This is a genomic window from Streptomyces sp. SID5464, assembly GCF_009862985.1.
Taxonomy (GTDB): domain Bacteria; phylum Actinomycetota; class Actinomycetes; order Streptomycetales; family Streptomycetaceae; genus Streptomyces; species Streptomyces chartreusis_D.
Genome location: NZ_WWIQ01000009.1, coordinates 236,809 through 352,151 on the forward strand (window position 1 = coordinate 236,809; position 115,343 = coordinate 352,151).

95 protein-coding genes and 1 riboswitch (2 of these 96 only partly in view) are annotated in these 115,343 nt (G+C 71.3%); of the genes, 59 read left to right on the plus strand and 36 right to left on the minus strand.

What is annotated here, in order from left to right; translation table 11 throughout:
- Nucleotides 1-342: the beginning of a hypothetical protein gene (locus GTY47_RS09460; protein WP_029180819.1), read on the minus strand. 882 nt of this gene lie to the left of the window's left edge; only the first 342 of its 1,224 coding nucleotides appear in the window; it begins with the start codon at nt 340-342; the stop codon falls past the left edge of the window.
- A gap of 340 nt (nt 343-682) precedes the next feature.
- Here GTY47_RS09460 and GTY47_RS09465 point away from each other — a divergent pair, with 340 nt between their 5' ends.
- The 4 genes from GTY47_RS09465 (at nt 683) to GTY47_RS09480 (ending at nt 7,633) form a co-directional block, all read left to right on the plus strand.
- The gene (locus tag GTY47_RS09465; protein WP_010034848.1) at nt 683-2,092 is read left to right on the plus strand and encodes a diaminobutyrate--2-oxoglutarate transaminase family protein; all 1,410 of its coding nucleotides are present in this window, start codon (nt 683-685) and stop codon (nt 2,090-2,092) included.
- Nucleotides 2,093-2,206: 114 nt separating this feature from the next.
- Complete coding sequence (locus GTY47_RS09470) at nt 2,207-4,420, plus strand: IucA/IucC family protein (RefSeq protein ID WP_029180821.1); 2,214 nt, start codon at nt 2,207-2,209, stop codon at nt 4,418-4,420.
- Nucleotides 4,421-4,503: 83 nt separating this feature from the next.
- Nucleotides 4,504-5,418 (plus strand): GNAT family N-acetyltransferase, encoded by a 915-nt coding sequence (locus GTY47_RS09475; protein WP_010034854.1) that lies wholly within the window; start codon nt 4,504-4,506, stop codon nt 5,416-5,418.
- 238 nt (nt 5,419-5,656) lie between these two features.
- Complete coding sequence (locus GTY47_RS09480) at nt 5,657-7,633, plus strand: ATP-dependent DNA helicase (RefSeq protein ID WP_010034855.1); 1,977 nt, start codon at nt 5,657-5,659, stop codon at nt 7,631-7,633.
- A 199-nt stretch (nt 7,634-7,832) separates the two neighbouring features.
- On the opposite strand, the gene lexA is transcribed toward GTY47_RS09480, so the two are convergent.
- On the minus strand, nt 7,833-8,612 hold the full coding sequence (gene lexA, locus GTY47_RS09485; protein ID WP_010034857.1) for a transcriptional repressor LexA: 780 nt from the start codon (nt 8,610-8,612) through the stop codon (nt 7,833-7,835).
- Between the two features lie 620 nt (nt 8,613-9,232).
- On the opposite strand from lexA, the gene nrdR reads away from it, so the two are divergent.
- Together nrdR and GTY47_RS09495 are read left to right on the plus strand one after the other, a co-directional pair.
- Nucleotides 9,233-9,793: a transcriptional regulator NrdR gene (nrdR, locus tag GTY47_RS09490; protein ID WP_029180822.1), complete on the plus strand. Its 561-nt coding sequence runs from the start codon at nt 9,233-9,235 to the stop codon at nt 9,791-9,793.
- Nucleotides 9,794-9,957: 164 nt separating this feature from the next.
- Nucleotides 9,958-12,834 carry a vitamin B12-dependent ribonucleotide reductase gene (locus GTY47_RS09495; RefSeq protein WP_010034867.1) on the plus strand — a complete coding sequence of 959 codons (2,877 nt, stop codon included), beginning with the start codon at nt 9,958-9,960 and terminating at the stop codon, nt 12,832-12,834.
- A 772-nt stretch (nt 12,835-13,606) separates the two neighbouring features.
- Here GTY47_RS09495 and GTY47_RS09500 read toward each other — a convergent pair.
- Nucleotides 13,607-14,140: a TerD family protein gene (locus GTY47_RS09500; RefSeq protein ID WP_010034869.1), complete on the minus strand. Its 534-nt coding sequence runs from the start codon at nt 14,138-14,140 to the stop codon at nt 13,607-13,609.
- A 155-nt stretch (nt 14,141-14,295) separates the two neighbouring features.
- On the opposite strand from GTY47_RS09500, the gene GTY47_RS09505 reads away from it, so the two are divergent.
- From GTY47_RS09505 to GTY47_RS09515, 3 genes are all read left to right on the plus strand, one after another.
- Nucleotides 14,296-14,901, plus strand: coding sequence for a YdbC family protein (locus tag GTY47_RS09505; protein ID WP_040902590.1), 606 nt, complete (start codon nt 14,296-14,298; stop codon nt 14,899-14,901).
- Between the two features lie 139 nt (nt 14,902-15,040).
- Nucleotides 15,041-15,700: a histidine phosphatase family protein gene (locus tag GTY47_RS09510; protein ID WP_010034874.1), complete on the plus strand. Its 660-nt coding sequence runs from the start codon at nt 15,041-15,043 to the stop codon at nt 15,698-15,700.
- A gap of 12 nt (nt 15,701-15,712) precedes the next feature.
- Nucleotides 15,713-16,621, plus strand: a complete 909-nt coding sequence (locus tag GTY47_RS09515) for an ADP-ribosylglycohydrolase family protein (protein WP_010034880.1) — start codon at nt 15,713-15,715, stop codon at nt 16,619-16,621.
- Nucleotides 16,622-16,950: 329 nt separating this feature from the next.
- Here the strand turns inward: GTY47_RS09515 and GTY47_RS09520 are convergent, their stop codons facing one another.
- Nucleotides 16,951-18,498 (minus strand): MFS transporter, encoded by a 1,548-nt coding sequence (locus GTY47_RS09520; protein WP_029180823.1) that lies wholly within the window; start codon nt 18,496-18,498, stop codon nt 16,951-16,953.
- 187 nt (nt 18,499-18,685) lie between these two features.
- Between GTY47_RS09520 and GTY47_RS09525 the strand changes: the two genes are divergently transcribed.
- The 3 genes from GTY47_RS09525 to GTY47_RS09535 all read left to right on the plus strand — a co-directional run bounded on the left by GTY47_RS09525 (nt 18,686) and on the right by GTY47_RS09535 (nt 20,788).
- On the plus strand, nt 18,686-19,306 hold the full coding sequence (locus GTY47_RS09525; RefSeq protein ID WP_010034882.1) for a TetR/AcrR family transcriptional regulator: 621 nt from the start codon (nt 18,686-18,688) through the stop codon (nt 19,304-19,306).
- An 82-nt stretch (nt 19,307-19,388) separates the two neighbouring features.
- Nucleotides 19,389-20,090 (plus strand): ribonuclease HII, encoded by a 702-nt coding sequence (locus GTY47_RS09530; RefSeq protein ID WP_010034890.1) that lies wholly within the window; start codon nt 19,389-19,391, stop codon nt 20,088-20,090.
- A 68-nt stretch (nt 20,091-20,158) separates the two neighbouring features.
- The gene (locus GTY47_RS09535) at nt 20,159-20,788 is read left to right on the plus strand and encodes a hypothetical protein (RefSeq protein WP_078602748.1); all 630 of its coding nucleotides are present in this window, start codon (nt 20,159-20,161) and stop codon (nt 20,786-20,788) included.
- 300 nt (nt 20,789-21,088) lie between these two features.
- Here the strand turns inward: GTY47_RS09535 and GTY47_RS09540 are convergent, their stop codons facing one another.
- Together GTY47_RS09540 and GTY47_RS09545 are read right to left on the minus strand one after the other, a co-directional pair.
- Nucleotides 21,089-21,703, minus strand: a complete 615-nt coding sequence (locus tag GTY47_RS09540) for a hypothetical protein (protein WP_010034894.1) — start codon at nt 21,701-21,703, stop codon at nt 21,089-21,091.
- Between the two features lie 356 nt (nt 21,704-22,059).
- Nucleotides 22,060-24,225: a RecQ family ATP-dependent DNA helicase gene (locus tag GTY47_RS09545; protein ID WP_010034895.1), complete on the minus strand. Its 2,166-nt coding sequence runs from the start codon at nt 24,223-24,225 to the stop codon at nt 22,060-22,062.
- A gap of 142 nt (nt 24,226-24,367) precedes the next feature.
- Between GTY47_RS09545 and GTY47_RS40745 the strand changes: the two genes are divergently transcribed.
- The 7 genes from GTY47_RS40745 to GTY47_RS09580 all read left to right on the plus strand — a co-directional run bounded on the left by GTY47_RS40745 (nt 24,368) and on the right by GTY47_RS09580 (nt 36,140).
- A complete protein-coding gene (locus GTY47_RS40745; protein WP_010034898.1) occupies nt 24,368-26,323 on the plus strand; it encodes a DUF4192 domain-containing protein in 1,956 nt (651 codons plus the stop codon).
- Nucleotides 26,324-26,943: 620 nt separating this feature from the next.
- A complete protein-coding gene (locus tag GTY47_RS09555; RefSeq protein WP_078602750.1) occupies nt 26,944-28,866 on the plus strand; it encodes a glycogen debranching N-terminal domain-containing protein in 1,923 nt (640 codons plus the stop codon).
- Nucleotides 28,867-28,995: 129 nt separating this feature from the next.
- Nucleotides 28,996-29,754 carry an NUDIX hydrolase gene (locus GTY47_RS09560; protein ID WP_010034909.1) on the plus strand — a complete coding sequence of 253 codons (759 nt, stop codon included), beginning with the start codon at nt 28,996-28,998 and terminating at the stop codon, nt 29,752-29,754.
- Between the two features lie 109 nt (nt 29,755-29,863).
- Nucleotides 29,864-32,152: an ABC transporter ATP-binding protein gene (locus GTY47_RS09565; RefSeq protein ID WP_029180824.1), complete on the plus strand. Its 2,289-nt coding sequence runs from the start codon at nt 29,864-29,866 to the stop codon at nt 32,150-32,152.
- Between the two features lie 161 nt (nt 32,153-32,313).
- Entirely contained in the window at nt 32,314-33,201 is an 888-nt protein-coding gene (locus GTY47_RS09570) for a FadR/GntR family transcriptional regulator (protein WP_029180825.1), read from the plus strand.
- A 427-nt stretch (nt 33,202-33,628) separates the two neighbouring features.
- Nucleotides 33,629-35,167, plus strand: a complete 1,539-nt coding sequence (locus tag GTY47_RS09575; protein WP_010034917.1) for an RNA polymerase sigma factor — start codon at nt 33,629-33,631, stop codon at nt 35,165-35,167.
- Nucleotides 35,168-35,303: 136 nt separating this feature from the next.
- Complete coding sequence (locus GTY47_RS09580; protein WP_029180826.1) at nt 35,304-36,140, plus strand: serine protease; 837 nt, start codon at nt 35,304-35,306, stop codon at nt 36,138-36,140.
- Between the two features lie 187 nt (nt 36,141-36,327).
- Here GTY47_RS09580 and GTY47_RS09585 read toward each other — a convergent pair whose 3' ends face one another.
- A complete protein-coding gene (locus GTY47_RS09585; RefSeq protein ID WP_010034922.1) occupies nt 36,328-36,558 on the minus strand; it encodes a hypothetical protein in 231 nt (76 codons plus the stop codon).
- A 442-nt stretch (nt 36,559-37,000) separates the two neighbouring features.
- On the opposite strand from GTY47_RS09585, the gene GTY47_RS09590 reads away from it, so the two are divergent.
- From GTY47_RS09590 to GTY47_RS09615, 6 genes are all read left to right on the plus strand, one after another.
- The gene (locus tag GTY47_RS09590) at nt 37,001-39,124 is read left to right on the plus strand and encodes a DNA topoisomerase IV subunit B (protein WP_010034925.1); all 2,124 of its coding nucleotides are present in this window, start codon (nt 37,001-37,003) and stop codon (nt 39,122-39,124) included.
- A 398-nt stretch (nt 39,125-39,522) separates the two neighbouring features.
- Nucleotides 39,523-40,047, plus strand: a complete 525-nt coding sequence (locus tag GTY47_RS09595) for a DUF1453 family protein (RefSeq protein ID WP_010034927.1) — start codon at nt 39,523-39,525, stop codon at nt 40,045-40,047.
- Nucleotides 40,044-41,195: a histidine kinase gene (locus GTY47_RS09600; protein ID WP_010034929.1), complete on the plus strand. Its 1,152-nt coding sequence runs from the start codon at nt 40,044-40,046 to the stop codon at nt 41,193-41,195. Before GTY47_RS09595 ends, GTY47_RS09600 begins: the two co-directional genes overlap by 4 nt.
- Complete coding sequence (locus tag GTY47_RS09605) at nt 41,192-41,875, plus strand: response regulator transcription factor (protein ID WP_010034931.1); 684 nt, start codon at nt 41,192-41,194, stop codon at nt 41,873-41,875. The genes GTY47_RS09600 and GTY47_RS09605 overlap by 4 nt, the downstream gene beginning before the upstream one ends.
- A gap of 69 nt (nt 41,876-41,944) precedes the next feature.
- Nucleotides 41,945-42,505: a DUF485 domain-containing protein gene (locus tag GTY47_RS09610; RefSeq protein ID WP_029180828.1), complete on the plus strand. Its 561-nt coding sequence runs from the start codon at nt 41,945-41,947 to the stop codon at nt 42,503-42,505.
- Nucleotides 42,502-44,094: a cation acetate symporter gene (locus GTY47_RS09615; protein ID WP_010034936.1), complete on the plus strand. Its 1,593-nt coding sequence runs from the start codon at nt 42,502-42,504 to the stop codon at nt 44,092-44,094. The genes GTY47_RS09610 and GTY47_RS09615 overlap by 4 nt, the downstream gene beginning before the upstream one ends.
- 25 nt (nt 44,095-44,119) lie before the next feature.
- On the opposite strand, the gene GTY47_RS09620 is transcribed toward GTY47_RS09615, so the two are convergent.
- A complete protein-coding gene (locus tag GTY47_RS09620; RefSeq protein WP_010034943.1) occupies nt 44,120-44,815 on the minus strand; it encodes a response regulator in 696 nt (231 codons plus the stop codon).
- Between the two features lie 161 nt (nt 44,816-44,976).
- Here GTY47_RS09620 and GTY47_RS09625 point away from each other — a divergent pair, with 161 nt between their 5' ends.
- The 3 genes from GTY47_RS09625 to GTY47_RS09635 are packed head-to-tail and all read left to right on the plus strand — an operon-like array spanning nt 44,977 to nt 47,761.
- Nucleotides 44,977-45,792, plus strand: a complete 816-nt coding sequence (locus GTY47_RS09625; protein WP_029180829.1) for an ABC transporter ATP-binding protein — start codon at nt 44,977-44,979, stop codon at nt 45,790-45,792.
- Nucleotides 45,782-46,645, plus strand: coding sequence for an ABC transporter permease (locus GTY47_RS09630; protein WP_010034948.1), 864 nt, complete (start codon nt 45,782-45,784; stop codon nt 46,643-46,645). Before GTY47_RS09625 ends, GTY47_RS09630 begins: the two co-directional genes overlap by 11 nt.
- Before the next feature lie 54 nt (nt 46,646-46,699).
- Complete coding sequence (locus GTY47_RS09635) at nt 46,700-47,761, plus strand: ABC transporter substrate-binding protein (protein WP_010034951.1); 1,062 nt, start codon at nt 46,700-46,702, stop codon at nt 47,759-47,761.
- A 29-nt stretch (nt 47,762-47,790) separates the two neighbouring features.
- Here the strand turns inward: GTY47_RS09635 and GTY47_RS09640 are convergent, their stop codons facing one another.
- From GTY47_RS09640 to GTY47_RS09655, 4 genes are all read right to left on the minus strand, one after another.
- Nucleotides 47,791-48,471, minus strand: coding sequence for a response regulator (locus tag GTY47_RS09640; RefSeq protein WP_010034954.1), 681 nt, complete (start codon nt 48,469-48,471; stop codon nt 47,791-47,793).
- A complete protein-coding gene (locus tag GTY47_RS09645; RefSeq protein WP_010034956.1) occupies nt 48,471-50,141 on the minus strand; it encodes a sensor histidine kinase in 1,671 nt (556 codons plus the stop codon). Before GTY47_RS09645 ends, GTY47_RS09640 begins: the two co-directional genes overlap by 1 nt.
- A gap of 103 nt (nt 50,142-50,244) precedes the next feature.
- Complete coding sequence (locus tag GTY47_RS09650; RefSeq protein WP_029180830.1) at nt 50,245-51,189, minus strand: sucrase ferredoxin; 945 nt, start codon at nt 51,187-51,189, stop codon at nt 50,245-50,247.
- Nucleotides 51,190-51,242: 53 nt separating this feature from the next.
- Nucleotides 51,243-52,502 (minus strand): citrate synthase, encoded by a 1,260-nt coding sequence (locus tag GTY47_RS09655; protein WP_010034959.1) that lies wholly within the window; start codon nt 52,500-52,502, stop codon nt 51,243-51,245.
- Nucleotides 52,503-52,612: 110 nt separating this feature from the next.
- On the opposite strand from GTY47_RS09655, the gene GTY47_RS09660 reads away from it, so the two are divergent.
- Together GTY47_RS09660 and GTY47_RS09665 are read left to right on the plus strand one after the other, a co-directional pair.
- Complete coding sequence (locus tag GTY47_RS09660) at nt 52,613-53,773, plus strand: citrate synthase (protein WP_010034960.1); 1,161 nt, start codon at nt 52,613-52,615, stop codon at nt 53,771-53,773.
- 201 nt (nt 53,774-53,974) lie between these two features.
- Nucleotides 53,975-55,033, plus strand: coding sequence for a GTP-binding protein (locus tag GTY47_RS09665; protein ID WP_010034962.1), 1,059 nt, complete (start codon nt 53,975-53,977; stop codon nt 55,031-55,033).
- Between the two features lie 19 nt (nt 55,034-55,052).
- On the opposite strand, the gene GTY47_RS09670 is transcribed toward GTY47_RS09665, so the two are convergent.
- A complete protein-coding gene (locus GTY47_RS09670; RefSeq protein ID WP_010034965.1) occupies nt 55,053-57,509 on the minus strand; it encodes a DNA topoisomerase IV subunit A in 2,457 nt (818 codons plus the stop codon).
- Between the two features lie 395 nt (nt 57,510-57,904).
- Between GTY47_RS09670 and GTY47_RS09675 the strand changes: the two genes are divergently transcribed.
- From GTY47_RS09675 to GTY47_RS09690, 4 genes are all read left to right on the plus strand, one after another.
- Nucleotides 57,905-59,302: a pitrilysin family protein gene (locus tag GTY47_RS09675; RefSeq protein ID WP_029180831.1), complete on the plus strand. Its 1,398-nt coding sequence runs from the start codon at nt 57,905-57,907 to the stop codon at nt 59,300-59,302.
- A complete protein-coding gene (locus GTY47_RS09680; RefSeq protein ID WP_010034971.1) occupies nt 59,299-60,687 on the plus strand; it encodes a pitrilysin family protein in 1,389 nt (462 codons plus the stop codon). Before GTY47_RS09675 ends, GTY47_RS09680 begins: the two co-directional genes overlap by 4 nt.
- Nucleotides 60,688-60,879: 192 nt before the next feature.
- Nucleotides 60,880-61,043, plus strand: a riboswitch (cyclic di-AMP (ydaO/yuaA leader).
- Between the two features lie 13 nt (nt 61,044-61,056).
- Complete coding sequence (locus tag GTY47_RS09685; protein WP_010034974.1) at nt 61,057-61,842, plus strand: M23 family metallopeptidase; 786 nt, start codon at nt 61,057-61,059, stop codon at nt 61,840-61,842.
- A gap of 187 nt (nt 61,843-62,029) precedes the next feature.
- Nucleotides 62,030-62,725 carry a GntR family transcriptional regulator gene (locus GTY47_RS09690; RefSeq protein ID WP_010034976.1) on the plus strand — a complete coding sequence of 232 codons (696 nt, stop codon included), beginning with the start codon at nt 62,030-62,032 and terminating at the stop codon, nt 62,723-62,725.
- A gap of 139 nt (nt 62,726-62,864) precedes the next feature.
- Here GTY47_RS09690 and GTY47_RS09695 read toward each other — a convergent pair whose 3' ends face one another.
- Nucleotides 62,865-63,146: an HPr family phosphocarrier protein gene (locus GTY47_RS09695; RefSeq protein ID WP_003993478.1), complete on the minus strand. Its 282-nt coding sequence runs from the start codon at nt 63,144-63,146 to the stop codon at nt 62,865-62,867.
- A gap of 178 nt (nt 63,147-63,324) precedes the next feature.
- On the opposite strand from GTY47_RS09695, the gene GTY47_RS09705 reads away from it, so the two are divergent.
- The 4 genes from GTY47_RS09705 to GTY47_RS09720 are packed head-to-tail and all read left to right on the plus strand — an operon-like array spanning nt 63,325 to nt 68,693.
- Nucleotides 63,325-66,150, plus strand: coding sequence for a bifunctional GNAT family N-acetyltransferase/acetate--CoA ligase family protein (locus GTY47_RS09705; protein ID WP_010034980.1), 2,826 nt, complete (start codon nt 63,325-63,327; stop codon nt 66,148-66,150).
- 51 nt (nt 66,151-66,201) lie between these two features.
- A complete protein-coding gene (locus GTY47_RS09710; protein WP_010034983.1) occupies nt 66,202-66,789 on the plus strand; it encodes a DUF5998 family protein in 588 nt (195 codons plus the stop codon).
- The gene (locus GTY47_RS09715) at nt 66,789-67,985 is read left to right on the plus strand and encodes a nucleotide pyrophosphatase/phosphodiesterase family protein (RefSeq protein ID WP_010034986.1); all 1,197 of its coding nucleotides are present in this window, start codon (nt 66,789-66,791) and stop codon (nt 67,983-67,985) included. The genes GTY47_RS09710 and GTY47_RS09715 overlap by 1 nt, the downstream gene beginning before the upstream one ends.
- A gap of 57 nt (nt 67,986-68,042) precedes the next feature.
- On the plus strand, nt 68,043-68,693 hold the full coding sequence (locus GTY47_RS09720; protein ID WP_010034989.1) for a thymidine kinase: 651 nt from the start codon (nt 68,043-68,045) through the stop codon (nt 68,691-68,693).
- Between the two features lie 62 nt (nt 68,694-68,755).
- Here GTY47_RS09720 and GTY47_RS09725 read toward each other — a convergent pair whose 3' ends face one another.
- Nucleotides 68,756-69,559 (minus strand): VOC family protein, encoded by an 804-nt coding sequence (locus tag GTY47_RS09725; protein WP_029180832.1) that lies wholly within the window; start codon nt 69,557-69,559, stop codon nt 68,756-68,758.
- Between the two features lie 249 nt (nt 69,560-69,808).
- Here GTY47_RS09725 and GTY47_RS09730 point away from each other — a divergent pair, with 249 nt between their 5' ends.
- Nucleotides 69,809-70,660, plus strand: a complete 852-nt coding sequence (locus tag GTY47_RS09730) for a sulfurtransferase (RefSeq protein WP_010034992.1) — start codon at nt 69,809-69,811, stop codon at nt 70,658-70,660.
- 76 nt (nt 70,661-70,736) lie between these two features.
- Here GTY47_RS09730 and sepH read toward each other — a convergent pair whose 3' ends face one another.
- On the minus strand, nt 70,737-71,771 hold the full coding sequence (sepH, locus tag GTY47_RS09735) for a septation protein SepH (RefSeq protein WP_010034993.1): 1,035 nt from the start codon (nt 71,769-71,771) through the stop codon (nt 70,737-70,739).
- 471 nt (nt 71,772-72,242) lie between these two features.
- Between sepH and GTY47_RS09740 the strand changes: the two genes are divergently transcribed.
- Nucleotides 72,243-73,055 (plus strand): hypothetical protein, encoded by an 813-nt coding sequence (locus GTY47_RS09740; protein WP_029180833.1) that lies wholly within the window; start codon nt 72,243-72,245, stop codon nt 73,053-73,055.
- Here the strand turns inward: GTY47_RS09740 and GTY47_RS09745 are convergent.
- Entirely contained in the window at nt 72,979-74,298 is a 1,320-nt protein-coding gene (locus tag GTY47_RS09745) for a D-arabinono-1,4-lactone oxidase (RefSeq protein ID WP_010034997.1), read from the minus strand. The two genes, GTY47_RS09740 and GTY47_RS09745, sit on opposite strands and share 77 nt — an antisense overlap.
- Complete coding sequence (locus GTY47_RS09750; protein WP_010035000.1) at nt 74,258-75,496, minus strand: MFS transporter; 1,239 nt, start codon at nt 75,494-75,496, stop codon at nt 74,258-74,260. Before GTY47_RS09750 ends, GTY47_RS09745 begins: the two co-directional genes overlap by 41 nt.
- A gap of 161 nt (nt 75,497-75,657) precedes the next feature.
- On the opposite strand from GTY47_RS09750, the gene GTY47_RS09755 reads away from it, so the two are divergent.
- Nucleotides 75,658-76,785 carry a ferrochelatase gene (locus tag GTY47_RS09755; protein ID WP_010035003.1) on the plus strand — a complete coding sequence of 376 codons (1,128 nt, stop codon included), beginning with the start codon at nt 75,658-75,660 and terminating at the stop codon, nt 76,783-76,785.
- 8 nt (nt 76,786-76,793) lie between these two features.
- On the plus strand, nt 76,794-77,609 hold the full coding sequence (locus GTY47_RS09760; protein WP_010035014.1) for an inositol monophosphatase family protein: 816 nt from the start codon (nt 76,794-76,796) through the stop codon (nt 77,607-77,609).
- 131 nt (nt 77,610-77,740) lie between these two features.
- Here GTY47_RS09760 and GTY47_RS40160 read toward each other — a convergent pair whose 3' ends face one another.
- On the minus strand, nt 77,741-77,914 hold the full coding sequence (locus tag GTY47_RS40160) for a hypothetical protein (RefSeq protein ID WP_010035018.1): 174 nt from the start codon (nt 77,912-77,914) through the stop codon (nt 77,741-77,743).
- A 413-nt stretch (nt 77,915-78,327) separates the two neighbouring features.
- Between GTY47_RS40160 and GTY47_RS09765 the strand changes: the two genes are divergently transcribed.
- From GTY47_RS09765 to GTY47_RS09780, 4 genes are all read left to right on the plus strand, one after another.
- Complete coding sequence (locus GTY47_RS09765) at nt 78,328-78,981, plus strand: response regulator transcription factor (protein WP_003993508.1); 654 nt, start codon at nt 78,328-78,330, stop codon at nt 78,979-78,981.
- 2 nt (nt 78,982-78,983) lie between these two features.
- On the plus strand, nt 78,984-80,216 hold the full coding sequence (locus tag GTY47_RS09770) for a HAMP domain-containing sensor histidine kinase (RefSeq protein WP_010035026.1): 1,233 nt from the start codon (nt 78,984-78,986) through the stop codon (nt 80,214-80,216).
- A 405-nt stretch (nt 80,217-80,621) separates the two neighbouring features.
- Nucleotides 80,622-80,918 carry a DUF4193 domain-containing protein gene (locus tag GTY47_RS09775; protein WP_003993510.1) on the plus strand — a complete coding sequence of 99 codons (297 nt, stop codon included), beginning with the start codon at nt 80,622-80,624 and terminating at the stop codon, nt 80,916-80,918.
- Between the two features lie 13 nt (nt 80,919-80,931).
- Nucleotides 80,932-81,936, plus strand: coding sequence for a hypothetical protein (locus GTY47_RS09780; protein WP_010035028.1), 1,005 nt, complete (start codon nt 80,932-80,934; stop codon nt 81,934-81,936).
- Between the two features lie 70 nt (nt 81,937-82,006).
- Here the strand turns inward: GTY47_RS09780 and GTY47_RS09785 are convergent, their stop codons facing one another.
- Nucleotides 82,007-82,465, minus strand: a complete 459-nt coding sequence (locus GTY47_RS09785) for a DUF3093 domain-containing protein (RefSeq protein ID WP_010035031.1) — start codon at nt 82,463-82,465, stop codon at nt 82,007-82,009.
- A 58-nt stretch (nt 82,466-82,523) separates the two neighbouring features.
- Here GTY47_RS09785 and GTY47_RS09790 point away from each other — a divergent pair, with 58 nt between their 5' ends.
- The 8 genes from GTY47_RS09790 to GTY47_RS09825 all read left to right on the plus strand — a co-directional run bounded on the left by GTY47_RS09790 (nt 82,524) and on the right by GTY47_RS09825 (nt 90,301).
- A complete protein-coding gene (locus GTY47_RS09790; protein WP_010035034.1) occupies nt 82,524-83,108 on the plus strand; it encodes a PaaI family thioesterase in 585 nt (194 codons plus the stop codon).
- Between the two features lie 14 nt (nt 83,109-83,122).
- Nucleotides 83,123-83,674 (plus strand): dUTP diphosphatase, encoded by a 552-nt coding sequence (gene dut / locus GTY47_RS09795; RefSeq protein ID WP_010035036.1) that lies wholly within the window; start codon nt 83,123-83,125, stop codon nt 83,672-83,674.
- A gap of 1 nt (nt 83,675) precedes the next feature.
- Nucleotides 83,676-84,419 (plus strand): DUF3710 domain-containing protein, encoded by a 744-nt coding sequence (locus GTY47_RS09800; protein ID WP_010035037.1) that lies wholly within the window; start codon nt 83,676-83,678, stop codon nt 84,417-84,419.
- Between the two features lie 158 nt (nt 84,420-84,577).
- Nucleotides 84,578-85,744 carry an alginate lyase family protein gene (locus GTY47_RS09805; RefSeq protein WP_010035040.1) on the plus strand — a complete coding sequence of 389 codons (1,167 nt, stop codon included), beginning with the start codon at nt 84,578-84,580 and terminating at the stop codon, nt 85,742-85,744.
- A gap of 131 nt (nt 85,745-85,875) precedes the next feature.
- A complete protein-coding gene (locus tag GTY47_RS09810; protein WP_010035043.1) occupies nt 85,876-88,434 on the plus strand; it encodes an ATP-binding protein in 2,559 nt (852 codons plus the stop codon).
- On the plus strand, nt 88,431-89,114 hold the full coding sequence (locus tag GTY47_RS09815; RefSeq protein WP_010035045.1) for a response regulator: 684 nt from the start codon (nt 88,431-88,433) through the stop codon (nt 89,112-89,114). The genes GTY47_RS09810 and GTY47_RS09815 overlap by 4 nt, the downstream gene beginning before the upstream one ends.
- 53 nt (nt 89,115-89,167) lie before the next feature.
- Nucleotides 89,168-89,566, plus strand: a complete 399-nt coding sequence (locus GTY47_RS09820) for an OB-fold nucleic acid binding domain-containing protein (RefSeq protein WP_078602751.1) — start codon at nt 89,168-89,170, stop codon at nt 89,564-89,566.
- Between the two features lie 3 nt (nt 89,567-89,569).
- On the plus strand, nt 89,570-90,301 hold the full coding sequence (locus tag GTY47_RS09825) for a DUF3159 domain-containing protein (RefSeq protein WP_010035050.1): 732 nt from the start codon (nt 89,570-89,572) through the stop codon (nt 90,299-90,301).
- A gap of 120 nt (nt 90,302-90,421) precedes the next feature.
- Here the strand turns inward: GTY47_RS09825 and GTY47_RS09830 are convergent, their stop codons facing one another.
- Together GTY47_RS09830 and GTY47_RS09835 are read right to left on the minus strand one after the other, a co-directional pair.
- Nucleotides 90,422-91,099 (minus strand): TrkA family potassium uptake protein, encoded by a 678-nt coding sequence (locus tag GTY47_RS09830; RefSeq protein ID WP_010035052.1) that lies wholly within the window; start codon nt 91,097-91,099, stop codon nt 90,422-90,424.
- A complete protein-coding gene (locus tag GTY47_RS09835; RefSeq protein WP_010035054.1) occupies nt 91,099-91,770 on the minus strand; it encodes a TrkA family potassium uptake protein in 672 nt (223 codons plus the stop codon). Before GTY47_RS09835 ends, GTY47_RS09830 begins: the two co-directional genes overlap by 1 nt.
- 245 nt (nt 91,771-92,015) lie before the next feature.
- Here GTY47_RS09835 and GTY47_RS09840 point away from each other — a divergent pair, with 245 nt between their 5' ends.
- The 3 genes from GTY47_RS09840 to GTY47_RS09850 all read left to right on the plus strand — a co-directional run bounded on the left by GTY47_RS09840 (nt 92,016) and on the right by GTY47_RS09850 (nt 96,786).
- Nucleotides 92,016-92,960 (plus strand): adenosine kinase, encoded by a 945-nt coding sequence (locus GTY47_RS09840; protein WP_010035056.1) that lies wholly within the window; start codon nt 92,016-92,018, stop codon nt 92,958-92,960.
- A gap of 335 nt (nt 92,961-93,295) precedes the next feature.
- Nucleotides 93,296-95,347, plus strand: a complete 2,052-nt coding sequence (locus GTY47_RS09845; protein WP_010035059.1) for an APC family permease — start codon at nt 93,296-93,298, stop codon at nt 95,345-95,347.
- 110 nt (nt 95,348-95,457) lie between these two features.
- Complete coding sequence (locus GTY47_RS09850; protein ID WP_040902592.1) at nt 95,458-96,786, plus strand: class I SAM-dependent RNA methyltransferase; 1,329 nt, start codon at nt 95,458-95,460, stop codon at nt 96,784-96,786.
- A gap of 825 nt (nt 96,787-97,611) precedes the next feature.
- Here the strand turns inward: GTY47_RS09850 and GTY47_RS09855 are convergent.
- The gene (locus GTY47_RS09855; protein ID WP_029180834.1) at nt 97,612-98,496 is read right to left on the minus strand and encodes a helix-turn-helix transcriptional regulator; all 885 of its coding nucleotides are present in this window, start codon (nt 98,494-98,496) and stop codon (nt 97,612-97,614) included.
- 104 nt (nt 98,497-98,600) lie between these two features.
- Between GTY47_RS09855 and GTY47_RS09860 the strand changes: the two genes are divergently transcribed.
- The gene (locus tag GTY47_RS09860) at nt 98,601-100,124 is read left to right on the plus strand and encodes an MFS transporter (protein WP_010035066.1); all 1,524 of its coding nucleotides are present in this window, start codon (nt 98,601-98,603) and stop codon (nt 100,122-100,124) included.
- Nucleotides 100,125-100,813: 689 nt separating this feature from the next.
- On the plus strand, nt 100,814-101,497 hold the full coding sequence (locus tag GTY47_RS09865) for a phosphatase PAP2 family protein (RefSeq protein WP_010035071.1): 684 nt from the start codon (nt 100,814-100,816) through the stop codon (nt 101,495-101,497).
- 42 nt (nt 101,498-101,539) lie between these two features.
- On the opposite strand, the gene GTY47_RS09870 is transcribed toward GTY47_RS09865, so the two are convergent.
- The 13 genes in view from GTY47_RS09870 to GTY47_RS09930 are tightly spaced (at most 7 nt apart) and all read right to left on the minus strand, a layout consistent with a single transcriptional unit that may run on beyond the window.
- Nucleotides 101,540-102,883, minus strand: coding sequence for a glutamate-1-semialdehyde 2,1-aminomutase (locus tag GTY47_RS09870; protein ID WP_010035074.1), 1,344 nt, complete (start codon nt 102,881-102,883; stop codon nt 101,540-101,542).
- Between the two features lie 7 nt (nt 102,884-102,890).
- Nucleotides 102,891-103,442: a dTDP-4-dehydrorhamnose 3,5-epimerase gene (gene rfbC, locus GTY47_RS09875; RefSeq protein WP_010035075.1), complete on the minus strand. Its 552-nt coding sequence runs from the start codon at nt 103,440-103,442 to the stop codon at nt 102,891-102,893.
- A complete protein-coding gene (locus GTY47_RS09880; protein WP_050810172.1) occupies nt 103,439-104,665 on the minus strand; it encodes a polysaccharide pyruvyl transferase family protein in 1,227 nt (408 codons plus the stop codon). Before GTY47_RS09880 ends, rfbC begins: the two co-directional genes overlap by 4 nt.
- Complete coding sequence (locus GTY47_RS09885) at nt 104,662-105,609, minus strand: glycosyltransferase family 2 protein (RefSeq protein WP_010035077.1); 948 nt, start codon at nt 105,607-105,609, stop codon at nt 104,662-104,664. Before GTY47_RS09885 ends, GTY47_RS09880 begins: the two co-directional genes overlap by 4 nt.
- On the minus strand, nt 105,606-106,904 hold the full coding sequence (locus GTY47_RS09890; RefSeq protein WP_010035079.1) for a membrane protein: 1,299 nt from the start codon (nt 106,902-106,904) through the stop codon (nt 105,606-105,608). The genes GTY47_RS09885 and GTY47_RS09890 overlap by 4 nt, the downstream gene beginning before the upstream one ends.
- A gap of 5 nt (nt 106,905-106,909) precedes the next feature.
- The gene (locus tag GTY47_RS09895) at nt 106,910-108,208 is read right to left on the minus strand and encodes a DUF4910 domain-containing protein (RefSeq protein ID WP_050810179.1); all 1,299 of its coding nucleotides are present in this window, start codon (nt 108,206-108,208) and stop codon (nt 106,910-106,912) included.
- The gene (locus tag GTY47_RS09900) at nt 108,205-109,230 is read right to left on the minus strand and encodes an SDR family oxidoreductase (RefSeq protein WP_010035085.1); all 1,026 of its coding nucleotides are present in this window, start codon (nt 109,228-109,230) and stop codon (nt 108,205-108,207) included. The genes GTY47_RS09895 and GTY47_RS09900 overlap by 4 nt, the downstream gene beginning before the upstream one ends.
- Nucleotides 109,231-109,233: 3 nt before the next feature.
- On the minus strand, nt 109,234-109,884 hold the full coding sequence (locus tag GTY47_RS09905; RefSeq protein ID WP_010035087.1) for a PIG-L deacetylase family protein: 651 nt from the start codon (nt 109,882-109,884) through the stop codon (nt 109,234-109,236).
- A complete protein-coding gene (locus GTY47_RS09910; protein WP_010035088.1) occupies nt 109,881-110,675 on the minus strand; it encodes a glucose-1-phosphate cytidylyltransferase in 795 nt (264 codons plus the stop codon). The genes GTY47_RS09905 and GTY47_RS09910 overlap by 4 nt, the downstream gene beginning before the upstream one ends.
- Nucleotides 110,672-111,916, minus strand: a complete 1,245-nt coding sequence (locus tag GTY47_RS09915; protein WP_010035090.1) for a methyltransferase domain-containing protein — start codon at nt 111,914-111,916, stop codon at nt 110,672-110,674. The genes GTY47_RS09910 and GTY47_RS09915 overlap by 4 nt, the downstream gene beginning before the upstream one ends.
- Entirely contained in the window at nt 111,917-113,140 is a 1,224-nt protein-coding gene (locus tag GTY47_RS09920; protein ID WP_040902620.1) for a glycosyltransferase, read from the minus strand. It lies immediately after the preceding gene.
- Between the two features lie 2 nt (nt 113,141-113,142).
- The gene (locus GTY47_RS09925; RefSeq protein ID WP_010035093.1) at nt 113,143-114,390 is read right to left on the minus strand and encodes a membrane protein; all 1,248 of its coding nucleotides are present in this window, start codon (nt 114,388-114,390) and stop codon (nt 113,143-113,145) included.
- Between the two features lies 1 nt (nt 114,391).
- A protein-coding gene (locus tag GTY47_RS09930) for a right-handed parallel beta-helix repeat-containing protein (RefSeq protein WP_010035094.1) crosses the window boundary here: on the minus strand, nt 114,392-115,343 show its 3' portion. The gene runs 572 nt beyond the window's last position; the window shows 952 of its 1,524 coding nt (coding positions 573-1,524); its start codon lies beyond the right edge, outside the window; the stop codon is at nt 114,392-114,394.

Here is a 115,343-nt window from a genome sequence, read left to right on the forward strand (position 1 = left end):
CGGGTCCCAGAGACCCTCGATGATCGGGTTGATGTACTCGTTGGCCTCGCGCAGCCAGTCGTCCCGGTCCCAGTTCTTCCAGGCGCCGTTCTTCCACTTGTCGATGTCGATCCCGTGCTCGCGGAGCCGGTCCCTGATGTCGTCCGGGATCTTCAGCTTGCCGTCGTCGGAGGAGCCGGCCGACGCGGAGGCCTCACCGCCCGCAGCGGCGTCGCCCGACTCGCAGGCGGTGGCGGTCAGCGCGAGCGCCGAGGCGAGGGCCACCGCGGCCAGCACGGGGGAGTTCCTGCGGCGCGCCCTCCCTTCTCGGCTGGCGATGGACGACGGCCGTATGGATCGCATGATCTGACTCCCCCTGGTGTGTGACGAACATGGACGAACCGGTGCTTCGGCCCTGGTTTCCGCCGGGTCATGGGAAGTTCAGGCCGAGCTCACGGCGTCCGGGAACGGCACCACACACTATGCGGTGGCTGTGGGGGCGGCCCGACGGAAGCGCAACAGTTCCGTCACGGAAAGGATCTTGAGGCAACCCGTAACCCGGTGAGCGGACCGGGGTTGGTAGCGGTGGGGGGCCTGCTGTCTGTGTGCGGTCCTCTGTGCCCGTGCCCAGTGGGAGGACAGGGAAGTCGTGGCGGAATCCACCCATGGGGGATGTGCGTCCGAGGAGGCCGCTGTGGGGCGTATGCCGGTGAGGGCCCTTCCGGGTGCTGTCGACGGCACGGCTCCGGGAGCACGCGCCGCGCACGAAGGGATTCTGCGCCGCCAGTCCGCCCGCGAGTCCGCGGCCCGCACCTACGCCCGCGCCCTGCCGATCGTGCCGGTGCGGGCCCGGGGACTGACCATCGAGGGCGCGGACGGCCGCCGCTACCTTGACTGCCTCTCCGGCGCCGGCGCGCTCGCCCTCGGACACAACCACCCGGTCGTCCTGGAAGCCATCCGCAACGTCCTCGACTCCGGCGCGCCCCTGAACTCCCTCGACCTGGCCACACCCGTCAAGGACGCCTTCATCACCGAGCTGTTCCGCACCCTGCCCGCGGGGCTCGCCGACCGGGCCCGCGTGCTGTTCTGCGGACCGGCCGGCAGCGACGCCGTGGAGACCGCCTGCGAGCTGGTGCGCGCGGCGACCGGCCGGACCGGCCTCATCGCGTTCACCGGCGCCTCCCACGGAAGGACGGCCGGGGCGTTCGACGCGGCAGCCGGCGCCCACGACGTACCGGCCACCCGCCTGCCCTACCCGCAGGACTACCGCTGCCCCTTCGGCGTCGGGGGAGAGCGCGGGGCCGACCTCGCCGCCCGCTGGACCGAGTCCGTCCTCGACGACTCCGGGTCGGGCGCATCGCTCCCCGCCGGAATGATCGTCGAGCCCGTCCAGGGCGAGGGCGGGGTGATACCCGCACCGGACGCCTGGCTCAGACGCATGCGGCAGCTCACGGCCGACCGGTCCGTCCCCCTGATCGCCGACGAGATCCAGACCGGTGTCGGGCGGACCGGCGCCTTCTGGGCCGTGGAGCACAGCGGAGTGACGCCCGACGTGATGGTTCTCTCCAAGGCCATCGGAGGCAGCCTGCCGCTGGCCGTCGTGGTCCACCGCGACGACCTCGACGTCCCGGAACCCGGCGCCCCCACCGGCACCTTCCGCGGCAACCAACTCGCCATGGCCGCCGGCACGGCGACTCTCACCCACGTCCGGGAGAACCACTTCGCCGAACGCGCGGCGACTCTGGGGGCGCGCATGTTGAGTCAGCTCCAAGGGCTGGTCGGGGAGTATCCGGGCGTGGGGGATGTGCGGGGGCGGGGACTGATGATCGGGGTGGAGTTCGTGGACCCGGAGGGCGAGACCGGGGGAGCCGGGCAGGCGGCTGAGGCTGCGGGGAAGCCGCTTCCCGCAGCCCCCGAACTGGCGGCCGCGGTCCAACGGGAGTGCCTGCGGCGCGGCCTCATCGTCGGGCTCGGCGGCCGGCACTCCAGCGTCGTCCGGCTGCTGCCGCCCCTGACGATCACCGACGAACAGGCTGCCGCCGTGCAGGACCGCCTGGCCGACGCTGTCCGGGCGGCGGCTCGGTGCGGTGGGAGCACGGCAGCAGCGCCCTAGGCGCGGTGAGCCTCCATGCCGTGGGAGCTCGTGCCGTGAGACCCGATGCCGAGGCAGCTCACGCCGTGATCCTTCAACCGCGCCGTCTCGGAACCACCCAACGAGGTACCTGACTTGAACGCCATCCCCAAGCCCGACGACCACGACATGACGCCGGGACGAGGCTCTGCCGGCGCCCGGGAGATGGGGGTGTCGGCGAACCCGGTGAACCCGGTGAACCCGGCGAACCCTGCGAACTCGCCGAGCCGGGCGGTCTCCGGGGTCCCGGGGCAGCGGCCTGGGGCGGCGGAGCTCGCTGATGTACAGCACGCTGAGGTGCGGGGCGGCGAGGTGAGGCACGGTGAGGTGCCGGGTGGCGAGTTGAGGGCTGGCGGGGTCATCGCCGACCTCTTGGAGCACCCCGACCCGCACATCGTCGCCCAGGCAGCAGCCGCGGAGACGCTGTTGCGCTGCTGGGTGCGCGAGGCCGGCCAGCCCGCCCCCGCCGACGGTGTCCTCCGCATCCCCCTCCCCGCCAGCGGAACGGCCCTGCTCGTCCCCGTCCGCTACTGGTCCCCGACGGGCTGGCACCGCTTCGGTCTCCCGCGCCTGGCCGACGCTCCCGACCACGCCCCACCGGTCGACGCCATCACGGTCGCCGCCCTGCTCGCCAGGGAGGCGTCCACAGACGGCCACGAACACGGCAACGGCAACCACAACGGTCACGGCCACGTCTATGGCCAGGGCCGCGTCCACGGTAAGGGCGACCGTGGCGTCGACGGCGTCGGCGGCGTAGAACTCGTAGCGGGTGTCGCCGACTCCCTCCGCCGCGTCACCTCCTTCCTCAGCGACCGTCGCACATCCCCGGTCGACGGCCCCGACCTCTTCCTGGCCGCGGAGCAGTCACTCGTCCTGGGACACCCCCTGCACCCGACCCCGAAGAGCCGCGAGGGTCTCTCCGAGGCCGAAGCACGGCTGTACTCACCCGAGTCGCGCGGATCCTTCCCCCTGCACTGGATGGCTGTCGCCCCCTCCGTCCTCGCCACCGACTCCGCCTGGACCGAACGCGGCCGCCCCGTCGCAGCGGCTCGACTCACCGCCCGCCTGGCCGGGATCGACGTGCCTCCGCCGGACGGGTACGCCCTACTGCCGCTGCACCCCTGGCAGGCACGCGAGATCCGGCACCGTCCGCAGACCGCTGCCCTGCTCGACAGCGGACTGCTCGCCGACCTCGGCACCCACGGCACTCCCTGGCACCCCACCTCCTCCGTACGAACCGTCTACCAAACCGGTGCCCCCGCGATGCTCAAGCTGTCGCTGGGCCTGCGCATCACCAACTCCCGTCGCGAGAACCTCCGTAAGGAACTCCACCGCGGCGTCGAGGTCCACCGCCTGCTCCGCAGCGGGCTCGCTCAGCAGTGGCGAGCCGTGCATCCGTGCTTCGACATCGTTCGCGACCCGGCCTGGATCGCCGTCGATGGAGCCGTTGGGTCCGACGACGGATCCGGGAGTTCCGATGGATTCGGGAGTGCCGGCGGATCCGGGACCTCCGATGGCTCCGGAGGTTCCGACGGCGCCCCGCTGCCCGGACTGAACGTGGTGATCCGACACAACCCGTTCAGCCCATCGGACGATGTCTCCTGCGTCGCTGGATTCGTCTCGCCGCGCCCGTGCTCCCCTGCCCGGCCGGGAACCGCTCCCGACCGTCCGGAGATCCATGGCCCGGTCCTTCGGTCCCGGCTGGCCGAAGTCGTCACGCGTCTCGCCAGTCGGACCGGCCGGCCCAGCGGAGCCGTCGCCGTCGAGTGGTTCCTGCGCTACCTCGAACACGTCGTGCGGCCCGTCCTGTGGCTGGACGGTGAGGCCGGCATCGCCCTGGAGGCTCACCAGCAGAACACCCTGCTCCTGCTGGACGCCGAAGGATGGCCTGCGGGCGGCCGCTACCGTGACAACCAGGGCTACTACTTCCGAGAGTCCCGGCGGGCGGACCTCGACGCCCGGCTGCCCGGCATCGGTGAGCGGAGCGACACGTTCGTCCGCGACGAGGTCACCGACGAACGCTTCGCTTACTACGTCGCGGTCAACAACGTCCTCGGTCTCATCGGCGCGTTCGGCTCCCAAGGGCTGGCCGACGAGCGGCTGCTGCTCGCCGCATTCCGACGTTTCCTCGGAAACGTCGCCTCCGGCCCCGCCCGGTTGCGCTCCTCGCTGCCGGCCCGGCTGCTCGACTCACCCGTGCTGCGCTGCAAGGCCAACCTGCTGACCCGGCTCCACGGCCTCGACGAACTCGTCGGCCCCGTCGACACCCAGTCCGTCTACGTCACCATCGCCAACCCCCTGCACTCCTGATCAACCTGACCGCCCATGAACCCGACCGACCTCCTTCATCCCTGAGGACACGCCGCACCCCCCTTTCCCGAGAGGAGCGTTTGGTGCCTTCCGCCGATCCGACAGCCGATGCGAGTACCGCTGTCCCCGCCACGGCCGACGTCGACGCCGGTGCCGGCTCCAACGCCCGCCTCGATGCCGATTCCGACGTCGACTCCAGCACGGGAGCCGAGCCGGACCCCGCTGCGGAGTCCGGTGGGAGCGGCCACGGAGAAGACACCATGGACCTGCGGCTCCCGGACGAACTCCTCGCCCTCATCGCGGACGAGGTGTCCGACAGCCACGGAGCGCGGCGGCCGGACGAGGGCACCGCAGAACCCTCCGTATCCACCGCCGCGAGCCGTGAGGGCTCCGGCCTCTCGGTCGACTCGGATCTCCCGACCGAGGACGATCTCCTCGACCGCGTCGCCGACTGGGGCCCGGCCGAAACACCCGTGGGCGTCTTCCACCTCGTCCCCGTGCGCATCGAACGCGATCTCCCGCTCATCAGCCGCTGGATGAACGACCCCGCCGCTGCGGCGTTCTGGAAGCTGTCCGGGCCCCAGAACGTGACCGAGGACCACGTGCGGTCCCAGCTGGCCGGCGACGGACGAAGCGTGCCGTGCATCGGCGTGCTGGACGGAACGCCGATGAGCTACTGGGAGATCTACCGGGCCGACCTGGATCCGCTGGCCCGCCACTACCCGGCCCGGCCTCACGACACGGGGATCCACCTCCTGATCGGCGCTGTCGCCGACCGAGGGCGTGGTCTCGGAGGTCTGCTGCTCCGAGCCGTGGCCGATCTCGTACTCGCGCAGCGGCCCTCCTGCGCACGCGTCATCGCGGAACCCGACATTCGCAACACCCCCTCCATCGCCGCCTTTCTGACTGCCGGCTTCCGGTTCTCCGCCGAGGTCGACCTGCCCGACAAGCGAGCCGCCCTCATGGCCCGAGACCGGTCCCTTCGGCATTTCCTGTAGCGCTGTGTCACCGCGTCATCACTCATGGAACGCGGTGCCTGCCGCCGCAGTTCCCACGTGTGCCAGAAATTCCTCCAGCCGTTCGCCGGCCCGTCGCACAGCCATATCCCGCCCCTCCACCCTTCCCTGCCCAGGAGCCCCCGGCCTTGATCCCACCCGTCGACCCCACCTCGATCCGACCCCTCGCCGTCGCCTTGATCACCCGTTTGTCAGTGCTGGGTCGTAGGGTGGTCGCGCTATGACGAAGCCCTCACTCCCCGAACTCCTGCATGCTGCCGTCACTGCCGTCGGCGGTACGGAGCGCCCCGGTCAGGTGGCCATGGCCGAAGCCGTCGCAGAAGCGATCGACGACGGTTCCCACCTGCTGGTCCAGGCCGGCACCGGCACCGGCAAGTCGCTGGGCTACCTGGTGCCCGCGCTCGCGCACGGGGAGCGTGTGGTCGTCGCGACCGCCACCCTGGCCCTCCAGCGCCAGCTGGTGGAGCGCGACCTGCCGAGAACGGTCGAGTCGCTGCACCCCCTGCTGCGCCGCCGCCCGGAGTTCGCGATGCTCAAGGGCCGGTCCAACTACCTGTGCCTGCACCGTTTGCACGAGGGTGTCCCGCAGGACGAGGAGGAGGGCCTCTTCGACCAGTTCGAGGCGGCCGCGCCCACCAGCAAGCTGGGCCAGGACCTGCTGCGGGTGCGCGACTGGGCCGACGAGACCGAGACCGGCGACCGCGACGACCTCACACCCGGCATCTCGGACCGGGCCTGGGCCCAGGTGTCGGTGTCGTCCAGGGAGTGCCTCGGCGCCTCGAAGTGCGCGTACGGCGCGGAGTGCTTCGCCGAGATGGCCCGCGAGCGAGCCAAGCTCTCCGAGGTCATCGTCACCAACCACGCACTGCTCGCCATCGACGCCATCGAGGGTGCCCCGGTCCTCCCGCAGCACGAGGTGCTGATCGTCGACGAGGCCCATGAGCTGGTCTCGCGCGTCACCGGCGTCGCCACCGGCGAGCTCACTCCCGGCCAGGTCAACCGCGCGGTGCGCCGGGCGGCGAAACTCGTCAACGAGAAGGCCGCGGACCAGCTCCAGACCGCCGCCGAGGGTTTCGAACGGCTGATGGAGCTCGCGCTGCCGGGCCGCCTGGAGGAGATCCCCGAGGACCTGGGCTACGCCCTCATGGCCCTGCGCGACGCGTGCCGCACCGTCATCTCCGCCATCGGCACGACCCGCGACAAGTCCGTCCAGGACGAGGACGCGGTCCGCAAGCAGGCGCTGGCCTCCGTGGAGAACGTGCACGACGTGGCGGAGCGGATCACCAACGGCTCGGAGTGGGACGTGGTCTGGTACGAGCGCCACGACCGCTTCGGTGCCTCCCTGCGCGTCGCCCCCATGTCCGTCTCGGGGCTGCTGAGGGAGAAGCTCTTCGCCGACCGCTCCGTGGTCCTGACATCCGCGACGCTGAAGCTGGGTGGGGACTTCAACGGCGTCGGTGCTTCCCTCGGGCTCGCCCCCGAAGGCACCGAAGGTGATGACCTCCCGCAGTGGAAGGGCATCGACGTCGGCTCGCCCTTCGACTACCGCAAGCAGGGCATCCTGTACGTCGCGAAGCACCTGGCGCGCCCCGCGCGGGACGGCGACCGCGGGGACATGCTGGATGAGCTCACGGAGCTCATCCAGGCGGCGGGCGGCCGCACCCTGGGCCTGTTCTCCTCCATGCGGGGCGCCCAGCTGGCCGCCGAGGAACTGCGTTCCCGGATCCCCGAATTCCCGATCCTCCTCCAGGGGGAGGAGACGCTCGGCGAGCTGATCAAGAACTTTGCGGCCGACCCGAAGACCTGTCTGTTCGGCACCCTGTCGCTGTGGCAGGGCGTGGACGTCCCTGGACCCAGCTGTCAGCTGGTCGTCATGGACAAGATCCCGTTCCCGCGCCCGGACGACCCGCTGATGAGCGCCCGCCAGAAAGCCGTGGAGGACGCGGGCGGCAACGGCTTCATGGCAGTCGCCGCCACCCACGCCGCGCTCCTCATGGCCCAGGGGGCCGGCCGTCTCGTACGGGCGTCGGGCGACCGCGGTGTGGTCGCCGTACTGGACCAGCGTCTGGCCACGGCCCGGTACGGGAGCTATCTGAAGGCGTCACTGCCCGACTTCTGGTACACGACGGACCGTAACCAGGTGCGGAAGTCGCTGGCGGCGATCGACGCGGTGGCGAAGCAGAAGGAGGCCGATTGAGCCTCGGGGCCCGGTCTGCGGCGACGAAGCCGTGGGCCGGCCCCCGCACCAGGAGCACTGGGCCCCGCCACGGCGTATCGGAGCGCCCGGACACCGCGTACCGGGGGCCGGACAGCGCAGGGCCCCGGAACCGGCGCAGGGGTCCCGGGGCCCGGTCAGAGGGCGGGCCGACTGGGCCCACCCGACGCGGTGCGCGGCTTCAGACGCGGCGCAGTACGGCCACCACCTTGCCGAGGATGGTCGCGTCGTCGCCGGGGATCGGCTCGTAGGCCGCGTTGTGCGGCAGGAGCCAGACGTGGCCGTCCTCGCGCTTGAAGCGCTTGACGGTGGCTTCTCCGTCGAGCATCGCCGCCACGATGTCGCCGTTCTCGGCGACCGGCTGGCGGCGGACGGTAACCCAGTCGCCGTCGCAGATGGCGGCCTCGATCATCGAGTCACCGACGACCTTCAGGACGAAGAGCTCACCGTCGCCGACGAGCTGGCGGGGGAGGGGGAAGACGTCTTCGACGGACTCCTCGGCGAGGATCGGGCCACCGGCGGCGATGCGGCCGACCAGCGGGACGTACGACGCGGCCGGCTTGCCCGCGGTGTCCGTGGGCTGCACGGAGGCGGCCTGGTCGGAACCGCGCACCTCGTACGCGCGCGGGCGGTGCGGGTCGCGGCGCAGGAAGCCCTTGCGCTCCAGTGCCATCAGCTGGTGTGCGACGGAAGACGTGCTGGACAGGCCCACGGCCTGGCCGATCTCGCGCATCGACGGCGGGTAGCCGCGCCGCTGCACGGAGTCCCTGATGACCTCGATCACGCGGCGCTGGCGGTCGGTGAGTCCGGAACTGTCCGCCCGGATGCCGGGAGGTCGTCCCGGCAGGGAGCGCTTGTGCCCCTCAGGGTTCGTGGCTTCGTTCATCGCGTGCACCGGCTCCAGTCGGCCCTGGGAGCGCTCCTGGGCAGTGATGGCGGCACTGTCTGCGGTGGTGGTCACGTCGGCCCCTCTCGATGGTCTCCCTGCTGGACAACGGTAGTTGGTTTCGAAAGGTTGCGCCAAACACACGTTCGAGTGAAAAATCGCGAATCGACTGACGCGATCATGTGTCCGGGTGTATTGGCTGCCGCTCCACCTGGCGGGCAAAAGCGCCCATTGCTGTACTCTTCACCGCCGGGGTGATCGCCTCGGGGCTGTTGCCCAAGTCTGCCATCCGGCATTCTCCTGCCCCGGGGCCAGCCCTCATCTGTGCGGGAGTCCCACGTCCCCTCCTCGCGGCGCCCACGGTATCTCCGCATGTGTCGCAGCGATACCGCTGTGCGTGTACGGATGAGGCTGGTGAGGCCGACCGCGCGTGTGCGGCGGTGGCCCTGAGGGGCATACGAGGCCGGCGCGGCTGGCCGGTCGCGTGTCACCTGCGTCTATGCGCGCGACTCGCGCGTACGGCGTGCATGTATGAGCCAATCCCCACATCTAGTGGTTGGATTGCAGCAGCAGCCCACAAGTTGTGGTCCCCCGGGTCTTCGCGCCCATGGTCATCGCCTATGCTTGGGGCTGCTTCGTGGGGCGAAAGAAGCCCAGCGATGCCTATGAGTCTGCTGTGAGGAGGGTTGGAGTTCATGCACTGCCCCTTCTGCAGGCACCCCGACAGCCGTGTCGTCGACAGCCGTACGACCGACGACGGCACGTCCATCCGCAGGCGCCGCCAGTGCCCTGACTGCTCCCGTCGTTTCACGACCGTGGAGACGTGCTCGCTCATGGTGGTCAAGCGGTCCGGAGTCACCGAACCCTTCAGCCGTACCAAGATCATCAATGGTGTGCGCAAGGCGTGTCAGGGGCGGCCCGTCACCGAGGACGCGCTCGCCCAGCTCGGCCAGCGGGTCGAGGAGGCGGTGCGGGCCACCGGAAGCGCCGAGCTGACCACCCACGACGTGGGGCTGGCCATACTCGGCCCGTTGCAGGAGCTCGATCTCGTCGCGTACCTGCGATTCGCCTCGGTCTACCGGGCGTTCGACTCGCTCGAGGACTTCGAGGCGGCCATCGCGGAGCTCAGGGAAGAGACGGGACGCCCCGACGCGGACGACGGAGACCGCGAGGACGCTGGGGCGGGGAGCCAGGAAGACGACCGCGGGCCCGGAGGGACGGGACACGTCCCCGAGCCCGCAGGCGCCGCCGACTGACCGGCGGGCCGGACCCGGACGGCAGCTCCGGGACCGGCCGGGCGGCGGCGACACGAAGACCTGCTGCGGGCGATGTGAGTGGGTGCCCGCAGCACCAGACAGAACACCGTGCCACGGGAACAACGGGGCACTTCAGGGCGTTTTCGCCCGTACAGGGAGGCGGCATGACAGAGACGGCGAGCGGTCCGGCACGGAGTTCCCGCGCCAAGAGCGCCAAGGCGAGCAAGGGCCTGCGTATCGAGCGCATCCACACCACCCCTGGGGTCCACCCCTACGACGAGGTGGCCTGGGAGCGCCGTGACGTCGTCATGACCAACTGGCGCGACGGCTCGGTCAACTTCGAGCAGCGTGGCGTCGAGTTCCCCGACTTCTGGTCGGTGAACGCGGTCAACATCGTCACCAGCAAGTACTTCCGCGGTGCCGTCGGCACCCCGCAGCGCGAGACCAGCCTCAAGCAGCTGATCGACCGCATCGTGAAGACGTACCGGAAGGCCGGCGAGGACCACAAGTACTTCGCCTCGCCCGCCGACGCCGAGATCTTCGAGCACGAGCTGGCGTACGCCCTCCTGCACCAGATCTTCAGCTTCAACAGCCCTGTCTGGTTCAACGTCGGCACCAAGCAGCCCCAGCAGGTCTCCGCCTGCTTCATCCTGTCCGTCGACGACTCCATGGAGTCGATCCTCGACTGGTACAAGGAAGAGGGCATGATCTTCAAGGGCGGCTCCGGTGCCGGCCTGAACCTCTCCCGGATCCGTTCCTCCAAGGAGCTGCTGTCCTCCGGCGGCAACGCCTCCGGTCCGGTCTCCTTCATGCGCGGCGCCGACGCCTCCGCAGGAACGATCAAGTCCGGTGGTGCCACCCGCCGCGCCGCCAAGATGGTCGTCCTCGACGTGGACCACCCCGACATCGAGGACTTCATCGAGACCAAGGTCAAGGAAGAGGAGAAGATCCGCGTCCTGCGCGACGCGGGCTTCGACATGGACCTGGGCGGCGACGACATCGCGTCCGTCCAGTACCAGAACGCCAACAACTCGGTCCGTGTGAACGACGAGTTCATGAAGGCCGTCGAGCAGGGTGGCCAGTTCGGGCTGCGCGGCCGGATGACCGGCGAGGTCATCGAGGAGGTCGACGCCAAGCAGCTCTTCCGCAAGATCGCCGAGGCCGCCTGGGCCTGCGCCGACCCCGGCATCCAGTACGACGACACCATCAACAACTGGCACACCTGCCCCGAGTCCGGCCGGATCACCGCGTCGAACCCGTGCAGCGAGTACATGCACCTGGACAACACGTCCTGCAACCTGGCCTCGCTGAACCTGATGAAGTTCCTGAAGGACGACGGCAAGGGCAACCAGTCCTTCGAGGCCGAGCGCTTCCAGAAGGTCGTCGAGCTGGTCATCACCGCGATGGACATCTCGATCTGCTTCGCCGACTTCCCGACCCAGAAGATCGGCGAGAACACGCGCGCGTTCCGCCAGCTCGGCATCGGCTACGCCAACCTCGGCGCCCTGCTGATGGCCACCGGCCACGCCTACGACTCCGACGGTGGTCGCTCCCTCGCCGGCGCCATCACCTCCCTGATGACCGGCACGGCGTACCGCCGCTCCGCCGAACTCGCCGCGGTCGTCGGCCCGTACGACGGCTACGCCCGCAACGCCGACGCCCACAAGCGCGTCATGAAGCAGCACTCCGACGCCAACGACAAGGCCGTCCGCATGGACGACCTGGACACCCCGGTGTGGGCCGCCGCCAGCGAGTCGTGGCAGGACGTGCTGCGCCTCGGCGAGAAGAACGGTTTCCGTAACTCCCAGGCGTCCGTGCTCGCCCCGACCGGCACCATCGGCCTCGCGATGTCCTGCGACACCACCGGTGTCGAACCCGACCTCGCCCTGGTCAAGTTCAAGAAGCTGGTCGGCGGCGGCTCGATGCAGATCGTCAACGGCACCGTCCCGCAGGCCCTGCGCCGCCTGGGCTACCTGGAAGAGCAGATCGAGGCGATCGTCGCCCACATCGCCGAGCACGGCAACGTGATCGACGCCCCGGGCCTCAAGCCCGAGCACTACGAGGTGTTCGACTGCGCCATGGGCGAGCGGGCCATCTCCCCGATGGGCCACGTCCGGATGATGGCCGCGATCCAGCCGTGGATCTCCGGTGCCATCTCCAAGACGGTCAACATGCCGGAGACGGCGACCGTCGAGGAGGTCGAGGAGATCTACTTCGAGGCCTGGAAGCTGGGCGTCAAGGCGCTCGCGATCTACCGCGACAACTGCAAGGTAGGCCAGCCGCTCTCCACCAAGAAGTGGGAGGAGAAGGCCGAGGAGCCCGCCGCCGTCGAGGCCAAGGTCGAGAAGGTCGTCGAGTACCGCCCGGTCCGCAAGCGCCTCCCGAAGGGACGTCCCGGCATCACCACGTCCTTCACCGTCGGCGGCGCCGAGGGCTACATGACCGCCAACTCCTACCCGGACGACGGTCTGGGCGAGGTCTTCCTGAAGATGTCCAAGCAGGGTTCGACCCTCGCGGGCATGATGGACGCCTTCTCCATCGCGGTCTCGGTCGGCCTCCAGTACGGCGTTCCGCTGGAGACGTACGTCTCGAAGTTCACGAACATGCGCTTCGAGCCGGCCGGTATGACGGACGACCCGGACGTGCGGATGGCGCAGTCCATCGTCGACTACATCTTCCGCCGCCTGGCGCTGGACTTCCTGCCGTTCGAGACGCGCTCCGCGCTCGGCATCCACTCCGCCGAGGAGCGTCAGCGTCACCTGGAGACCGGCTCGTACGAGCCGAACGAGGACGAGGTCGACGTCGAGGGCCTGGCCCAGTCGGCGCCGCGGGCCCAGGAGCTGAAGGCCGTCTCCGCGCCGAAGAACGAAGAGGCGGCCAAGCCCGCCCCGCAGCAGGCCCACACCAGCGCCGAACTGGTGGAGATGCAGCTGGGCATCCAGGCCGACGCGCCGCTGTGCTTCTCCTGCGGTACGAAGATGCAGCGCGCCGGTTCCTGCTACATCTGCGAGGGCTGCGGCTCGACCAGCGGTTGCAGCTGACGCCGACCGCCTGAGCCGATGACAGAGGGGCACCGCCTTCGGGCGGTGCCCCTCTTGTCGTCATCACGGGCTGCGGATGCCGGGAGCCTGCCCAGCACACCGTCCAGCCCGGAACGGACGGTGTCCCGGTCGCCCGGTGTCCAACCCGTCGTGACCTCGTACCAAGGTCCCAGGCGGTGCCGGACCCGGGAGCGTTCGCGCGGTGCCGGCCGTGTCACGTAGGCGGTGGCGCAGGCGTCGGCGAACGGCGGGGAGGTGCCGTTGTCCGAGATCCCCGTGGACGAGGGCCTCGGTGGGCAGCGCGCTGACGACCTTCCGCAGGCCGGAGGCGGTTCCGCGCCGGTCCGGCGGCAGGAGGGGCAGCAAGCGGGTCCGGAAGTCGTCCGCCAGGGCGGCGCGTTCGGGGAGCACGTCCCGCGCGGGTGGCACCCCCGTCGCACGGCCTCATCGGTGTCTGCCCCCTGCAAGGCCCGCAGGGAAGTCCCAAGGCGCGTCCCTGGGCGGCGTCCAGCTCCTCCAGGGGTTCACCCGGGGCCAAGACGTGCCGAACGGTGAGCGGGCCGGCCGACACGACGCGGGGCACCGGCACAGCGAGTGCAGGTGCGGTGCGAGCCATGGCAGCAGGCGGGCTTCCGTCCGGGATTGCCGCTCCACGTCCGGGCGGCGCGGTCGGCGCTCGATCCAGCGGCCGTCGACCAGCCGGGCCTCGCAGTCCCAGCCGTCCGGGAAGACCGAGTTCGCTCCTGGTCCCGGCAGGCTCTCCCGGGAAAGCTCACGGCCGGTGTGCGGCACCCATCGTCCTGGCGAAGTCCACGGGGTCGCCCTCGAAACCACGCAGGCCGGGGCGGAAGTTCCAGGGACCGGAACCCTCCCGGACGAACTCCGCGACCGTCGCCGCCGTGGCCCCGAGGACACCCCCGAAGTCGTCCTCGGTCAGGACCGTGTACCCCTCGCGGATCCGCAGCCCGGGATTCACCACACTGACGAAAGTGCGCTCCGCCGGGCGCTGCTGGATGACGACACCGACCACCACGCGCGCGTAGCGGCCGTCGAGCCGGTCGAGTTCCAGCGTCATGACCTCGTCGTAACCGAAGCCCTGGCCGTCCTTGCTGTCCCGGTTGAGATAGATGGTGCCGTCGGGGGAGCGGCTGTCGAAGTGCACCACATAGGCGGGATCACCGTGCGGTTCGTCCGCCAGATAGGTCGCCGCGACGAGGTCCAGGTCGGTGGACGGCTGCCCCGCCGGACTGGGATCCCACCGCACCGCGATCTCGACCTTGCGCAGCCCCTTGTTCAGCCCGTCCACCAGCGTCCCCTTCCCCGTACCGACCCGCCCGTTCGCCGCAACTGCCGGGCGGCCATGACTGTTTGTCCATCCTGCCACGCGTGCAGGTGCGCGCGCCGGAGAGCGGTCCAGCCGAGAGTGACCGGCGCCACGCTCCGTGGCCTTACCATGGCGCGGTGCTGGTCAAGTGGATTCGCTGCACCGTGGTGGACCGCCGCGGTTTCGAGCGGGGGCAGCGGAAGTGGGCGGGGCTTCTGGGGGAGCCGGGGTTTCGGGGGCAGGGGGGTGGCTGGAGCCGGCGGCGGCCGGACGTGGCGCACATCTTCGCGTTCTGGGAGAGCCGCGCCTTCTACGACTCCTTCATGGCGCGGTCCCACGACCGGCTCGCGTCGGCCCAGTCGGGCACGTTCAAGGACGCCCAGGTCAGGCTCTTCGACCACCGCTTCGACGTGAAGACCGGCTTCGAACCGCGCTTCACGGACGCCGACCTGCTGCGGGTGGCGCTCTGCCGTGTCCACGAGGAGCGGGTCGAGCACTTCGTGCTGATGCAGGAGAAGGTCTGGAACCCGGCGATGGCCGGCTCGCCCGGCATGGTGCGCGGGCTGTTCGGCGAAGCACCCGGGAACGAGTTCATGGTGCTGTCCATGTGGCGGTCGGCCGCCGAGCACGGCAAGTACCGCACCGAGCGCGTGGAGCGGCTCGCCCTGCGGGCCCAGACGGAAGCGGACGTGGCGGCGCTGACCGGGGACGTCGTGGACATGGAACCGAGCTGGACGGTCTGATCTCCGAGCGGGTCGGACCGAGGTGTTCCGGTAGTCAGCCGCGCGACCTGTGTGATCTGTGGTGCAGGATGTGTGTGACCTACGCTGTATGGGCAGGTACGAGTGCTCGACGGCCCCTCACCCGATCTAGGGTTTTGGCATGGCACGACCACGGCGCATCGTCCTTGTCCGGCACGGGGAGTCAACGGGCAATGTTGATGACTCCGTGTACGAGCGTGAACCCGACCACGCCCTGGCGCTGACCGAGCGGGGCCGGCGGCAGGCGGAGGCGACGGGCGAGCGGTTGCGCGAGCTGTTCGGCGGCGAACGCGTCAGCGTGTACGTCTCCCCGTACCGCCGCACCCACGAGACGCTGCGCGCCTTCCGCCTCGACCCGGGGCTCATACGGGTGCGCGAGGAGCCCCGGCTGCGCGAACAGGACTGGGGCAACTGGCAGGACCGGGACGAGGTCCGCCTCCAGAAGACCTACCGTGACGCGTACGGCCACTTCTTCTACCGGTTCGCCCAGGGCGAGTCCGGCGCCGACGTCTACGACCGGGTCGGCGGCTTCCTGGAGAGCCTGTTCCGCAGTTTCGAGGACCCCGACCATCCGCCGAACGTCCTGATCGTCACCCACGGTCTCGCCATGCGGCTGTTCTGCATGCGGTGGTTCCACTGGACCGTCGCCGAGTTCGAGTCGCTGTCGAACCCGGGGAACGGCGAGGTGCGGATGCTCGTTCTGGGAGACGACGGCAAGTACACGCTTGACCGGCCGTTCGACCGCTGGCGTGATCCCGAGCCCTACGGGATCACTGGATAGAGTGGCAGGGCGATGAACGCTGATTCCTCCACCGACGGGCGCCTGGACCGGGCCCTGGCCAGCCTGCGCGGACTGTCCGTCGGGGACGCCCTGGGCTCCCAGTACTTCGTGCCCGTGAACTACCCGCTGCTGAAGCGCCGCGAGATTCCGTCCGGGCCGTGGCAGTGGACCGACGACACGGAGATGGCCTGCTCCGTCGTCGCCGTCCTGGTCGCTCACCACCGCATCGACCAGGACGCCCTGGCCCGCTCCTTCGCCGAGCACCACGATTTCGACCGGGGCTACGGCCCGGCGGTCAACCGCCTGCTGCGGCTCGTCCGGGAGGGCGGCGACTGGCGTGAACTCGCCGCCGCGCTCTTCAACGGACAGGGGTCCTGGGGCAACGGCGCCGCGATGCGGATCGCCCCGCTGGGCGCCTGGTACGCGGACGACCCGGAGCAGGCGACGCACCAGGCGGAGATCTCGGCATACACCACCCACCAGCATCGCGAGGCCGTCGTCGGCGCCATGGCCGTCTCCGCGGCCGCCGCGTTCGCCGCTGCCCCCGGCGGGCCGCCCGGTGCCGAGGCCCTCCTCGACGGGGTCATCGACCTGGTGCCCAAGAAGAGCGCGGTGGGTGCGGGACTGCGCCGGGCCCGGGACATGCTCGACTACGCCGATCCGGCCACGGTCGCGGCGGTGCTGGGGTGCGGACGGCGGACGACCGCCCACGACACCGTGCCCTTCGCCCTGTGGTCGGCCGCGCGAAGTCTCGGTGACTACGAGCAAGCTTTCTGGACGACCGCGCAGGTCGGCGGGGACGTCGACACGACCTGTGCCATCGTGGGCGGCGTGATCGCCTCGGGGAAGGCCGGGGCGCCGCCCGCCGAGTGGGTGGCGCGGACCGAGCCGCTGCCGGACTGGGTGCCCGCGTCGGTCTAGCGGTCCGAAACTCCTTTGTATGGGCCGGCCATCGGAACCGGTCCGGCGATCAGAACTCTCCGTGCGCACCGGGAACTCTCCGTGACCGGCTGCTCGTTGTCATGACATCCGCTGTGCGAGCCATGGGGCCGCACACGTTGGGGTTACGTACAGGCAGCTCGAAGGAGGTGATCATGGAGATTCTGCTGGCTGTTCTTCTCCGGTGGTGGGACGCATTCGCACGCCGCGTCGGAGCTGCGCGGCCGGTCACGGATCGGCCCGGCAGCCACCGGCAGGCCTGTTTCGCGCCCGCCGGTGAGCCGCCGAAGCCATCTCACCAAGCCTGTGCGTCAGCCCAGCCCCGGCCCGGCCGAGCCGGAGAGCGCCTCCAGGTCGCTCTTGCGGACCCGGATCACCAACCAGGCGGTGGCCAGGGCGAGGACGGCCATGGCCGCAGCCGGAACGAAGGCAGCGGAGATGCCCTGGGCCAGCACCTCGTGCCCCCACGGCGCGGGCAGCTGATGCGTCGTGGCGAACTCCGCCTTCTGCTCGGGGGAGCCCTCGGCCATGAACTGCGGAAGCTGCTTCTCCGCCTCGTCCCTGGTCGCCGTGCCGAACACGGTCGTCAGGATCGACAGACCCAGCGATCCGCCCACCTGCTGCGTGGTGTTGAGCAGTCCCGACGCGGCTCCCGCCTCATGCTGGGCGACACCGGAGACGGCGGTGAGCGTGAGCGTCACGAAGTTCAGGCCCATGCCGAAGCCGAACACCAGCATCGGACCGAGAACTCCGCCGACGTACGAGCTGTCGGAGCTGATGAGCGCCTGCCAGGCCAGTCCGATCGCCGCGAGCGCCGAGCCGAGGAGCATGAACGGCTTCGGACCCAGCACCGGCAGGAACCGCTGCGACAGACCCGCGCCGAGCGCGATCACGACGGTCACCGGCAGGAAGGCGAGCCCCGCCTCGATCGGGCTGTAGCCGAGCACGTTCTGCACGAACAGCACGATGTAGAAGAACATCCCGAACATCGCCGCCGCGAGGCTCAGCATGATCACGTACGTGCCCGAGCGGTTCCGGTCGGTGAACATCCGCAGCGGGGTGATCGGTTCCTTGGCCCGGGACTCGATGACCCCGAAGGCCAGCAGCAGGACCACCGCGGCGGCGAAGGATCCGATGGTGAGGCTGTCCCGCCAGCCCTCGTCCGCCGCCCGGATGAAGCCGTAGACGAGGGACGCCATGCCCGCGGTCGAGGTCACCGCCCCCGCTATGTCGAAGCGCCCGGTGTGCCGTTCGGACTCGCTGATGTAGAGCGGAGTGAGCACGGCGATCAGCACACCGATCGGCACGTTCACGAAGAGCACCCACCGCCAGTCGAGCCACTCGGTGAGCATGCCGCCCGCGAGCAGGCCGATGGCACCACCACCCGCGGACACCGCGGCGAAGACGCCGAAGGCCCGGTTGCGCTCCGGTCCCTCGGGGAACGTGGTGGTGATGAGAGCCAGCGAGGTGGGCGACGCGATCGCGCCTCCCACGCCCTGGAGGACCCGCGCGGCCAGCAACTGCCACGGCTCCTGGGCGAGCCCGCCGAGCAGCGAGGCGAAGGTGAACAGCAGGATGCCGGTCATGAACACCCTGCGGCGCCCGAGGATGTCACCGGCGCGGCCGCCGAGGAGCAGCAGACCGCCGAAGGTGAGTGTGTAGGAGCTGACGACCCAGGTGAGGTCGGTGGTGCTGAACTTGAGTGCGTCTTGAATGTGCGGGAGCGCGATGTTCACAATCGTCGCGTCGAGTACCACCATGAGTTGGCAGGCCGCGATGACGGTGAGCGCGATGCCGGGGTGTCCCTCCCGGCGTGCCGCACCTGGCTTCTGGTCCTTGAGCAATGGAGAGGTTGTCACTATGGGTCCCCCACGAGTGCGTTAGTGAACGCTCGCGTTCACTGTCGCGTCAAAGGTAGTGAGTCCCCGACAGTGAACGCAAGCGTTCACTTGTGGCGTCGCCGTGCGGCACGTCCCCCTTTGCCGCCGTCCGGCACGTCCCTCCACCCCGAAATCCCCGCTTCATCTGCTCGTTGGAGAGAGTTCGATGGTTACCCCGAGCTGGGCGGATGCCCCCGCTCAGACGGCCGCCCGCCGCCGTGGCGCCGTGCTCGAACGTGCGATTCTCGACGCCGCGCTGGATCAACTCAGCACCGTCGGCTGGAACGGCCTGACGATGGAAGGTGTCGCCGCCGGTGCCCAGACCGGTAAGGCCGCCGTCTACCGGCGCTGGCCGTCCAAAGAGGACCTCGTCGCCGACGCCCTGCGCGCCGGCCTGCCGCACTTCGACGCGGTGCCGGACGAGGGGAGCGTGCGTGAGGATCTCTTGACGCTCTGCCGGAGAGCACGCGACGCGATGTTCTCCCGACCGGGATTCGCGCTTCGCTCAGTGATTCACGAATGCGACACCACGCAGGCTGAGCGCTTCCATGCCGTGATCTTCGACGGGGTCGTGGAGCCCACCCTCAAGATGCTGCGGGAGGTCATCGAGCGAGGGATCAGGCGAGGCGAGGTGCGTTCCGACGCTGCGAACGGATATGTCTTCGACGCCATCCCGGCGATGATGATGTACCGCTCCAAGATGTGCGGCTGTGAATGGCAGGACCAGGAAATCGAGGAGATGATCGACCAGTTGATGGTTCCGCTGCTGCGGTCGAGCGGTGCCTGACAGGGGTCGGCGAGCGCCGGGTCGCCGCGAGGGCCGACCGGGGTGTCGCGGGCGGTTGCGGGCGGCGTAACCTAGGGTCGCCATGCCGTACGAACCGCCTACTCACACCGTCGAGCGCTCCCTTCGAGCCACGACCGGAGCGAAGATCGTTGCAGGTGTCGACGAGGTGGGGCGCGGCGCGTGGGCCGGTCCCGTCACCGTCTGCGCGGCGATCACCGGACTGCGCCGGCCGCCCGAGGGTCTCACCGACTCGAAGCTGCTCACCATCAAGCGACGCACCGAACTCGCCGAGGAACTGCGGAAGTGGGTGACGTCGTACGCCCTGGGACACGCCTCGCCGGAGGAGATAGACGACCTGGGGATGACGGCCGCGCTGCGGCTCGCCGCGGGACGTGCCCTGGACACCCTGCCGGTCCGCCCCGACGCGGTCATCCTCGACGGGAAGCATGACTATCTCGGTGCACCCTGGCGGGTCCGTACGGTGATCAAGGGCGACCAGTCGTGTGTGGCGGTCGCGGCGGCCTCGGTGATCGCCAAGGTTCAGCGCGACAAAATGATGGCCGAACTGGGTATCGACCATGCAGACTTCGGTTTTGCGGACAACGCCGGGTATCCCTCACCCGTGCACAAGGCCGCACTGGCGGAGCGGGGCCCCACCCCCTACCACCGGTTGTCGTGGGCGTATCTTGATGCGCTGCCCCAGTGGCGGCACCTCAAGAAGGTCCGCAGCTGGACGGACGCAAGCGTTCCGGAAATCGAGGGTCAGCTGGGCTTCGATTTCTGACGGTTTCGTTCGCACACATGCGCCACCCGCCGACGCGGGCCGTACCAACGTTTGATAAATATCAACCCATGCCTCTCATTCCCGAGGAGCCTCAGATTCACGAGAGTGCCCAGGGTCCCCGCGCCACTCCGGCCAGCGGCCGCACCGCGCCGACCCCTCGCCCCGTACCCGGCCCCCGTCCCGCGGCTCCGTCGCGTCCCGGCCGTCCCGGTCCTCTCCGGCCCGCGCCGCCGGTGCAGCGCACGCCGCGTGACGCGGCCGCCAAGCCCGGTCCGTCGGGTTCCGCAGCCGGTGCCGACGCTCCGGCGACCCCGCAGATCCAGCTGATCCCGGCATCCGCCGAAGGCGCGCTCGACGCCGCCGAGGAAGCCGTGGACCTGCTTCTGGACTCCGGTCGCGCCCCCGGAGACGTCCTGGTGATCACGACCGGCGAACAGCACCCGTGGGCCGCCCACGAGCTGTCGTTCGGTGAGACGTCCTACTGGGCCCAGCACGATGCCGGTGACGACGTCTTCTACACGGACGCCACCGTCGCCGGCCGCGCCGGGTCTCGTCCGGTGGTCGTGGTCGCTGTGAACGGCGGTGCCGAGGCCGCAGCCGCGAGCGCCCTGTCCCTGGCCCACTCCCGGGCCACCGCCCTGCTGATCGTCTGCGGTGACCCGCAGCGGATCAACTCGGTGCTGGGGACGAGCGTCTGAGTCGGTGCCGTGGCGTCCGGTCGGGCGCCGGGTGCTGACCTCAGGCACCGCTTCGGCGGCTCCGCACGGCGGGTGTTTCGGCGTGCCCGAAGGGCTGGCGCCGTGGTTGCGGGCGGTCCCGTCCGGGTGGCCTCAGGGCCGTTCGCAGTGCCCGTTCCGGCTGTCGGTCAGAGGAACCGTGGTGTGCCGTACGGCGGGGTACAGCCCCCGGTTCGTGCGGGCCCCAGTTCGTGCCGGCCCCGTCCGTACGGAACGGTCTGCCCAGGGACGGCCTGTCCAGGGACGGTCTGTCCAGAGACCTCAGCGAGCCGCCGCAGCGCGGCGCAGCACCTCGGAGGCGGCGCCACCGGTGCGCGGCAGCGGCGGCGGTGCCTCCGACGTGGCGAACGGCTCCGGTGCCGACGCAGAGTGCGGGCGGCGTCCGCCGCGGCCCTCGCCGAGCACCTGCCAGCCGTCACGGGTCAGCGTGATGTACGCCCCGCAGCGCAGCCCGTGCAGGGTGCAAGCGTCGCGCAGCCCCCACATCCACGCGCCGTCCTCCTCGGTCCAACGGGCGTCGCCCTCACGGCAGTAGAGCAGCACGGCGGTGCGGACCGGTGTGCGGCGCCGCAGATCGTGCGGGATGATCCGGCGCAGCTGCGCCAGCAGCACGTTGCGGAACATCCAGCCGTCGGCCGGGGCCGTCCTGCGGACGAACGAGGCGCTCGCCCGCAGCCGCTCGTCCGGATCGAGCACGGCGATGACGGCGGTCGCCGGCTGCGGGTGGTGCCGGGCGTGCAGTCCGCTGACGACTTCACGGGGGTTGCGGAGCAGCGGGATCCCTGCGGCGGCCCATTCCGCGGGTTCGAGCAAGCGGTTGGCGGAAGCGGCGGACGTCGACGCCGCTGCCGAGGCCGGAGCGAATCCGAAGGTCACGGTCCTCCCTTCGGCTACGCGCCCACACTGCGGGCGGGGTCGGAATCTGGGAGCGCGCACCGCAGGGAAGCCCTACCGGATCGGCGGTCGTGCCGTGCGGGAGCGGACCTCAATTCTTCCTGTCGAACTTGAATGCGGCAACGAGCAATTGGCGCAGTCGACCGTTATCAGATGATGCGCGGCTAATATCCTCACCCTGTGCGTCGCCGGGCCACCCATGCGGCGTTCGAGCACGACACGTTCGTACGTCACAGGGACGCCCGGCGTCCAGAGGTGTGCGCGACCGGCAGGTGGCGGTCCCGGTCAACGGGCCGATGCCCGGCGAGGATTCGGTGGCCGCGCCTCTCGACTGGCTGTCAGCCCTGCACGGCCAGTACCAGCGGCAACACCCCCTGCGCACCCGAGCGCCGGAGCATGCGGGCCGCGACCGCGAGGGTCCAGCCGGTCTCCGTGTAGTCGTCCACGAGGAGGACGGGGCCCTGGGCCTCGGCGAGGGCGGACGCGAGGGCGGGCGGCACGGTCAGTGCCCCGTCGAGCGCCTTCAGCCGCTGGGCGCTGTTGCTCCGGGGCCCCGGATACACCTCGCCCGTGTACTCGACAGCGCCCAGCAGAGGCAGTCGACCGACCTCCGCGATACGCGCTCCCAGGGAGTGGATCAACTGGGGTCGCGTGCGGGAGGCGACGATGACGACGCCCACCGGGCGGGGTTGCGGATCCTGCACACCCCCGGCCCAGCCGCCGGGCCCCTTGGCCCAGTCGGCGAGCACGCCCACCACGGCCTTCGCCACGTCGTCCGGCACGGGCCCGTCGGGGGCCTGGGCCGCGAGCATGGGTCGCAGCCGGTTGCCCCAGCCGATGTCCGACAGGCGCCCCAACGCACGCCCAGGCGCGGCCTGTTCGCCGGCCGGGAGACGCCCCTTGAGGTCCACTCCGATCGCCGGCAGCCCGGTCGGCCACATCCGGCGGGGCTCCACGTCGACACCCGCTCGGCCCAGGTCCACGCGCGCGGCGTCGAGCGCCTCCTCGGACATGTCCGCGGTGAAGCGCGGGCCCGCGCAGTTGTCGCAGCGACCGCACGGCTTGGCGGCCTCGTCGTCCAGCTGGCGCTGCAGGAACTCCATCCGGCAGTCCGTCGTCGACGCGTACTCGCGCATCGCCCGCTGCTCGGCCTTGCGCTGCCGCGCCACCCACGCGTACCGCTCGGCGTCGTACGTCCAAGGCTGGCCGGTCGCGATCCAACCTCCCTTGACCCGCTTGACCGCTCCGTCCACGTCGAGGACCTTGAGCATGGACTCCAGGCGGGAGCGGCGCAGCTCCACCAGGGGTTCCAGGGCGGGCAGCGAGAGGGGCTTCTCCGCGTGCGCGAGGATGTCGAGCGTGCGGCGCACCAGCTCTTCCGAGGGGAAGGCGAGCGACGCGAAGTACTCCCAGATCGCCTCGTCCTCCTTCCCGGGGAGCAGGAGCACCTCGGCGTGCTCCACGCCGCGTCCCGCGCGGCCCACCTGCTGGTAGTAGGCGATGGGGGAGGAGGGCGAGCCGAGGTGCACCACGAAGCCCAGATCGGGCTTGTCGAAGCCCATACCGAGTGCCGACGTGGCGACCAGGGCCTTCACCTTGTTGGCGAGCAGATCCTCCTCGGCCTGCTGCCGATCGGCGTTCTCCGTCTTGCCCGTGTACGAGGCGACCGTGTGCCCGCGCTGCCGGAGGAAGGCCGTGACCTCCTCGGCGGCGGCCACGGTGAGCGTGTAGATGATCCCGGAACCCGGCAGCTCGTCGAGGTGTTCGGCGAGCCAGGCCATCCGGTGCGCGGCGTCCGACAGCCGGAGCACGCCCAGACTCAGGCTGTCCCGGTCCAGCGGGCCCCGCAGCACGAGGGCGTCCGAGCTGCCGCCGGTGCCGAGCTGTTCCGCGACGTCGGCCGTCACGCGCGCGTTGGCGGTGGCGGTGGTCGCGAGCACCGGCACGCCGGGCGGGAGGTCGGCGAGCATCGTGCGCAGCCGGCGGTAGTCCGGCCGGAAGTCGTGGCCCCAGTCGGAGATGCAGTGCGCCTCGTCCACCACCAGCAGCCCGGTGGCGGCCGCGAGGCGGGGCAGCACCTGGTCCCGGAAGTCCGGGTTGTTGAGCCGCTCAGGACTCACCAGCAGGACGTCGACCGCACCCGCGGCGATCTCGTCCTGAACGTCCTCCCACTCCTCGGTGTTGGAGGAGTTGATGGTCCGGGCGTGGATGCCCGCCCGGGCCGCTGCCTCGACCTGGTTCCGCATGAGCGCGAGCAGCGGGGACACGATCACGGTCGGGCCGCTGCCCTGCGCCCGCAGCAGCGAGGTCGCCACGAAGTAGACCGCGGACTTGCCCCAGCCCGTGCGCTGGACGACCAGGGCGCGGCGTCTGTCGGCGACCAGTGCCTCGATCGCCCGCCACTGGTCCTCGCGCAGCCGGGCCGTTCCCGAGACGTCCCCGACGAGACGGGCGAGGACCGTGTCGGCCGCCGCCCGGAGATCCGCGTTGCTCGTGTGCTCCATGCGTTCCATACAACAGGACGGCACTGACAGCGCGAGCGGTGCACGAGGTGATCAGGCGCCTCGCGGTTTCTGGTGTCGTGTCCCTGATCGGAGTTATCCACAGGGTCAAGCGGAGTTTCGGGTTCCGCGAGATCGTCTCCGCATGACGAACCACAGCGAAACGACTGGATCCTCCGAAAACGGCGACATCACGGGGCTCGACGCACACGGCAGGCCCAAGGACGGTGGAGCGGGGAAGCGGGCGGGCGAGGGGACCGGGCCGCGCGTCCCCGGCCCCGCGTACGACGGCCACGGGGGCGAGCACCAGGTCACCCTGCGCACCCCGGCCGAACTGGCCGACGCCCTGCCGTACCTGCTCGGGTACCGCCCGGAGGACAGCATCGTCCTGGTCGCCCTGCACGACAGGGACGGGCGCGGGCGGTTCGGGGGCCGGGCCCGGCTCGGCATCCCGGCGAACGCGGACGACTGGCCGTCAGCAGCCCGGCAACTGGCCCACGGCCTCGTGACAGGCAGCGAGCGCCGAGGGGCCCGCCCCGAGTCGATGGTCGCCTTCCTCTGCCAGGAACCGCTGAAGGGCGAGTCCGGCCGGCAGGTCATGGAGCGGCTGAGGCCGCTGGCCCACAGGCTGCGCGTGGAGTGCGGTTCCCTGGACGTGACGGTGGTCGAGGCGCTGTGCATCTCCGATGGCCGTTACTGGTCCTACTGCTGTGACAACGCGGCATGCTGCCCGCCCGAGGGAGCCTCCATGGGCCTGCCCGGGACATCGGTGCTGGCGGCCGCTGCCACCTATGCGGGGATCCAGGTGCGCGGCACGCTGCGGGAGCTGCGGGCCCGGCTGCTCCCCTGGGAGAACGCCGCCGCTCTCGAGCAGGAGACCGCCCTGGACACCGCCAGCCTGGCGCTGGTCCCGAGGATCCTCGACGACGCGGGCCGCGCCGACGTGGCCGACGAGACACTTCGACTGGCCGGGCGGATCCTGGACCGCTTCGCCCGGGCACAGCCCGTCTCCGGCATGCTCCTGGCGGACCTCCGCGACGACGAACTTCTCGCGCACGACGAGGCGGCCCGACTGATCCTCGGCCTCCAGGACCGCGCGACCCGTGACCGCGCGGCGGAGTGGATGGAGGGCGACGAAGCCGGACCCGCCCTGCGCCTCTGGCGGTCGCTGGCCCGCCGCTGTGTCGGGCCCTACGGCGAGCACGCCGCGGCGCCGCTCACTCTCGTCGGCTGGGTCGCATGGTCCACCGGCGACGAGTTGGAGGCCCGGGAAGCCCTCGCCATGGCCCTGGCTGCGGATCCCGACTATCTCTTCGCCCGTCTCCTGCACCAGGCCTGCAACGAAGGACTCGACCCGGAGTCGGTCCGCAACTGCCTGCGAGCGGAGCGCGACGGCCGTGGGCGCCCGGGAACCGCCGACCCGGCCGCTCAGGCCGATGGCGTGGCTGCCGGGGCGGGCAGTTCCCTGGCCCGGGCGGAAGAATGTGCCGAGCGGGCGGACGACTCCCTTGTTCCGACGGAGGACTGCGTTGAGCGGGCGGGTGGCTCCCCGGCTGTGGCGAACGACTGTGTCGAGCAGGTGGGCAGCCCCCGGACCAGGGCGGACGGCTCCGCCGCGCGGGCAACCGGATCCGCCGCGCGGAATCACGCCTCCCCGGCTTGGCCCATCGCCGACGCGCGGATCGACGCCTCCCCGGCTCGGCCCATCGCCGACGCGGTCCCCACGGACGAGGCAGCGGTGCCCGAGTCCGAGCCGGAGACGGCACCCGCATCCACGACGGAACCCTCACGTCGTCGACGCCGCACGCGTTCCACCGGTGCTGCCGCTGCCGTCGGCAGGGCCCCGGGCGGTCCCCGTGGGCGAGACCGTGTCCCGAGCGCCCGGGTCCCCCGTCGGCGTACCCCGGCGGACACCACGCGCCCTGCCGGTGCCGCAGACGCCGGCACGCGAACCGGGCGCGGGCCCGCGGGCACCGCGGCGTCCGGTAGCGGACGCACGGGCGGCGCGCGTGCGCGTACGTCGCGGAAGACGGCCATGCAGTGCCGGGACATCGGCCAGGAAGGCGTCCAGCCCAGCCAGGGCACGGAGGGGGAGGAGTGAGTGTCCTCCTGGCGGCCGCGACGCGCGCGGGGCGGGGACGCGGGCGTGACCCGGAGGAGGTTCGAGCCGTTCACCTGAGTGGCGGAACGCCTGGACGGGCCGTGACGCCGCACCGCCCCTGCCCCGTCGGAGACCTCCGGCACCGGCGCCGGACTCGATCGAGGCGCACAGAGCGCAGAGGAAGCCTCCCCATGCATCAGCCGACTCCGCCCTCCTCCACCGCCGACGACCGCCACGCCCCGGGTGGGCCCCCGCCGACCCGCGGGTCCGGCCCCGGCCTGCCCAGTGCCGGCGTTCCACGCTCGGGGGCCCGGAACGCCCTACCGCGACCGGCGGCACACGTCGACGGATTCGGGCCCAGGTTCCCCGGAGGTGCCTCACCCGCCTCGCTGCCCACCGGCCCGGACTCGTGTTCGCCAACGACACCGGACCGGGGCCGTTCGTCCCCCCAGGAGGCAGGCCGGAACCGTCGTCCTGGTTCCGCGTCGGAGCACGGTTCGCCCTCGCCGCCCTTGGCTCAGAGCCGGGGCCCGTCCTCCACAGGGCAGCCCGCCCCGCCTCTCCGGGGCGCCACGATCCCCGGACTGCGCTGGTCCGCCGACCTGCCGCCGGCCCACACCATGATGATCTGTGTCGCGCTTCCCGGTCTGGCCATCTCGACGGCAGAAGGGCAGATGACCGGCCGGGGGCTGGAAGGGTTCTACCGCGCGGGGCGGCGCGTGCTCTCCCGGTGCGAGGTCCGCGTGGCCGGGCGGGAACCACTCGCCGTGCAGGCCCGCATGGCTGCGGCCGACCGCGCCAGGTTCGTGGGTACGCTCCGCACGTCGCCGCAGGCAGGCCCGGATCCGGACGTGGTCGTGGAACGCAACCGGCTCGCGGACGGCACAGAGCGGATCACCCTGCACAGCGCGGCTCCCCGCCCGCTGCGCCTGCCGGTCGAGGTGTCCCTGGGCACGGACCTGGCCGACCTGGGGTCGATCGCCTCGGGCCACGCCGGACCGGAACTCCCCGCCACTGTCCACGACTCCGGCCTGCGCTGGTCCTGCGCCACCGGCAACGCGTCCGTCACGGCAGCACCGCCTCCCTCGGACGCCCTGGCCTCGGCCGGACTGCTGCGGTGGGAGCTCGACCTGCCGCCGGGCGGCAGCAGAAGCGTGGAGCTGCGGGTGCGGCCCGATGGCGCCGGCCCCCTCCGAGCCGTGGGCCGCGCGGCGACCAGCCCCCTCGCCGCCGCGCGAGCGGAAGGCGACGACCCCAGAGTCCCCGCACTCCTGAGGAGGAGCATCGAGGACCTCCAGGCTCTCCTGTTGCGTGATTCCGCGAACCCCGCCGACACCCACCTCGCGGCAGGGGCACCCTGGCGCTGCGGTCTGGCCCCCGCCGACGCTCTCGTGGCCGCCCGGATGGCCCTGCCCCTCGGTACGGGCCTGGCAGCGGGAACGCTGCGGATCCTCGCCCGCACCCAACTCACCGGCCCAGGCCCGCAGTCCGGGATGATTCCCGGCCCGAGACGGGACGCGGGCCCGCACCTTCCGCCGCAGTGCACCGGCACGGAGGCCACGCTGCTCTTCCCCGCACTGCTCGCCGAGGCCCGCCGCTGGGGTCTCGGCGAGCAGGAGACGGAGGAACTGCTGCCCGCCGCCGAGCGCTGCCTGACCTGGCTGCGAACCACCGTGGGCGACGACACGTACCTGCGCGACCCGCATCCCGGCGGTCCCGTCCGCTGCGAGACACAGGCCCACGCCCACCGTGCCGCGCTCCTCGGCGCCGACCTGCTCGACGCCTGCGGCCGCACGGGCGGACCGGCACTCCGACAGTGGGCGCAGGCCCTACGGACCGCCTTCCGCAAGGACTTCTGGGTCGACGACCGCGGGGGTGGCCGGCCCGCGGCAGCCCGTGCCCCGGACGGCAGGCCCGTGCCTCATCTGGGCGCGGCAGCAGTCCACCTCCTTGACACCGGCCTGCTGGGTGAGGGCGCCTCGGCACCAGGTCTGCTCGACAAGGTGCAGACCGAGAAGCTCGCCCGGCTGCTCGGCAGCCCTGTCATGGACTCGGGATGGGGCCTGCGCGGACTGGGTGCCAAGGAACCGGGGTTCAATCCGTTCGGCCACCGCGCCGGGGCCGTACGGGTCCAGGAGACCGCAGTCGCCGTCGCGGGTCTGGCCGCTGCCGGATACGAGAAGGAGGCGACCTCGCTGCTGCGCGGGGTGCTCGCGGCCGCCGAGACTTTCGACCATCGGCTGCCCGACATGTACGCGGGGGAACAGCGCACGGAGGGGAGCGCCCCCCTCCCGCACCCGGCGGCCTGCCGCCCCGCGGCCACACCGGCGGCCGCCGGAGTGTTGCTGCTGACCACGCTCGTCGGCATCCGCCCCGACGCCCCGGCCGGGGCGGTCACCCTGCGCCCCATGCGCAGCGCGCCCCTGGGCGAGCTCGGTTTCACGGGCCTGCGGATCGCGGGCGCCCCGTTCTCCGTGCGGGTCAGCCGGCTCGGTCTCGCCATGGTCGAGGAAGCGGCCGACGGACTTCAACTGGGGGTGTGACCTGGTACGACGTTCAACCGCTGGACAACCGGGCTCCGAGTGGAGTCCATATCCGACCGAAGTGGATCAGTCGCCGATGCGACCGGCGAAGGGAGTGTTTATCGTCAGGCAGACGACTATGATCGCCGCATGCCCTACGACCCGTCAGCGTTTCCGCCCTTCGCCGTCACCGTGGACCTGGTCGTGCTGACCGTGCGCCGCCATGCCCTGTGTGCGTTGGCGGTACGCAGGGGGGAACCGCCGTTCCAGGGGCGTTGGGCGCTCCCCGGCGGCTTCGTGAGGGCCGACGAGGACCTGGCGCAGGCCGCGGCACGCGAGCTCGCCGAGGAGACCGGACTGCGCGTCCACGACCCGTCCGTCCCCGCCCAGGACAACGGGGCGCACCTGGAACAGCTCGCCACCTACGGCGACCCCAAGCGGGACCCCAGGATGCGGGTCGTCAGTGTCGCCCACCTCGCGCTCGCTCCCGACCTGCCCGCGCCCAGGGCCGGCGGCGACGCCAGCAACGCGCGCTGGGCTCCGGTGGAGGAGCTGCTGCGGCAGGGGGGTTACGGGCGTGACGCCGAACCGGTGGCGCCGCTCGCCTTCGACCACGCGCAGATCCTTTCGGACGGAGTGGAGCGGGCACGCTCCAAGATCGAGTACTCGTCGCTGGCCACGGCCTTCTGCCCGCCCGAGTTCACCGTCGGCGAGCTGCGCCGTGTCTACGAGGCGGTGTGGGGCGTGGCGCTCGACCCGCGCAACTTCCACCGCAAGGTCACGGGCACACCGGGCTTCCTCGTCCCCACGGGTGGGACGACCACCCGCCAGGGCGGCCGCCCGGCCCAGCTCTTCCGTGCCGGTGGCGCAACCCTGCTCAACCCCCCGATGCTGCGCCCCGAGGTCTGACGCGAGTTCGGAACGCAACGCACCCGCTGTCCGGAAAGGCTGATTGTCGTGTCCGAGGCAGGCCTCGTGCTGCCCGAAAAATCGGACATAGCGCGCTATCTTGCTGCAGGTGATCCAGGCCTTCGGACTGACCAGCAACGCCCGCAAAGGGCTTCCGCCCGCAGCCGATGACGTCTCCTTCGAGGCGCGAGCGGGCCGCGTCACCGCGCTGCTCGGAGCACCGGGCGCCGGCAAGACGACGGTCCTCAGACTCATGCTGGAACTCGAACAGGGCCGTGGCATCACCTGCTTCCGGGGCCGCCCCCTGCACCGCATCGCCCATCCCTCGCGCGAGGTCGGTGTGCTGCTGGGCGACGTGCCGGGCCACCCGGCCCGCACGGTCCGCGGTCATCTGCGCATGCTGTGTGCCGCGGCGGGGGTCCCGGTCCGGCGTGCCGACGAAGTCCTGGAGGCGGTCGGACTCGTGAGCCTGCGCGACGAACGCCTCGGCACCCTCTCGCGCGGCATGGACCGCCGCCTGGGCCTGGCCTGCGTCCTCCTGGCCGATCCGCACACGCTGGTCCTCGACGACCCGGCCGACGGTCTGTCCGTCCGTGAGAGCCACTGGCTGCACGGCATGCTGCGCGCACACGCCGCCCAGGGCGGCACCGTCCTGTTCACCACGGCCGACCCCAAGGAGGCCGCGCGCACCGCGGACCGCGTCGTCACGCTGGAGCAGGGCAGGATCGTGGCCGACCAGGAGGTCGCGGAGTTCTCGCGCACCCGTCTGCGTCCCCGGGTCGCCGTACGCAGCCCTCACGTGGCCCGTCTGGCGGCTCTCCTGGCCAAGCAGGCACGCACCGCGCAGCGCTCCGTCGAAGTCGTACGAGAAGGCGGCAACCGCCTCTCCGTGTACGGCAGTAACTGCGCCGAGATCGGCGAGACGGCGTTCCGTCACGGCATCGTCGTCCACCAACTCGCCGACGAGATCGGCGACATGGGGCCCGGGGCGGGAGCAGAGCAAGCAGGGCAGCCGCAAGGTGGCCGTGAGCCGGACCAGGGCAAGACGGGGCAGGCGCCGGGCGAGTCGCACAGGGCCGACACCGGGCGAACGCCGGCCGACATGCTCGAGCGTGTCGGTGTCGAGCCGGAGTGCGCGGGTGCCGGGCCAGGGCACGTCGCCGACGCGCACCGGGCGCCCGTTGCGTCTCCGGTCGCCAACGGTGAGCCGCGGCCCTCCCTCCACGCGCCGAAGCCGGCCCCGGTCACCGCCGGACCCGTGGTCACCACCGCCGAGCCGCCACCCCCGGCTGAGCCACGACCCCCGGCTGAGCCACGACCCCCGGCTGAGCCACGACCCCCGGCTGAGCCACGACCCCCGGCTGACCCACGACCCCCGGCTGAGCCACGACCCACCATTGACGCACCGGAGCCGGTCGCCGACGAGCCCTTGCGTTCCGCCGGGCACGCGCAGCCCGCCGCAGAGCCGCACGAGAGCGCGGACGTCCCCTCGACCGGCCACCCGTCCAACGTCGAGGCCCGCCCTCAGGAGACGACGGCACCTCTTGCGCTCCACCCCGCCGGCGCACACACGGCGCGCACGCTCGACGCACTGCCCCCTCTGCCGCCTCCCATCTCCGTCCGCCCCGCCCCCAGCCCCCTCCGCCCCCTCCGCTACGAGATCCGCCGTGCCGCCGGGATCGGCACCGGGTTCGTCACCGGGGCCGCCGTGCTCGCCGTGTCCGCCGTGACCGCCGTCGTACTCGCCCGCATCGGGCACACCCCGCAGCCGCGCCTGCTGGCCGCATGGCCGCATGAGCTGCCCCTGCCGCCCGCGGCGCTCGGCGCGGGACTGCTCGGCGCGCTGGCCTTCGGCGACGAGTTCCGCCACCCCGCCCTGGCCGCGGACCGCGGCACCGTGCCCCGTCGGCTGGGGTTGCTGGCCGCCAAACTGCTCGTCGCAACGGCCACCGCGCTGATGCTGGCCGTCCTCACCGTCGGCTGCGACGCCGAAGTGCTCTATCTCGTCTACGGACGGGAGCTCGCCCGGGTTCCCGCCGACTGGGCTTCATTGAGTGGGAGTTGGATCGGGCTCGTGGTCGGCTGCGCCTGGGCGGGTGTCCTGGCCGCGGGCGTCTTCCGGTCCACCACGGCCGGGCTGGCCGCCGTGGCCGCCGTGCCGCTCCTCGTCGTACCCGCGGTGCACAAGCTCCTGGAGGGACCGTCCGTGCGGACCGCGGCGGGATTTCACATGCGGCTTCGCGAGGCTCTCCTGCCCCGATGGCCCTTCGGGGGAGAGCGCTACCTGGAAGCCGCGCTCAGCGTGATCTCCCAACCTGTGGGCGGCGCCCTGACGTTGTCGCTGACCGCACTGCTCTGCGCGTACCTGCTCACCGCACTGCGGAGCCGGTTCAGGTGACGACTGTCCGTAACCCTCAGTCCGGCCATGCGCACAACTCCCCGCAGCACGCCCATTTCTTTCCGATAAGGCGTCAATTGCGACGGGGTGAGCGATCACCCTTTCGTGTGCTTTTCACCAAAGACCTCAAGGGAGTTGGAGACGGCGCCGACAAAGGATGCGTGAGTACCCTTGCGCACACCATGATGACCGCCGCCCGCTCCGCTGACTCCGGCCTCGCGAGCCCGGGCGAACTCGACCGCTACCCCTACGCGGAGGCACCCGCCGTCGACCGCGTCGGTGCCCCTGCCTGGGACGGCGCGGACTCCGAGCTGGGCCGGGTGGGCAGGCGCGCCGCGGGCAGCCGCGGACGCGGGCTGCACGGCCAACTCGTCCAGCAGCTGGGTCAGATGATCGTCTCCGGCGATCTGGGCGCCGACCGTCCGCTGGTGCCCGAGGAGATCGGCCAGCGGTTCGAGGTCTCCCGCACCGTCGTCCGCGAGTCGCTCCGCGTCCTGGAGGCCAAGGGGCTGGTGAGCGCCCGCCCGAACGTCGGCACGCGCGTGCGCCCCGTCAGCGACTGGAACCTTCTCGACCCGGACATCATCGAGTGGCGGGCCTTCGGGCCACAGCGTGACGACCAGCGCCGCGAGCTGAGCGAGCTGCGCTGGACGATCGAGCCGCTCGCCGCCCGCCTCGCCGCCGGGCACGGGCGCGAGGACGTCCAGCAGCGCCTGACGGACATGGTCGAGATCATGGGGCACGCGATGGCCCAGGGTGATGCGCTCACCTTCTCCCGCGCCGACTCCGAGTTCCACTCGCTGCTGATCCAGGTCGCCGACAACCGCATGCTGGAGCACCTCTCCGGGATCGTGTCCGCGGCTCTCCAGGTGTCGGGCGGCCCGGTCACGGGCTGTGACCGGCCGAACGAGACGTCGCTGGCGCACCACGGCCGCATCTGTGACGCCCTCGCCACCGGCGACGGAGCCGCGGCCGAGGCGGCGATGCGGCAACTCCTCGCGGTCCATCCCGAGGTGGAACGCGTGGTGCCCGCTCCGCGCGAGCACTGACCGCGTTCCGCGGGCGGCGCGGCCGGGTGTGCCACCCCCCTCCTGTGGCAGTGCCCGTTCGGTGATCCGCCTCCCGTCGGACCCCGCAGGATCTTCGTGATCCTGCGGGGTCCGACGGTCGAAGGGGCCGCAGATCCGCCGGAGCGGCCAGGTAACCACCAGGTGCGACCTGCTTTGTCCGGGTCTGACCATTTTTGTTCGCTTACGCGGTGTGACTCGGGCCACGCGGATTGGGCGTAACGCTCGCGGGAAGAACGCGATGACCTAAGAGGTGACAGCCGCGGAGGGAATACGGACGCCGTTCACGGCGCTGTGAATCTTCCCCGGCCCCCGCCCGCGCCGTCGGCCCACCCCCAAGCCGGCGGTCGGCTCCTGTCCACTGTGGACGGGGCCGGAAGCCGTTTTCCAACGTTCCGAGAGGTTGTTCGTGTCGGCCAGCACATCCCGTACGCTCCCGCCGGAGATCGCCGAGTCCGTCTCTGTCATGGCTCTCATTGAGCGGGGAAAGGCTGAGGGGCAGATCGCCGGCGATGACGTGCGTCGGGCCTTCGAAGCTGACCAGATTCCGGCCACTCAGTGGAAGAACGTACTGCGCAGCCTCAACCAGATCCTCGAGGAAGAGGGTGTGACGCTGATGGTCAGTGCCGCAGAGCCCAAGCGCACCCGAAAGAGCGTCGCAGCGAAGAGTCCCGCCAAGCGCACCGCCGCCAAGACGGTCGCGGCCAAGGCGGTGACCACCAGGAAGGCCACCGCCACCGCCACGCCGGCGGCACCCGCCGCCGAGCCCGCCGTCGAGGAAGAGGCGCCCGCCAAGAAGGCGGCAGCCAAGAAGACGACCGCCAAGAAGGCGGCCGCGAAGAAGGCGCCTGCCAAGAAGACCGCGGCGAAGAAGACCAGCGCCAAGAAGGACGACGTCGAGCTTCTCGAAGAGGAGGTGCTCGAGGAGGCCGCCCCCGGCAAGGCCGGCGAGGAGCCCGAGGGCACGGAGAACGCCGGCTTCGTGCTGTCCGACGAGGACGAGGACGACGCGCCCGCCCAGCAGGTCGCCGCCGCCGGTGCCACCGCCGACCCGGTCAAGGACTACCTCAAGCAGATCGGCAAGGTCCCCCTGCTCAACGCCGAGCAGGAGGTCGAGCTCGCCAAGCGCATCGAGGCCGGTCTGTTCGCCGAGGACAAGCTGTCCAACGCCGACAAGCTCGCGCCGAAGCTCAAGCGCGAGCTGGAGATCATCGCCGAGGACGGCCGCCGCGCCAAGAACCACCTCCTGGAGGCCAACCTCCGACTGGTGGTCTCCCTGGCCAAGCGCTACACCGGCCGCGGCATGCTCTTCCTGGACCTCATCCAGGAGGGCAACCTCGGTCTGATCCGCGCGGTCGAGAAGTTCGACTACACCAAGGGCTACAAGTTCTCCACGTACGCCACCTGGTGGATCCGTCAGGCGATCACCCGCGCCATGGCCGACCAGGCCCGCACCATCCGTATCCCGGTGCACATGGTCGAGGTCATCAACAAGCTCGCGCGCGTGCAGCGCCAGATGCTCCAGGACCTGGGCCGCGAGCCCACACCGGAGGAGCTGGCCAAGGAGCTCGACATGACCCCGGAGAAGGTCATCGAGGTCCAGAAGTACGGCCGCGAGCCCATCTCGCTGCACACCCCGCTGGGCGAGGACGGCGACAGCGAGTTCGGTGACCTCATCGAGGACTCCGAGGCGGTCGTCCCGGCCGACGCGGTCAGCTTCACGCTCCTCCAGGAGCAGCTGCACTCCGTGCTCGACACCCTGTCCGAGCGTGAAGCGGGCGTCGTCTCGATGCGCTTCGGTCTCACCGACGGTCAGCCGAAGACCCTCGACGAGATCGGCAAGGTGTACGGCGTCACGCGTGAGCGGATCCGCCAGATCGAGTCCAAGACCATGTCGAAGCTGCGCCACCCGTCCCGTTCGCAGGTGCTGCGCGACTACCTCGACTAGTCGTCGCGGTCGTACGACGCGGAAGGCCCGTTCCTCTCAGGGGAGCGGGCCTTCCTCATGCCTCTCCGCGGGTGCGGGGTGCCACGGGGTGAATCACTCTGGGTGTCTCACCGACATCACGGAGTGAGGAGTGAGCATGCGTCGTCGCTTTGCCCGGGCGCTGGCCCGACCGCTGGTCGTGGCAGCCGCGGTATCCGCCCTGTCAGTGGGTTCCAGCGGGCCTGTGGCCGCCGACAGGGTGGTCATAGGAGGATTCCCCGTCGACGCGTCGGAGAGCCCCTGGACGGTTGCCCTGTCCAGTCGTGACCGGTTCGGGGGTACGCGGGCGGGGCAGTTCTGCGGCGGCGTGGCGGTCGGCCGCAGCACGGTGCTCACCGCGGCCCACTGCTTGGACAAGGAGGTTTTGGGCGGGCCACCGGAGCGCGTACGCGATCTCCGGGTCATATCGGGGCGCACGGACCTGCTCTCGGACCGCGGTGGCCAGGAGGTCGCCGTGCGAGACACCTGGGTGAACCCGGCCTATGACGGTGCCAGCAATGCCGGGGACTTCGCCGTACTCACCCTGGCGGAGCCTCTCCCGGCCGACTCGGTCATCGGCATGGCGGTCGGCGGTGACCCCGCGTACGCCGTGGGCGGGGCCGCGACGGTGTACGGATGGGGCGACGTCTCGGGCGCCGGGGAGTATCCGAACAGTCTGCGGGCCGCACGTGTGCATGTGCTTCCCGACGCTCTCTGCGAGGAGGCGTACCCGGGAGACGCGGACGGCGTCTACGACGCCAGGAGCATGCTGTGCGCCGGGGAAGCGACGGGGGGCCGGGATGCCTGCCAGGGTGACAGCGGGGGGCCGCTGGTGGCCCAGGGGCGATTGATCGGGCTCGTGTCCTGGGGGATCGGCTGCGGCCGGGCCGGTAGCCCCGGGGTGTACATGCGGGTGTCCGACATCATGCGCACACTCGGCTGGACACGGGCGTGAAGCCCGACACGGATGTGAAGGTCATGTGCACGTTCGACTGACCGAGGCTGGGCAGAAAACTCGCGGCGTGCGCACCGGAGGACCTGAGTGGACTCGCGGGGACGAGGACGGGCGGCTGCCTCGGTGGTGGAGGCAGCCGCCCGTTCACCGGCCTGTGCCGGGCTGGCTCGTCGTCGGACGCGAGGTGTCAGCGCTCTTCTTCGGAGGCAGTCGCGGGAGCGGACGTCAGCCGCTCCGTCTCGTCCTGTATCTCAGCGGCGATCTTCTTGAGTTCCGGCTCGAACTTGCGCCCGTGGTGGGCACAGAAGAGCAGTTCTCCGCCGCTGAGCAGGACGACGCGCAGGTACGCCTGGGCGCCGCAGCGGTCGCAGCGATCAGCGGCCGTCAACTGGCTCGCAGGGGTCAGAACAGTAGTCACGTCGCCTCTTCTCTAGCTCGACGAGCTGTCGTACCAGGGTCAACATCCAACCAGCCCCAAAACGTTCCCGCTCGTGGCTTTTCCTCGAAAAAATCTTTGCGAGGCGGCTGTCTGCTGCCGGTTGGCGGCGAATGTGCCGTATTGCGTGTCTATGTGTCTTACGGGGCTTCGCGTTGTATCGGTGGTCAGTCCTCCCGGCTGGGTTGCCGGTTGTTCATGAGGACGTGCCCGGAGCCTAAATGGTTCATGCCTGGAAGGGAACGTGATGTGTGCTTCACTCCAACGAGGGATCGAACATGCATGCGAGTCTGGACTAGGGTGAGTTTCCGGCGAGGGTGGCGTTACAACGGCTCTACCAGGCCTCGGTACCCTCTCACCGGTGACTGAAGTCGCGCCCTTACCCATGAGGGCCCCATCTGAAATTCAGCGAGGAGCGAACCGCGTGACCGCCGAGACGTCCGTGCCGTCCACAGCTCTGCTGGCAGGAGCAGACCGGGACGGTTCCAACTACACCGCGCGGCACCTGCTCGTCCTCGAGGGGCTCGAGGCCGTGCGGAAGCGCCCCGGTATGTACATCGGGTCGACCGACAGCCGGGGCCTGATGCACTGCCTCTGGGAGATCATCGACAACTCCGTCGACGAGGCCCTCGGCGGCTACTGCGACCACATCGAGGTGATCCTCCAGGACGACGGCTCGGTCGAGGTCCGGGACAACGGCCGGGGCATCCCGGTCGACGTCGAGCCGAAGACCGGCCTTTCCGGTGTCGAGGTCGTCATGACCAAGCTGCACGCCGGCGGCAAGTTCGGAGGCGGCTCGTACGCCGCCTCCGGCGGTCTGCACGGTGTCGGCGCCTCCGTGGTGAACGCCCTGTCCGCCCGTCTGGACGTCGAGGTGGACCGCGGTGGGCACACCCACGCGATCAGCTTCCGGCGCGGCGTCCCCGGCGCCTTCGCCGGGAACGGCCCGGACGCCAAGTTCGAGGCCAAAGGCGGCCTGCGCAAGGCCAAGAAGATCCCCAAGACCCGCACCGGCACGCGAGTGCGGTACTGGGCCGACCGCCAGATCTTCCTCAAGGACGCCAAGCTCTCCCTGGAGAACCTGCACCAGCGCGCCCGCCAGACCGCGTTCCTGGTGCCCGGCCTGACCATCGTCGTGCGCGACGAGTACGGGCTCGGCGAGGGCGGCAGCAAGGGCGAAGAGTCCTTCCGCTTCGACGGCGGGATCAGCGAGTTCTGCGAGTACCTGGCGAACGACAAGCCGGTCTGCGATGTCCTCCGCTTCTCCGGACAGGGCACCTTCAAGGAGACGGTCCCCGTCCTGGACGACCACGGCCAGATGACCCCCACCGAGGTCACCCGCGAACTCGGCGTCGATGTCGCGCTGCGCTGGGGCACCGGCTACGACACGACGCTCAGGTCGTTCGTCAACATCATCGCCACCCCCAAGGGCGGCACCCACGTCGCCGGCTTCGAGCAGGCGGTCGCCAAGACGATGAACGAGGTGCTGCGCACCAAGAAGCTCCTGCGCGTAGCCGAGGACGACATCGTCAAGGACGACGCCCTCGAGGGCCTGACCGCAGTCGTCACCGTGCGTCTCGCCGAGCCCCAGTTCGAAGGCCAGACGAAGGAGGTCCTCGGCACCTCGGCGGCCCGCCGCATCGTGAACAACGTGGTCAGCAAGGAGCTCAAGGCGTTCCTGACGTCCACGAAGCGGGATGCCGCCCAGCAGGCCCGTGTCGTGATGGAGAAGGCCGTCGCCGCGGCCCGGACGCGCATCGCCGCCCGGCAGCACAAGGACGCTCAGCGCCGTAAGACGGCCCTGGAGTCATCCTCCCTGCCGGCCAAGCTCGCCGACTGCCGCAGCGACGACGTCGACCGCAGTGAGCTGTTCATCGTCGAGGGCGACTCCGCGCTCGGTACGGCGAAGCTCGCCCGGAACTCCGAGTTCCAGGCACTGCTGCCGATCCGGGGCAAGATCCTCAACGTCCAGAAGTCGTCTGTGACGGACATGCTCAAGAACGCCGAGTGCGGCGCGATCATCCAGGTCATAGGAGCCGGATCGGGCCGGACCTTCGACATCGACACGGCCCGCTACGGCAAGATCATCATGATGACCGACGCCGACGTCGACGGCTCGCACATCCGCACGCTGCTCCTGACCCTGTTCCATCGCTACATGCGGCCCATGGTCGAGGCCGGCCGGGTCTTCGCCGCGGTGCCGCCGCTGCACCGCATCGAGATCGTGCAGCCGAAGAAGGGCCAGGACAAGTACGTCTACACGTACTCGGACCGGGAACTGCGCGACAAGCTCATGGAGCTCCAGAGCAAGGGCATCCGCTACAAGGACTCGATCCAGCGTTACAAGGGTCTCGGCGAGATGGACGCCGACCAGCTGGCCGAGACGACCATGGACCCGCGCCACCGCACTCTGCGCCGGATCAACCTCTCCGATCTGGAAGCCGCCGAGCAGGTCTTCGATCTGCTGATGGGCAATGACGTCGCGCCGCGCAAGGAGTTCATCTCCAACTCGGCGGCGACGCTGGACCGGTCGCGGATCGACGCGTAGCCGCTGCGCTGGGCTTTGGCAGGGCAGGCCTGGTCGCTTTGGCAGGGCAGGGCAGGGCAGGGCAGGGCTGGTCTGGGGTGCTCGCGGTAGGCAGGGCTGGTCTGGGGTGCTCGGGGTCTGAGCGGGGCCGTGAGTCGGTCGTGCCGGGCCAGCGTGGTGCGGGCACGGTGCTGATCCGGCTGGTACGGCTCCAGCAGTCCTGATGGGCGCGGCGGGCTTCCATGCGGCCCGGACCTCCGTGCCCCAGCCGTTTCTCCACCCCTGGGTGGAGAGGCGCCCCGTCGGGGATCCACCCGTGATCCACCCGCACTCCGATCCCGTGACCTGGCGATTTCCGTAACGTCGAAGGCGTCGGCGGCACCGCTGCCGGCATCCCTTTCTCGCTCACGGAGGTCCTGATGTCCGGGCTCGTCGACGCGCTGGTGGTCGTGGTCGTGGCCGTGCTGGTGATCGCCCGGCAGTTCCGCGCAACCCCCATCGACAGCGAGCGTCGCTGGTGGCTCCTGCCCGCGATCCTGGCCGTTGTCGCGCTGCGCGAGCCCGGCCTGCTCGACGACCGTCAGCACACAGCCTCGGCGCTCCTGCTCGGCGCCGAACTGCTCGTCGGCCTGGCCACCGGGGCGGGCTGGGCCTGGACCACCCGCATATGGGCGGAGCCGGACGGGACCGTATGGAGCAAGAGCAGCACGGCGAGCGTTGCCGTCTGGATTGTCGGAATCGGGCTGCGCGTCGGGCTCTTCGCGCTGGGTGCCGCGGTGGGCGTTCACCAGGACAGCTCCGCCCTGCTGCTGGGGCTCGCCGGCACCCTGCTCGTCCGGGCCGGAATCCTGGCCTGGCGAGGTCGGTTGCTGCGTCCTGCCGTGAACTCGGGCCGGGCGTACGGTGACAGCACCTTGGGGCACGCGGGGAAGGAGCACGTGTGAAGGAGAACGCCTGGACACGCTGGCCTTCCCGGGAGGCGCTGAGCCGCGAGGGACTCCCACGTTCCCGGTGCTTGCTGGCCTGGACGGTGAGGGCTCTGGTCCTCGGCGTGCTCATGTGGGGGGCCTTCGACGAGAGCGAGGCGCGTGGCTGGAAGGCGGCGGCCGGAGCCGGAGGGGTGCTTCTGGCGGCGTTGCTGGCCTGGGTGTTCTTCCGGACCACGCTCCAGCATCGGCTGTGGCCGTCGCTGGCGTCGCTCGCGCTGCTTCAGGGCGTCGCCGTCGCGGCCCAGATGTTGGGCTTCACAGTCGCGGCCCTGGTCATGTGGTGTGGATGTGCCGTCTCGGCGCTGGAGCGGCTCCCACCGGCAGTCGCCCTCGGCGCAGCGGGCGTGGCACTCGGTTCGTTCGGAGTCGTCAACAACGACGACGCGCTGACATCCGTGGTCACCGGTGTCGGCCTCGCCCTGGCCGGATACACGCTGCGCCTGGACGCCGAGGCCCGCGCCGGCGCCCAGCGGCTGCTCGCCCAGGAGCGGGCCGCCCGTGCGGCCGAGGCGGAGACGGCGGCGCTCGCGGAGCGGGCCCGGATAGCGCGGGAGATCCACGACGTGCTGGCGCACAGCCTGTCTGCCCAGCTCGTGCACCTGGAGGCGGCTCGGCTGCTGATCGAGCGCGGAGGGGAGCGGGAGCAGGTACTCGAACGAGTGGTGGCGGCACGGGAGATGGCGCGTGGCGGGCTTGCCGAGACGCGGCAGGCGCTCTCCGCCCTGCGCGGGGAGCTGACCCCGCTGGAGGAGTTCCTGAACCAGTTGGTGGGAACCACCGACGGCGCCGAGATCACCATCACGGGTGAACGCAGGGCGCTGCCGGCCGAGGCTTCGCAGGCTGTGCGCAGAGCCGCTCAGGAGGCTCTGACGAATGCCCGCAAGCACGCCCCGGGCGCCAAGGTGCGCCTGTGGCTCGACTTCAGCCCACACGAAGTGACCCTGGATGTGCGGGACTCGGGCGGCTCGCCGGGCGAGCTGACCGGGACGGGAGCCGGGTACGGTCTGCTGGGCATGCGGGAGCGAGCAGAACTGCTGGGCGGTTCGCTCGAGACCGGGCCGGGTGAGGAGGGGTTCGTGGTCACGTTGAAGGTGCCGGTATGACGGAGGAGGCCGAGCGGAAGACCGCTCGGGTGGTGGTCGCGGACGACCAGACCGTGGTGCGGGAGGGCATCGTGATGCTGCTCGGTCTGCTGCCCGGGATCGAGGTGGTCGGCTCGGCGGGGGACGGGGAGGAGGCAGTGCGGCTCGTCGCGGAAGTCGCCCCGGACGTGGTGCTGATGGACCTGCGCATGCCTCGCTGCGACGGAGTGGAGGCGACCCACAGGATCCGCGCGGAGTACCCCGGGACACAGGTCGTGGTGCTCACGACGTACGCCGACGACGAGTCGCTCTTCCCGGCACTGGCAGCAGGAGCGCGCGGTTATCTTACGAAGGACGCCGGCGGGGAGGAGATCGTGCGGGCCGTGCACAGCGTGCTGTCAGGGGACGCGGGGCTGTCGCCCGGCATTCAGAGGCGGCTGCTGGAGCGTCTGACCGAGCCCGAGGCGAGACCGGCCGCGCCGCCCGAGGCGCCGGACGGGCTCACCGTGCGGGAGACGGAGGTGCTGCTGCTCATCGCCGAGGGGCTCAGCAACCAGGAGATCGGCCGCAGACTGCATGTCTCCACCGCGACCGTGAAGACCCACATCAACAACCTGTTCGCCAAGACGGGGCTCAAGGACCGTGCGCAGGCGGTGCGTTACGCGTACGGAAAGGGGCTGGTGCGGCCACCAGCGGGTTGAGTCACCTGATGGGGTGAAGAGCGGGGGGAAGAAGAGTCGGGGATCTTCCCGTTCTGTCCATCCTTGGGCATGCAGCCAAGCAAGGGCCGTCCCCATAGAGATGGGGCTGGTCAGGAAAGTCCGGTCGAGCGACTCGACGGTGTCGGCCACGGCCCGGCCGAGGAGGCCGGACACCCGAGGTACGACGATCCCTGGTACGACGCCCTCGCCTCCGGATGGGGCGAGTCGGCCGGTGCCGGGGCGCCGGCTCCGGCGGTGGTTCCGTCGGCACGCGGGGAGGGCGAGGCCGGGGTCGCGGCGGCCGATGTGTATCTGGAGGTGCAGCGCAGCGCGGCCTTCCAGGAGGTCAGGCGGCGGTACCGGCGGTTCGTGGTGCCGGCCTCCGTGGCGTTCTTCGCCTGGTACGTGGGGTACGTCGTGGCTGCCACGGCCGCGCCGGAGCTGATGGCCCGGCCCGTGGTGGGAGCGGTGAACGTGGCGCTGCTGGCGGGGCTCGGGCAGTTCCTGACCACGTTCCTGTTCACCTGGGCCTACTCGCGGCACGCGCGGCTGCGCAGGGACCGGGCGGCGCTCGACCTGCGCTGGGACACACAGGAACTGACGCGTGGCGTGAACGGCGGTGTCTCGTGACGGGCGAACAGCAGACGCTGGCGCTGCTGCTGTTCAGCGGATTCGTCGCGGTCACGCTGGCGATCACGACGTGGGTGAGCCGCAACCGGCGCGGTTCGGCGGAGGAGTTCTACGCGGGCGGGCGGCTCTTCTCACCCATGGAGAATGGTTTTGCCATCGCGGGTGACTACATGTCGGCCGCCTCCTTCCTCGGGGCCACCGGGCTCATCGCGCTGTTCGGCTACGACGGGCTGCTGTATGTCGTCGGCTTCCTCGTGGCCTGGCTGGTGGTGCTGTTCCTCGTGGCCGAACTGGTCCGCAACTGCGGCCGGTTCACTCTCGCCGACGTCGTGGCGGCGCGAATGCGGGAGCGGCCCGTACGGATCGCGGCGGGAACCTCCTCGGTCACCGTGTCCGTTCTATATCTGGTGGCGCAGATGGTCGGCGCGGGCAGCCTGGTGGCGCTGCTGCTCGGAGGCACGAGCGGGGCGGCGCGGGCCTGGACCGTCATCGGCGTCGGCGCACTCATGGTGATCTATGTGTCGCTGGGAGGGATGCGGGCGACGACGTGGATCCAGATCGTCAAGGCCGTCCTGCTGCTCGGCGGCACGATCGCGCTGACGGTGCTCGTCCTGGTGCGCTTCCACGGCGACCTGGACGGGTTGCTGCTCACGGCGGCCGAGCGCAGCGGTCACGGGGAGGCGTTTCTGGTGCCCGGGCTGAAGTACGGCGGGGACTGGACCGCCCGTTTCGACTTCATCAGTCTGGGGCTGGCCCTGGTGCTGGGCACGGCGGGGCTGCCGCACATCCTGTCCCGGTTCTACACCGTGCCCACCGCGCGCGCCGCACGTCGCTCGGTCGTCTGGGCCGTCGGGCTCATCGGCGGTTTCTACCTGATGACGATCGTGCTCGGGTTCGGCGCGGCCGCCATCGTGGGGCCGGACGCGGTACGAGAGTCGAACGCGGCCGGGAACACGGCTGTCCCGCTGCTGGCGCTCGACCTGGGCGGTGGTGCCGGATCCACGGGTGGAACGGTCCTCTTCGCGGTGGTCGCAGCGGTCGCCTTCGCCACGATCCTCGCCGTGGTCGCCGGGATCACGCTCGCGTCGTCGGCGTCGGTCGCCCACGACCTGTACGCGTCCCTGCGGCGCCGGGGCGGCAGGCCCCGCAGCGAAGTGGCCGTGGCCCGGGTCGCGGCCGTGGGTGTCGGCGTGGTGGCGATCGCCCTCGGTCTGCTGGCGCGGGATCTCAACGTCGCGTTCCTGGTGGGCCTCGCCTTCGCCGTCGCCGCGTCGGCGAACCTTCCGGTGCTGCTCTACTCCCTGTTCTGGCGCGGCTTCACCACACGCGGTGCCGTGTGGGCCGTCTACGGTGGCCTGGTCCCGGCCGTGGTGCTCGTGGTGCTGTCCCCGGTGGTCTCCGGAAGCCCCGATTCGCTGTTCCCGAACGTCGATCTCCAGTACTTCCCGTTGCAGAACCCGGGCCTGGTCTCGATCCCGCTGGGCTTCCTCGCGGGCTGGCTGGGCACGGTCACCGCGGCGGAGGTCCCGGACGAGGCCAAGCACGCGGAGACCGAGGTGCGGTCGCTGACCGGGGCGGGAGCGGCGTAGGGGCGGTGCCTGTGCGGCCCTGGGACTACGGCGCCACCCATGCGTAGCGGTGCTCAGGCCGGCCCGTGTCGCCGTACTTGAGGGAGAGGCGCAGGCGGCCGGACTGCTCCAGGCGGCGCAGGTAGCGCTGGGCGGTGGAGCGGCTCAGACCGGTCTCGGCGGCGACCTCGTGGGCGGAGAGGGGGTGGTCGGCGCGGTGCAGGACGCGGCAGATCAGTTCCGTCGTCGGCTCCGAGTGGCCGCTCGGCAGGCCGGGCGACGCGAGGGCCGGGGTGGTGCGCAGGGCGCTGAAGATCCGGTCGACCTGTTCCTGGACGGCGACGCCGCGGCCGCCACCGACCCGCTCGACGGTGCGACGCAGGGCGGCGTAGGACTCCAGGCGGGTGTGCAACGCGGCGAAAGTGAACGGTTTGACCAGGTAGTGCAGGGCGCCCAGGCGCATGGCGGCCTGGATGGTCGCCACGTCTCCGGCCGCGGTGATCATGATGACGTCGGCGCCGTGCCCCTGTTCCCGCATGCGGTGGACGAGTTCGAGGCCTGTCCCGTCGGGGAGATAGTGGTCCAGCAGGACCAGATCGATCCCTCCGCGCTGCACGGCCGCCAGAGCCTGGGCAGCGTTGTGCGCGCGGGCCGCCACCCGGAAGCCGGGAACCCTTCCCACGTACTTGGCGTTGATCTCGGCGACACGGAAGTCGTCGTCCACGACCAGGACGTCAATCATCGGGCCTCTTTCCCTCAAGGCCATGCGGGCGTCAAGCCCTTGTTTCGGCTACGTTTTTGTATCCCGCGCAAAACGAGCACAACAGGCTCTTGCGAGCAAAAGAACGGTATGCGCTCACAAGACTGATGCCGTCGGCCGAGCCGGACCTACCGTCCCCGGCCATGAGCGCAGACACCAGCCCCGCCATTGAGCTGCGGGGCGCGAGCAAGACGTTCAGGACCCCGTCGGGAGGCCTGCACACGGCCGTCCGGGACCTGGATCTCACGGTCGGCCGTGGAGAGTTCGTCGCGGTCGTCGGCCCCACGGGCTGCGGCAAGTCGACCACGTTGACTCTGGTCAGCGGCCTGGAGGAGCCCACCGAGGGTGAGGTGCTGGTCGCCGGGGAGCCGGTGCTCGGCGTCGGCGACAAGGTCGGCTTCGTCTTTCAGCAGGACGCCACCTTCCCCTGGCGCACGGTGCTGTCCAATGTGATGGCGGGACCGCGTTTCCGTGGCGTGTCCAAGGCGGAGGCGAAGCGGAAGGCGCGCGACTGGCTGGCCCGGGTCGGCCTCGAGGCCTTCGAGGACCGCTACCCGCACCAGCTCTCCGGCGGACAGCGCAAACGCGTCGCGCTCGCCGCGACCTTCGTCAACGACCCAGAGATCCTGCTCATGGACGAGCCGTTCTCGGCACTCGACGTGCAGACCAGGGCGCTGATGTCGGACGAGCTGCTCGAACTGTGGGAAGGCACCCGCGCCTCGGTCGTCTTCGTCACGCACGACCTGGAGGAGTCCATCGCGCTGGCCGACAAAGTCGTCGTGATGACCGCCGGGCCCGCGACCGTCAAGCAGGTCTTCACCATCGACCTGCCGCGGCCCCGCAAGGTCGAGGCGGTGCGCCTGGAGCCGCGGTTCATAGAGATCTACCGCGAGATCTGGGAGTCCCTCGGTGAAGAGGTGCGCATCACCCGCGAGAGGGGTGCCGCCCATGTCGCCTGAGCTCATCAGCACACCGGTCGTGGAGACGGCCAAGGCGCCGGACCGCGCCCACTCGCGTGCCCGCGCCGCACACAGGCGGAAAGTCCTGATCAACCTCGTCCGGGCGCTGCTGCTGGTCGGAGTCCTCGGACTGTGGGAGGCGCTGTCCCGGGCCAAGGTCATCGACCCGTTCAACTTCTCCATGCCCTCGCAGATCTGGGACCAGATCTCGACCTGGGTCATGCACGGGACCGCGCTCGGCTCCCTGGGCGAGCAGATCTGGTACACGCTTTACGAGGCGCTGCTCGGCTGGGTCCTCGGTGTGGTCACGGGTGTCGTGCTCGGCATCGCGCTGGGGCGGATCACATTGCTCGCCGATGTTCTTGGTCCATACATCAAGGTGCTCAACTCGATTCCCCGGATCGTCCTCGCGCCGATCTTCGTGATCTGGTTCGGGCTCGGCCCGGCCTCCAAGGTCGCCTCGGCCGTCGTCCTGGTCTTCTTCCCGGTGTTCTTCAACGCCTTCCAAGGCGCCCGCGAGGTGGACCGGAACCTCGTCTCCAACGCCCGGATCCTGGGCGCGAGCGACCGTCGGGTGACCCTGCAGGTGGTCATCCCGTCCGCCACATCCTGGATCTTCACCAGCCTCCACGTCAGCTTCGGCTTCGCCCTCATCGGCGCCATCGTCGGCGAGTACATCGGCGCCACCAAGGGCATCGGCCTGCTCGTCGCGCAGTCCCAGGGCACCTTCAACGCGGCCGGGGTGTACGCGGCGATGGTCATCCTCGCCGTCGTCGCGCTCCTCGCCGAAGGGCTGCTCACCTTCGCCGAGCGCCGCATCTTCCGCTGGAAGCCCGCGGACTCCGAGCGCTGACACCCACCTCCGGAAGCCCCCTCTCCTCCCCCCGTCACAAGGACGTGAACCGCCATGCGCACCAACGCCCGATACGCCGCCCTGGCCGCCGCCGGCCTGCTCGCCCTCTCCTCGCTCACCGCCTGTGCCAACGACGCCGCCAGTTCGGCGTCGACCGGCTCCGGCAGCGGAGGCGGCGGCAAGGGCGAGCAGGTCAAGATCATGGTCGGTGGCCTGGACAAGGTCATCTACCTGCCCGCCATGCTCACCCAGCGGCTCGGCTACTTCGACGCCGAGGGACTCGACGTGCAGTTGCTGAGCGAGCCCGCCGGCGTCCAGGCCGAGACTGCGCTGGTCTCCGGCCAGGTCCAGGGCGCCGTCGGCTTCTACGACCACACCCTCGACCTGCAGACCAAGGGCAAGCACGTCGAGTCGGTCGTGCAGTTCTCGCGCGCCCCGGGCGAGGTCGAGATCGTCTCCACCAAAGCGGCGGGCGACATCACCTCGCCCAAGGACTTCAAGGGGAGGAAGCTCGGCATCACCGGCCTCGGTTCCTCGACCGACTTCCTCACCAAGTACCTCGCCGTCAAGAACGGCGTGAACGTCAGCGACTTCACGCCCGTCGCCGTCGGTGCCGGCCCGACGTTCATCTCAGCGCTCCAGAAGGGCTCGATCGACGGCGGTATGACGACCGATCCGACGGTGGCGCAGGTCCTGGACAAGAAGGCAGGCAGGATCCTTCTCGACATGCGGACGCCGCAGGGGTCCCAGGAGGCGCTCGGTGGTCCCTATCCGTCGTCAAGTCTGTACATGCAGACGGACTGGGTGAACAGCCACAAGGCCACCGTCCAGAAGCTGGTCAACGCATTCGTCAAGACGCTCACGTGGATGTCCACCCACAGCGCGTCCCAGATCGCCGACAAGATGCCGGCCGACTACTCGCAGGGCGACAAGGCTCTCTACGCACAGGCGATCAAGAGCACGCTGCCGATGTTCACCAAGGACGGCGTGATGCCCGCGGGCGGTCCCGAGACGGTCGAGAAGGTGCTCAAGGCGTTCAACCCCAACATCAAGAACGCCAAGGTCGACCTGAGTCAGACCTACACGACGGAGTTCGCGAAGAAGGCCACGGGCTGACAGCCGAAACGGCCTCGGGCTGACAGGCCCTAGGCGCGGGTCGCCCACACGTAACGGTGTTCCGGGCGGCCCGCGTCGCCGTATTTCAGGGTCAGCCGGGCCCGTCCCGTGCGCTCCAGGAGCTTCAGATAGCGCTGGGCGGTCTGGCGGCTCACCCCGGTCCGTTCGGCGATCTCCTGGGCGGACAGGGGCCCGTCGGCGTTCATCAGGGACTGACGGACCAGCTCGGCGGTGGTGGGGGAGTGCCCCTTGGGCAGGTCCGGCTCGGACGGGGTCGACAGTGCTCCGAAGATGCGGTCCACCTCGGCCTGTTCCGCCTCGCCGCCGCCGTCCAGGGTGCGGCGCAACTCCGCGTACGCCTCCAGCTTGGCGCGCAGACCGGCGAAGGCGAACGGTTTGACCAGGTACTGCAAAGCGCCGTGCCGCATCGCCGCCTGCACGGTGGACACGTCCCGGGCCGCCGTCACCATGATCACGTCGGTCTGGTGGCCGCGCCGCCGCATCTCCTGGACGACCGCGAGCCCCGTCTCGTCGGGCAGGTAGTGGTCCATGAGCACCAGATCGAGCCGGGGCAGCGTCTCCAGCTGACGCAGCGCGTCCGCGGCGCTGTGGGCCTCGCCCGCGACATGGAAGCCCGGCACCTTCTCGACGTAGGCGGCGTTGACCCGCGCGACCCTTGTGTCGTCGTCCACGACCAGGACCTCGATCATCACGACCCCTCCTCGGCGGTCTGCGGAGCTGACGGCACGGTCAGGGCCGGTTCCGGGCCCGGCTCGGCCAGCGCCTCGGGCAGGACGACGGTGAACTCCGCACCCCCGCCATGAGCGTCGCCGACGGTCGCGCTGCCCCCCTGCCGCTCGGCGAGCCTGCGCACCAGGGAGAGGCCGATGCCCCGCTCGCGGTGCGCGGGTGGCTTCTTCGTGGACCATCCCTCGGTGAAGATCAACTCCTGGTGCTCCGGCGGGATTCCCGGGCCCGTGTCGCGCACCCGGAGGATCGCCGTACGGCCCTCGGCGCGCAGTTCGACCTCCACGCGCGCGTGCGGCTTGCCCGCGACGGCGTCGAGTGCGTTGTCCACCAGGTTGCCGACGACGGTGACGAGCCCCTGGGGATCGATCAGCCGGTCGGGCAGCCGGGTCCGGTCCGAGACCCACAGGGCGACGCCCCGCTCGGCCGCGACGGTCGCCTTGCCGACCAGCAGGGCCGCGAGCAGCGGGTCCTCGATGCGTTCCGTGACCTGTTCCGCGGTGGCCCGGTGGTCGCCGACCACTTCGCCGACGAACTCGACGGCGTCGTCGTACATCTCCAGTTCGAGCAGCCCCAGGAGCGTGTGCATGCGGTTGGCGTGTTCGTGGTCCTGGGCGCGCAGGGCGTCGATCAGGCCGCGGGTGGAGTCGAGCTCGCGGCCCAGCTGCTCCAGCTCGGTGCGGTCGCGCAGGGTGGCCACGGCGCCCCCGTCGTCCGTGGGCATACGGTTGGCGACCAGCACCCGCTGGCCCCGCACGGTGAGCAGGTCCGTGCCGGTCACGCGCCCGGCCAGCACGTCGGCCGTGCGGCCCGCGCCTAGCGCATCGTCGGGGGAGCGGCCCACCACCGCGTCCCCGATGCCGAGCAGGCGCTGCGCCTCGTCGTTGACGAGACGGATGCGACCGGTGCGGTCCAGGGCGACGACGCCCTCCCGGATGCCGTGCAGCATCGCCTCACGTTCCGACAGGAGCGACGCGATGTCCGAGAAGGCCAGGTCCCTGGTCTGCCGGTGGACCCGCCGGGAGATGAGCCACGCGGCCAGCGCGCCGACGGCCAGGGCACCTCCGGCGTACGCCAGCAGCCCCGGGATCGCGTGGATCAGCCGGGCCCGGACGCTGTCGTAGGCGATGCCGACCGAGACGGCGCCGACGACCGTGCCGTCGGTGTCGCGCAGCGGCACCTTGCCGCGGGCGGAGCGGCCCAGGGTGCCGCTGTCGATCTCCATGACCTCCTTGCCGGCCAGGGCCTGCCCTGGGTCGGTCGAGACGATGCCGCCGATCTGCTTCGGGTCGGTGTGCGACCAGCGCACGCCCCGCCAGTCCATCACCACGACGTACTCGGCCTTGGTGGCCTTCCGGATCCGCTCCGCCTCCTGCTGCACCGGACCGTTCGGTGAGGGAGGCGTGTCCCTCACCTCCCTCGCGAGGCCCGGCTGCTGCGCGGTGGTCTGCGCGATGGCGAGGGCGCGGCGCATCGCCTGGTCGTCCAGCTGGTTGCTCAGGGGGGCGAGGAACAGTCCGGTGGCGAGGACCGCGACTCCCGCGGCGATCGCCACCTGCATCAGCAGCACCTGCGAGAACACCCGCCGGGGCAGGCCGAGGCGCAGGCGGCGTGCGGGGGGAGTGGGGCTCATACCCAAGAAGGTACGTGGGGCCGCCTACGTGCCGTAACGGGTGTGGCGTGGATCTCTTGATCAATGCTTGAGGAGGCGGTCCGGACCGCGGTCGGCGGACCGGTCAGCTGGCGAGTGCCGCCGTCACCCTCACCTCGTGCACCGCCACCACTTCCATCCGCGCGGGCGAACCGAGGACTGCTGCTCCGCAGCTCTCCGGCCGGGGCGGCAGGGCCGCGCCCTGGGCCACCTCGACCCGCCAGCGGCGCCCGTCGGCGTGGGCGACGGTCACCTCCCAGCGCGGGGCGGCGCCGGCGGTCCGTACGACGCTCAGCGCCTCCGCGGCGTACTCGCCGGTCCTGGCGCGCACGGCGAGCTCGGCCGCCTGGCCGGGCCGTTCCCAGGCGGAGCTGCCCCGGCACCCCTCCACGACGATCCGGCCCTCCCGCGCGCCGTGCAGGACCTCCTTGAGGGTGTGCGCCTCGGCCCGGCCGTACGCGTATCCGTACGGCAGCACCAGCACCGTCGGGGAGAAGCGGTGACCACCCAGATGGGTGACCTCCCAGACGCCCTCGACCCCGGACGTGGCGAGTTCGGCCGCGAGAGGGCGGCCGAGGAGCGCGCAGCAGCGGTCGCGCTTGCCGTTGGTGCAGACCAGGGCGAGCGGATCGCCGTCGTGGGGCCGTCCGCCGAGCACCGTGTCGAAGGTGCCGTGGTCGCCCCGGCCGAGTGCGGCGAAGTCGAGACCCAGGAGCTGCCCGGGGTCCGAGGTCGTGGCGCCGTGCAGCCACACGTTTCCCGGAACGGTGTGGGCCGCGTACACCCGGCGGGTGGCGGGCATCCGGCGGTCCGCGTGGCGACCGGGGCGGCGGATGAGCACGATCCGCACGCCCGTGTCCTTCGCGGCCGCCTCCAGGGCACGGCCCAGCGCGGGGTCCAGGTGGCTCGAAGTGAGCGCCTTGGCACCCCACGGACCGGGCTGTTCCAGCAACAGCCAGGTCCTCGCGGTGGCCGCGGTTCCCGAAACGGGCTCGTCGGAGTCACGGGAGACGCTTGAGCACGTACTCACAGAGGTGAGCCTAACCTGAGTTGGGCCGCGGCTCATTTCCGGCCCGCCCCTGCCTACTCCGGCAGTGGCTGTGGCGGCTTCGGACCCGTGTAGAGACCGCTCGGGCGCATGCGCAGCGGGCGCTCGCCGTACTCCTCCAGGGCGTGGGCGATCCAGCCCGCCGTGCGAGCCACCGCGAAGATCGTCTCGCCCGCGGTCGGGGGCATGCCGCAGGACGTGGTGAGCACGGCGAGCGCCAGGTCGACGTTGGCGTGCAGCGGGGCGTGGCGGGCGGTGGTCTCGACGATGTCCCGGGCCGCGAGGAGGGCGGGTTCCGCGCGCGGGATCTGCTCCAGGAGGGCGAACAGGGCACGCGCGCGTGGATCCTCGCCCGGGTAGAGCCGGTGGCCGAGCCCCGGGATACGGCGGCCGGCGCGCAGTTCGTCCGCGATCACCGGCGCCGCGTCGCCCTGGTCGAGCACGTCCTGGAGCAGCCGGTGCGCGAGCCCGCTGGCCGCGCCGTGCAGCGGGCCCTCGATCACGCCGAGTCCCGCGGAGACCGCCGCGTAGGCGTGGGCACGGGCCGACGCGGCGACGCGCACCGCGAGCGTGGAGGCGGCCAGGTCGTGGTCGACGAGGAGGGCGAGGGCGGCGTCCAGGGCACGCAGGGACGCCTCGTCGGGGTCCTTGTGCGGTGACAGCCGCGTCCACAGGCGGTGGGCCAGGGGGCCCTCGTCCCGGCGGTCGCGCCACGCCGGAGGCAGGGCGGAGACCAGCGTGGGAATGAGGGTGCGCGCGGTGCCGAGCACGGCGTCCTCGGAGAGGTCGAAGCGCAGCGGGTCGGCGGTCGCGGCGGCGATCGTCGCGACGCGCAGCAAGTCCGTGGGCGTGGCGTGTTCGGGCAGCGCGTCGACGGCGCGGCGGGCCACGGCGACCGGGGCGGCCGGTGCGGTGAACGTGTTGCCCGGCCGCATCCGGCCGGTCCACAGCCACTCGGCGACCTCCTCGTAGGTGTGCCGGGTGGCCAGGTCGACCGCGTCGACACCGCGGTAGTAGTAGCGGTCGCTCTCGATGAGCGTGATGCGGGTCCGTACGGACAACTCACCCCCGGAGGGTGAACTCCCCGCGCTCTCCCGCCTGTTGCGCCGGGCGAGCGCCTCGACCTCCCCGGCGTCGAAGGTGCTGCCCCGGCCACCGGTCACCCGTCGGCTGCTGAGCTGACCGCGGCTCACGTACGCGTACACGGTCTCCGGCTTCACGCCGAGCAGCTCGGCGGCCTCCTTGGTGCTCAGCCGCCGTTCCGCGTCGAGGGGGGCGAATTCTTGATCGCGCATGGGGGTCACCGTATCCGTCTAGCGGACCATCGACTGATGTATTGATTCAATCAATATTGACACAAGTAGAGTCAACCATGGACAGTCAAATCAAGTCCAGGGAGGAAGACATGTCCGTCAACAGGTCCGCAGCCGCTCTCATCGATGCACCACGGGGACTCGCCGGTGTCGTCGTCACCGACACCCGGATCGGTGACGTCCGTGGCGTCGAGGGCTTCTACCACTACCGGCAGTACTCCGCCGTCGACCTCGCGCGGACCCGCGCCTTCGAGGACGTCTGGCACCTGCTCGTGCACGGCGAACTGCCGGACGCCGGGCAGAGCGCGGCCTTCGCCGCGGAGACCGCGGCGCTGCGGCGGCTGCCCGACGAGGTGCGAGCGGCCCTGCCGGCCATCGCGGCCGCCGGCGGGCGCTCCGGCCCGCTCGCCGGGATGCGCACGGCGCTGTCGCTGCTGGGCGCGGCCAAGGGCTTCCGGCCCGTGTACGACATCGAAGCCGGCCGGCGTCGGCAGGACACCATCGAGGCGACCGCGGCCGTACCCACGCTGCTCACCGCGCTGCACCGACTGGGGAAAGGGCTCGAGCCGGTGGAGCCGCGCGAGGACCTGTCGTACGCGGCCAACTACCTGTACATGCTGACCGGTTCGGTGCCGACCGAGCAGCACGCACGGGCGATCGAGCAATACCTGATTTCAACCATTGATCATGGATTCAACGCGTCAACATTCACGGCGCGGGTCATCGCGTCGACGGGTGCGGACGTGGCGGCGTGCCTCGCCGGTGCGGTGGCGGCGCTGTCGGGGCCGCTGCACGGGGGTGCGCCCAGTCGTGCGCTGGACACCCTGGACGCGATCGGCAGCCCGGACCGTATCGACTCCTGGGTCCGGCAGCGGGTGCTCGCCGGTGAGCGCATCATGGGCTTCGGGCACGCGATCTACCGCACGGAGGACCCGCGGTCGCGGATGCTGCGCGAGGTCGCCCAGGGGTTCGGCGGTCCGCGGGTGGACTTCGCCGTGGAGGTCGAACGGCACGTCGAGGCGATCCTGGCGGAGCTGAAGCCCGGCCGTGAGCTCCACACCAACGTCGAGTACTACGCGGGCGTGGTCATGGAACTCTGCGGCCTGCCCCGCGAGATGTTCACACCGACCTTCGCCGCCGCGCGTGTGGTGGGCTGGAGCGCCAACATCCTGGAACAGGCGGAGGACACGAAGATCATCAGGCCGGTGGCGCGTTATGTGGGACCGGAGGCGCCCGCACCCGTGCCTGCCTGAGGGCCCGTCGACGCCCCATGTCACCACGGGCTGGGGTGTTCCGCGCCCTGCGCACATGCCCAACACCTGCCTGCGAGTGCTGCTGACGATCGTTCACCTCGCCGTGATTCCCACGGCTCGTATCCTGGGGCGGCATCCCATCCTCGTACGTGTGCCGGGAACGCGAGCCGGTGCACGCGTCGGCGTGAGAGAGGTCGCACGGTGAGCCTGCCGAGCCCGAAACCGCAGCAGATCCCGGTCGTCGTCCTGGCCGGATTCCTCGGCTCGGGAAAGACCACACTGCTCAACCACCTCCTCCACCGCAGCGGCGGCAGCCGTATCGGCGCCATCGTCAACGACTTCGGGGCCATCGAGATCGACGCGATGGCCGTGGCGGGAGCACTCGGCGACTCGACGGTCTCGCTCGGCAACGGGTGTCTGTGCTGTGCCGTCGACGCGAGCGAGCTGGACCAGTACCTGGAACGGCTCGCGGAACCCTCCCTCGGCATCGACGTCATCGTCATCGAGGCCAGCGGGCTGGCCGAGCCGCAGGAACTCGTGCGGATGGTGCTCGCCAGCGAGCACCCGGGAATCGTGTACGGCGGTCTGGTCGAGGTCGTCGACGCCGCCGAGTTCGACGACACCCGGTCCAGGCATCCGGAGATCGACCGGCACCTCGCGCTGGCCGATCTCGTCGTGGTCAACAAGCTCGACCGGGCGGCCGACGGCGAACGCGTCCTCGGGCTGGTCGGCTCCCTCGTCGACCGCGCCGCCGTCGTCCCGGCCTCCTACGGCCGGATCGACCCCGAGTTCCTCTTCGACTGCCGGCCGAGCGAGGAACGCATCGGGCAGCTGTCCTTCGACGACCTGCACGAGCACGGCGCGGACGACCACGCCGGGCACCTGCACAGCGCCTACGACAGCCTGTCGTTCGTGTCGGAGGAGCCCCTCGACCCGCGCCGGCTGATGGAGTTCCTCGACAGCCGGCCCGAAGGGCTGTACCGGATCAAGGGCTACGTCGACTTCGGGCCGTACGACGTCCGCAACCGCTACGCCGTCCACGCCGTCGGGCGGTTCCTGCGCTTCTACCCGGAGCCCTGGCCGGCCGGCGGCGAACGCCTGACCCAGCTGGTCCTCATCGGCTCCGGCATCGACGTCCCCGCCCTCGACAAGGCACTCGGCGCGTGCAGGAGCGACGCCCCACACGCCGACGAGTACGGCATGTGGGGCGTCCTGAGGTACGTACGGAACCCGGAGGAGGACCTGGCCGAGCCTGCCTGAGCCCCTCCGGCACAGGGCTCTAGACCGGCCCCGCCACCACCGCCACCGTCTTCGCCAGGGACACGCCCGAGCCGTCACGCCGCGGGTCCATCTCCGGGAGGTCGGCCGGGGTGCCGTTCTTCTGCGCCGCGAGCGCCGGGGCCGGGCCCGCCCAGGCCAGGGACAGGCAGTCCTCGCCCTTCAGGAACCGCTGGCAGCGGACGCCGCCGGTGGCGCGACCCTTGCGCGGGTACTGGTCGAACGGGGTCATCTTGGCCGTCGTCTGCACGGAGTCGTCCAGCGTGCCCCGCGAGCCGGCGACGGTGAAGACCACGGCGTCCACGGCCGGGTCCACCGCGGTGAACGAGATGACCTTCGCGCCCTCGGAGAGCTTGATGCCGGCCACGCCGCCGGCCGGGCGGCCCTGCGGCCGGACCTGGGACGCCTGGAAGCGCAGCAGCTGGGCGTCGTCGGTGATGAAGACCAGGTCCTCCTCGCCGGTGCGCAGCTCGACGGCGCCGATGATCCGGTCACCCTCCTTGAGGGTGATCACCTCCAGCTCCTCCTTGTTGGACGGATAGTCCGGCACCACCCGCTTGACCACGCCCTGTTCCGTGCCGAGCGCCAGGCCCGGCGACGACTCGTCGAGCGTCGTCAGGCAGACCACCGTCTCGTCGTCCTCCAGGGAGACGAACTCCGCCAGCGGGGCGCCTCCCGCGAGGTTCGGGGTCGCCATCGACTCCGGGAGCTGGGGCAGGTCGATCACGTTCAGCCGCAGCAGCCGGCCGGCCGAGGTGACGGCGCCCACCTCGCCACGCGCGGTGGCAGGTACCGCCGAGATGATCACGTCGTGCTTGACGCGCTTGGCGCCGGCGTCCTCGGCGAACGGCTCGCCGTTCGCCGTACGGGCCAGCAGACCCGTCGAGGACAGCAGCACCCGGCACGGGTCGTCGGCCACCTGGAGCGGCACGGTGGCCACCGGGGCACCGCCCGACTCCAGCAGAACCGTACGCCGGTCGGTGCCGAACTTCTTGGCGACGGTGGCCAGTTCGGTGGAGACCAGCTTGCGCAGCTCCGTGTCCGAGTCGAGGATCCGGGTCAGCTCCTCGATCTCCGCGTTGAGCCGGTCCTTCTCCGTCTCCAGCTCGATGCGGTCGTACTTGGTCAGGCGGCGCAGCGGCGTGTCGAGGATGTACTGCGTCTGCACCTCGCTCAGCGAGAACTGCTCCATCAGGCGCTGCTTCGCCTGCGCGGAGTTCTCGCTGGAGCGGATGAGGCGGATGACCTCGTCGATGTCCAGCAGGGCCGTCAGCAGACCCTCGACCAGATGCAGCCGGTCACGCTTCTTGCCGCGGCGGAACTCCGAGCGCCGCCGCACGACGTCGAAGCGGTGGTCGAGATAGACCTCCAGCAGCTCCTTCAGCCCCAGCGTGAGCGGCTGGCCGTCGACCAGGGCGACGTTGTTGATGCCGAAGGACTCCTCCATCGGCGTCAGCTTGTACAGCTGCTCCAGGACCGCCTCCGGCACGAAGCCGTTCTTGATCTCGATGACCAGGCGCAGACCGTGCTCGCGGTCGGTGAGGTCCTTGACGTCGGCGATGCCCTGGAGCTTCTTCGAGCCCACCAGGTCCTTGATCTTGGCGATCACCTTCTCCGGGCCCACCGTGAAGGGCAGCTCGGTGACCACGAGGCCCTTGCGGCGGGCCGTCACGTTGTCGACGGACACCGTCGCCCGGATCTTGAACGTGCCGCGGCCCGTCTCGTACGCGTCCCGGATGCCGGACAGGCCGACGATGCGGCCGCCGGTGGGCAGGTCGGGGCCCGGGACGTGCTTCATCAGGGCGTCGAGATCGGCGTTCGGGTACCTGATCAGGTGGCGGGCTGCGGCGATCACCTCGCGCAGGTTGTGCGGCGGCATGTTCGTGGCCATACCGACCGCGATGCCCGAGGCGCCGTTGACCAGGAGGTTCGGGAAGGCGGCAGGCAGCGCCACCGGCTCCTGCTCCTGGCCGTCGTAGTTCGGGTTGAAGTCGACGGTGTCCTCGTCGATCGACTCCGTCATCAGGCTCGTCGCCTCGGCCATCCGGCACTCGGTGTACCGCATGGCCGCCGGCGGGTCGTCGTTGCCCAGCGAGCCGAAGTTGCCGTGGCCGTCGACCAGGGGGACGCGCATCGAGAAGGGCTGGGCCATGCGCACGAGGGCGTCGTAGATCGACGAGTCGCCGTGCGGGTGCAGCTTGCCCATCACCTCGCCGACGACGCGGGCGCACTTGACGTACCCGCGCTCGGGGCGCAGGCCCATCTCGTTCATCTGGTAGACGATGCGGCGGTGCACCGGCTTGAGGCCGTCGCGCGCGTCGGGCAGGGCGCGGGAGTAGATGACCGAGTACGCGTACTCGAGGAAGGAGCCCTGCATCTCGTCGACGACGTCGATGTCGAGGATTCTCTCCTCGTACGAGTCGTCGGGCGGCGGGGTCTTCGTGCTGCGGCGGGCCATCGCTGCCGGCTCCTTGCTGAAGCGTTGAACGAGATCTGACGCCGACCATTGTGGACCGCCGCACTGACAACCGGGACCAGGACCCGGTCCACGGCCTCACCGGCAGGGGTTCGGCCCCGTCCCGCGGGTGCCGCTCGCCGGGCCGGTGCGGCGGACGGGGACGCTGTCGGGGGACTGCCGCGGGCCGGCCGGTCCGAGGTCTTTCGCCGGTCGTTCGCCGGCCCCGGGCCAGGCGCGCCGTCACCACCGCACACCGCCTGCGGACGCTTCCCGCTCTCGCTCTCCGCGTACGCCCCCCGGGAACTTCACCAGGGCCCCGCACGCTTGCATACAGTGGCAGGACTCGCCAGGAAAACCGCGGTTCGAGCGACCGCGCCGCGATCGAAGGGACGTACATGCCCATGGGTCACACGGCCACAGCCCAGGCAGGCTCCGGGGGCCTGACAGCGACCGAGCACCGCCTGGCCAACGGCCTGCGCGTGGTGCTCTCCGAGGACCACCTGACCCCGGTCGCGGCGGTGTGCCTCTGGTACGACGTCGGCTCGCGCCACGAAGTCAAGGGGCGTACCGGCCTGGCTCACCTTTTCGAGCACCTGATGTTCCAGGGTTCCGCCCAGGTGAAGGGCAACGGCCACTTCGAGCTCGTCCAGGGCGCGGGCGGCTCGCTGAACGGCACCACCAGCTTCGAGCGGACCAACTACTTCGAGACGATGCCCGCCCACCAGCTGGAGCTCGCCCTCTGGCTGGAGGCCGACCGCATGGGCTCCCTGCTGGCCGCCCTCGACGACGAGTCGATGGAGAACCAGCGGGACGTCGTCAAGAACGAGCGCCGCCAGCGCTACGACAACGTCCCCTACGGCACCGCCTTCGAGAAGCTGACCGCCCTCGCCTACCCGGAGGGCCACCCCTACCACCACACCCCGATCGGTTCGATGGCCGACCTGGACGCGGCCACCCTGGAGGACGCGCGCGCGTTCTTCCGCACCTACTACGCGCCGAACAACGCCGTGCTCTCCGTCGTCGGCGACATCGACCCGGAGCAGACCCTGGCCTGGGTGGAGAAGTACTTCGGCTCCATTCCCGGCCACGACGGCAAGCCCGCGCCCCGGGACGGCACGCTGCCGGAGATCATCGGCGAGCAGCTGCGCGAGGTCGTCGAGGAGGAGGTCCCGGCGCGCGCCCTGATGGCCGCCTACCGACTGCCGCACGACGGCACGCGCGCGTGCGACGCGGCCGACCTGGCCCTGACCGTCCTCGGCGGCGGCGAGTCCTCCCGCCTGTACAACCGTCTGGTGCGGCGGGACCGTACGGCCGTGGCGGCCGGCTTCGGCCTGCTGCGGCTCGCCGGGGCGCCCTCCCTGGGGTGGCTGGACGTGAAGACGTCCGGTGACGTGGAGGTCCCGGTCATCGAGTCGGCCATCGACGAGGAGCTCGCCCGGTTCGCCGATGAGGGCCCCACGGCCGAGGAGATGGAGCGCGCCCAGGCCCAGTTGGAGCGCGAGTGGCTGGACCGGCTGGGCACGGTCGCCGGCCGCGCCGACGAACTGTGCCGGTACGCCGTCCTGTTCGGCGACCCGCAGCTCGCCCTGACCGCCGTGCAGCGCGTGCTGGAGGTGACGGCCGAGGAGGTCCAGGAGGTCGCCAAGGCCCGCCTGCGGCCCGACAACCGCGCGGTGCTCGTCTACGAGCCCGTCGCCGACGAGGCGGGCGACGCGGAGACCGCCGAGGACGCCGACACCACCGAGGACACCGCAGCCGCGGCCCTGAACGAGAACGAGGAGGCGGCCAAGTGACCGAGCTCGCCACGATGGACTTCCACCCCCAGCCGCAGGCGGGCGAGGCCAAGCCGTGGGCCTTCCCGGCCCCCGAGCGCGGCACGCTCGGCAACGGCCTGACGGTCCTGCGCTGCCACCGCCCCGGCCAGCAGGTCGTCGCCGTGGAGGTGCTGCTGCACGCGCCCCTGGACGCCGAACCGGCCGGCCTCGACGGCGTGGCCACGATCATGGCCCGGGCCTTCTCCGAGGGCACCGACAAGCACTCCGCCGAGGACTTCGCCGCCGAGTTGGAGCGCGCGGGCGCCACCCTCGACGCGCACGCCGACCACCCCGGCGTCCGGCTCAGTCTGGAGGTGCCGGCCTCCCGGCTCGCCAAGGGGCTCGGCCTGATCGCCGACGCCCTCAGGGCGCCCGCGTTCGCGGACAGCGAGGTCGAGCGGCTGGTCCGCAACCGCCTCGACGAGATTCCGCACGAGCTGGCCAACCCCGCCCGCCGTGCCGCCAAGGAACTCTCCAAGGAGCTGTTCCCGGCGGACTCGCGCATGTCGCGGCCCCGCCAGGGCACCGAGGAGACGGTCGCCGCGATCGACTCCGCGGCCGTACGCGCCTTCTACGAGCGGCACGTCAGGCCCGCCACGGCCACCGCCGTGGTCGTCGGCGACCTCACCGGCATCGACCTCGACGCCCTGCTCGGCGACACGCTGGGCGCCTGGACGGGCTCGGCGGCCGAGCCGCGCCCGGTGCCGCCGGTGACCGCCGACGACACGGGCCGGGTCGTCATCGTGGACCGCCCCGGCGCCGTCCAGACGCAGCTGCTGATCGGCCGGATCGGCCCGGACCGGCACGACCGCGTGTGGCCCGCGCAGGTGCTCGGCACGTACTGCCTCGGCGGCACCCTCACCTCCCGCCTGGACCGCGTCCTGCGCGAGGAGAAGGGCTACACCTACGGGGTGCGGGCGTTCGGCCAGGTCCTCAGGTCCGCCCCGGACGGGACCGGTGCCGCGATGCTCGCCATCAGCGGCTCCGTGGACACTCCCAACACCGGCCCCGCCCTCCAGGACCTCTGGACGGTGCTGCGCACCCTCGCCGCCGAGGGGCTGACCGACGCCGAGCGGGACGTCGCCGTGCAGAACCTGGTCGGCGTGGCGCCGCTGAAGTACGAGACGGCGGCGGCCGTCGCGAGCACGCTGGCCGACCAGGTCGAGCAGCATCTGCCCGACGACTACCAGGCCACCCTGTACCGGCAGCTCGCCGCGACCGGCACCGTGGAGGCCACCGCGGCGGCCGTCAGCGCCTTCCCGGTGGACCGTCTGGTGACCGTGCTCGTCGGTGACGCGGCGCAGATCAAGGGCCCGGTCGAGGCCCTGGGCATCGGCGAAGTCTCCGTCGTGGCAGCCGAGTAGCGGCCCGCGCGCGCAGGGGCCCTGGTTGTCTTCCAAGGCACCAGGGCCCCTTTATGCCCGAATTGATATGGAGGTTGCCTGTCTGCCCTGTGGGATGCGCTACAAAAGCCGGGATCCGTTTGGGAATTGAAAGTGGCCCCGCTTAGCGTCGTCCGGGCTGTTCGTCAGGCAGTGCGCCGCACCCGCGGCACCGGACAGTCATCGCCGAGTCCCCGTACGGCGCGAGCCAGGGGAGCCGGGGACCCACCGCAGTCCCTGGGGTGAATCGGACGCCCGAGCGAGCCGCGAGGGGGTCCGTAGGAGACCTTCCTGCTCCGAACCCGTCAGCTAACCCGGTAGGCGAGAAGGAAGGAAAGGACCAGGCACTCCATGGCGTTCACCCGCGCCACCGGGAAGCATCGTCGTCCCAGCCGGATGCAGCGCGGCACGGCCCGCGCGGCGGGCGTCGCGGCCCTCGCCACCACCGGTGTCATCGGCACCGTGGCCGCCCCGGCCTTCGCCGCAGAGCCCGCCGTCGAGCAGACCGGCCTCACCCCCGTCGTCACCATGGGCGACACCGTGGCCCAGCAGATCGACGCCCAGGCCGCCGCCCAGAAGCAGGCCGCCGAGGAGGCCGCCGCCAAGAAGAAGGCCGAGGAGGCCGCCCGCGAGCGGGCCGCCGAGGCGGCCAAGGAGGCCAAGGAGGCGGCCGAGAAGGCGCGCGAGGCCAAGGAGCGCGCCGCCCGCGAGGCCGAGCGCAAGCGCCTCAACACTTTCGTGCCCCCGATCTCCGGCTCGTACGTCTCCACCGGCTACCGGGCCAGCAGCGGGCTGTGGTCCTCCGGCAGCCACACCGGCGTCGACTTCCACGCCGCCAGCGGCACTCCCGTCCACGCGGTCGGCATGGGCACGGTCGTCGAGGCCGGCTGGGGCGGCTCCTACGGCAACCAGATCGTGATCAAGATGAACGACGGCACGTACACCCAGTACGGCCACCTGTCGTCCATCAGCGTCTCGGTGGGCCAGCGGGTCACCCCCGGCCAGCAGATCGGCCTGTCCGGCGCGACCGGCAACGTCACCGGACCGCACCTGCACTTCGAGGCCCGTACCAGCCCCGAGTACGGCTCCGACATCGACCCCGTCGCCTACCTCCGCTCGCACGGTGTGAACGTCTGACGGCGTACCACTCCGCTTCCCGAGGCCCCGGCTCCCCGAGCCGGGGCTTTCGGCGTTTGTGACGCCCGGCTGTCCAAAAAATATCCATGGATTCCGGTCCCCCGTCGGAAATTCCGGCTCATTGCAATAGAGTCACGGAACACGCGTCACTCGTCGACGTTTCACGGGGATTAAACGGAGGTCGGTCATGCGTATTCCCGCGCACTCGGTGTGCACGGCCATCCGGGACGACATCGTCGCGGGTGTCTACGAGCGCGGCAGCCGGCTGACCGAGGAACTCCTCGCCCGCCGCTACGGCGTCTCGCGCGTCCCCGTCCGGGAAGCCCTGCGCACCCTGGAGGCCGAGGGTTTCGTGGTGACCCGGCGGCACGCGGGCGCGTGCGTCGCCGAACCCACCGAGCAGGAGGCCGCCGACCTGCTGGAGATGCGGCTGCTGCTGGAGCCGCTCGGCGCGGCCCGCGCCGCCCAGCGCCGCACCGAGGCCCATCTGAAGGTCCTGCGCGGGCTGGTCCGGCTCGGCCAGGAGCGCGCCCGCCGGGGCAACAGCGACGACCTGCGCTCCCTGGGCGGCTGGTTCCACGAGACGCTCGCGCAGGCCTCCGGCAGCCCCGCGCTGACCTCGATGCTCACCCAGCTCCGCCACAAGATCGCCTGGATGTACACCGTCGAGGCGCCGGCCGGGCCGGTGGAGTCCTGGACCGAGCACGGCGCGATCGTGGACGCGGTGGCGCGCGGGGACAGCGAGCGCGCGCGGGCGGTCACGGCGCTGCACACCGAGCGCGCGACGGCCGCGCACCGGTTGCGTTTCGGTTCCGCCGGGGAGCGGGCCGAGCGTGTGAGGAACTCGCAACATCCCGTAAACACGGCGAGCCTGCGGCATTAACACGGGAGCCGTATACAAAGAGCAGGAAATTCGCGGGGGATTATTTCTGCTGCCCGTCAACGGGAATTCCACGTCCCGCGAACCGGAATGGCGAAGGGCTCGCCCGATGAATTCGGGCGAGCCCTTCGGAGATGCGCACTCAGACGGTCTCGGGCAGTTCCTCGAGGCCCTCGGAGACCAGCTTCGCCAGCCGGTCCAGGGCGGCGTCCGCACCCTCGGCGTCGGAGGCGAGGACGATCTCCTCGCCGCCCTGGGCGCCGAGGCCGAGGACGGCCAGCATGGAGGCCGCGTTGACGGGGTTGCCGTCTGCCTTGGCGATCGTCACCGGGACGCCTGCGGCCGTGGCGGCTCGGACGAAGATGGAGGCGGGGCGGGCGTGGAGGCCCTCGGCCCAGCCGACGTTGACGCGGCGCTCAGCCATGTGTTGCTGCCCTTCAGTTTTCAGGGTTGTCTAGACCAGTTTCCCATACCGTGAAGCTGCGCCGGAGCGGTCCTGACGTACCGCCCCGGGGTGCCGTCGGATCGCGGCCTCGACCCGACTGACGCCCTCCACAGACTGCCTCGCGCCGCTGTCGGACGCTAGCCGTACTCTGGGGCCCATGCAGACCTCGCCGGACCGGCACGAGTATCCCGCCCACTGGGAAGCCGACGTGGTGCTGCGCGACGGTGGCACCGCGCGCATCCGGCCCATCACCGTTGATGACGCCGAGCGCCTGGTCAGCTTCTACGAGCAGGTCTCCGACGAGTCGAAGTACTACCGCTTCTTCGCGCCGTACCCTCGCCTGTCCGCCAAGGACGTCCACCGCTTCACGCACCACGACTTTGTGGACCGGGTGGGACTCGCGGCCACAGTCGGCGGCGAGTTCATCGCCACCGTACGCTACGACCGGATCGGCGCGGACGGAACGCCCGCGTCCGCACCGGCCGACGAGGCCGAGGTCGCCTTCCTGGTGCAGGACGCCCACCAGGGCCGGGGCGTCGCCTCCGCTCTCCTCGAGCACATCGCCGCCGTCGCCCGCGAACGCGGCATCCGCCGCTTCGCCGCCGAGGTGCTGCCCGCCAACAACAAGATGATCAAGGTGTTCACGGACGCCGGGTACACCCAGAAGCGCAGCTTCGAGGACGGCGTCGTCCGTCTGGAGTTCGACCTCGAACCCACCGACCGCTCCCTCGCCGTCCAGTACGCGCGCGAGCACCGTGCCGAGGCCCGGTCCGTGCAGCGACTGCTCGCGCCCGGCTCGGTCGCCGTCATCGGAGCCGGGCGCGCCCCGGGCGGCGTGGGCCGCAGCGTCCTCGGCAACATCCGCGACGCCGGGTACACCGGCCGCCTCTACGCTGTGAACAGGGCACTGCCCGAGGGACAGAAGGAACTCGACGGGGTCCCCGCCCACCGCTCGGTGCAGGACATCGACGGCCCGGTCGACCTCGCCGTCGTCGCCGTGCCGGCCGAACACGTGCCCGAGGTCGTCACCGAGTGCGGCGAACACGGCGTGCAGGGGCTGGTCGTGGTCTCCGCCGGATACGCCGAGAGCGGCAGCGAGGGGCGCGAACGCCAGCGCGCACTCGTGCGGCACGCGCGCACGTACGGCATGCGGATCATCGGGCCGAACGCCTTCGGCATCATCAACACCTCCCCGCGCGTACGGCTCAACGCCTCCCTCGCGCCCGAGACGCCGCGCCCGGGCCGGATCGGCCTGTTCGCCCAGTCCGGCGCCATCGGCATCGCCCTGCTGTCCCGGCTGCACCGGCGCGGCGGCGGCGTCACTGGCGTGACCGGCGTCTCCACCTTCGTCTCCTCCGGCAACCGGGCCGACGTCTCCGGCAACGACGTCCTCCAGTACTGGTACGAGGACCCCGACACGGACGTCGTCCTCATGTACCTGGAGTCCATCGGCAATCCCCGCAAGTTCACCCGCCTCGCCCGCCGGACGGCCGCGGCGAAGCCACTGGTCGTGGTCCAGGGCGCCCGGCACGCGGCCGCGCCCCAGGGGCACGCCGTACGGGCGACCCGGCTGCCGCACGCGACCGTCTCCGCGCTGCTGCGGCAGGCCGGCGTCATCCGGGTCGACACCATCACCGAGCTGGTGGACGCCGGACTGCTCCTCGCGCGCCAGCCGCTGCCGGCCGGGCCCCGGGTGGCGATCCTCGGCAACTCCGAGTCGCTCGGGCTGCTCACCTACGACGCGTGTCTCGCCGAGGGGCTGCGGCCGCACCCCCCGCGGGACCTGACCACGGCGGCCTCCGCCGCGGACTTCCACACGGCCCTGTCGCGGGCGCTGGCCGACGACCGGTGCGACGCGGTGGTCGTCACCGCCATACCGGCGGTGGGGGAGGGCTCGGTCGCGGACGCGGCCCTCGCCGACGCGCTGCGCTCCGCGGCGGCCGCCGCCCCGGCCAAACCGGTCCTGGTGGTGCACGTGGAGCTGGGCGGCCTGGCGGAGGCGCTGTCGGCGGCGGCGAGCACGGCACCGCAGGCCGACGCGGACAGCCCGCCACAAGCCCGGCCCGGCGCCCCCCGGACCACCCCCCGCCCGACGCCCCCGGGAGAACCTCCTGAGGGCGAGCACCTCATCCCCGCCTACCCCGCCGCCGAACGTGCCGTGCGTGCCCTCGCGCAAGCCGTCACCTACGCGCAGTGGCGGCGCGACGCCGCCGACCCCGGCAAGGTGCCCGAGTACGAGGACATCGACGAGAAGGGCGCCGCCACGCTGATCGACGGGCTCCTCGCGCGCGGGCAGGGACTCACGCTCGGCGCGGCAGAGACCTGCGACCTGCTCGGCCACTACGGCATCCACGTCCACCGCGCCCTGCCCGCCCCGACGCCCGACGCCGCCGCCGAGGCCGCCCGCACCCTCGGCTACCCCGTCGCCCTCAAGGCCACCGCCCCGCACCTGCGGCACCGCGCCGACCTGGGCGGCGTCCGCCTCGACCTCGCGGACGAGGACCAACTGCGCAGGTCATATACCGAGTTGACCGAACTGTTCGGGGCACCGGAGGAGCTGCGCCCCGTCGTGCAGCGGATGGCGCCGCGCGGCGTGGACGTCGTCGTACGGGCCGTCATCGACCCCGCCGCCGGAGCCGTGCTCTCCTTCGGGCTCGCCGGGGCCGCCTCGCAGCTGCTCGGGGACACGGCCCACCGGCTGATCCCGGTCACCGACAAGGAGGCGACCTCACTGGTGCGCTCGATCCGCACCGCACCCCTGCTGTTCGGCTGGCGCGGCTCCGCACCGGCCGACACCCGCGCCCTGGAGGAGCTGCTGCTGCGGGTGTCCCGGCTGGTCGACGACCACCCGGAGGTCGTCGCGGTCACCCTGGAGCCGGTGGTCGTCGCCTCGCACGGCCTGAGCGTCCTGGGCGCCTCCGTCCGCCTCGCGCCTCCGCCCGCCCGCGACGATCTCGGCCCGAGGACGCTCCCCGCGTACTGACAGGGGGCGAGCGGTGCCTCGCAGTCAGTGGTCCCCCGTAGGATGGGCGTCATGGCCAAGACCAGTACGACGACCCAGGGGCTGCGGGCGGCGATCGAGCGCAGCGGCTACTACCCGGCCCTCGTGGCCGAGGCGGTGGAGGCCGCCGTGGGCGGCGATCCCATCCGGTCGTACCTGGTCCACCAGGAGACGACGTTCGACCAGAACGAGGTGCGGCGGCACGTGACGGTGCTGGTCCTCACGGACCACCGCTTCATCGTCAGCCACACCGACGAACAGGCCGCCGACAGCACCTCCCCGACGCCGTACGCCACGACGTCGACGGAGTCCGTGAAGCTGAGCCGGATCTCGTCGATCGTGGTCAGCCGCGTGGTCGCCAACCCCGAGTCGTACGCGCCGGGCACCCTGCCCCGTGAGGTCGTCCTCACCATCGGCTGGGGCGCCGTCTCCCGCATCGACCTGGAGCCGGCCGCCTGCGGCGACCCCAACTGCGAGGCGGACCACGGCTACACCGGCAACTCGACGGCGGACGACCTCAGCCTGCGCGTCAGCGAGGCGGGGGACGGACCGGAGACCGTGCGCCAGGCACTCGCCTTCGCGCAGGCTCTCTCCGAGGCGACCGCGGACACCGCTCGCTGATGGCACACCCCAAGACGGCCTGGGACCAGCACCCCGACCCGCTCACCGTCACCTCCGCACCGGCCCCCGAGTACGGCAGCGGCTCCCTCGCCGACCTGCTGCCCACTCTGGCCGCCGGCCTCGGCGTGCCGGGCATGAGCGCCACGATCTCCGAGCTGACCCCCGCCGACCGGAACTGCGTGTTCCTGATCGACGGCCTCGGCTGGGAGCAGCTCAGAGCGCACCCCGAGGACGCCCCCTTCATGACGTCCCTGCTCGCCACCTCGCGCGGCGGCACCGGACGTCCGCTCACCGCCGGCTACCCGGCGACCACGGCCACCTCCCTCGCCTCCGTCGGCACCGGCCTGCCGCCCGGCGCGCATGGCCTGCCCGGCTACACCGTGCGCAACCCGGACACCGGCGAGCTGATGAACCAGCTGCGCTGGCAGCCCTGGGCCCCGCTCGCCCCCTGGCAGCCGTACCCGACGGTCTTCCAGCTGGCCCACGAGGCGGGCGTGCACGCCGCGCAGGTGTCCTCCCCGACCTTCGAGAACACCCCGCTCACCAGGGTCGCGCTCAGCGGCGGTACGTTCCTCGGGCGGCTGACCGGCGAGGACCGTATGGACCTGGCGGCCGAGCAACTGGCCGTGGGCGACCGCTCCCTGGTCTACACGTACTTCGCCGAGGTCGACGGCGCCGGCCACCGCTTCGGCGTCGACTCGGACGCCTGGCGCGGCCAGCTGATGTACGCCGACCGCCTGGTCCAGCGCCTGGCGGAGCAACTGCCGCCGCGCAGCGCCCTCTACGTCACGGCCGACCACGGCATGATCGACGTGCCGTTCGACGAGCAGCACCGCATCGACTTCGACGAGGACTGGGAGCTGAGCGCCGGAGTCGCCCTGCTGGGCGGCGAAGGCCGCGCCCGGCACGTCTACGCGGTGCCCGGCGCCGCGAACGACGTCCTGACCTGCTGGCGCGAGGTGCTCGGCGAGCAGTTCTGGGTGGCCTCACGCGACGAGGCCATCGCGGCGGGCTGGTTCGGCCCGAAGATCGACGAACGGGTGTACGGCCGTATCGGCGACGTGGTCGCCGCCGCGCGCGACGACGTCCTGCTCATCGCCTCCGAGCGGGAGCCGAAGGAGTCGGCGATGGTCGGCAACCACGGTTCGATGACCCCCGCCGAGCAGCTGGTCCCGCTGCTCGAAGTACGCTCCTGAAGCCCGGCCCCGATCTCCCACGCCTGACCTCTCTCGCCGAAAGGTGCTCAACTCGACATGCCCGAGCTGGTGTTCTTCTCCGGAACGATGGACTGCGGGAAGTCGACGCTGGCTCTCCAGATCGAGCACAACCGTTCGGCGCGCGGCCTCCAGGGCATGATCTTCTCGCGCGACGACCGTGCAGGCGAGGGCAAGCTGTCCTCGCGCCTCGGCCTGGTCACGGACGCGGTGGAGGTCGAGGACGGCCAGGACCTCTACGCCTACCTCGTCGACCACCTCTCGCAGGGCGGCCGCGCGGACTACGTGATCGCCGACGAGGCGCAGTTCCTCGCGCCGGAGCAGATCGACCAACTCGCGCGTGTGGTCGACGACCTGGGCCTCGACGTCTACGCCTTCGGCATCACGACCGACTTCCGCTCCAAGCTGTTCCCCGGCTCCCAGCGGCTGGTGGAACTGGCCGACCGGGTCGAGGTGCTCCAGGTCGAGGCCCTGTGCTGGTGTGGCGCCCGGGCCACGCACAACGCCCGCACGATAGGCGGCGTCATGGTCGTCGAGGGTGCCCAGGTGGTCGTCGGAGACGTCACCCACTCCGCCGACGAGGTCGGCTACGAGGTCCTGTGCCGCCGCCACCACAGGCGCCGCATGACCTCGGCGACGGCCCGCGCGGCGGCCCTGTCCCCGGACGTGCTGCCGGTGTCGTCCTCCTGACACCTGGCGGTGCCGTCCGACCACCCGGCGGTGCCGTTCCGACTCGCGGCCCCGACAGACCGTCAGCGCTGTCGTTGCAGCAGCGCGAACCGTGCCCCCTCCGGATCCGCCACCACCGCCACCCGGCCGTGCGCCGTGTCGTGGGCCGGCTCGAGGACGTGCCCGCCCAGATGCACAAGGTGGTCCAGGGCGTCCGCGACGTCGGCGACCTGGAAGTACGTCATCCAGTGCGGGCCCCGGTCGCGGGGCAGGGCCTGCCCCAGCCCGCGGATGCCGGCGACGGGCCCGCCCCCGAGGTGCAGGGTCACGTAGTCGAAGTCGGCGGACACCACCGGCTCCTCCTGGTAGCCGAACACCGACCGGTAGAACTTGGCGACGCTCGCCGACTCGAAGGTCAGCAGCTCGTTCCAGGCGGGCGTGCCGGCGACGCCCGAGACGGCCGTGCCGAGGTGCGCGGGAGCCTGCCAGATGCCGAAGACCGCACCCGAGGGATCGGAACCTATCGCCAGGCGGCCGGCATCGGCGGCGTCCAGCGGACCCACGCCGATCGTGCCGCCGCAGCTGCGCACCGTCTCGGCGGTCCGATCGACGTTCTCCGAGGCGAAGTAGGGGGTCCACGCGATGGGCAGATGACGGTCCGGCGGCAGTTGGCCGATGCCCGCCACCTCGTGTCCGTCGAGCAGCGCCCGTACATACGGGCCGAGTTGCTGGGGACCCGGCTGGAACTCCCAGCCGAACAGCGTTCCGTAGAACTCCTGGGTCGCGGTCGGCCCATGCACCATCAGGCTCACCCAGCAGGGCGTGCCGGGCGCGTGCCGAGCGGGTGTTGCGCCGTTCGGGCCGGCAAACTCCCGTGCGTCGGTCATCGTCACTCTCTTCTCGGCCTCGCGGTGGGCGCGCTCCGCAGCCCACGTCGGTACGCCCTGTGGGGCGACCCCTGTCCGGGAGAATGCCTGACGCGCGGGGCACCGCCCCTTGCGGCGCGCTTATCGGCACGTGTCGTTCAGCTGTACAGCATGTGCTTGTTCCCGTACAGCGTGTGACCACCCCGGTCCGGCCGAGCAGAGTAGCCGGACCAGGGCGGCTCGGCCACCCCCGTGCGCGAGGATGGAGCCATGAACGCCATCATCTCCGCATCCGACCTCGCGAGCGATCTGACGGGTGCCAACCCGCCCGTTCTGCTCGATGTCCGCTGGCAGCTCAGCGCGGCCAAGGCGACCGGTGAGCCGCCGTACGACGGCCGGGCCGCGTACCACGAAGGGCACCTTCCGGGGGCCGTCTTCGTCGACCTGGACCGGGAGTTGGCCTCGGCTCCGGGGGAGGGCGGCCGGCACCCGCTGCCCGACCTCGCGCGCTTCGGTGCCGCGATGCGCCGGGCGGGCGTGTCGTCCGGGACGCCGGTGGTCGTCTACGACGGTGGCCAGGGCTGGGCGGCGGCCCGGGCGTGGTGGCTGCTGCGCTGGACGGGTCACCCGGACGTCCGGGTCCTCGACGGCGGGTTGCCGGCCTGGGAGGGGCCCTTGGAGAAGACCGTGCCGACTCCGGCCGAGGGCGACTTCGTGCCCGAGCCGGGTGCGGTCGGCCTGCTCGACGCCGACGCCGCCGCGGCGTTGGCGCGGTCGGGGGTGCTGCTGGACGCGCGGGCGGGGGAGCGGTACCGGGGCGAGGTGGAGCCGATCGATCCGGTGGCCGGGCACATCCCGGGAGCGGTGTCGGCGCCTACCACGGAGAACGTGGGGGCGGACGGGTGCTTCCTCCCCGCCGAGGAACTGCGCGCGCGTTTCAAGGGGCTTGGTGTGACCGAGGATGCGCGGGTCGGCGTGTACTGCGGGTCGGGGGTGTCCGCGGCGCATGAGGTCCTGGCGCTGGCGGTCGCGGGAATTCCGGCGGAGCTGTACGTGGGTTCGTGGTCGGAGTGGTCCTCGGACCCGGACCGGCCGGTGGCAGTGGGACCGGATCCTCAGTAGCCCGGGATGAGAGCGAGGGCCGCGCCCGAAAGGCGCGGCCCTCGTCCTCGTGAAACCGAAACCGAAGCCGATCCGGCTACTCCTGCTTCTTGCGCCGCGTCCCGAACACGATCTCGTCCCAGCTCGGGACGGCGGCTCTGCGGCCCGGCCGGACGCCGTCGGCCTCGGCCTGGCGGTCGGTGGCCCCGATGAGCCGGTCGCGGTGGCTGCCGACGGAGCGCGGCATGAGGACGTCCGCGTAGGCGGAACCGGCCGAGGCAGCGGGGGCCGGGGGCTCCTCCGCCTCCGGTTCGGCGACGGGCTCCTCCTCGGGCTCCGGCGCCGGCCGCTCCGGGACCACCAGGTCGCCGCGGAAGCTCGGCACCGCCTCCAGCAGGCTGGTCAGCGAGTCCCGCTCACCCGTGCTCTCCTCCGCCGGCTCGGACGCCTGCGCCGGAAGGCTGGGCCGCTCCCGGTCGGCGGAACGGTCCAGCGGCCGGTCGCGCGGCAGCCGGGCGATCCGCGGGACGAACGGGAAGCTGGGCTCGGGCGCGGCCAGGTCGTCGGTCTCGCCGATGAGCATGCGCGCCTCGTCGTCCACGGCCTGGACGAGCCGTCGGGGCGGGTCGTACGTCCAGCTCGCCGAGTGCGGTTCGCCCGCCACGCGGTAGACCAGCAGGACCTCCCACGTGCCGTCGTCGCGACGCCACGAGTCCCACTGGACGGTGTCCTTCTCCGCACCGCGCAGCAGCAGCCGCTCCTGCACGGCCTCGCCCAGCGGCGGACCGGAGTTCTCGCCGGGGCGGCGGACCGGGGTCTTGCGGGCCCGCTCGGCCATGAACGCACGCTCGGCGAGCACCGGACCCTCGAAGCGGCGGACCCGGTCGACGGGGATGCCGGCCAGCTGCGCGACCTCTTCCGCGGTCGCACCGGCACGTATACGCGCCTGGATGTCGCGGGGGCGGAGGTGGCTCTCCACCTCGATTTCGATCTGGCCGAGGCGAGGACGGTCGCCGCGCACGGCGGCGCGGAGCCGTTCGTCGATCGGAAGCGTGTACTCCGTGCTGTCCGCAGCCTTCAGCACCAGCCGTGTGCCGTCATTCGAGACGGCCACGACACGCAGTTCGGGCATGGGGACCTCCCGGGTGGTGCCTGCCGACGTCACGTGCGTCGCTGCTTCCGCTAGTCGAGTGTGGCCTGCCCGGGTGCAGCCTGCCACAACCTTGCCGAGTTGCCCGGCGTGTCGGGCGCGGGCCCTGGATCGCCGTTATGGCACGGTTACCTATTCGCAACGCTAAGTGACGAACTCTGTCACCCTGTGCAACTAGCCCCCTCCCGGCGGTCCTTAAAGGCCCTGTACACCCTGACGGGAGACCGGACCCAGGGCTCGCAACAGTACTCCATTTGGGCCACGTGCGTGGATTGGCGCGCCGTCCAACTTCTGGCAAGGGGGCGGACTTGGCCGCCCGGTGCCCGCCTTTCACGATCTTGAACGTGGGGAACTGCACGTAATCGCCAGAAACGGAACCAACAGTTTCGGTCAGACGTCCCCTTCTTGTGCAGTTGAACGACCGTGTACGGGAAAGGTGGGCTAGGTCCGGGGATGCGTGAAAGACCCGATGCTGTCGGTGGAACGAGCGAACCCGAGACGGAGGGGCGCAAGCGGATCGACCTGAACGTGTCCCAGGTCGCGGGCGGCGCCCTGGCGGCGGTCCTGGCCGCCGAATTGGCCTCGTACTTCGGGGTCTACGGCACGATCCTCGGCGCCGGCGTCGTCAGCGTCGTCGCGACCTGCGGCGGCACGCTCTTCCAGCACTTCTTCAAGCGCACCGGCGAGCAGATCCGCGGCGCGACGGCCGTGGCCTCCGAACCGGCGGCCCGATCCACGGAGCAAGCGCCCCCGGCGCCCGGCGAGTTCACCGAGGGCACCGTCTACCGCGCCCGGGCCCGGGGCTGGAAGCGGCCGGTGCTCGCGGCGGCGGTCGTCTTCGGCGTCACGATGGCCGGAATCACCACCTACGAGCTGGCTTCGGGCCACAACCTCAGCGGCGGACACAGTACGACCGTCGGCGACGTCTTCACCGGCAGCGGCAAGTCCTCGCGGGACTCCGGAGGTTCGGACGGTTCCGACGACTCCGGGAGTGCCGGCGACTCGGGAGGCTCCGGCTCCCACGGTGACGGCGACGCCACGACGAGCGGCCCGCCCGGCACCGGCACTCCCGAGGGTGAGAACGCCTCCCCCTCACCCGACGAGGACGGCGGTACGGCAACCGGCCCGGCACCGTCACCGAGCACCGAGGGGAGTGAGGGTCCCGGGCACACCACCCCCAGCGCGTCGCCTACGCCCCCAGAACCCTCCGCAAGTAGTCGTTCTGGAACCGCCGATCAGGGTCGAGTCGGTCCCGCAACGCCGTGAACTCGGCGAAGCGCGGATACACCCGGGAGAAGTACTCGGCGTCCCTGGTGTGCACCTTGCCCCAGTGCGGACGTCCCTCGTGGGCGGTGAAGATCCGTTCGGCCGCGGTGAAGTACCGCTGGTAGGGCGTGCCCTGGAACATGTGGACGGCGATGTAGGCGGTGTCCCGGCCCGAGGCGGTGGACAGCGTGATGTCGTCCGCCGGGGCGGTGCGCACCTCCACGGGGAAGCTGATCTTCAGGCCGGAGCGGTCCACCATCGTCTTCAGCTCGCGCAGCGCCTCGACGACGGCCGCGCGCGGAACGGCGTACTCCATCTCCACGAAGCGCACCCGGCGCGGAGACGTGAAGACCTTGTAAGGGATGTCGGTGTAGGTCCGGGCGGACAGGGCCTTGCTGGAGATCTGGGCGATCGCGGGGATCGTGGCGGGCGCCGCGCGGCCGACCCAGTTGGCCACCTGGAAGACCCCGTTGGAGAGGAACTCGTCCTCGAACCAGCTCTGCAGCTGCGGCACCGGCTTCTCCGGGCCCGCGCTGCGGTTGTTGCGCTTGGTGTTGGTGTTCCCGGTGTGCGGGAACCAGTAGAACTCGAAGTGCTCGTTCTCGGCCCAGAGTTCCTCGAAGTCGGCGAGGACCCGGTCGAACGGCATCGGCTCCTCGCGCGCCGTGAGCAGGAAGACCGGCTCCACGGCGAACGTGATCGCGGTGACGATGCCCAGGGCGCCGAGGCCGATACGGGCGGCCGCGAAGACCTCCGGGTTCTCCTTCTCGGAGCAGGTGAGGACCGAGCCGTCGGCGGTGACCAGTTCCAGGCCCTTGATCTGGGCGGCGATCGAGCCGGAGTCACGGCCCGTGCCGTGTGTGCCGGTACTGGTCGCGCCGGAGACCGTCTGCTCCATGATGTCGCCCATGTTCGTGAGCGACAGTCCCTCCCGGGCGAGGGCCATGTTGAGTCTCTTGAGCGGGGTGCCGGCCTCCACCGTGACGGTCATGGCCTCGCGGTCAATGGCGCGTATGCCGGTCAACAGTTGAGGGCGGATCAACACACCGTCCGTCGCCGCTATGGACGTGAAGGAGTGCCCGGTGCCGACGGCCTTCACCTTCAGGCCGTCCTCGGCGGCCCGCCGCACGGCGGCGGCCAGCTCGTCGACGGAGGCCGGGGCGACCTCCCGCGCGGGACGCGCGGAGACATTGCCGCCCCAATTACGCCACGTGCCGTTCTTTCCGTTCGCTGTGCTGCTCAACGGAGCCTCCCCGACCCGTAGCCGGCCGCTTGAGCCGACGGAATCCGAGGAAACCCACCGCGACCGCGACGGCCCCGGCCACCGCCGGAACCCCGTACCCGGCACGCGCCCCGGCCGCGTCGATCACCCAGCCGGCCGCGGAGGAGCCGAGTGCGACCCCCGCCGCGAGCCCGGTGCTCACCCAGGTCATGCCCTCGGTGAGCTGCGCGCGTGGTACGTGCTCTTCGATGAGGGACATCGTCGTGATCATCGTCGGAGCGATGGACAGACCCGCAACGAACAGCGCCACGGCCAGAAACGGCAAGTTTCCGACCAGTAGGAGGGGGATCATACTCACGGCCATGGCACACACGCCCAGCAGCCACCGGCGTTCCGGCGCCCCGGCGAAGCGCAGCAGCCCGAAGACCATGCCCGCCACGCAGGAACCGGCCGCGTACAGCGCGAGGACGACGCTCGCGGCGGCCTTGTGCCCCTCCTCGTCGGCGAAGGCCACGGTGACCACGTCGACCGCCCCGAAGATCGCCCCGGTCGCCACGAACGTGGCCACCAGGACCTGAAGGCCGCGCGAGCGCATGGCCGTGCCGCCGCCGCGGTGCTCGCGCGGGTGCGGCACCGGCTCGGTGGCGCGCTGCGCGGTCAGCCAGAAGACGCCGACGGCCAGGAAACACGCGGCGAGCAGCGGACCGGCCTCCGGGAACCAGGCCGTGGACAGGCCGATGGAGATGATCGGCCCGAAGACGAAGCACACCTCGTCCACCACGGACTCGAAGGAGTACGCGGTGTGCAGCTGCGGCGTGCCCCGGTACAGGGCCGCCCAGCGGGCCCGGATCATCGCGCCTACGCTCGGCACGCAGCCGACGCCGACGCAGGCCACGAACAGCACCCAGTCCGGCCACCGGTAGTGCGCCGCGAACAGCAGGACGGCCGCCGCGGTCAGCGAGATCAGCGTCGCCGGGCGCAGTACACGCCGCTGCCCGAACTGGTCGACCAGCCGCGAGACCTGCGGCCCGGCCACCGCGGCGGACAGCGCGACGGTGGCCGACAGGGCGCCGGCGAGGCCGTACCTCCCGGTGAGCTGGGAGATCATCGTGACCACGCCGATGCCCATCATCGACACCGGGATGCGACCGAGGAAGCCCGCAGCGGAGAAACCCTTGGAGCCGGGGGCGGCGAACAGGGCGCGGTAGGGGCTGGGCAACGGGGTCTCCGAAAGGCTCAGTAAGCTGCGAACGCAGTCGACACAGATTACGCCTCGGTGTGTGCCCGACGCACCCGTCAGGGCACGCCCGGGGGCCGGCCGCCGCGCAGGTGTCACCCCGCCGTTTCCCGGCTGTCAGTGCAGGGTGGCAGGATCGACTCATGCCAGACGCGCGCGATGTCACCCCCTACGACGCCCTGCTCCTGCTCTCCTTCGGCGGCCCGGAAGGCCCGGACGACGTTGTCCCGTTCCTGGAGAACGTGACGCGTGGGCGCGGCATCCCCAAGGAGCGCCTCAAGGAAGTCGGGCAGCACTACTTCCTCTTCGGCGGGGTCAGCCCCATCAACGACCAGAACCGCGCCCTGCTGGACGCCCTGCGCAAGGACTTCGCCGACCACGGCCTGGACCTGCCCGTCTACTGGGGCAACCGCAACTGGGCGCCGTACCTGACGGACACGCTGCGCGAGATGGTCCGCGACGGCCGCCGCCGCATCCTGGTCCTCGCCACCAGCGCCTACGCCTCGTACTCGGGCTGCCGCCAGTACCGCGAGAACCTCGCCGACTCGCTCGCCACCCTGGAGGCCGAGGGGCTGGAGCTGCCGAAGGTCGACAAGCTGCGGCACTACTTCAACCACCCCGGCTTCCTCGAGCCCATGATCGACGGGGTGCTCCGGTCCCTCGCCGAGCTTCCCGAGGACGTCCGGGACGGCGCGCACCTCGCCTTCTCGACGCACTCGATCCCGACGGCCTCCGCCGACACCTCCGGGCCCGTCCAGGACCACGGCGACGGGGGCGCGTACGTCAGGCAGCACCTGGACGTGGCGAAGCTGATCGCCAACGCCGTCCGGGAGCGCACCGGCGTCGACCACCCCTGGCAGCTCGTCTACCAGTCCCGCTCCGGCGCCCCGCACATCCCGTGGCTGGAGCCCGACATCTGCGACCACCTGGAGGAGCGGCACGCGGCCGGTGTCCCGGCCGTGGTGATCGCCCCCATCGGGTTCGTCTCCGACCACATGGAGGTCCTCTACGACCTCGACACGGAGGCCAAGGCCAAGGCGGAGGAGCTGGGGCTGCCGATGCGCCGCTCGGCCACCGTCGGCGCCGACCCGAGGTTCGCCGCCGCGATCCGCGAGCTCGTCGTGGAGCGCGCCGCCGCCGAGCGCGGGCAGGAGGTCACCCCCTGCGCCCTGGGCGCCCTCGGGGCGAGCCACCACCTCTGCCCGGTCGGCTGCTGCCCGGCCCGCGCCCCCCGCCCCGCCGCCGCCGGCGCCGACAGCACCTACGCGTGAGGAGCCCCGTGACCGACCCCCTGCACAAGGATCTGCTCGCTCTCGCCCAGGAGGCCGCCCGGCGCGCGGGCGCGCTGCTGCGGGACGGACGCCCGGCCGACCTCGCCGTGGCCGCGACCAAGTCCAGCCCCATCGACGTCGTCACGGAGATGGACATCGCGGCCGAGAAGCTGATCACCGGCCTGATCGCCGAGCGCCGCCCGGACGACGGCATCCTCGGCGAGGAGGGCGCCGCCACGGAGGGCACGAGCGGCGTCCGCTGGGTCATCGACCCGCTCGACGGCACGGTCAACTACCTGTACGGGCTGCCCACCTGGTCCGTCTCCGTCGCCGCCGAGCAGGACGGCGAGACCGTCGTCGGAGTCGTCACGGCCCCGATGCGCGGCGAGACCTTCCACGCCGTGCGCGGCAGCGGTGCCTGGGCCACCGGCGCCTGGGACGGCCAGCGCAGGCTGGCCTGCCGCCCCGCGCCGCCCCTGGACCAGGCGCTGGTCTCCACGGGCTTCAACTACGTCCACGAGGTCCGCGCCCACCAGGCCGAGGTCGCCCAGCGGCTGATCCCGCTGCTGCGCGACATCCGGCGCGGCGGTTCGGCCGCGGTCGACCTGTGCGACCTGGCCGCCGGGCGCCTCGACGGCTACTACGAGCGCGGCCTGCACGCCTGGGACCTCGCGGCGGGCGACCTGATCGCCCGGGAGGCGGGCGCGCTGACCGGTGGACGCCCCGGAGAGCGCCCGTCAGGAGATCTGGCAGTCGCGGGTACCCCGGGCGTCTTCGAGCCCCTCCAGCGCCTCCTGGAGGACTTCGGCGCCTGGCACGACTGACACGGCCACACGGGCCGTGAGCCACGGGCCACACCCGGGCCGCGGGCGAGGACAGCGGCCGTACGCGAGCCCCGGAACGACGGAGCGGGCCCCGGCGCTGGATTCGCCGGGGCCCGCTCCGTACGGCCTGATCAGACGCTCGTCGCGCCGACCTCCACACCGTGCTCGGCGGCGAGACGGCGCAGGTCGTCGAGCTCGCCCTGCTCCACCTCGACGAGGAAGTCGTCGCCCTCGTCGCGAGCCCGGGACAGATCGGACTCGGTCGCCCTTATGCGCTGCAGAAGTCCTGCGGTGAATGCGTCCATGCTGCGCCCCCTCGTCCTGGGTCGTGGGTCGATGGCACGGGGGTGTGCCGTTCGGAAGGGACGATCACGTCTCCGGTGGATGCCCAGCGCCGCTCAGCTGGGCGGCGACGGTGCCGGACACCCACGCCCGCCCTGCGGCAAAGCGGGTTGATGCGCACCGCATGGTGGTGCGGTGCCAGCAGAGCGTGATCGTGGGATGTAAAGCCGTCCTCCCCAAGCTCCCTTCCGTGGAAACCTAACGAGGGGAGAAAATCTCTTATTCCGCATCGGCCCGGCCCCCTCACCCGCCTTACCGCCGACTTATGGCCGAAAAGGGCAGGATGGAGGGCAACACACCAACACACCGTCGAAGACCCCTGCCCGTCTGCGCCTGTGCGGCGCTACGCGGGTGGACATGAGGAAGGACTAGGGACGTGCGCGTACTCGTCGTCGAGGACGAGCAACTGCTCGCCGATGCGGTGGCCACCGGACTGCGCCGGGAGGCCATGGCCGTCGACGTCGTGTACGACGGTGCGGCCGCCCTGGAGCGCATCGGCGTCAACGACTACGACGTGGTCGTCCTCGACCGCGACCTCCCGCTCGTGCACGGCGACGACGTCTGCCGCAAGATCGTCGAGCTCGGCATGCCCACGCGCGTGCTGATGCTCACGGCCTCCGGCGACGTCAGCGACCGGGTGGAGGGCCTGGAGATCGGCGCCGACGACTACTTGCCCAAGCCGTTCGCCTTCAGTGAGCTCATCGCGCGCGTGCGCGCCCTGGGCCGGCGCACCAGCGTGCCCCTGCCGCCGGTCCTGGAGCGCGCCGGGATCAAGCTCGACCCCAACCGCCGCGAGGTCTTCCGCGACGGCAAGGAGGTCCAGCTCGCGCCCAAGGAGTTCGCCGTCCTGGAGGTGCTGATGCGCAGCGAGGGCGCCGTCGTCTCGGCGGAGCAGCTGCTGGAGAAGGCCTGGGACGAGAACACCGACCCCTTCACGAACGTCGTCCGCGTGACGGTCATGACCCTGCGCCGCAAGCTCGGCGAGCCGCCCGTGATCGTCACCGTCCCCGGCTCCGGCTACCGGATCTGATCGTGGCCACCACTCCCGCGCCTCCCAAGGCGCCCCCGAAGCCCACCTGGGACCCCCGGCGGCCCGCGCCGCCGCTCCCCTGGCTGCGCCCGACCATCCGCATAAGGCTCACGCTGCTCTACGGCGGCATGTTCCTGATCGCCGGCATCCTGCTGCTGTCGATCATCTACCTGCTGGCCGCGCAGGCGCTGAACGTGGGCAGCGAGCTGCCCTTCAAGATCGTCGAGGGCAAGGTCACCAGCGACATCTGCAACCTGCCCGACCAGGCCTCGCCCAGCGAGTTCAACAACGCCATGAACCACTGCGTCAACGAGCAGCGCCAGAACGCCCTGGACAACCTGCTCAGCCGCTCGCTGCTGGCGCTGCTCGGTCTGGCGGTCATCGCCTTCGCCTTCGGCTACGCCATGGCCGGCCGCGTCCTGTCGCCGCTGGGCCGGATCACCCGAACCGCGCGCGCGGTGGCGGGCTCCGACCTGTCCCGCCGGATCGAGCTGGACGGCCCGGACGACGAGCTGAAGGAGCTGGCGGACACCTTCGACGACATGCTGGAGCGGCTCCAGCGCGCCTTCACCGCCCAGCAGCGCTTCGTCGGCAACGCCTCGCACGAGCTGAGAACGCCGCTGGCGATCAACCGCACGCTCCTCGAGGTGCACCTGTCGGACCCGAACGCGCCGGTGGAGCTGCAGCAGCTGGGCAAGACGCTGCTGGCCACCAACGAGCGCAGCGAGCAGCTCGTCGAGGGCCTGCTGCTGCTCGCCCGCAGCGACAACCAGATCGTCGAGCGGGGCCCGGTGGACCTCGCGGAGGTCGCCGAGCAGGCCATCGACCAGGTGCACGGCGAGGCCGAGGCCAAGGGCGTGCGGATCCGCGGCGAGCAGAAGCCCGCGGTCGTCCAGGGCAACGGCGTGCTGCTGGAGCGGATCGCGCTGAACCTGGTGCAGAACGCCGTGCGCTACAACGTGGCCGAGGGCGGCTGGGTCGAGGTCACCACCGACGTCCAGCACGGCCAGGCGGTCCTGGTCGTCTCCAACACGGGCCCGGTCGTGCCGGCGTACGAGATCGACAACCTCTTCGAGCCGTTCCGGCGGCTGCGGACGGAGCGCACGGGCAGCGACAAGGGCGTCGGACTCGGTCTGTCCATCGTCCGGTCGGTGGCCCGGGCGCACGGCGGGCACATCTTCGCCCAGCCGCGCGAAGGAGGTGGGCTCGTGATGCGAGTCACGCTGCCCATCTGAGATCATGTCGCCGATCAACTCGGCGGCACACGGGGATGTTCGCTTTGCGCGGAATTTTCGAGATCTCACGGCACGTGCCTCGTGTGTGATCGATCACAGGGGCACCTTTCTGGCCATCTACTCTCCGTGATCATGTGTCCTGTCGGAAAGCCGGGAAAATCCCGGTTTTCGGGGGTCTTGATCACGGGAAGTACACGGTGAGACGCCTTTGTAGTGCGGCATTCGGACCGTGTACGGTCCCCATCGCCATCCAAGCCGATCACTCGTGAGGAGTCCGGTTGGGTGTCGATTGAGTAACAGACCTTGATGTGAGGCAAAATCTCCGCCTCAGGTCGGGCACAAGTCCGGCCTCTCACGCGTTACGTGCGCTGGAGACACCGCAGACACCCAGAGGGGGAGAGCGACATGGCAACCGATTACGACACTCCACGCAAGACCGACGACGACGTTGACTCGGACAGCCTCGAAGAGCTGAAGGCTCGGAGGAACGACAAGTCGGCCTCCGCAGTGGACGTCGACGAGTTCGAGGCCGCGGAAGGCCTCGAGCTGCCCGGCGCCGATCTCTCGAACGAGGAGCTGGCAGTCCGAGTGCTCCCGAAGCAGCAGGACGAGTTCACCTGCATGAGCTGCTTCCTGGTGCACCACCGCAGCCAGCTGGCCCGGGAGAAGAACGGTCAGCCGATCTGCCGCGACTGCGACTGAGGACGGGTCGGCCGTGACTGGCTCGACCCCTCCCTGGAAGCGCCGCTTCTCCCAGCGGAAAGCGGACGAAGGGCCGATCGACGGCCCGCAGCACGGCGCGCGTGACGACGAGCGAGGCTCAACCGGTACGGAGGCGGCCTCGCTCGAACCGGCAGCGGACCGGGGTGACCTCCCGGCGTCCCTGGACGTCCCCGCACCCGTCGCCCGACGACGGGCGGGGGCGATCCGGGAGAAGGCCCGGGAAGGCGCCCGCAAGGGCGGCGCACGGGCCCGTGCGGGGCTCGCGTACCTCACCGACCGGATCATCGAACTGGCGCCGCGCGTCCCCGTACGGGACCTGGCGACCCTGCGCAGGCAGTTCCCGGGCCTGGGGCCCGAAGAGCTCGCGGACAAACTCGTCGCGGGCGCGGCGAAGGCGACGGCGACGGTCGGAGCGGGCATCGGCGCGGCCGCGATGCTTCCCGTGCCGCCCGCGATGCCGACGGAACTGGCCGCCGAGGTGACCGGCGTCGCGGCGATCGAGCTGAAGCTGATCGCCGAACTCCACGAGGTCTACGGCGTACGGCCGCCCGGCAACCTCAAGCAGCGCAGCACGGCGTACCTCGACGCGTGGTCGGGGGAGCGCGGGATCGACGCGACCAAGCCGTCCACGCTGAGCACGGCCCTGAACAGCCGCATGAAGCGCGAGCTGCGCCAGCGGATCATGAAGCGGATGGTCCGCAGCATGCCGAACCTGGTGCCGTTCCTGGTGGGCGCCGCCGTCGGAGCGGCCATGAACCGCAGCGAGACGAGAAAGCTCGCCGCCCGCATCCGCGAGGACCTGCGCAAGATCCAGGTGCCCTGGGAGGCCCTGGAGGCACTCCCCGCCCTGGAACGTCCGGCGGACGCCCTGGAGATGGGCGAGGTCACCAACGACCCCCTGGGCCGCCTCGAGCAGGAAAAGCGCGAGGACGACAAGCGCGACGAAAAACGCGACAACCGCGACGGGAAACGCGACAACCGCGACGACGGTCGCTGAGGCGATGCCGAGGCGGTGCGCGTGCCGTCGGTCTGCCGTCCGCTGCCGGATGAAGCCCCGCGCAAATGTGCTACGCAGGCTTCGCGGCCCTCAGAGCCTCCGCAAGGCGCTCCGGCTCGCGCGTGGACAGGTACAGGTACGGGGTCGGGTCCTCCGGGTCCGTGACCTCCACGCGCAGGGCCGTGGGGATGTAGGCGCGCAGCAGCATGAAGGCGCGCGGGTCGGCCTTGTGGGTGCGCCAGGCGCGGGTTTCCTCCGCGTCCAGGACCTCCGCCTCGCCCAGGGCCGCCACCGGGATCTTCGCCTCGCCCGCGATCAGGGAATCGCCCACCACACGGATGCGGACCGAGCCGTACGAACTCGCGGCGACGGCCGCGACCGCCGTGCCGCCGGCCAGGCCGCCGAGCATCGGCAGCGTGCCGAACGGGAGCAGGACCAGGGCCATGGAGACCCCGACCAGGAACGAGATCAGCCACCAGGACCGGGGAGCGGTCAGGCGTTCTTCGTACGGGGCGGCGGAGAGCTGCATGGAGCCAAGCTTGACACGGTGTCCGGGAGGGGCCGACGCGCGGGTAAGGTCTCCGGCTGTGAGTCGTACTTCCACTGCTCTTCAGCCTCCGGCCGACGCCGTGCGACCGGTGCGGCACCCGGACGCCCCGGCGCCCGGTGAGCTCCTCGGCGCGCACTACGGCCAGTGTTTCGGCTGCGGCGGCGACCAGCCGCACGGGCTGCACCTGGAGGCGCGGGCCGGCGAGGGCGTGTCACTCACCGCCGAGTTCACGGTGCAGCCCGCCCACCAGGGCGCCCCGGGCCTCGCCCACGGCGGTGTGCTCACCTCGGCCCTGGACGAGACCCTGGGCTCGCTGAACTGGCTGCTGCGCACGATCGCCGTGACCGGACGGCTGGAGACCGACTTCGTGCGGCCCGTGCCCGTCGGCACCACGCTGTACCTGGAGGCGGAGGTGACGGCGGTGGCCGGGCGGAAGATCTACTCGACCGCCACCGGACGCGTCGGCGGCCCCGACGGGCCCGTCGCCGTCCGTGCCGACGCGCTCTTCATCGAGGTGAAGGTCGACCACTTCGTCGACCACGGCCGCCAGGAGGAGATCCAGGCGGCCATGAACGACCCGGACCAGGTCCGGCGCGCCCGCGCCTTCGAGGTGAACCCATGACCCCCACGAGCCCTGTGAGCCGTCAGCCCGTGGACGTGCTGATCCGGCGCGTCGATCCGGACGTACCGCTTCCGTCGTATGCCCACCCAGGGGACGCGGGAGCCGATCTGCGGACCACCGAGGCGTGCCGACTGGAGCCCGGCGAGCGGGCCGTGCTGCCCACGGGAGTGTCTGTGGCGCTGCCGGAGGGGTACGCGGCCTTCGTGCACCCCCGGTCCGGCCTGGCCGCCCGCTGCGGCGTCGCCCTGGTGAATGCCCCGGGGACGGTTGATGCCGGGTACCGTGGGGAGATCAAGGTGATCGTGGTGAATCTCGACCCGCGCGAGGCCGTGCGGTTCGAGCGCTTCGACCGGATCGCCCAACTGGTCGTCCAGCAGGTCGAGAGGGTCCGCTTCCGCGAGGTGGCGGAGCTTCCCGGCTCCGCGCGGGCCGAGGGGGGCTTCGGGTCCACCGGAGGACACGCCGCGGTGGACGGGACGAGCGACACAAGCGGTCAGGCCGCCCTGGGCGGTCAGGCGGGTGGGAATCGATACGCTTCGGTCGTATCCGACCGGGAAGGACAGTGACGTGTTCGGACGTCGCAAGAAGAGGGATGCCGCCGAGGACGCGGCCGGCGAGGCCGAGCAGGTCGTCGACAGCGAGGCGGGCGGCGAGGGTGAGCGCCTGAGGCTCGAGCCGGCGCCGCGGCCCGACGGGCCCTGGGACAGCTCCGAGGTCCGCGACCCGGGCGAGGGCCGGGTCGACCTGGGCGGTCTGTTCGTGCCGGGCGTCGACGGCATGGAGCTGCGGGTCGAGGTCGCGGGTGACGCGATCGTGGCGGCTACGGTCGTGCTGCGGGACAGCGCCATCCAGTTGCAGGGCTTCGCCGCGCCCAAGCGTGAGGGCATCTGGGCCGAGGTGCGCGAGGAGATCGGCTCGGGCATCACCCAGCAGGGCGGCATCGTCGACGAGGTCGAGGGGCCGCTGGGCTGGGAGCTGCGGGCCCAGGTGCCGGTGCAGCTGCCGGACGGCACCGGCGGCTTCCAGGTCGTGCGGTTCGTCGGTGTGGACGGCCCCCGCTGGTTCCTGCGCGGGGTCATCTCGGGCCAGGGCGCGGTGCAGCCGCAGGCCGCCGGGCTGCTCGAGCAGATCTTCCGGGACACCGTCGTCGTCCGCGGTGAGGGCCCGATGGCGCCCCGCGACCCGATCGTCCTGAAGCTGCCCAACGACGCCCAGATGGTTCCCGAGGGCGTCCAGCAGGAGGAGGGCTCCCGTTTCGCCGGCGGAATGGGCCAGCTCCAGCGCGGACCGGAGATCACCGAGGTTCGCTGAGCGTCGCAGAGACACCAGAGCCGCACTCCCCAAGGGGTGCGGCTCTTTCTCGTGCGTGGAGCCTTGACGGGGCATTGGTCTGTACCTATCGTCTCCGTCCCACGCGTCTGTTCATAAAGGCGCTTCACGTTCACATACGAGAACGGAAGGCCCCAAGCATGCGCAGAACCGCACTCCTCGCGGCCGCGGCCGCCCTCGTCGCCGGTGCCCTTGTCCGGCCCGCCGACGCCGCTCCCGGCACCTTCGTCCACCCCGGAGTCACCGTCTCCAAGGGCCAGCTGGACTTCACCCGCTCCAAGGTCGACGCCGGCGCCCAGCCCTGGAAGGGCGCCTTCGACCAGATGATGGCGAGCAAGTATGCCGACCCGAACCGCACGCCCAGGCCCCGGGCGGTCGTCGAGTGCGGTTCGTACTCCAACCCCGACCTCGGCTGCACCGACGAACGCGAGGACGCGATCGCCGCCTACACCCAGGCCCTCGCCTGGTACGTCACCCGCGACGAACGGCACGCCCGCAAGGCGATCGAGCTGATGGACGCCTGGTCCGCGGTGATCAGGGACCACACCAACAGCAACGCGCCCCTCCAGACCGGCTGGGCCGGCTCCTCCTGGCCCAAGGCCGCCGAGATCATCAAGCACACGTACACCGGGAGCTGGGCCGGCTCCGGCCGCTTCGCCACCATGCTCCGCACCGTGTACCTGCCCGAGGTGATCAACGGCTCGCACTCCAACGGCAACTGGGAACTGTCGATGATGGAGGCCGCCGTCGGCATCTCCGTCTTCCTGGAGGACAAGGCGTCGTACGACAAGGCCATGGCGAGGTTCCGCACGCGCACGGCCGCCTACGTCTACCTGACCTCCGACGGCGACCTGCCGAAGACCGTGCCGAGCCAGAACCTCGACACCCGGGAGAAGATCGTCAAGTACTGGCAGGGCCAGTCGACCTTCGTCGACGGTCTCAGCCAGGAGACCTGCCGGGACTTCACCCACACCGGGTACGGCCTCTCGGCCATCTCGCACGTCGCGGAGACCAGCCGGATCCAGGGGCAGGACCTCTACCGCACCGACGTCGGCGAGCGGCTGCGGCACGGGCTCGGCCTCCACGCCAAGTACCAGCTCGGTACCGCCGCTCCCGGCTGGCTGTGCGGCGGCTCGCTGAAGCCGGGGCTCGGGCCGGTACCCGAGGTCGGCCACAACGCCCTGGCCAACCGTCTCGGACACGCCATGACCAACACCGAGACGCTGACCCTGCGCGGCCGTCCCGCCGGCAGCAACAACCTCTTCGTCGCCTGGGAGACCCTCACCCACGGCGACAACCCCGCGTGACCCGCTGAACGGCCGGGCGCGTCAGGGTTCCGTCAAGGACGCTCCCGTCGAGGCGCCCGGCACCGATGTGCCGCTGTTCCCGGCCGTAAGCTCGACGCTGCGCAGGCAGCGGAGCGGAAGACAATGAGGCCATGGCACGCGGCAAGTTTCGGATCTACCTCGGTGCGGCACCGGGCGTCGGCAAGACGTACGCGATGCTGTCCGAGGCGCACCGCCGCATCGAGCGGGGCACCGACTGCGTGGTCGCCTTCGTCGAGCACCACGACCGGCCCCGCACCGAGGTGATGCTGCACGGGCTGGAGCAGGTGCCGCGTCGGGAGCTGGAGCACCGGGGCGGCGCCTTTTCGGAGATGGACCTCGACGCCGTCCTCGCCCGCCGCCCGCAGGTCGCCCTGGTGGACGAACTCGCCCACACGAACGTCCCCGGCTCCCGCAACACCAAGCGCTGGCAGGACGTTGAGGAACTGCTCACGGCCGGGATCGACGTCGTCTCGACCGTCAACATCCAGCACCTGGAGTCCCTCGGTGACGTCGTCGAGTCGATCACCGGTGTGCGGCAGCAGGAGACGCTGCCGGACGAGGTGGTGCGCCGGGCGGATCAGATAGAGCTGGTCGACATGTCGCCGGAGGCGCTGCGGCGGCGGATGGCGCACGGCAACATCTACCAGCCCGACAAGGTCGACGCCGCCCTGTCGAACTACTTCCGCCCCGGCAACCTCACCGCCCTGCGCGAGCTGGCGCTGCTGTGGGTGGCCGACCGGGTCGACGCCTACCTCACCCAGTACCGCAGCGAGCACCGGGTCTCGAGGATCTGGGGCTCGCGCGAGCGGATCGTGGTCGGTCTGACCGGCGGGCCCGAGGGCCGGACGCTCATCCGCCGGGCGGCGCGGCTGGCCGACAAGGGCGCCGGCGGCGAGGTGCTCGCCGTCTACATAGCGCGCAGCGACGGACTGACCTCGGCCTCGCCCAAGGAACTGGCGATGCAGCGGACGCTCGTCGAGGACCTCGGCGGAACGTTCCATCACGTCGTGGGCGACGACATACCGGCCGCGCTGCTCGCCTTCGCCCGCGGTGTGAACGCCACCCAGATCGTGCTGGGCTCCTCGCGCCGCAAGACCTGGCAGTACGTCTTCGGACCCGGTGTCGGCGCGACCGTCGCCCGGGAGTCCGGCCCCGACCTCGACGTGCACATCGTCACCCACGACGAGGTCGCCAAGGGCCGTGGACTGCCGGTGGCCCGGGGCGCGCGTCTCGGGCGCTCCCGCCGGGTGTGGGGCTGGATCGCCGGGGTCGCCGGCCCGCCCCTCCTGGCGGTGCTGCTCAACACCGTCGACCTGGGCCTCGCCAACGACATGCTGCTGTTCCTGGCGCTGACCGTGGCGGCCGCCCTGCTCGGCGGGCTGCTCCCCGCGCTCGCCTCGGCCGCGGTGGGCTCCCTGCTGCTGAACTACTTCTACGCGCCGCCCCTGCACCGGTGGACCATCGCCGACCCGAAGAACATCGTCGCCATCCTGATCTTCGTGGCGGTGGGGGTGGCGGTGGCCTCCGTGGTCGACCTCGCCGCCCGCCGCACCCACCAGGCGGCCCGGCTGCGGGCCGAGTCCGAGATCCTGTCCCTCCTCGCGGGCAACGTGCTGCGCGGCGAGACCGGCCTGGAGGACCTGCTGGAACGGGTCCGGGAGACCTTCGGCATGGAGTCGGCCGCCCTGCTGGAACGGGCGGGCGACGTCGAGCCGTGGACCTGTGCCGGCCGCGTCGGGCAGGGACGTCCCCTCGAGCGGCCCGACCAGGCGGACGTGGACATGCCGGTCGGGGACCACATGGCGCTCGCGCTCACCGGCCGCGTCCTGCCCGCCGAGGACCGCCGCGTGCTGGCCGCCTTCGCCGCCCAGGCCGCCGTCGTCCTGGACCGCCGCCGGCTCCAGGAGGAGGCCGACCGGGCCCGCACGCTCGCCGAGGGCAACCGCATCCGTACGGCGCTGCTCGCCGCCGTCAGCCACGACCTGCGCACCCCGCTCGCCGGGATCAAGGCGGCGGTGACCTCCCTGCGCTCCGCGGACGTCGAGTGGTCCGAGGAGGACCGGGCCGAGCTGCTGGCGGGCATCGAGGAGGGCGCGGACCGCCTCGACCATCTCGTCGGCAACCTGCTCGACATGTCCCGGCTCCAGACCGGCACGGTCACCCCGCTGATCCGCGAGATCGACCTCGACGAGGTGGTGCCGGTGGCGCTCGGCGGCGTACCCGAGGGCAGCGTCGGCCTGGACGTCCCGGAGACGCTGCCCATGGTCGACGTGGACCCCGGGCTGCTGGAGCGGGCCATGGCCAACCTCGTCGAGAACGCCGTCAAGTACAGTCCGTCCGGCACGCCCGTGCTGGTGGCCGCCAGCGCGCTCGCCGACCGGGTCGAGGTGCGGGTGGTCGACCGGGGGCCGGGCGTACCCGACGAGGCCAAGAACCGCATCTTCGAGCCGTTCCAGCGCTACGGCGACGCTCCGCGCGGCGCCGGCGTGGGACTGGGGCTCGCGGTGGCGCGCGGCTTCGCCGAGGCCATGGGCGGCACGCTCGACGCCGAGGACACGCCCGGTGGCGGGCTCACCATGGTCCTCACCCTCCGCGCGGCGGGACCGCGCCCGGAGCTTGTCCCCGCGGCGGAACACGCGGCAGAACCGGAAAGGCAGGCCTCCTCATGACCCGTGTGCTGGTGGTCGACGACGAGCCGCAGATCGTGCGCGCCCTCGTGATCAACCTCAGGGCACGCGCGTACGAGGTCGACGCCGCTCACGACGGCGCCACCGCCCTCCGGCTCGCCGCCGCCCGCCACCCCGACGTGGTCGTCCTCGACCTCGGCCTGCCCGACATGGACGGCGTCGAGGTGATCAGGGGTCTGCGCGGCTGGACCCGGGTGCCGATCCTGGTGCTGTCCGCCCGGCACTCCTCCGACGAGAAGGTCGAGGCGCTGGACGCGGGCGCCGACGACTACGTCACCAAGCCCTTCGGCATGGACGAACTGCTGGCCCGGCTGCGGGCCGCCGTGCGCCGGGCGGAGCCGGCCGGGGGCGGTGAGGACGACATGATCGTGGAGACCGGCGAGTTCAGCGTCGACCTGGCCGCGAAGAAGGTCGACCGCGGAGGCAAGGACGTACGGCTGACTCCCACGGAGTGGCACCTGCTGGAGGTCCTGGTCCGCAACAGCGGCCGACTGGTCGGGCAGAAGCGGCTGCTCCAGGAGGTGTGGGGGCCGTCGTACGGGACGGAGACCAACTACCTGCGCGTGTACATGGCGCAGCTGCGGCGGAAGCTGGAGGCGGACCCCTCCCATCCGAAGCACTTCATCACGGAGCCGGGGATGGGCTACCGGTTCGAGAAGTGAGGCACCCGCCCCGGGACTACGTGGCTTCCAGCAGGCCCCGGTACGCTCTAGACATGAGTGCTGTTCCTCGTTCGCAGAAGCCTGCGGGCCGGTTCCGGCGCATGCTCGACCGGCTCTCCTCGTCACAGGAGGACCTGGAGTCCGAGGAGCTGCGCGAGGACACCGAGACCACGGGCTGTATCCGGATCGGCGACTGCCAGGACCGGCAGATAGTGACGGTAACTGGTACCTTGCGCACGGTCACCCTGCGACCGCGCGCCGGAGTCCCGGCCCTGGAGGCCGAGCTGTTCGACGGCTCCGCCGCGCTGGACGTGGTGTGGCTCGGCAGGCGCTCCATCGTGGGCATAGAGCCGGGGCGCAAGCTGATCGCATCGGGCCGGATCTCGATGAGCCGGGGCCGCCGGGTGCTGTTCAATCCCAAGTACGAACTGAGACCCCTCGGACGGGAGTAGCCGGTGACGTCGCTCGACAAGCCGACCGAAGAGACATCTGCGGACGACGCCCGGGCGGTGACCGAGGCCGCCCTGTTCGAAGCCTTCGGCGGCGTGCGGGGCATGGTCGAGACGGTGGTGCCCGGCCTGCTGTTCGTCACCATCTACACGATCAACAAGGACCTCCACCTGTCGGCGATCGCGGCGCTGGCCGTGTCGCTGGTGCTGGTCGCGGTCCGGCTGGTGATGAAGGACACCGTCAAGCACGCCTTCAGCGGTGTCTTCGGCGTGGCGTTCGGTGTCGTCTTCGCGATGATGACCGGCAACGCCAAGGACTTCTACCTGCCCGGCATGCTCTACACGCTGGGTCTGGGACTCGCCTACATCGTCACCACCCTGTGCGGTGTCCCGCTGATCGGACTGATCCTCGGCCCGGTCTTCAAGGAGAACCTCTCCTGGCGCACGCGGAACCCCGGCCGCAAGAAGGCGTACGCCAAGGCCAGTTACGCGTGGGGCGCGATCCTGCTCGCCAAGTGCGCGATCCTCTTCCCGCTGTACTGGTGGGCCGACACCACACAGCTGGGCTGGGTCCTGGTCGCCCTGAAGATCCCGCCGTTCCTGCTCGCCGTGTGGCTGACGTGGGTCTTCCTGGCGAAGGCGCCCGCGCCGATCGATGTGTTCGCGGAGATGGAGGCGGAGGAGAAGGCCGCGCAGGAGAGGGAACGGGAAGCTGCCGCTCGGTCCGCCGAGCAGTGAACCTCCCGATCTGCAGGGCTCCAGAGCGGTTCCTGAGCTGTAGAAGCTGTTCCAGAGCCGAAAGAAGGGGCGTCCCGGAAATCCGGGACGCCCCTTCCGCTTGCTTCGCGCAGGCCCCGCTCAGCTCGCCGCGCTGTCCCGGCGTACCGACAGCAGGTCCTCCAGCTGCTCCTCACGGGCCTGTGCGGCCACGAAGAGGAGTTCGTCGCCCGCCTCCAGGGAGTCCTCCCGGGAGGGCGTCAGGACGCGGGTGCCGCGGATGATCGTGACCAGCGACGTGTCCTCCGGCCACTCGACGTCCCCGACCTGCGTGCCGGCCAGGGCCGACTCCTCCGGCAGGGTCAGCTCGACCAGGTTGGCGTCGCCATGGCTGAAGCGGAGCAGGCGGACCAGGTCGCCCACGCTCACCGCCTCCTCGACCAGGGCCGACATCAGACGCGGCGTCGAGACGGCGACGTCCACGCCCCAGGACTCGTTGAACAGCCACTCGTTCTTCGGGTTGTTCACCCGGGCGACCACCCGCGGGACGCCGTACTCCGTCTTGGCGAGGAGCGAGACGACCAGGTTCACCTTGTCGTCGCCGGTCGCGGCGATGACGACGTTGCAGCGCTGGAGCGCCGCCTCGTCCAGGGAGGTGATCTCGCAGGCGTCGGCCAGCAGCCACTCGGCCTGCGGGACGCGTTCGACCGAGATGGCGGTCGGCGCCTTGTCGATCAGCAGGACCTCGTGGCCGTTCTCCAGCAGTTCGCCCGCGATCGAGCGGCCGACCGCGCCGGCTCCGGCAATGGCGACCCTCATCAGTGACCGCCCTCCTCTTCGGGACCCTTGGCGAACGCCGCCTCGACCGTGTCGACCTCGTCGGTGCGCATCATCACGTGCACCAGGTCGCCCTCCTGCAGCACCGTCTGCGAGGTGGGCAGGATCGCCTCACCGAGCCGGGTCAGGAACGCCACGCGCACGCCGGTCTCCTCCTGGATCCGGCTGATCTTGTGGCCGACCCAGGCGGGGGAGGTGTGCACCTCGGCGAGCTGGACGCCGCCGGTGGGGTCGCGCCACAGCGGCTCGGCGCCCGAGGGGAGCAGGCGCCGCAGCATCTGGTCGGCCGTCCAGCGGACGGTCGCGACGGTGGGGATGCCCAGGCGCTGGTAGACCTCGGCGCGGCGGGGGTCGTAGATGCGGGCGGCGACGTTCTCGATGCCGAACATCTCACGGGCCACACGCGCGGCGATGATGTTGGAGTTGTCACCGCTGGAGACGGCGGCGAAGGCGCCGGCCTCCTCGATGCCCGCCTCGCGCAGGGTGTCCTGGTCGAAGCCGACCCCGGTGACCCGGCGGCCGCCGAAGGAGGACCCCAGGCGGCGGAAGGCGGTGGGGTCCTGGTCGACCACGGCGACCGTGTGGCCCTGTTGCTCCAGGTTCTGGGCCAGGGCGGAGCCCACCCTTCCGCAACCCATGATCACAATATGCATCGCGTCACACCGTACTTCCTACGGGCCCTCTGACCATCAACAATGTCCTGCTCATGTCTCTCTTTCGGCTCGCCAGGCGCCAGTCGCGGCCGGAGTGCGGGCCGCCGGGCAACATCATGCCGGTGGAATCACGCCATGATGCCTTCCGGGGCCGGTGCCGCGTTCGACTGCCCGACTCCAACGTATCGGCAAAGTCGAGGGGGTTGCCGAGGGCCCCGCGGCCCTCGGCGGGGGAGGAATCCGACATGAGCAGCGAGATCGACGTCCTCGTCCTGGGCGGCGCGGGCGTGGACACGATCGTGCACGTGCCCGAGCTGCCCGTGCCGTTCGCCGACAGCCACATGATCCGGCCCGGGATCGTGACGCGCGCGGGCCAGAGCGGGGACTTCGTCGCGCTGGCCGCGAGCGCGCTGGGGCTGCGCACGCACCACGTCGACATGCTGGGCGACGATCCCGAGGGCGACCTGGTCCGCGCCCTGCACAAGGACCGCGGCATCGCGCTCACCGCCGTCCCCCAGCCGCTCGGCACCAAGCGCGCGGTCAACCTCGTCGGACCCGACGGCCGGCGGATGTCCCTGTACGACGCCACGCGCTCCGCCGACACGGACCGGCTGCCCGAGGCGACGGTGCGTGCACTGGCCGCCCGCAGCCGGCACGCCCATGTCGTCATCACCCAGCCGTGCGCGCACGCGCTGCCCGTTCTGCGCGAGGCGGGCATCACGATCTCGACCGACCTGCACGACTGGGACGGGGCCGACCCCTACCACGAGCCCTTCGCCCACCAGGCCGACCTGGTCTTCCTCTCCAGCACGGCCCTGGCCGACCCGGAGCGGATCATGCGGCGGATCACCGAGCGGGGCCGGGCCCGGACCGTCGTCGCCACCGCCGGCGCGGACGGGGCGTACCTGCTGACCGACGGCGAGCTGACGCACGTACCCGCCGCCACGCCGCCGGCACCGGTGGTCGACTCCAACGGCGCGGGCGACGCCTTCGCCGCCGCGTTCCTCCACGCCTGGCTGCACGGCGCCCCGCCCCGCCACTGCGCCCTGCACGGCGCAGTGGCCGGGGCGTACGCCTGCACGGTCCCGTCGACCCGGGCCGACAGCATCGGGCGGGAGGAACTGCGCGCCGGGGTGGCGGAGCTGGAGCGGGCGCGCGTCAGCAGCGGGCAGAGCGACGCAATCCGATGACGGGCTCCTCCGGTGCGGCCACGGCCCTGTCTCTAGCGGGTCCCCGGCGACACGTCCTTGCGGCGGCTGATGCTGCGGACGCTCGCCAGCGTGAGGATTCCGAGGGCTACGAGGGCGGCCGCGGCGCCGATCAGTTCTGCGGTGGGGTGCATGGGACCTCCAGGGGCGGCAACGGCCGGGAGACGGACAGGGCTTAGTCATATAGGCATGGGATCCGGGTGACCTGCCGAATCCTCAGCCGCAGCAGCATCTGAATTCACTCGGAGAGCAGACGGAACGCCGATGAGGGGTGGCGGGTGGGCGAGCCCGCAATCGAACGCTTACGATCCACTGTTGTGTCCAAACTGACCGACGTGCCCAAACGGATCCTGATCGGGCGCGCACTGCGCAGTGACCGGCTGGGGGAAACACTCCTGCCGAAGCGCATCGCACTACCCGTCTTCGCCTCCGACCCGCTGTCCTCCGTCGCGTACGCGCCGGGGGAGGTGCTGCTGGTCCTGTCGATCGCGGGTGTGACGGCGTACCACTTCAGTCCGTGGATCGCGGTCGCGGTCGTCGTGCTGATGTTCACCGTGGTGGCGTCGTACCGGCAGAACGTGCACGCCTATCCCAGCGGCGGCGGCGACTACGAGGTGGCGAACACCAACCTCGGCCCCCGGGCCGGGCTGACGGTCGCGAGCGCGCTCCTCGTCGACTACGTCCTCACCGTCGCGGTGTCGATCTCCTCCGGTATCGAGAACCTGGGCTCCGCGATCCCGTTCGTGGTCGAACACAAGGTGCTCTGCGCGCTCGCCGTGATCGTGCTGCTGACGCTGATGAACCTGCGCGGGGTGAAGGAGTCGGGCTCGCTGTTCGCCATCCCGACCTACGTCTTCGTCGCCGGCGTCTTCACCATGATCGCCTGGGGCGCCTTCCGCGGTCTGGTCCTGGACGACACCATGCGCGCACCGACGGCGGACTACGTCATCAAACCCGAGCACCAGGGCCTGGCGGGCTTCGCCCTGGTCTTCCTGCTGCTGCGCGCCTTCTCCTCCGGCTGCGCCGCCCTCACCGGCGTCGAGGCGATCTCCAACGGCGTCCCGGCCTTCCGCAAGCCCAAGTCCAAGAACGCCGCGACCACGCTCGCGATGATGGGCCTGCTCGCCGTCACCATGTTCTGCGGCATCATCGCGCTGGCCGCCGAGACCAAGGTCCGCATGGCCGAGAACCCGGCCCGCGACCTCTTCCACAACGGCGTCCCGCTCGGCGCGGACTACGTGCAGAACCCGGTGATCTCCCAGGTCGCCGAGGCCGTCTTCGGCAAGGGCAGCTTCCTGTTCGTCGTCCTGGCCGCGGCCACCGCGCTGGTGCTGTTCCTCGCCGCCAACACCGCCTACAACGGCTTCCCGCTGCTCGGCTCGATCCTCGCCCAGGACCGCTACCTGCCGCGCCAGCTGCACACCCGCGGCGACCGCCTCGCCTTCTCCAACGGCATCGTGCTCCTCGCGGGCGCCGCCGGACTCCTGGTGGGGATCTACGGAGCCGACTCCACGCGCCTGATCCAGCTGTACATCGTCGGCGTGTTCGTGTCCTTCACGCTCAGCCAGACCGGCATGGTCCGGCACTGGAACCGCCTCCTGGCCACCGAGCAGGACCAGGCCAAGCGCCGCCACATGATCCGCTCGCGCGCCATCAACGCCTTCGGCGCCTTCTTCACCGGCCTCGTGCTGGTGGTCGTCCTCGTCACCAAGTTCACGCACGGCGCCTGGGTCGCCCTGCTCGGCATGGTGATCTTCTACGCGACGATGACGGCCATCCGTAAGCACTACGACCGGGTCGCCGAGGAGATCGCCGCCCCCGAGGGCCCGAGCGACGACAGCGTACGGCCGTCCCGCATCCACTCGGTCGTCCTGATCTCCAAGATCCACCGTCCGACGCTGCGCGCCCTGGCCTACGCCAAGCTGATGCGCTCGGACAGCCTGGAGGCCCTGAGCGTCAACGTCGACCCGGCGGAGACCAAGGCGCTGCGCGAGGAGTGGGAGCGGCGCGGCATCGACGTCCCGCTGAAGGTCCTGGACTCGCCCTACCGCGAGATCACGCGGCCGGTCATCGAGTACGTCAAGGGACTGCGCAAGGAGTCGCCGCGGGACGCGGTGTCCGTGATCATCCCCGAGTACGTCGTCGGCCACTGGTACGAGCATCTGCTGCACAACCAGAGCGCCCTGCGGCTGAAGGGCCGGCTGCTGTTCACGCCGGGGATCATGGTGACCTCGGTGCCGTACCAGCTCCAGTCCTCCGAGGCGGCCAAGCGGCGGGCCCGCAGGCAGCAGGAGTGGAACGCGCCGGGTTCGGTGCGGCGGGGTCCCGCACAGGTGCGGTCGAAGGAGTCCACCGAGCACAAGTCGTGAGACGACGGCTCGTGTGAAGCGGCCGGGCGGCACCCACGTAGACTGGTGGGCTGTTGTCCGGCCGTTTCCCTTCGGCCGTTTCCCCCTTACGTTTTTGGAGTCACCCCACCATGCAGGCAGAACCGAGGAAGTCGCTGGTGGGAGAGGAGTACGAGGTCGAGATCGGCCCCGTCGCCCACGGCGGCCACTGCATCGCCCGTACCTCGGAGGGCCAGGTGTTGTTCGTCCGGCACGCGCTGCCCGGTGAGCGGGTCGTGGCCAGGGTGACGGAGGGCGAGGAGGGCGCCCGGTTCCTGCGCGCGGACGCGGTGCAGGTGCTGGACGCCTCCAAGGACCGGATCGACGTGCCCTGCCCGTTCGCCGGCCCCGGCCGCTGCGGCGGCTGCGACTGGCAGCACGCCAAGCCGGGCGCGCAGCGGCGCCTGAAGGCCGACGTCATCGCCGAGCAGCTCCAGCACCTCGCCGGGCTCACCCCGGAGGAGGCCGGCTGGGACGGCACGGTGATGCCCGCCGAGGGCGACAAGGTGCCCGCCGGCCAGGTCCCGTCCTGGCGCACCCGCGTCCAGTACGCGGTCACGGCCGACGGCCGCGCGGGCCTGCGCCGGCACCGCTCCCACGAGGTGGAGCCGATCGACCACTGCATGATCGCCGCGGAGGGGGTCAGCGAGCTGGGCATCGAGAAGCGGGTCTGGACCGGCATGGACTCCGTCGAGGCGATCGCGGCGACGGGCTCGCAGGACCGCCAGGTGATCCTCACGCCGAAGCCGGGCGCGCGCCTCCCGCTGGTCGAACTCGACCGCCCGGTGTCGGTGCTGCGCGTGGACGAGCGCTCCGGCGGCGTCCACCGCGTCCACGGCCGCCCCTTCGTCCGCGAGCGCGCGGACGGCCGGACCCACCGCGTGGGCAACGGCGGCTTCTGGCAGGTCCACCCGCGGGCGGCCGACACCCTGGTGACGGCCGTCATGCAGGGCCTCCTGCCCCGCAAGGGCGACATGGCCCTCGACCTCTACTGCGGCGTCGGCCTCTTCGCGGGCGCCCTCGCCGACCGGGTCGGCGAGCAGGGCGCGGTCCTCGGCATCGAGTCCGGCAAGCGGGCGGTGGAGGACGCGCGGCACAACCTCGCCGAGTTCGACCGCGTCCGCATCGAGCAGGGCAAGGTCGAGAGCGTGCTGCCGCGGACGGGGATCACGGAGGTCGACCTCATCGTCCTGGACCCGCCGCGGGCCGGGGCGGGGCGGAAGACGGTGGAACATCTGGCTTCGCTCGGGGCTCGGCGGATCGCGTATGTGGCGTGTGACCCGGCGGCGTTGGCGCGGGACTTGGGGTACTTCCGGGACGGCGGGTATCGGGTGCGGACGCTGCGGGCGTTCGATCTGTTTCCGATGACGCATCATGTGGAGTGCGTGGCGATTCTGGAGCCTGCGACGAAGGGTTCCTGACCCGCGGCTTTCTACGGTGTGGAGCACCTCTTCGGCTCGCGAAGGCTGTCCGACCTGGCGTTCCTGCGGTGGCTGTCGAATCGACGTGATCGTCTTTGAGTATCTCGGCCCGGACGGCGACAGCCGTCTTGACGCTCGGATGACGCTCTGATGAGGCGTCACCCCAGGGGCGGCGGCCGTACGGGCTGTTCTGCCGATGTTGTCGCGAGGAGTCCCGCGCGGGCTGCCGGGCACGATGCGGTGCGCCCACGATCAAGGGCAACAGCGGGACATCCCGCAAGGTTCTGGCGCGAAGCCACGTCGCCGAGCACGTCCTTCAGTTCGCCGAACCGGGCAACTGGTCACGGCAGCGTGTTCCGTCCCGGAGAGTGGCTGCGCGGTCGACGCGGAGCTGGACAGAGGGGCTGAAGGGCAAGGGAGACGGCGCGGCGGGGCCGACGCACGCGGAGCTGTTCTGGCGGGACCTGCTCGGCGATGGAGATGGAGGCGGCCACGGCGGTGCGGGGGTCGGTACGCGCGAACGACGCGCTCAGTGCCAGTGGCTGACTCCGCTGACCGCGAACGTGTCGAGTCCCTCGGCGTCGGCTGTTGCGACCAACTGGTCGGCCGACTCGTAGACTTGAAGGGAGCCCGGACAGGATGGCGAGGATCCGACCGCTCTCGGCGCGCTGGACGGGGTGACCCGGGCGCTGCGCGGGCCGGGCCGAGTGGGCCGTGCAGGCCCGCGAGGAGCTGCGTTTCCGGGCGCGGGGCATCGCGGTGGAGCGTCGACTGCCTCGACGCCCTCGCGGGCGTCCCCCAGGAGGAGCAGGAGCGCGGGCGGTCTCAGCGCTGCTCGGCCCGTACGGTCGTCGACTCCGGCTCGTCACCCCAGCCGCTTTGCTGGTTCAGCAGACGCAAAGCGTCCGCGGAGGTCGCGTCGTTGGGGGTGTAGATCTCGACGCGGTGGTCGGGGCTGTCGGGCTGGAGCCACACCTGGTAGTCCACGCTCACCGCCCCGACGGTGGGGTGCTGCAGATGCATGGTCCCCGTCGTGCAGTCGGAGACGTCACCCGTCGCCCACATCGCGCCGAAGTCCGCGCTGTTCATGAGGAGTTCGCCGATCAGCCCGGCAAGCCGGGCGTCCGTGGGGTAGCGGCCGGCGGTGAGGCGCAGATAGGCGACGTGGACCTCGGCGAGCTCCGGCCAGTTGCGGTACATGCCGCGGCTGTGCGGGTCCAGGAAGAACATCCTGGGGATCGACGGGCGCTCCTGCGGATTTCGTGGCGCCTCAAAGGGGACGTGCTCGGCGATCAGCGCGTGCCCGGTGCGGTTCCACGCCAGGACGTCGCCGCGCCTGCCGAGCACCACCGCGGGCGTGGCCTCGCCCAGTGACTCCAGGAGGGTCAGTACACGCGGGTGGGGCTCCTCGCGGGGCGGTTCGCCCAAACGGGGCTTCACCGACTGCCGTGCGAGGTTGTGCAGATGGACGGTCTCCACCTGGTCGAGCCGGAGCACCCGGGCGAGCGCGTCGAGTACCTGCTCGGAGGCGGTCTCGGCCTGCCCCTGCTCCAGACGCGTGTAGTACCCCGCGCTCACTCCCGCGAGCTGGGCGAGCTCTTCCCGTCTGAGACCGGGGACCCGCCGGGAGGTGCCGTAGGTCAGCAGACCGATCTCAGCCGGAGTGACCCGGTCACGACGGCTCTTCAAAAACGCTCCGAGACTCTCCATGCACACGAGCGTAGGGCGCTCGCCCACTCCGTGGGTGTACCTGTCGGGTGTACCCACGCCACGGGGATGGCTGTCGGCCACGGCCGTGCCTGAGTGTCGGCGCCATGACACGACAGCACGCGAACAACGCCCCCGGACTGCGGGCCTGGCTCGGGCTCGCGGTGGTCCTCGGCCCGGTACTCCTCGTCTCCATGGACGGATCCATCCTGTTCCTGGCGATGCCCCGGATCAGCCAGGCCCTCTCGCCCACCGCCGACCAGGCGCTGTGGATCCTGGACAGCTACGGCTTCGCCGTCGGCTCCCTGCTGGTCGCCTTCGGCAGTCTCGGCGACCGCTACGGCCGGCTGAAGCTCTTGATGATCGGCGCGACCGTGTTCGGACTCGGCTCCGCCGGGGCCGCGTTCGCACCGACCCCCGAACTCCTCATCGCCTGCCGGGCGCTCATGGGCGTGGCCGGCGCGACCCTGCTGCCCTCGGCGCTGGCCGTACTGAGCGAGCTGTTCCCCGACCCCCGGCGCCGGGCCCAGGCCATCGGCATCTTCGCCGCGGCCTTCGCGGCCGGGTTCGCCATCGGCCCGGTCATCGGCGGCGCCCTCCTCGGCCAGTTCTGGTGGGGCTCGGTCTTCCTCGTCAACCTCCCCGTCATCGCCGTGTTCCTGGTGTTCGCGCCGGTCCTCCTCCGAGAGGTCCGGTCGGGCGGGACGGGCCGCGTCGACCCGCTCAGCGTCGTGACCTCCGCCGGGGGCCTGCTGCTCACGATCTACGGGATCAAGCACCTGGCCGCCGACGGGATCTCGGCCCTCCCGATCACCACGGTGATCGTCGGCATCGCCGTACTGACCTTCTTCGGCCTGCGCCAACGGCACCTCGACAACCCGCTGATCGACTTCTCCCTCTTCCGCGACCGCGTCTTCACCATCGCCGCCATCACGGGCCTGCTGCCCCTGGCCGCGTGGTCGGCGGCGGCGTACCTGTCCGGCATCTACCTCCAGTCCGTACTGAACCTGAGCGTCCTGCACGCGGCGCTCCTCGCCCTCCCGGGCGCGGCGGCCCTCACCGTCTCCTGCATCGTCACACCGGCCGTCGTCGAACGCATCGGCAAGCGGGCCGCGCTCCTCATCTGCCACTTCTCCATCGCGGGCGGCCTGTTGCTGCTGCTCCCCACCACGGTCACCGGCGGGATCGGCTGGTACATCGCCTCGACCGTGGTCGCCGGAACGGGATACGGGATCTCCTTCGCCGTCGTCGCGGACACCGCGGTCGGCGCGGTCCCCGCGGAGCGGGCGGGCTCGGCCGGCGCGATCGCCGAGACCAGCAACGAGATCGGCAACGCCCTCGGCATCGCTATCCTCGGCTCGCTCGCCGCGCTGCTCTTCCGCCTCCAGGGCCCGGACCTCGCCCCCACCCTCGACGAGACCCTCACGCTGCCCTCTCTGCTCCCATCGGTGATCCAGGACGCGAAGTCCGCGTTCGTCACCGGCCTGCACGTCGTCGTGGTCGCGGCGAGCCTTCTGCACGCCGCCCTCGGAACGGCCGCCCTGCGCTGGCTACCCAAGTCGGCGCCGCAGGAGCAGACCACCGAGGTCCACGAGGAGCCCGCGGAGCAGTTCATGGCGAGCAAGCCGTAACGGGACGGGGCTGATGAGAGGGGCTGACGGTGCGTCGCCGCCGGCAGGCCGGCCACATCCGGTTCGGAAGACCCGGTTGCGTCAGCAGGGCCGCCACGTGCGTCTTGACATCGGCGAGCGGAACGGCGGGACGGACAACCGCGGCATCGGCCCAGCCGACGGGGATGGGGGCGTGGGCTCTCACCCGGGGGCCGCAGGGGATGGCGGATCCGGCAAGGGGAGGCACGGACACCGGAAGGAACCCGGACCGGGGGGCGAGGCAAAACCACTCGCACGCCGGGACCGGTCACGGTAATCCCGGGCCAGCGGGTGGCACCGGGCCCGCCGAGGAGGCGGGCCCGGGCGGTGACAGTCGGATGCGACGGAACAGCCGGCCCCCAGCCGGCACACGGGGTCAGCGTCCTTCGCCTACACCTGCCGCTGATCCCGCAAGGGGAATGGGCATAGGCTCGACGCGTGTTGCCACGCGGACTGTCCGACGGTGGTGTGCCGCGATCGGATCGTTGGGGACGATCCCGGGCCATGTCGGCGGCCTCGACGGGAGGGGGAGGTGCAGCGCGGGTGGGCGGACAGTTGGCCCTTGGTGCGAAACGCCGTATCGGCGGGCCCTTGGAGCAGGGGGCCTGCTACCGGTCACGGCCGACAACGGCAGGGCGACCTACCGCAGGCCGGCCGGACGCGGTGGGCGTGTGACCGGCCGGTCGGCGGCCGCCGTGCTGCCCCGATCGCTGCGCCCGTGGCTCGGGCTGATGGCGGCTCTCGCCGCGCTGGTGGTCGTCGTGCTCGGCGTCCGGTATGCCGACGACAGCGAGCCCGGCGGGGTGGACGCGCGGATCTGGGCGGCGGTGGACGGTGTGGGGCCGTCGTGGCGGCACGTCGCTCTGGCCACGGACTTCCTGGGTGAGCCCGTGGGAGCGGCGACGCTGGTCGTGGTCACCGTGACGGGCTGCCTGCTGCTTCGGCGTCCTCGCGCGGCGGTGCTGGTCGTTGCCGGCGCCGGCGTGGCCGTGGGAACGGCGACGCTGCTCAAGTCCCTGGTGGGACGCACCATCCACGGCGACGGCAACTTGTCCTACCCGAGCGGGCACACCGCCTTCCTCACCGCGTTCGCCCTCGTGGTGGCGCTGCTCGCGACCGGCCGGCTCGGCCTCGGCAGGACGGCCGGCACGTCACTCGTGTTCGCCGCGGCGCTGGTGGCCGGCGCCGCCATGGGCTGGGCGCAGGTCGCCCTGGGGGCGCACTACCCGACCGACGTCCTCGGCGGCTGGTGCACCGCGCTGGCGGTGGTCCCGGCCACCGCGTGGCTGGTCGACCGGATGGCCGACCGGCTGGTCGACCGGATGGCCGACGCCGGTCGGCGGGAGCGTCGCTGACGTCGTCACGTCACGTCACGTCAGGTCCCGTCACGCCCGACGTCACGCCGTGCGGCGGAATACCGGTTTCACCGGCCGTCCGGCCAGCCAGGGTGTGGGGTCACCGGCGTCCAGTGCCTTCCGGTACACCGCACATGCCTGGGCCACCACGTCGACGGTGTGATCGATGTCGGCGTCGCTGAGCGCGCTGCTCACCACGAACGACGGGGCCAGCACCCCGCCCCCGAGGAGCCGGCGCAGGAACAGGGTGCGGTACCGCTGCGACGGCTGCCCCTTCTCGTCGAGGGTGGCGAAGACCAGGTTGCTGGGCCGGCCCCGGACGACGACGTGGTCACCGACGCCCATGCTCGCCGCGGCGTCGCGGACACCGGCGGCCAACCGCTCGCCGAGGGCGTGCAAGCGCGCGGTGATGCCCTCTTCGACGTAGGTGGTCTGCACGGCCATCGCGGCTGCCAGGGAGTGCGTTTCCGCACCGTGGGTGGTGGACAGCAGGAACACCCGGTCGCCGGGGTGACGCAGCCCGCCCCGCTCCATCAGCTCGCGGCGCCCGGCCAGGGCGGAGACGGCGAACCCGTTGCCCAGGGCCTTGCCGAACGTGGAGAGGTCGGGGACGACGCCGTACAGCCCCTGGGCGCCCGCCTCCGACCAGCGGAAGCCGGTGATCATCTCATCGAAGATCAGGACGCAGCCGTGCCGGTCGGCCAGTTCGCGCAGGCCTGCGAGGTACCCGGGCGGCGGCTCGGTGTGGGTGGCGGGTTCGAGGATCAGGCAGGCGATCTCGTCCTGGTACCGGGTGAGCAGTTCCTCCGTGGCGGCCAGGTCACCGTAGGGGAACGCCACGGTGAGGTCGGTGGTCGGCGCCGGGATGCCGGCGGACATCGGCGTGGTGGCGATGAACCAGTCGTCGGTGGAGAAGAACGGATGGTCGGCGCAGAGGGCCACCCGCGGGCGCCCGGTGGCGGCGCGGGCGAGGCGGACGGCGGCGGTGGTGGCGTCGGAGCCGTTCTTCGCGAACTTCACCATCTCGGCGGTCGGCACCGTGGCCAGGAAGCGTTCCGCGGCCTCGACCTCCACGATGGACGGCCGGACGAAGTTGCTGCCGCGGTCGAGTTCCCGCCGCACCGCCTCGATCACGCGCGGGTGGGCATGGCCGAGGCTGACCGACCGCAGGCCGGAGCCGTACTCGATGTAACGGTTGCCGTCGACGTCCCACACATGGGCACCGTGGCCGTGGCTGATGACCGGGGCGAGGTCCGCGGGGTACTGGTCGTCGCCCTTGGCGTAGGTGTGCGCGCCCCCGGGGACCATGGCGTGCAGCCGCTCGTTCGCTGTCCGCGACCGGGGGAGGGCGAACTCCTCGGTCCCTTCGGTGATTTCGGTGTCCACGCCGGCCTCACTTCTCTCTTTGCTTCAGGGCCTCGGCGAGGCTCGGCGCCTCCCGGTCCCGCTGGGACATCGATGTGACCGGCAGCGGCCAGGGGATCGCGAGCTCCGGGTCGTCGAAGGCGATCGTCACGTCCTCCGCCGGATCGTGCGGGCGGTCGATCCGGTACGAGGTGTCGGCGGTCTCGGTCAGCGCCTGGAAGCCGTGCGCGCACCCCGCCGGGATGTACAGGGTCACCTGCGTCTCGCCGGACAGCTCGAAGAAGGCCCGGCCCAGGTACGTCGGCGAGTCCGGCCGCAGGTCCACGACGACGTCGAAGATCCTCCCGTACGAGCAGCGCACCAGCTTGGCCTCGCCGGCGCCGGAGCGCAGGTGCAGGCCGCGCAGCACGCCCCCGACCGAGCGGGACAGGCTGTCCTGGACGAAGGCGTCCGGGTCGAGGCCCACCGAGCGGACGACGTCGGCGTCGAAGGTGCGGCAGAAGAAGCCGCGCTCGTCGGCGTACGGCGTCGGCTCGAACAGGTACGCGCCGGCGATCTCCGGGACTTCGGTCGCTTTCATGAAGCCTTCCGCAGGGTGTGGGGGTGGTCGGTCGTCGGGAACAGGGCCGTGGTCAACGCGGCGAACTGGTCCTCGAGTTGCTGTGCGGCGACCTGGTTCCGCTCCGTGAGGGTCTGCCGCAGGACCGCCGAGTGCTTCTCCAGGTCCCGGAACTGCTCGAGCAGCCGGTCGGCGTCGACCTCGCGTGCCGGGTGGCAGTAAGCGCCGAGGCCCATCCGGTCCATGAGCGCGTCGCTCTTCGCCGCATAGGTGACGGCGAGCGTCGGCGTCCCGGTCTTCAGCGCGCAGATCAGGTTGTGGTAGCGGATCGCCACCACGGTGTCGGCAGCCGCCATCTCCTTCATCAGGTCGGCCAGCGAGGCCGTCTCGGCAGCGGTGACCAGTGGTGAGTCCACCGCGTCGAGGATCGCGTCCACCACCGACGCGTCGCACTGGTCGCCGGTGAGCAACCGGACCGGCCTGCCGTCCTCGACCAGCGCCCGCACGAACCGGGTCGTCCCGTCGAGGTAGCGCCGGTGTATCTCGTCGGCCTGGGCGCGGTCGTCGTTGCCGCCGTGGAAGTCCATGACGCCGACGCAGACTTGGCCCGGCGGGCCCGAGGGCGCGCTCTTCGGCGGCGTGGGCGTCGGCAGGGCGAACGCCAGGTCCGGGTAGACCTCGTCGCGTGCGGTGTCCACACCCGTCGCCCGCATCGCGTCGCGGGACTGGGTGTCCCGGTACGACCGGTACGCGGCCAGCCGCGCCGACCAGCGCACCAGGGCCCGGGTCGGCCGGTCGCGGATCGGGGCGGCGCCGACGCCGACCAGCGCGACCCGGGTGCCGAGCATCCTGCCGCTCGCGCAGAGCAGGAACAGCGAGTACGGGAAGCCCCACGGCCGCAGCGGCAGCGTGGCCTCCAGGACGCCCATGCCCGGCACGATCACCACGTCGTGCCGGCGCACCCAGGCGGCGGTGCGGAAGACGTCGACGAGTTTGCCGAGCCCCTTCGACGCGACCGCGCCCACACGTGACGCGGTCCGGTACTCCGCGCGGTTCCAGTGCAGCCGTGTGGCGGGGATCCCGAACCGGGCCGTGACGGCCTCGGGCCCGCCGCACAGGGCGTCCACGACCGCGTCCGGGTGCTCGGCGCGCAGGTATCCGAGCACGGCCTCCAGCGAGCCGTCGTTGCCGAGGTTGCCGGAGCCGAGGAGGCCGAACACCCCCACACGTTTCCCGGGTTTCATGCCCGCCGCCCCTCACGGCCCGCGACGAGGGCGTCCACGGAGACGGTGAGCTTGGCAGGGTCGACCGGGGCGCGGTCCTCGACCCGCTCGCCGGCGCCCGGCCGGACCCGGCTGGTCATCCACGCGGCCAGGTGCCGGTAGCACGCGCGCCGGTCGGCCGCGGACAACGGCGCCCGCCGGATCGCGGAGGCGAAGCCCCAGACGTACTCGGCGAGCAGCCGGGGCGTCGGGTGCAGCAGGCCGGCCCGGCGCGGGTCCAGGTTGACGCACCGGGAGCGCTTGGACGGGTTCGCCCGCTCGGCGCGGGTGGGGTGGTCGCGGCGGAAGTACAGCAGCTCCGGAACCTGGTGGAAGGGCCCGTGCAGGACGATCTCGGCGACGAACGTGCGGTCCGCGTGGTGGTAGCTGTCGTGCGGCTTCACCCGGCGCAGCATGTCGGCACGCATCACCCCGTAGAAGTCGTCGCCCCCGGGCTCGAACAGGAAACTGCGGAAGCGCTCCGGCGCGTGCGGCGAGGCGGTGGCGAGCCCGTACTCGTACGGGACCTTGACCCGTCCTTCGCCGTCGATGACCGCCTGGTCGGAGTGCGCGAGGACCACGTCCGGCCGCTCGTCCAGCGCTTCCACGCAGCGCCGCAAAAGGTCCCGGGCGTAGAGGTCGTCGTGCGAGGCCCACTTGAACAGCTCGCCGCGGCACTCGGTGAACACGTAGTTGTGGTTCGGCGCGGCGCCGATGTTCCGGCGCAGCCGGAGGTACCGGATGCGTGAGTCCTGCGCCGCGTACTTGCGGCAGATGTCCTCGGTCCCGTCGGTCGAGGCGTTGTCGGAGATGACCAGTTCGAAGTCCTCGTAGGTCTGCCCGAGCAGGGCGTCGAGCGACTCGGCCAGGTACTCCTCGCCGTTGTACACGGGCAGGCCGATGCTCAGCCGGGGATGGGCGGTCATGACGTCCTCACTTCAGGGATGGGTTCTTTCAGGCGCTCGCTCAGGGCGGACCGCAACTGGAGCCACCACACGGCCGAGCCGGCGAGTGTCGCCGAGGCGACGCCCCAGGCCGAGCCGGCCGTGCCGGCGACGGCCGCCCCGCCGAGCCCACCGCCGACGTAACAGGCGGAGGCGAACAGCTGGCAGCGCAGGCTGCGCCGGGCCGCGCCGAGCGCGCGCAGTCCGGCCGCCGCGCCGGTGCCGAGGCCGGCGCCCGCGACGCCGAGGGTGACCGGCACGATGAGCTCCGCGGCGGAGTGCCAGACGCCGCCGAGGACCAGCTCGCCGAGCCGGTCCGGCACCAGCAGCAGCGCCCCGCCCCAGAGCAGCGCGGCGGCGGCCTGCCCGCCGCCCAGCAGCAGGCAGAACGAGCCGAGGCGGTGCGGGGCCTGCCGCAGCACCCGTGCCGCCTCCGGGACGGTGACCAGCGAAAGACCCATCAGCACGGCGAGGAACGGGCCGAGGAGGAGCTCGGCGCCCCGCACCGCACCCACCGCGCCGATCCCGACGATCGCGCCGAGCCCGTACGCCCGCAGTTGGCTCGCGCCGCTGAGGCTGACGTTCTCGACCAGGTACCGGTAGCCGAGGTCGCGCTGCTCGCGAAGCCAGCCGCGCGCCTCGGTCACCCGGGGCCGGATGCCGGACTGGACGTAGCCGTACCCCGCCGCCACCGTGGCGGACGCGCCCCAGGCGAGCACGAAAGCGGCCACGCTGCCCACGCGGGCCGCCACGATCATGGCCGGGACGAGCGCGACGCCCCACACGACGTCGTTGACGAACGCCTTCCGCCCGGTGCCGGCGGCGAAGAACGAGAACCGCCAGGCGTCCTGCAGCAACAGCCCCGGCAGCATGACGCCGAGGGCGGCGAACGCGGGCCCCACACGGCCGCCGAGAGCGAGCCCGGCCACCAGACACGCCGCGCCGATGGCCGCACCGACGCCGAGCGCGGTACCCGACGACCGGGCCACCGCCCCCCGCCAGGACGCGTCCGACACGCCGCTGAAGCGCACCACGAGCGGGTCGGTGGCCAGTCCGCGGGAGACGTTGAGCACCACGCCGTAGGTCACCCAGGCCAGGCTGAACACGCCGAACGCGGTCACCCCCAGCGAACGGGCCACGTAGATGCCCACCGCGAAGTTGCTCATGCTGGAGGCCGCCTGGTCGGCCAGTCCCCAGGACAGCCGCCCGGCGAGGGCCCGCCGGGCGGATCCGGCCGGCGGCGCCGTTGCCTGGGGATCCTCCCCCTCGGTGGTCATCGGCGTCATGCCTTGATCAGCCCGGCGCCGTGCAGGGCGCCGGCCGCGGTGGCGACGGTGTCGAACGGCAGCCCGGACCGCTCGGCGACGTCCAGCAGACTGTGCTCGCCGTCGGAGAGGTTGAGCACCCAGAGCATGGCCATCTGGGCCTGCCTGGTGTCGCTGCGGCCGCCGAGCGCGTCGTACAACCCACGTCGGCCCAGCTGCGGTTCACCGTAGGGGCTGAGGTTGAGGTACCGCCGGTTGCAGTCCAGGACGGCGAACGCCTCGCGGCAGACGGCGAGCGTGTCCGCCATCGCCTCGGGGGAGACGAAGTCCAGGTTGTCCGCCGAGGTGTGGTACTCGGGATAGCCCGCGTACGGGGTCCGGGTGAGCGAGCCCACGCCCAGATTGAACCCGGGCGAGCAGAACTGCCGCTCGTCGTAGCCGTACGGAGTGAACTCGACGACGCGGTGCGGGCGTTCGGAGGCGGACAGCACGTGCCGCATCACCCGGTCGATCTCCGCGTCGCCGCGCCTGCTCTGCTTGTACGTCAGGTGCCCCGGGTCGCCGGCGCAGGCCAGCACCAGCCCGTGCTTGACCCGGTCCACCCGCTCCGCGTTGCGCGCCAGCCAGGTGATCGCCCCGATGGTGCCGGGCGCGAAGATGAACCGGTAGGTGTAGTACGGGGTCTGCTCCGCCAGCGCCCGGGCCAGGAACGTCGCCACCGCGACACCGGCCATGTTGTCGTTGGCCAGCGACGGGTGGCAGACGTGGCAGGAGACGATCACCTCGTCGGCGACCTGCCCCGGGACCACGTGCTCGGCGTAGGTGAGGTGGCCGTCGGCGAGCGTGGAGTCGATGCGCACCTCGTACTCGCCGTCCGGCATCGCGTCCAGGGTCTCCTGGGCCAGGCAGAACCCCCACTCCGGCTTGTAGTAACTCGTGCGGTACGGCACCCAGGACGGGTGGTCCGGCAGGGTGTGCAGGTGCGCGCGCAGCTCGGCCAGCGGCATGGTCGCCGACACCGGCACGCTGTAGCCGAGCACGTGCAGGCTGGACGCGGCGAAGTCGACGATCCGGTGGCCGGTGGCGTCGGCGATGTACGCGTCCCGGATGTTCCACTCCTGCGGCACCGTCCAGTCGAGCACCTGGGTCCCGGTCGGCACCTCATGCACCTGCAGAGGGATGTACTCGCCGACGATGTCCAGGGTGGCGCGCACCCCGTCGCCGGTGATGCTGCGGCACAGCGGGTACAGCCGCTCGACCAGCGCGTACATCTCGTCGCCGGTCGAGGTCGTCGGCTGTGCGCCGGCCGCGGTCATCCGCGCCACCGCAGGGTGTCGTCGACGGTGCCGGCGTCGGACGCCGCGCGCAGCACGGCGAGGCGGGTGAAGCGGCGGTCGAAGTCCTCCTGGGTCAGCCCGTGTGTGCGGTAGGCGTCGGCGAGGTCGAGGGCGCCCTGCTTCACCGTCCACTCGCAGTCGAAGCCGGGGATCGCGGCGCGGAACCGCGAGAAGTCCACCCGGTACGACCGCGGATCGGCACCGGTCTCCCCGGTGATGACCACCTTCGAGCCGGGCACCGCCTCGGCGACCTGCTCGGCGATCTCGGCGACCGTGACGTTGTTGGTCTCACTGCCGATGTTGAACGCCCGGTCGTGCACCGCTTCCCGCGGCGCGCTCAGCGCGGCCGTGAAGGCCCGAGCGATGTCGATGGCGTGCACCAGCGGGCGCCAGGGCGTGCCGTCCGACATCACCAGCACCTGGCCGGACAACAGCGTGTGGCCCACCAGGTTGTTCAGCACGATGTCGGCGCGCAGCCGGGGGGAGTAGCCGAAGGCGGTGGCGTTGCGCATGTACACCGGAGTGAAGTCGCCGTCGGCCAGCGCGTGCAGGTCGTCCTCCACCCGCACCTTGGACTCCGCGTACGGCGTCACCGGACGCAGCGGGGCGTCCTCGCCCACCAGGTCGTCGCCGCCGGCGGCGCCGTAGACCGAGCACGTCGACGCGTACAGGAAGCGCCGCACTCCGGCGTCGCGGGCCAGCCGGGCCAGGCGCACGGACGCGTGGTGGTTGATGTCGTAGGTGAGTTCCGGCGCCAGCGACCCCAGCGGGTCGTTGGACAGCGCGGCCAGGTGGACCACGGCGTCGACCCCGGCCACGTGGTCGGCCGTGACGTCGCGCAGGTCCACCCGGTGCCCCTGCGGGTCGGCGGGCGTCGGGCCCAGGACGCAGTCGGCGAACAGGCCGGAGTCGAGGCCGACGACCTCGTGTCCGGCGGCGGCGAGGACCGGGGCCATGACGGTTCCCAGATATCCCTGGTGTCCGGTCAGCAGTACGCGCATGGTTCAACCCCCCAGGTTGAGCGTGAGTTTGGTGACGGCGAACGCTTCGGCGTATCGCTCGTGGCATTCGATGCCCCGGATCCGTGCCAGCCCGAGGAAGGCTTCGCGGTCGTACCAGGGCCGGTGCCGCTGCGAGGGGTAGTGCTCCTGCAGCAGCCGCACCTTCTCTTCGGCGATCTCCGTCGACAGCGGCTGGTACACCGCCGGACGGCCGAGATCGCCGTCCCACTTGACGATCTCGTAGCCGAGCACGAGGTGGTCGCGGAACGCGGTGGGTATCAGCTGTGCCAGGCCGCGGTGGTCCTGGTGGGCGTCGTCGGTGCGCGGGGCCAGGATCAGATCCGGGTCGCTCTGCGCGCGCAGCTCCTCGACCGCGGCCTTGGCCTCGTCCCAGTGCACGGGCATCCGGCCGTCCGGCAGCTTGAGCACGGTCAGCCGCAGGTCGGCGCCCGGGCAGAAGGCGGCGAGCGCGGCCCGCTCCTCCTGCTCCCGATCGGTGCCGCCGCCGGAGAGCACCAGCGCGTCGACACGGAGGCCCGGGCGGGCGTGGCACAGCGTCAGCAGTGTGCCGCCGGCGCCGATGGCGATGTCGTCGCAGTGCGCGCCCACCGCGACGATCCGCTCCGGGCGTCGCCCGGCTCCGAGCCGGATCACGCGCTCACCGCCGCGCTGTCCTGCTCCCACACGGCCCACGGGCGCTCGCCGCGGGCGTACGCCTCGTCGAGCGCGGCCCGTTCCTTCACGGTGTCGGTCGGCTTCCAGAAGCCACGGTGCTGGTGCGCCACCAGCCGGCCGCGCTTGGCCAGTTGGGCGCATCCGTCGGCGACCAGGTCCCCGTTCTCCGGGATGTGGTCGAAGACCTCCTGGCGGAGCACGAAGTAGCCGCCGTTCTCCCACAGCGGCAGCTCGCTCACCGCGGTGATGCCCCCCACCAGGCCGTCCTCGCCCAGGTCCACGCAGTGGAACGAGGACTGCGGCGGCACCACCATCATCGACGCACCGGCGTCGCGCTGCGCGAACTTCTCGATCATCTCCGGCAGCGGGGCGTCGGTGAGCACGTCGGCGTAGTTGGCGAGGAACATCTCGTCGCCGTCCAGGTGGTGCCGCACCCGGCGCAGGCGCTCGCCGATCGGTGACTCGATGCCGGTCTGCGCGAACGTGATCGTCCAGTCCGAGATGTCGGTGGACAGCAACTCGGTCCGCCCGCCCCGCAGCACGAAGTCGTTGGACGTCGTCTCCTCGTAGTTGAGGAAGAAGTCCTTGATGTGGTGGGCGCCGTAGCCGAGGCACAGGATGAACTCCTTGTGCCCGAAGTGTGCGTAGTAGCGCATGACGTGCCAGATCAGCGGCCTGGGGCCGACCATCGCCATCGGCTTGGGCACGTCGTCCGCGGCGCCGCTGCGCATCCGCATTCCGTAACCGCCGCAGAACAGGACGACCTTCATCGCTTGACCTCGACAATGCTCAGTTCCGGGATGGGAAAGACCAGGCGGCCGCCCCACTCGTGCACGAAGGAGAGCTGCTCGGTCAGCTCGGCCCGCAGGTTCCACGGGAGGACGAGGACGTAGTCCGGCTTGTCGGCGGCTATCTGCTCCGGCGGCAGGATCGGGATGCGGGTGCCCGGGGTGAACCTGCCGTGCTTGTACGGATTGCGGTCGACCGTGTACGCGAGCAGGTCGGGCCGGATGCCGCAGTGGTTGAGGAGGGTGTTGCCCTTGCCCGGGGCGCCGTAGCCGACGACCGTCTCGCCGCGCTCGGCGGCCTCGACGAGGAACCGGAGCAGGTCCCGGCGCACCTTTGCCACCCGCGCGGAGAACTCGGCGTACCCGGACAGCTCCTGCAGCCCGGCGGCCTTCTCCCGGTCCAGCACGTCGGCGACGCGCCGGCTCGGCTCGCCGGCCACCTCGGCCGGCCGGGCCCACAGCCGGATGGAGCCGCCGTGCGTGGGCAGCAGCTCGACGTCCACGAGCGCGAGGCCGCCGCTCGCCAGGGCCCGGATCGCGGACGCGACCGTGTAGTACTGGAAGTGCTCGTGGTAGATCGTGTCGTACTGGTTTTCCTCGATCAGGGTCAGCAGGTGCTGCACCTCGATGGAGACCCAGCCGTCGTCGGCGACCAGGGCGCGCAGCCCCTGGGTGAACCCGACCACGTCGGGGATGTGCGCGTACACGTTGTTGGCCACGACCAGGTCGGCCGGGCCGTGTTCGGCGCGCACGGCCGAGCCGGTCTCCGGGCTCAGGAACTCCGTGAGCGTGGGCACACCCGCCTCCCGCGCCGCCGCGCCGACGTTCACCGACGGCTCGATGCCCAGGCAGCGGATCCCCCGGTCCACCACGTGCTTCAGCAGGTACCCGTCGTTGCTCGCGACCTCGACCACGAAGGCGTCGGAGCCATCGGCGCCGAGTCCCACCCGCTGTACGGCGTCGGCGACGAACGTGCGCGCGTGCTCCACCCAGGAGGTCGAGTACGAGGAGAAGTAGGCGTACTCCTTGAACGTCTCCTCCGGCGTGATCAGCGGCGGGATCTGCGCCAGCCAGCAGTCGGTGCAGACCCGCAGGTGCAGCGGGTACGCGGGCTCCGGCTCGTCCAGTTGGTCCGCGGCGAGAAAGCTCTCACATGGCGGGGTCGCCCCCAGATCGACGACGCTCGCCAGCGTCGCCGAGCCGCAGAGTCGGCATCGTGTCATTTACTGCCCCCCATTGATTCGGTCCCCCGTTGCTTCCGACCGACCCGCGATCGCGGTGCGGTACTCGTCAACCAGGCGGTCGAGGCCGACCGCCGGGCTGAAACCCTGTTCGTAACGGCGCCGGGCCGCCTGGCCCATCTCCCGGTTGGCGTCCGGCTCGGCCGCGATCCGGCGTATGCAGGACGCGAGCGAGGCGGACTCGCCCGGCCGGTGCAGCAGCCCGGTGACCCCGTCCTCGACGAGTTCGACGAAGGCGCCGTGGCCGGCGGCGACGACCGGGACCCCCGCCGCCATCGCCTCCACGACCACCAGGCCGAACGCCTCCAGCCACGTCGAGGGGGCCACCACGGCGACCGACCGTGCGATGGCCTTCCGGCACTCCGCCGTGTCCAGCAGGCCGACGTAGCGCACGTCGTCCCGGCCGGCCGCCCAGGCCGTCACCTCCGGCTCCAGCGGCCCCGTGCCGGCGATCAGGAGCGGCACGCCCAGACCGCCGCTCGCCGCGAGCTCGTCCCACGCGGCCATGAGCAGCCGCACGCCCTTGGCCTCCGCGAGCCGGCCGAGACAGAGCAGATGCTCGCCGCCGCCCGCTCGGCGGTCGTCCGGGTCGGGCACGAAGTTGTGCTTCACGACCAGCCGCTCGGCCGGCATGCCGGCCCGCACCAGGACGTCGCGCTGCGCCGCGGAGATGCAGAAGAACCGCTCCACGCCGGACCACCACCGCCGCCGGTTGACCGACAGGCTGACCGCGAGCGGCACCGTCGCGAGGCGGGAGTTGCGGTAGCAGCCGTGCCGTACGGCGGGCACCGGCACCGTGGATCCGACGCACTCGGTGCACGGCCGGCCGTCCCGCTGCAGCGTGCCGGGCGGGCAGACCTGGGTGTAGTTGTGCAGCGTGGCGACGGCGGGCACACCGGCGTCGGCACAGGCGGCGAGCACCGCCGGCGACAGGAGCGGGAAGACGTTGTGGACGTGCACCACGTCCGGCCGCTCGGCGCGCAGCCGGGCGGCGAGTTCCGTGCGGACCGCCGGGTTCCAGGGCACGAGGAGCGGCACCGCGACCTTGCCGAGCAGGGACCGGGCGGCGATGTCGTCGCTGCGCCGCTCGAACACCTCGACCCGGTGGCCGGCCTCGCGCAGCAGCGCCACCTCCTGGTCGACGACCTTGTTCTCCCCGCTCGGCTGCGCCGAGGCGTAGCGGTTGTGCACCACGAGGACGTGCATGCTCAGGTCGCCTCCGGTCTTCGGGCCCATCGCGGGCTGCGTTGTCGAGGGACGTCGGGCGTCGAGCCGTCGTTCGCCGCGGGGGGAGTGGCCGTGGCAGGTGCCGCCAGCAGCGAGGCGGCCACGGCCAGATGCAGCAGATACGGCGAGGCGTCGCCGAGACCGGCCTCGGTGTACGACGCGATCGCGCAGTAGCTGATCAGGAAGATCGCGCAGGCCCTCGACAGCGACGGTGGCCGCAGCAGCGCGACGCCGCCCAGCACGATGATGATCGCCGCCACCAGGGCGACGCCGATCATGCCCTGCTCCTGGTAGACGGCCAGCCAGCTGTTGTCGATCGGCAGCCCGCCGAACGACTTGTCGCCCAGGCCCGCGCCGAACAGGTGCTCCGAGGTCGTCCGGGGTGCTGCCAGCAGGGCGTGCCAGACCTTGGCCCGGCCGGTGAGGTTGGAGAAGTTCTCCTGGCTCTGCCCGCGCAGGAACCACGCCCGCAGCGCGGAGCTGAACGCCACCGCGGCCACCGTGGCGCACACCACCGCCCAGGCGAAGAAGCGGCGGGCGGCGGCGCTGGTCAGGACGAGCGAGCCGATCGCCAACGCCAGCCCGATGAGCAGGCCGAGCGTGGCCGTCCGGGTATGGGTCAGCGCGAGCAGGACGAGTGCCGGCACGATGACCAGCGCCGCACTGGCCCTGTCGGTCCGGCGGCCCAGTACGAGCAGCACGGTGAGCCCGGTGATCACCGCGGCGTACTGCCCGATCTGCGGCGGGGTGAGCGGCCACAACGCGCCGACCAGCCGCCCGCCGTAGAGCTCGGGCATGGCCGCCCCCGGTGAGATGACCAGGCCGGCGGCCACCGACCCGAGGACCACGAAGTACATCCGGATGTGATGCCTGACGAACGTCGGGCCGCCGTCCCACCAGCGGCTGAGCAGCCACAGCGTGCCGACGAAGAGAGCCAGCCGGGCGCAGCGGAACAGCGCGCCGAACCCCGACTCCAGATCCGCGCTGGAGATCACGCTCGGCACCAGCAGCAGGGTGAGCAGGAGCACATAGGCGCTGGCCCGGATGCGCAGCCGGAGATTGACCGCGAGCGCCAGCGCGAACGCGGCGACCAGCGCGCCCATGGTGACCATCTGGATGAGGGAGCGGGGCAGCGGGACGATGGTCTTCGCCCCGGCGGAGCCGAGCGTGTTGAGGACCAGCAGCCCCCACACCGTCCCGACGATCTTCGGCGTGTGGTCCGTCCCCATCTCAACCACCGTCCCGTGCGCGGAACGTGCTGCCCGCGTCCTGCTGGTACGGCGCGCTCTGCCACTGGCCGGGGTCGAGTGTCCGGCTCGGGTCGTGGGCGACGAAGGTCCACGGTCCGACGTAGACGTTGTCGTGCCAGCGGTTGTGCTGCCGGCCGGTGATCGCCTCGGCCACGCGCTCGCCCTGGTAGGGCGACCAGTCCGGATAAGTGCCGTAGTTGGCCAGCACCGCCATGCGGTCGCACTTCACCGTGCAGTCGACGACGGACTTGTCCAGCACGAAGCGGTTGCCGTGGATGTCCACCCGCTGGGTCTTCCACCGGCAGTCGGCGTAGAGCGGTGCGGTGGCGATCGCCGGCTGCGCGCAGCGCTCGGTGTCCTTCACCAGCAACGTGCAGTCACCGGACGAGGTGTTGGCCGGGCTGTTGCAGAACCGGTCGGCGTTTTCCCACAGGGTGATCCCGGACCAGTTGTTCTCCAGCACGTTCCGGTAGATCTCGATCTTGTCCGTGCGGGCTCGGATCCGTGGTTCGCCGCCGGACTCGGACAGGTAGACGGTCGCGAACGGGAAGGTGTCGCCGCGGTCGGCCGCCTTGCGGCCCTCGACCCAGTTGTTCCGCCGGATCGTGTTCTTCCGGATGACCGCGTTGTAGCTCGTCTCGTAGATCAGCGCGGCACCGTCGTTGGCATCGAGCACGTTGTCCTCGATGCGGAAGTCGTTGTTGTTGGTGTCCGCCCACAACCCGGTTCCGCGGTTGTCGTGCACCCAGTTGCCGCGTACGTCGGCGCCGTCGACCGCCCAGAACTTGATGCCTCCCGTGCAGCCGCAGCCCTTCCGCCGTCGCTCCCAGTCGCCGGTGTTGTTGCCGACGATCTCGTTGCCTTCGACCACCAGGTCGCTGATACGGCCTGTGGCCTTGTACGCGTTCATGCCGTACTGACCGTTGCCGCGC

Bases quoted from the DNA above. Each gene is read 5' to 3' on its own strand.
- GTY47_RS09555 (WP_078602750.1), top strand. From the start codon at position 26,944: ATGATGATCTGTGTCGCGCTTCCCGGTCTGGCCATCTCGACGGCAGAA.
- GTY47_RS09830 (WP_010035052.1), bottom strand. From the start codon at position 91,099: ATGAGGGTCGCCATTGCCGGAGCCGGCGCGGTCGGCCGCTCGATCGCG.
- sepH (WP_010034993.1), bottom strand. From the start codon at position 71,771: ATGCCCGAACTGCGTGTCGTGGCCGTCTCGAATGACGGCACACGGCTG.
- GTY47_RS09740 (WP_029180833.1), top strand. From the start codon at position 72,243: ATGCGTGAAAGACCCGATGCTGTCGGTGGAACGAGCGAACCCGAGACG.
- GTY47_RS09595 (WP_010034927.1), top strand. From the start codon at position 39,523: ATGTCCGGGCTCGTCGACGCGCTGGTGGTCGTGGTCGTGGCCGTGCTG.
- GTY47_RS09705 (WP_010034980.1), top strand. From the start codon at position 63,325: ATGCAGACCTCGCCGGACCGGCACGAGTATCCCGCCCACTGGGAAGCC.
- GTY47_RS09890 (WP_010035079.1), bottom strand. From the start codon at position 106,904: ATGACCACCGAGGGGGAGGATCCCCAGGCAACGGCGCCGCCGGCCGGA.
- GTY47_RS09620 (WP_010034943.1), bottom strand. From the start codon at position 44,815: ATGATTGACGTCCTGGTCGTGGACGACGACTTCCGTGTCGCCGAGATC.
- nrdR (WP_029180822.1), top strand. From the start codon at position 9,233: ATGCACTGCCCCTTCTGCAGGCACCCCGACAGCCGTGTCGTCGACAGC.
- GTY47_RS09725 (WP_029180832.1), bottom strand. From the start codon at position 69,559: ATGACCGACGCACGGGAGTTTGCCGGCCCGAACGGCGCAACACCCGCT.
- GTY47_RS09925 (WP_010035093.1), bottom strand. From the start codon at position 114,390: ATGGGGACGGACCACACGCCGAAGATCGTCGGGACGGTGTGGGGGCTG.
- GTY47_RS09530 (WP_010034890.1), top strand. From the start codon at position 19,389: ATGCCGTACGAACCGCCTACTCACACCGTCGAGCGCTCCCTTCGAGCC.
- GTY47_RS09860 (WP_010035066.1), top strand. From the start codon at position 98,601: ATGACACGACAGCACGCGAACAACGCCCCCGGACTGCGGGCCTGGCTC.
- GTY47_RS09625 (WP_029180829.1), top strand. From the start codon at position 44,977: ATGAGCGCAGACACCAGCCCCGCCATTGAGCTGCGGGGCGCGAGCAAG.
- GTY47_RS09545 (WP_010034895.1), bottom strand. From the start codon at position 24,225: ATGGAGCACACGAGCAACGCGGATCTCCGGGCGGCGGCCGACACGGTC.
- GTY47_RS40160 (WP_010035018.1), bottom strand. From the start codon at position 77,914: ATGGACGCATTCACCGCAGGACTTCTGCAGCGCATAAGGGCGACCGAG.
- GTY47_RS09635 (WP_010034951.1), top strand. From the start codon at position 46,700: ATGCGCACCAACGCCCGATACGCCGCCCTGGCCGCCGCCGGCCTGCTC.
- GTY47_RS09630 (WP_010034948.1), top strand. From the start codon at position 45,782: ATGTCGCCTGAGCTCATCAGCACACCGGTCGTGGAGACGGCCAAGGCG.
- GTY47_RS09810 (WP_010035043.1), top strand. From the start codon at position 85,876: ATGGCACGCGGCAAGTTTCGGATCTACCTCGGTGCGGCACCGGGCGTC.
- GTY47_RS09900 (WP_010035085.1), bottom strand. From the start codon at position 109,230: ATGCGCGTACTGCTGACCGGACACCAGGGATATCTGGGAACCGTCATG.
- GTY47_RS09560 (WP_010034909.1), top strand. From the start codon at position 28,996: ATGCCCTACGACCCGTCAGCGTTTCCGCCCTTCGCCGTCACCGTGGAC.
- GTY47_RS09535 (WP_078602748.1), top strand. From the start codon at position 20,159: ATGCCTCTCATTCCCGAGGAGCCTCAGATTCACGAGAGTGCCCAGGGT.
- GTY47_RS09895 (WP_050810179.1), bottom strand. From the start codon at position 108,208: ATGACCGCGGCCGGCGCACAGCCGACGACCTCGACCGGCGACGAGATG.
- GTY47_RS09710 (WP_010034983.1), top strand. From the start codon at position 66,202: ATGGCCAAGACCAGTACGACGACCCAGGGGCTGCGGGCGGCGATCGAG.
- GTY47_RS09610 (WP_029180828.1), top strand. From the start codon at position 41,945: ATGCAGCCAAGCAAGGGCCGTCCCCATAGAGATGGGGCTGGTCAGGAA.
- GTY47_RS09785 (WP_010035031.1), bottom strand. From the start codon at position 82,465: ATGCAGCTCTCCGCCGCCCCGTACGAAGAACGCCTGACCGCTCCCCGG.
- GTY47_RS09815 (WP_010035045.1), top strand. From the start codon at position 88,431: ATGACCCGTGTGCTGGTGGTCGACGACGAGCCGCAGATCGTGCGCGCC.
- GTY47_RS09755 (WP_010035003.1), top strand. From the start codon at position 75,658: ATGCCAGACGCGCGCGATGTCACCCCCTACGACGCCCTGCTCCTGCTC.
- GTY47_RS09690 (WP_010034976.1), top strand. From the start codon at position 62,030: ATGCGTATTCCCGCGCACTCGGTGTGCACGGCCATCCGGGACGACATC.
- GTY47_RS09850 (WP_040902592.1), top strand. From the start codon at position 95,458: ATGCAGGCAGAACCGAGGAAGTCGCTGGTGGGAGAGGAGTACGAGGTC.
- GTY47_RS09820 (WP_078602751.1), top strand. From the start codon at position 89,168: ATGAGTGCTGTTCCTCGTTCGCAGAAGCCTGCGGGCCGGTTCCGGCGC.
- GTY47_RS09695 (WP_003993478.1), bottom strand. From the start codon at position 63,146: ATGGCTGAGCGCCGCGTCAACGTCGGCTGGGCCGAGGGCCTCCACGCC.
- GTY47_RS09515 (WP_010034880.1), top strand. From the start codon at position 15,713: ATGAACGCTGATTCCTCCACCGACGGGCGCCTGGACCGGGCCCTGGCC.
- GTY47_RS09480 (WP_010034855.1), top strand. From the start codon at position 5,657: ATGACGAAGCCCTCACTCCCCGAACTCCTGCATGCTGCCGTCACTGCC.
- GTY47_RS09885 (WP_010035077.1), bottom strand. From the start codon at position 105,609: ATGACCGCCCATCCCCGGCTGAGCATCGGCCTGCCCGTGTACAACGGC.
- GTY47_RS09675 (WP_029180831.1), top strand. From the start codon at position 57,905: ATGCCCATGGGTCACACGGCCACAGCCCAGGCAGGCTCCGGGGGCCTG.
- GTY47_RS09655 (WP_010034959.1), bottom strand. From the start codon at position 52,502: ATGCGCGATCAAGAATTCGCCCCCCTCGACGCGGAACGGCGGCTGAGC.
- GTY47_RS09605 (WP_010034931.1), top strand. From the start codon at position 41,192: ATGACGGAGGAGGCCGAGCGGAAGACCGCTCGGGTGGTGGTCGCGGAC.
- GTY47_RS09715 (WP_010034986.1), top strand. From the start codon at position 66,789: ATGGCACACCCCAAGACGGCCTGGGACCAGCACCCCGACCCGCTCACC.
- GTY47_RS09465 (WP_010034848.1), top strand. From the start codon at position 683: ATGCCGGTGAGGGCCCTTCCGGGTGCTGTCGACGGCACGGCTCCGGGA.
- GTY47_RS09670 (WP_010034965.1), bottom strand. From the start codon at position 57,509: ATGGCCCGCCGCAGCACGAAGACCCCGCCGCCCGACGACTCGTACGAG.
- GTY47_RS09880 (WP_050810172.1), bottom strand. From the start codon at position 104,665: ATGAAACCCGGGAAACGTGTGGGGGTGTTCGGCCTCCTCGGCTCCGGC.
- GTY47_RS09730 (WP_010034992.1), top strand. From the start codon at position 69,809: ATGAACGCCATCATCTCCGCATCCGACCTCGCGAGCGATCTGACGGGT.
- GTY47_RS09660 (WP_010034960.1), top strand. From the start codon at position 52,613: ATGTCCGTCAACAGGTCCGCAGCCGCTCTCATCGATGCACCACGGGGA.
- GTY47_RS09685 (WP_010034974.1), top strand. From the start codon at position 61,057: ATGGCGTTCACCCGCGCCACCGGGAAGCATCGTCGTCCCAGCCGGATG.
- GTY47_RS09640 (WP_010034954.1), bottom strand. From the start codon at position 48,471: ATGATCGAGGTCCTGGTCGTGGACGACGACACAAGGGTCGCGCGGGTC.
- GTY47_RS09580 (WP_029180826.1), top strand. From the start codon at position 35,304: ATGCGTCGTCGCTTTGCCCGGGCGCTGGCCCGACCGCTGGTCGTGGCA.
- GTY47_RS09525 (WP_010034882.1), top strand. From the start codon at position 18,686: ATGGTTACCCCGAGCTGGGCGGATGCCCCCGCTCAGACGGCCGCCCGC.
- GTY47_RS09510 (WP_010034874.1), top strand. From the start codon at position 15,041: ATGGCACGACCACGGCGCATCGTCCTTGTCCGGCACGGGGAGTCAACG.
- GTY47_RS09645 (WP_010034956.1), bottom strand. From the start codon at position 50,141: ATGAGCCCCACTCCCCCCGCACGCCGCCTGCGCCTCGGCCTGCCCCGG.
- GTY47_RS09910 (WP_010035088.1), bottom strand. From the start codon at position 110,675: ATGAAGGTCGTCCTGTTCTGCGGCGGTTACGGAATGCGGATGCGCAGC.
- GTY47_RS09915 (WP_010035090.1), bottom strand. From the start codon at position 111,916: ATGACACGATGCCGACTCTGCGGCTCGGCGACGCTGGCGAGCGTCGTC.
- GTY47_RS09805 (WP_010035040.1), top strand. From the start codon at position 84,578: ATGCGCAGAACCGCACTCCTCGCGGCCGCGGCCGCCCTCGTCGCCGGT.
- GTY47_RS09775 (WP_003993510.1), top strand. From the start codon at position 80,622: ATGGCAACCGATTACGACACTCCACGCAAGACCGACGACGACGTTGAC.
- GTY47_RS09835 (WP_010035054.1), bottom strand. From the start codon at position 91,770: ATGCATATTGTGATCATGGGTTGCGGAAGGGTGGGCTCCGCCCTGGCC.
- GTY47_RS09920 (WP_040902620.1), bottom strand. From the start codon at position 113,140: ATGCACGTCCTCGTGGTGCACAACCGCTACGCCTCGGCGCAGCCGAGC.
- GTY47_RS40745 (WP_010034898.1), top strand. From the start codon at position 24,368: ATGACGAACCACAGCGAAACGACTGGATCCTCCGAAAACGGCGACATC.
- GTY47_RS09495 (WP_010034867.1), top strand. From the start codon at position 9,958: ATGACAGAGACGGCGAGCGGTCCGGCACGGAGTTCCCGCGCCAAGAGC.
- rfbC (WP_010035075.1), bottom strand. From the start codon at position 103,442: ATGAAAGCGACCGAAGTCCCGGAGATCGCCGGCGCGTACCTGTTCGAG.
- GTY47_RS09840 (WP_010035056.1), top strand. From the start codon at position 92,016: ATGAGCAGCGAGATCGACGTCCTCGTCCTGGGCGGCGCGGGCGTGGAC.
- GTY47_RS09720 (WP_010034989.1), top strand. From the start codon at position 68,043: ATGCCCGAGCTGGTGTTCTTCTCCGGAACGATGGACTGCGGGAAGTCG.
- GTY47_RS09855 (WP_029180834.1), bottom strand. From the start codon at position 98,496: ATGGAGAGTCTCGGAGCGTTTTTGAAGAGCCGTCGTGACCGGGTCACT.